We start from the raw sequence: 90727 nt of genomic DNA, 5'->3' as shown, positions 1-90727 counted from the left end.
CCCCTCACTCCCACCACCCCACTCCAAAAAGCACTCCCACCCCAGAGCCCCCAACTCACCAACATCCTCAACAACGTCACACCCGACGCAGATTCGTATCCACTCAATGGAGTCGGCGGGTCGATCGCCGCGCTCGAGGACGTCCTCGACCTCAAGACACCCGGCGGCCTCATCGACGGACTCGCTCTCAACTACCCCGGCTCCAACCACAGCCCGCTAGAGGCCTTCGTACTGCGATTCACCACCCCCGACGTCGGACGCATCCCCAACGGACCCCTCACCAACCAGCTACTCACCCCCGGCGGCCTCGACGGCATCGAAGGGCTTCTGCCCTGGGGCTCCGGCACCCCCTGGACATACCCCTTCACCGGCACCGGCTTCACCGCCAGCCCCACCCACATCACCCCCGAATACATCCTCCGCGAGGCTACGATGGATGCAGGGGCGCAACTGGTGAAAATCGCCACCGACGGCACCGAAACCATCCTCCGCACCCTCACAGAAGCAGGCGATTGGGTGACACCATGACGACACAGCAGACGTTCACACCAGCCACAACTCCGCGGCCGGAAGTACTGCGGCCGGGAGGCTACTTCGTCACCCTCAACGGCCAGGAGTATCGGTCGGTGGTCTGGCGTAACGGTAACGCCGTCGTTCAAGTCAGGCCTGGCCAAACTCCGCCCGGCCCAGGGTTCGAGACCGACCCGTCTGGGTGGTCGAAGAAGCTGTACCCCAAACGCAAACTCGGCCGGGTGTTCTACCGCGACACCTTCGTCGTATGGCGAGGCAACTGGTGGTTTGTCCCAAAGATCTTGCCCGACCGGTTTACCCTCGACTGCAAGCTCCACAGCGGCAACACTTCGGTCACCGAACTCAGAAAAGACCCCCACACCTGGGAAGGCGACGACCAATTCGACTTCTGGGCGCGGCTGACCCTCGACGACATCGACACTCTCGTCATCAACGAAACCGAAATCCACAACGGGCGCAAAGACGAATCCACCACCCGCCGCATCTACACCTGGAACAAACCAGCCACCAAAGGCCCCGAAACGACCTAGATCACCGGCGGTACACCAGCTCCCGCTGTAAGTGGAAAATCCGTTGCCGCACGCGCCATCACAGGATCGTGATCCTGCGACACCCATTACCTCGACACATCGAACGACCTGTGAACGGCACAACTCGTCGAGACGCCGCCCCACTGCTGGGCACACCGACACGGATTGCCGGGCGACACTCAACGCGTGTATCGGCGGCCCGCAGGCATCCCGCCCAACCTCAAAGTCTCGCCGCTGGCACGTGACCCATGCGTTCATTCGCGCCGAGTATGCGATGTACCTTTCGGACAACCAGAAGTCATGTCCCGTCACCAACGAAGTGCAGAACTTGCTCTGCTTCCTCGCCGAGGTCGACACGGCGCCCACAAGTGCATCCTCTGTCAGCGCCGTCAGCGCCGGTTATGACATTCGGCAACGATACCGATTTCCCCCCAGCACATTTCCCGTGCCGATAATAGATAATATGTCAAGTAAACTTGACATAGGGCCGAGGCGGCGGCCCCGCTGCCCTATTCGGCGCCATAGCTGCGTCTAGCATCCGCACGAGTCCATCGCACACACCCTGTAGGAGATGCGCTCGTGACGTTGTACGTTCCGCCCTCGCCCAGTGGCGCGGTAGTCATCAGGACAGACTTCTCCACCGTCGAAGACACCTGGCGGAACATTCTGCTCGCAACGTCCGAACCGATCTACCTCGACGGTGCCGAAGGCCCCCTGTCTATCGAGGCCCTGTTCATCAACAGCACTACCTACGAGGGTGCTACGCCTGCCGACATTGCGAACGCAGAGTCCGAAGACCTCCCCAGGGTGGCAGCTCTCGCCGACTCCGAGACGTTTTCTGGGCGCAAACCGGTGACGTTCGCCGCTGTGGACATGGCGTCGAAATCCGGCCGGACGTTTCGGTTTCGCGTCGAAGAACTGTGGTTGGTAGTCACCAACCTCACAGAAGGGAACCTCACCTTCGGTGAGCTTTTCGATCAAGCAGTAGACGGCGTCCTTTCCTCACACCCGTTGTCACCGAAATACACGCTCTAACAGCCACACCGCGACGGCATCGGCCGCCAGTCGAGGCCTATAGTTGCCTACCGGCCCGCAGAGGGACGGTAGCGGTATCGCGCAGGCACCTCCGCCAGCGTCACAGTCCGACGGCCCAGGACGCTCTCGGCGGCACCCGGATGTGGCGCCCGCCGGAACAACTCACCCCAGACGCGCTACGTTCCGTCAGTGAATCAAGACGCAAGTGGATCGTCAGTGCCGACCGCATTGCGGTTCTCGGTTCCGTTCGCGGCGCTTGGCCTCGCACTGGGCGTTCTAGCGGCCGTTGGATGGCGCTACACCGTTCCGCGTCTGATCTTCGATACCGCCCCGCCGCAGGTGCCAGAAGGCAAAATTGGGTACATGCTTGTGGTCAACTCACTGGAGTGGGTGACCGGGCCGACATGGTGGCCGGCTTTCGCGCTGTTACCCGCTATGGGTTTAGCTACCGGACTCATCGTCGGGATTCTGGTCGGGCGTTGCGTGCGAGGTCTCAGTGCCCGCCTAAGGGCCGCCGCAGCGGTGCTGGGGTGCGGCGTCGTCGGTGCGCTCACAGGTCTGGCCGGTGCAGTGTTCGCTCAGCGGGAGCAGCCCAGGATCGGGTTTATCAACGCCGATGGACCACCCTCGATCGACTACAACAACCTCGACGGCCACCCGCTGGTGCACGGCGCGCCGCCACTATGGGATCTCAGTCCGACGTACCTAACGTTTCCCGTGGTCGGCTTCGTAGTCGGGGTTGCAACCGCCACGATCGCCATTGGCACGCGACGTTTGCGACATCCCTCGTCAAAGAGGTTCCGTACCGACAAACCGCGGCCTAGGTGATCTGGCCCGAACACGACGCCCAACCCTGACTACTCGGACGTCGGCTCCCACATACATAGGCACGCCCAGTTCGTGACTCCATAGCGTTATGTCACTTGGTGTCGAATCGTACTCCACCCCAGTGGTGTTCGAGTTCCAGTAGTAAGTCCAATGTTCAGGTAGCCCGATTGCATATTGCATCAGATGTATCAAGATGGCGGTGTCAGTAAGGCATCAACGCCCGCGTACGGCACGCGAACCCCGTTCCCTGCCAGCAGCACTCGTACCAGGGGCACGAACCGTCGTGCCGGCTACCGCCGAGGCAATCTGCCCGCGGAGCGAAGTGCCGAGTGGGCCACCTGCTCAAGAAGATCGACGAGCGATATCAGGATGCGGCTGTCGACCCAGTTCGTCACACGCGAAGGCGTCACGATCCCGGAAGGCCCGTTTCCGAAGGACGCGCACATCCGGTTCGAACACGCCATGCAGGCAATGCCCTTCCCCACACCATTGCGTCAGAAACCATTCCGCGGCGGACCACCACCACCACCCGGCTCGCCGCGAAACTGGCGCGTCGGCGAGCGTGCCCGCAACCGGAAACAGCACGAAGCGGAGTAGGACGGCGAAAGTCAGGATTGCCTCGACAACCCACTGCCGACCTGACATCGCTTCCGCGACTTACACCGCCACCGCCGGGATGTCGGCCGCGTAGCGAATGACCGAGTCAACCCGGCCGAAGCGTCGTTCGATGATCACGATCGCCTCGGCGAGCTGGTTCGGGTCGTCGACGTCGGCGACGAGTGCCGCAGTGTGCCCGTTGTTGCCGAGCATGAACGGTAGGACCGCGGAGTACTGGCTGCTGACGACGGCCAACGGGATGTCGCGTCGGAACAGGTCGTACGCGTGGTCGATGGCTGCGGGGTGCTCGAGGACGACGAGCGGGACCGAGGTGATGTGCTTGTTCTTCTTCATGCTCCGAGAGTGAACCCGCAGGTTATGAGGGGGTTGACGGATCACTGTGAGTTCGCTGGCAGCTGGGGGTGCCGGCCGTCGGGTCGGCAAGGTCAGCTCGTGAGCTGTTCGTCCAGAATGCTCGGGATGACCCCGCCGCGTCGGAGGAGCCTACGGTCCAGATCGGTCTCCGCGGCGACCTCGGCGTCGAAGCGGAACTGGGTCCCGTCGACCCGCCGGACCACGACCGCCACCGTCCGGCGGTCGACGGCATCGGCGGTGCCGACGATGTGCAGCCGGTCTCCCGGCCGGAGGTCCTGCAGGCCGCCGTCCACGTGAGCGGGGATGAGCAACGGCAGGACGCCGACTCCGATCAGATTGGACCGGTGGATACGTTCGAAACTGCGCGCGAGCACGGCCCGCACTCCGAGTAGACGCACCAGCTTCGCCGCCCAGTCGCGCGAACTGCCCATGCCGTACCGTTCCCCGGCCACGATCACCACCGCGTCGCCGTCGTCGGCGTACCGGTCGGCGGCCTCCGGGAGGGACATGAGATCGCCCGTAGGGGCATGGATCGTGTGTGCGGGGGCGGCGTTCGGCGCGAGCGCGTTGCGGACGTTCTTGTTCTGGAATCCGCCCCGCAGCATGGCTTCCCAGTTGCCACGGCGGGACGCGTAGACGTTGAGGTCGTCCGGGGTCTCACCCCGCTCCACGAGGTATCGACCGGTCGGACTGTTCGGTTTGATCGCCCCGGCCGGGGAGATGTGGTCGGTGGTGATGTCGTCGCCGAGCACGAGCAAGGGATCCGCGGTGTACTCGCCGAGCACCGTGTGCGCGTAGCCGTCATCGGCAAAAGGAGGACGCCGCAGGGCCGTCGACGACGGGTCCCAGGGAAACAGCGGCCCATCCGGCACATCGAGTGCTTCCCAAGCGGGATTGCGGGACGCCGAGACGAAGTCGTCGACGACATCGCGCGGACGCCGCGCTGCATCGGTGAGCGCGTCGACCTCCTCCGGGGCGGGCCACAGATCAGCGAGCATCACGTCGCGTCCGTCGGCGTCGACGCCGATCGGTTCCGAACTGGGATCCATGGCCGCATCACCCGCGAGCGCGAAGACGATCACCATCGGCGGCGACATCAGCAGACCCAGTTCGAGGTCCGGGTGGACGCGGCCGGGGAAGTTGCGGTTGCCGCTGAGGACCGCCACCGGTTTCCGCGTACGCGCCTCGGCCACCGCGGTGATCTCCGCCGGCAACGGACCCGAGTTGCCGATGCAGGTGGCACAACCGAATCCGACGATGTCGAACCCGACGGCGGACAGGTCGTCGACGAGACCGGCTCGTTCGAGCACGCCGGCAGCAGAGGGTGAACCCGGCGCGAGGGAGGTCTTCACATACCCCGGCACCCGCATCCCTCGCTCCCGTGCGCGGCGGGCGACGAGGCCCGCGGCGATGAGGAGGCGCGGATCGGAAGTGTTGGTACAGCTCGTGATCGACGCGACGGCGATCGGGAAGGCGGGCATGTCGGTGTCGTCGTCACACCCCGAAGGTTCCTCGGCGCGGAAGGTCGCCGGCAGATCGGTCAGCGGCACGAGATCCTGCGGTCGGCGCGGACCGGCCACCGAGGGGACCACGGCGTCCAGGTCGATGTCGACCGTGCGGGTGAATCGCGGTACGGCGTCGGGGTCGAACCAGAGCCCGAGACGTCGTGTCACCGACTCGACGAGATCGCAGTGCTCTGCCGAACGTCCGGTGCCGGCCAGGTAGTCGACGGTCTGTGCGTCGACGGGGAAGAAGCCGGTGGTGGCACCGTATTCCGGCGCCATGTTGGCGATCACCGCCCGCTCACCGACCGTCAGTGCCGATACGCCCGGGCCGAAGAACTCGACGAACTCTCCAGTGACCCCGATCTCGCGCAGACGGTGGGTGACCACCAGCGCGAGATCCGTGGCCAGCACGCCCGCGGGGAGCGCCCCGGTGAGGCGCACGCCGACCACCTCGGGGATCCGCAACGTGGTCGGCATGCCGAACATCACTGTCTCGGCCTCCAAACCTCCTATGCCCCAACCCAGTACGCCGAGTCCGTTGATCATGGGCGTGTGACTGTCGGTGCCGAGCATCATGTCGGGAACGGCGTGGTCGACGCCGTCGACCGTCTCCACCGTCACCACGGTGGCGAGTTGTTCGAGATTGATCGTGTGCATGATCCCGGTGCCCGGCGGGTTGATGTGCACGGTGTCCATCGTCTTCGACGCCCAGGCCAGAAAGCGATACCGTTCCGCGTTGCGGCGCATGTCGTGGGCGAGGTTGACGACGGCGGCATCGCGACGCCCGAACGACTCGACCGCGAGGGAATGGTCCACCGACACCTCCACCGGCAGGCGCGGGCTCAACGCCGTCGGATCCCCACCCCGGGCGGCAACCGCGTCCCGCATCGCGGCGATGTCGACCAGGGCAGGCGTGCTGGTGGTGTCGTGCATCAGCAACCGGCCCGGCACGTAGGGGATCTCGGCATCGCTGGTGCCGGCACGGAGCCACCGAGCCATGTCATCGAGCGCTCGGTCACGCGTCTCGGCGTCGGCATGGCGACTCACGTTCTCGGCGAGTAGGCGGATCACCGTGGGCCACTGTCGGTACACGCCGGCCCCGACCCGCCGCACGACGTCGACCACCGGCAGATCGGACCGACCGCGGTGATCAGCTCTACTCATGCGACCAGCATAGGTTATAACCTATAACTTGCACCACCGATGCTATCATTTCCGCGTCCGGTCAGCGCCGGACGTCGACACCCATGACCACTGCCGGGAGGCCCGCCATGACGACACCCGGCGGGATGTTCACCAAGAACGACTACGCATACGTCGAACTCCAGCGACGGATCCTCACCGGCGTTCTGCCGGCCGGCGCGGTGATCCCCCAGGCGAGACTCGCGGCTGAGATCGGCGTCAGCACGACCCCTCTTCGCGAGGCGATCCGCCGGCTGTCCGCCGAGGGCATGGTCGAACTCGAGGCTCACCGAGATGCTCGGGTGACCCCGGTGTCCGCCGACGAGGCGCGGAACCTTTATCAGGTGCGCGAGAATCTCGATCCGCTCGCGGCGGCGCTCGCCGCACGGACACGGACAGCGGCCGACATCGCAGCCATCAGCGACGCCTTCGATCGCCTGTCACCCATCGCCAGCGCATCCGATCTCGACGCCCTTGTCCGACACCGGGAATTCCATCGTTCGGTGTACCGCGCGTCGGGCAATCCCGTCCTGATCGACATCCTCGAACGGCTCTGGGACAAAGCGGATCGCTACCGGGTCATCGGCCTCTCCCACCGAGGTGACACTCCCGGCGACCGGTCGCGGGTCACCGCCGAGCACCAGGCGATCATGGCGGCCGTCGCCGACGGCGACGCCGACCGCGCGGACGCGGTGATGCGCGAACACATTGCCAACAGCCTGGGGCGTCGCGCCATCGACGCGCTCGCCGAGGATCCTGTCGCCGGCTGACGAGCCGCACCACCGGTCAGGGCACTGTGGTCTGCATCACTGTCATAGGTTATAATCTATAACCATGCGCGTCGCCGACCGAGAATGAAGACCGAATGACCACACCCTCCGGTGCCGTTGAGTCGGCCCGACAAGACACCGACCCCCGACATCACCAGAGAGCGCGAAAAGCGCAAAACGATACTTATGCGCCAAAGCGTGATTGTGATGCCCGTTACGCCAACACTTCTGAGATGACCACCGATGTGGTCGTCCTCACATCCGCCTCAGAATCGAGCCAGACAATGCCGCCAGCACTCGGCCTCGGCATCCGACCCCGACCGAAAACGAGGACCGCATGACCGCACCCTCCGGTGCCGACGAACCGGCCGAGACATCACCGCCACCGTCCACACCGAGGCGTCTACCCACCCTCGTCAAGGCTCTCGGCGCACTGGTGGCCGCGGCGATCGTCGCCGTCGGGATCATCGACGCGGCCGGGAGCGAGGGCGGCGCCGACGCACGGTCGCAACTGACTCTGATCGCGCCCGCCGCCGCGGGTGGCGGCTGGGACGGTGCGGCGCGTGAGATGCAGCAGGCGCTGCGCGCGCAGAACATCGTCAACAACTCGCAGGTCGTGAACATCCCCGGCGCCGGCGGCACCATCGGACTCAGCCAGTTCGCCGGGATGTCCGGCGACGCCACCACGATCATGGTCATGGGCATCACGATGCTGGGCGCGATCAACATCAACGGGTCCGATGTGGATCTCGGCGACGTCACCCCGATCGCACGCCTCGCCGACGACTACGACGTGGTCGTCGTCCCGGCGGATTCCCCGATCACCAGCGTCGACGAGCTGCTGGCCGCGTGGAAGAAGGACCCGAAGGGATTCACGTTCGGGGGCGGGTCGCTGGGCAGCGTCGATCAGATGATCATCAGCCAGATGGCCCGCGAGAACGGCGTGGACCCCGCAGCGGTCAACTACATCGCCTACTCGGGCGGCGGCGAACTCGCGACCTCGCTGATGTCCGGGACCATCAAGGCCTCGGTCAGCGGTTACGAGGACTTCGTCGACCAGATCACCGCCGGAAACCTGCGCGCGCTGGCGATCTCGGCTCCCGCTCCGGTCCCGGGCATCGACCTGCCGACCTTGTCCGAACTGGGTCACGACGTCACCCTCACCAATTGGCGCGGAGTGGTCGCACCGCCGGGCATCACCGATGAGCAGCGAACCGAACTCGAGGCGATCGTCACCGAGGTCGTCGAGTCACCCGAGTGGCGAGATGCGCTGCAGCGCAACAACTGGTCCGACACGTTCACCCTGGGGAACGGATTCACCGAGGTCATCGACCAGCAGTCGGAATTCGTCCGCGGCATCTGGGCCGATCTCGGCTACTGACCCGCCTGAGTCGGGCCCGTACTGCACACAACCCCTGCCTCACACGACATCACGGAGACACCATGACCATCCTTGTCGCCTTCGCCCACACCCCCGAAGGTCGGGCGGCGCTCGAGCACGGCCGGCGCCTCGCGCGCAGCGAGACCTCTCAACTGATCGCCTTCGACATGGACACCCCCGCGGTCGACGACGACGGCGGAATCACCGAGCCCGACTTCGCCCGTGCCGGAAACGCGGTCGACGACATCGCGATTCGCTGGCTCGGCCATCGTCGCGAGGATTCCGATCCGGCCGCCGAACTCATCGACGTCTCCGAGGAGTTGTCCGCCGATCTCATCGTCGTCGGCCTGCGCCGACGATCTCGGGTGGGGAAGCTCCTACTCGGTTCGAACGCGCAGCGCATCCTCATCGACGCCGAGGTCCCGGTACTGGCAGTGAAGGCAGCCCACCATGACGACTGACAACGTAGCGGCCCAGTCCGCCGGCCCGCCGCTCGACGACGGTCCGGACCGCGAGCGCCGACCGCTCACCGGACGAAGCGGCCTGGTCGCCGCGTGTCTGATGCTGGCGCTCGCCGTCTACCTGACCGCCGGCATCATCGGCATGGACATCCCAGGCAGCGCAGCCACTCCCGGACCGGCGTTCTTCCCGATCATCCTGACGATCTGCGCCTACCTCGTCGCCGGTCTCCTCACCGTCCAGACGCTCCGTCACCCCGACGAGCCCGATCCCGACATCGTGCCACCGGCGACCGGCCGGTGGCGCACGCAGAGCGATTGGCGTGCAATGGGTCTCGTCCTCGCCGGACTCATCGCGTTCACCGTGCTGCTGATCCCCCTCGGCTGGATCCTGTCCGCCGCACTGTTGTTCTGGATCGTCGCCCACGCAATGGGTTCCACGCGCCCGATCCTCGACATCGGGGTGTCACTCGTCGTCTCCTGTGCGGTGCAGGCGTTCTTCTCGGCGGGCCTCGGGCTGAATCTGCCCGCCGGCATCCTGGGAGGGCTGTTCTGATGGACAACGTCTCACTTCTGCTGGAGGGCTTCTCGCAAGCGCTCACCCCGATGAACCTGCTCTGGGTCTTCATCGGCGCGTTGCTCGGCACCGCGGTGGGTGTGCTTCCGGGGCTCGGTTCGGCGATGGCCGTCGCGCTGTTGCTGCCGGTCACCTTCACCCTCGACCCCACCGCCGCGTTCATCATGTTCGCCGGCGTGTACTTCGGCGGTCTGTTCGGTGACTCGACCATGGGCATCCTGATGAACACGCCCGGCGGGTCCACCGCCATCGCGACATCATTCGAAGGACACCGGATGGCCAAGCGGGGGCGGGCCGCGCAGGCACTCGCCACCGCTGCCATCGGTGCCTTCATCGGCGGGATGATCGCGACGACCATCGTCGTGTTCTTCGCACCCAAGCTCGCCGATCTCGCCATCCAGTTCGGTCCCGCCGAGTACTTCGCCCTCGCCGTCTTCGCGTTCATCGCGATCGCCTCGGTCGTCTCCGACTCCGTCATCAAGGGCCTGACGGGCCTGCTCATCGGTCTGATCCTCGCGGTCGTCGGGATCGACGGGATCTCGGGCACGCAGCGTTTCACCATGGGCGCGCCCGAGTTGTTCGACGGGATCAGCATCATCGTGATCACCGTCGGCACCCTGGCCCTGGGTGAGGTCCTCTACGTGGCCTCCCGCATCCACCGCACGCGTGCCCCGGACGCGGACGCCGTCATCGGACGGCCCTTCCTCAAGCGCGCCGAGTTCCGTGAGGCGCTCCCGGCGTGGTTGCGCGGCACCGGTTTCGGTGTTCCCTTCGGCGTCATCCCGGTCGGCGGCGCGGAGGTGCCCACGTTCCTCGCCTACGGAACCGAGCGACGTCTCGACCGCAAGCGACCCGATCCCCAGTTCGGACAGGGCGCCATCCGCGGCGTCGCCGGACCGGAGGCGGCGGGCAACGCGACGTCGGGCACCGCGATGGGAGCCCTGCTCGCGATGGGCCTCCCCACGTCCGCCACCGCGGCGATCATGCTGGCCGCGTTCCAGCAGTACGGCCTACAGCCCGGCCCCCTGCTCTTCGAGCGCAACGCCGACCTCGTCTGGACACTCATCGCCAGCCTGTTCATCGGACTGGTCATGCTGCTGATCCTCAACATGCCGTTCGCCGCCATCTGGGCGAAGCTGCTGCTGATCCCCAGGCACTACCTCTACGCGGGGATCGCGGTGTTCTGCGTCCTCGGTGTCTATGCGACCTCGGCCGCGATCACCGACCTCATCCTGGTCATCGCCATCGCCTTCGTCGGATATCTGTTGCGCCGCTATGGTTTCCCGCTCGCCCCGGTCATGATCGGCGTCGTCCTCGGCCCGCTCGCCGAGACCAGCCTGCGCAACGCGATGATGTCGAGCGGCGGCGATCCGAGCGTACTGGTCGGCAGCGCGATCACCTGGGTCCTCTACGGCGTCCTCGCCGCCGTCGTCCTGTTCACCGCGTTCCGCCGCCTGCGGATGCGAACGCGCCAGGACACGTGATCCGACGCAGTACATCCCACTGTTCCGCCCGCTCTCACCGAAAGTCTGACGACAATGCGCACCGCCACCGACCGCGCTCTCATCCGTTCCCGGTTCCTCGCCGTGGACGTCGCGAATGTCGCCGACGTCCTCGACGACCTCGGCCACCGTCACCAGGCGCTCGCCACCGACGTCACGTGTGTGGCCGGGCGCGAGCGTCTGGCCGGGTGGGCGTTCACCATCTCGGGCGCGATGAGCGACACCCCGGGACGAGACCCGCTGAAAGCGCAGGCGTGCACTCAGATCGGCCCGGACGAGGTCTCCGTGTGGCAGGGGAACGGGAGCGGCGTCTGCTATTTCGGTGAACTCGTCGCGATCGGGATGATGCAGCGGGGTTCACCCGGTGCAGTGCTCGACGGCGGTGTGCGCGATCGGAAATGGCTCCACGAGCTCGGTTTCACGACGTTCTCCCGCTACCCGGCCGCAGTCCAGACCAGTGGCCGTTGGCGCGTCGACGCGTGGCAGCAACCCGTCACCCTGCCCGGTGCCTCCGGACAACCGGTCATCATCGAGCCCGGGGACTTCGTCCTCGGTGACGACGACGGGGTCATGGTCATTCCCGCCGGGATCGTCGACGTCGTGCTCGAGGCAGCTGAGACCATGACGGACAAGGAGATCGACGTCCGCGCCGCGATCCGCGACGGCATGACGCTCGCCGACGCGATGACGGAGTTCGGCCGGATCTGAACTCGCGTCACCCCGCCCCCTGAGGAGCGAGCTTGCGACGTCACCCCGCCCCCTGAGGAGCGAGCTTCACGAAGGGTCCTGGTGAGATGCGTGGCGGACCCTTCGCGACGCGCCCTCCGCAAGCTCCGGCCGCTCCTCAGGGAGCAGGGGTGACGCGCCCTCCGCAAGCTCCGGCCGCTCCTCAGGAAGCAGAAGTAGACGCCGCGCCTCCGCAAGCTCCGGGTGTCCGGGTTCCCACCCTGTTCGTCGAGCTCACCGGCGACCAGGCGTGCTTCCCCGAGGATGCGGTCGCGATGGTGAACGCCAGCCTGGCCGCGGCCGAGATCGGCGGGTGGCTCGCGCAGCGGTTCGCCCAGGACTGACCGCGGCCCGCAGTCACTTCTTCGCGAGCGCGGCCCGGTAGCCGAGGAAACCGAGGTAGCCGACCAGACCGACCACACCCAGGCGACGGGTCCGCGGGGACACCAGCGCGAGGCCGATGACGGTCTCGGAGGCACCGTTGCGGTAGGTCCAGGTGGTGGTGTCGTCGGGGAACACCGGGGCGGTGATCGGGGCGAACGCCTGCGGTACCACGAAGTGCGCGACGCCGGTGGCGGCGAGTCCCCCGCCCAGCAGCGAGACAGCGTCCAGTGATCCCTTGCGAGTGGCCATCAGAGTGTTCCCTTTCGTCGTCGTCGACTCTTCCGGAGATCGTAAGCGTCGACTCGGTGCGACCGAACCCCGAGAGGGGTCATCGCACCGTCGGTGCGGTCAGTCCGCGGTCGGCCTCTGCGAGATCACCCGTGTCGCCGTACTCGTACGCGCGCCGGCCCGCGACGAAGACGTACGCCATGAACAGTGACCAGGCCGTCACGCCGATCCCGATGCGCGCCCAGGTCGGCAGCGGGGACGGCGTGACGAACGCCTCGATCACCCCGCACAGCAACAGCACGACGACCAGACCCAGTGCCACGCCGATCGCCGCCCGGCCCTCTTCCCCGAGAGCCGTTGCACGCGTCCGATTTCCCGGGGACACCCAGGCCCAGAAGATCCGCAGCCCCACTCCCGCGGCGACGAACAGACAGGTCAACTCGAGCATCCCGTGCGGCAGGATCAGGCCGAAGAACAGGTCGCCACGACCGTGACGGATCATGATCGACGCCACGACCACCAGGTTCAGCACATTCGTGTAGAGCATCCAGACCACCGGGAAGCCGAACACGCCCAACGCGATACACAGTGCGGCGAGCCAGAAGTTGTTGGTCCACACGCGCGCGGCGAACGACGTCGCCTCGTATTCGCTGTAATAGCTCTCGAAATCGTTGGTGACTAGTCTCTCGATCTCGCCGGGTGATGCGAACGAGCTCTCGATCCGCGGATGGGCCAGAACCCACCACGTCATGATCACCGCTGCCCCGAGCGACCCGCCCATCACCGAGAGCCACCACCAGCGCATCCGGTACAAGGCGGCGGGGAACGACCTGGTGAAGAACTCGATGATCGTTGCCGGCGTGTTGACCCGGGTACCGGTCGCACGACCGCGGGCGCGAGCGAGCAGTGCCGACAGGTATGCGACGAGCGACGCATCGGGGGCGGTCGAGCGGATGACCGACAGGTGGGTGGCCACCCGCTGGTAGGTGTCGATCATCTCGTCGGCCTCGGCACCGGTGAGTCGGCGGCGTCGCGAGAGCGCGTCGAGCCGCTCCCACGTCGCGCGGTGCGCGGAGACATAGGCGTCGAGGTCCACGCGGCCAGCGTATCCGGCATTCTCGCGTCCGCTACGCGTGTCATTCAGCGGACGTCGGCGCTGTGTGTTCCCGGCGCCGTCGCCCGGTTCCGCGTCGTAGGGTGAGGCGTGATGTCTCATCCCGTGCCGCCGCGACCGCCCGCGGTCCCCGGTGCGCCCGTCGCCGGTCGTCCCGGCCCGGTGGCCTGGGGTGCCGGCGCCACGACGACGGTCGGCGTCGGACGCGACGACCTCGTCTCCGGCGAAGCGGTCGCACTCGCACTGCCTCCCGCGAACCTCGGCTACCGGATTCTCTCCGGCATCATCGACGTCCTGCTGGGGTTCGGACTGTGGTTGTTCCTGTGGTGGTTGTCGTTCAAGGTCGCCGGCGAGGTGAGCGAGGCATGGCGGGGAACCATCAACACGCTGATCCCGATCGTCGCCGTCGTCGCGCTCCCGACACTGCTGGAGACATTGACGCCGGGAAAGTCCGTGGGGCATCTCGCCCTCGGCCTGCGGACGGTCCGGGACGACGCCGGGCCGACGGGCTTCCGACACTCGCTGACCCGCGCCCTGATCGGCTTCGTCGAGCTCTACGCCTGCCTCGGGCTCCCCGCGCTGATCTCGGCGGCGATCTCGCGCCGGAACAAGCGCCTGGGTGATCTGCTCGCCGGGACCTACGTGATCCGCGACCGCCATCGGCTGGTCGACCCGGCACCCATCGACATGCCGCCGGGCCTGACGTCGTGGGCCGTCTCGGCCGACATGGCCGCACTCCCCGACCCCCTCGCCGTGATCATCCGCCAGTTCCTCAACGGCCGGCACGGCATGAAACCCGAACCGCGGGCGCACGCCGCCCGTCGGATCGTGTTCGGCGTCGCGCCGTTCGTCGCCCCCGCTCCCCCAGCCGGCGCACCGTTCGAGGACGTGTTGTCGGCGATCATGGCCGAGCGCCGGCGCCGCGACACCGAACGCCTGGCGCGCGAAGCGACGCTGCGGGAACGCCTGTTGCGATGATCGGCTCGGCTCGTCACGCGTGGTGACCGTGGCGGTTACGCTGCTGGAGTGACGGTGCCGACTTCTCACCCGCGGCCTACGAGACGAGCCGGCGGACGACGCCTGGCCAGCGGATTCCTCGCCGCCGGGATGGCCTGTGCCGCAGTCCTCGCGGGCGCCGGGCCGTCGTGGGCGACGCCGACCGGGGAGTCACCGGCTGTGCAGCGCGTGGTCCCCCGCATCATCGACACCGAGAGTGTGGACGACCGGACTGTCGCTCTGCCCCAAGCCGATTCGACGCTGCGCGTGCGATACACCTCGACATCCGTGCGCGGAGTGCCCACGGTGATGTCCGGTACCCTGCTCACACCGTCGACACCGCCCCCGGCCGGGGGCTGGCCTCTTGCCGTCTGGAACCACATGACAGTGGGCGCCGCCGACGACTGTGCTCCCTCCGCGGCACACGCCGGGCACCCCGAACTGCCTCGCATGGTCTCCGGTGACGCCATCGTCTCGCGCCTGCTCGACGCCGGATTCGTCGTCGCCCGACCGGACTTCGAGGGAATCGGCGAGCCGGGACCGCATCCCTACCTCATCGGGGATTCACTCGCGCGGTCGACGATCGACATGGCGCTCGCCACGGCCGATCACGACGCACGCATCGGTCGTGACGTCGTCGTCGCGGGCCACTCGGAGGGCGCCGTCGCCGCCCTGGCGGCCGCTGCCCGCCCGTCGTCGGAGTGGGGACGTCTACGGCTGCGCGCGGTGTCGGCGCTGGCACCGCCGACGCAGGTGGCCGACCTGCTCGACGCCGCATCCCACGTCCCGGTGGCCGGACCGGCTGTCAACGAACTCATGGGGTTGGCCGCGCTGATCGGAAGCGGCGCCGCCGCAGCGGATCCCGCATTCGACGAACTGATGGACAACGGCGGGCTCAGCAATGCGGCACGCGCACTCCGGCCGCAGGTGGAGACCCGCTGCTACGCGGACCTAACGGCACCGGACTCCTTCGGCGGTCTGGCACCGGCTCAACTCCTCGGCCCCCGCGGCGACGAGATGAAGCAGGCACTGACGACCATCCTGCGCTCCAACGATGTCGCGCGACTTCGCTTCTCACCCGACCTTCCGGTTCGGATCGACTCGGGCACCGTCGACACCGTGTCGCCGCAATTGCTGGTGTCCGGTTTGGCGCGGGACTACCGGCGTGCCGGAGTGCGCGTGACGTACGCCGACCGGTTCACCGGACATGCGGGCGTGGCCACCGACCGCGATACCGCGGCCGTCATCGCCCGCTGGCTTGTCAGCCAGATCTGAGACGCCGAGCAGGGCGATCCGGTCAGGCGGCCCGTCCCAGCCAGGTCCGCGCTGCGACGACCTGCGCCCGCACCCCGATCGAAAGCGTGGGGTCGATGACCGGCGCATAGTGCGGTGAGTGATTCGACGGCACCTTCAGCAACGCCGGATCCGTCATGTCGCCCGTCGTGAACAGGGCCGGATCCGCGCCACCGAGCAGCCAGTACGAGAGCGGCGCGCCGCAGCTCGTCGCCAGGACCCCCACATCCTCGCTCCCCGCCCCCGCGCCCGGATCGAGGATGTTGTCCGGACCCAGCCACTCCGCGAACGCGCCGAGCGTCGTGGAGAGCGCGGTGGAGTCGTTCGTCACCACCGGGAAGCGCTCGATCTCGGTGATGGTCGGCTCTCCCGGCGCGCCCGATGCAGCAGCCTCCCCGCGCACGATGCGCTCCACGCTGTCCAGGATTCGACGCCGCACGGTCTCGTCGTAGCTGCGGATGTTCAGCTGTAGCTCCGCCTCGCCCGGAATGACATTCGCGGCATCGCCGGCGTGGATGGATCCCACGGTCAGGACCGCGGTGGCGGTGCTCGGGATCTCACGTGAGATCACCGTCTGCAATCGCAGCACCGTCGAGGCCGCCAGCACGATCGGGTCGACGGACGCTTCCGGCATCGACCCGTGCGCGCCCCGACCCACGAGTCGTATCCGCAAGGAATCCGACGCCGCATACGACGCACCCGCGTGACCGGCGATCTTCCCTGCCGGGAGCGGTGACACATGTTGCCCGATGACGACTTCCGGCACCGGAACGCGATCCCACAGGCCATCGTCGACCATCGCCTGCGCGCCGGCCCCCAGTTCCTCCGCGGGCTGGAACACGACGACCAGGGTGCCCGACCACGTCGAGGCCTCATCGGCCAGCATCGCCGCCGCACCCAGCAGGCACGTGGTGTGCAGATCGTGTCCGCACGCGTGGGCGACCGGAACCGTCTTGCCGTCCTCATCGGTCGCGGTGGCGGTGCTGGCGTAGTCGAGACCGGTGTCCTCCCGCACGGGGAGTGCATCCATGTCGGCCCGCGACGCGACGATCGGACCGTCCCCGTTGCGCAGGACCCCGACGACGCCGGTCTTCCCGACCTCGGTGAGGACGTCGAACCCCGCAGACCGGAGACGATCCACCACGATCGACGAGGTCCGGACCTCCCGGAAACCGAGCTCCGGATTGCGGTGCAGGTCCTTGTACAGGTCGATCAGGGACGGGTCGATCGTGATGTTCTCGGGTGCGGTCATCCCACACCACCTCCGATGGACGGGGTTATCGGTCAGGGCGCCGGTCTGGGCCCCTCTGCTCCCCCATCGTCACATCTGACCGACCCGGATGTGCCGTATTGTCGCTTTAGCCTTCGCGAATCGTGCCCAACTACTTCAAATCGGTTGAGGTCTTACCCAACACGCGTCGGGCGATGATCAGCTGCTGGATCTGCTGTGTGCCCTCGAAGATGTCGAGGATCTTCGAGTCGCGCGCCCACTTCTCCACCAGCGAGGTCTCGGAATAGCCTGCGGTGGCGCCGACTTCGACTGTCTTGTTGGTGATGTCGGTGACGGTACGGCCGGCCTTCGCCTTCGACATCGAGGCCTCGGTCGAGTTCGGCTGATTGTTGTCGGCCATCCAGGCCGCCCGCACCGTGTGCAACCACGATGCCTCCCAATCGGATTCGAGCCTGATGAACTCGGCGACGGTGGCGTGCTGCGATGAGGCGGGGCGGTCGTAGTCGATCTCGTGACCGGCTTCCTCCACCATCCGCCGCAACTCCTCGAGGGACGCGCGACCGAGCCCGATGGCCATCGCGGCGACGACCGGGCGGGTGTTGTCGAAGGTCTGCATGACCCCGCCGAAGGCCTTCTTGGTGTCGATCTCCGGCGAGCCCAGGAGGTTCTCGGCAGGCACCCGCGCATTCTCGAACCGGATGACCGCCGTGTCGGACGCCTTGATGCCCAGCTTGTGTTCGAGACGGGCGATGGTGACACCGTCGGTGGTCATCGGGACGACGAAACTCTTGATGGCCGCGCGTCCGACGCTCTTGTCGATGGTCGCCCACACGACGACGTGGTTGGCCCGCGAGCCCGCGGTCACGAAGATCTTCTCGCCGTTCAGGATGTACTCGTCGCCGTCGAGCGTCGCGGTCGTCGACACCGCCGCCGAGTCCGAGCCGAAGCTCGGCTCGGTGATGGCCATTGCCGCCCACACGTCGCCGAAACGCTCGAGTTGCTCGGGATTGGCAACCGCCGCGATCGCCGCGTTGCCGAGACCCTGGCCCGGGATGGAGAGCAGCAGGCCGACGTCGCCCCAGCTCATCTCGAGCGCGGAGAGGAGACCGCGCATGTTGGCGCCGTTCACCGACGGCGCGTCGGACGCCGGCTTCTCGGTGTCGTCCGACTTCTCCGACGATCGGCCCTGCTTGGCGAGCTTCGCCAGCTCGTCGAGCTCGACCGGATACTCGTGCTCGGCCTGGTCGTACTTGCGCGAGATCGGCCGGAAGAGGTGCTCGGCAGCCATGTGGGTGCGCTCGACCGTCGAATCGAACTTCTTCGGGAGCTCCAGGTTGATCGCCATGGCAGTACCTTACTGCGCAGTAAGTTCCTTGCCAAGTCCCGGATCGTGACCGAAGCCGAATAGCCTGGACCGGTGGCGTACGACGAGGAACTGGCCTACCGCATCCGCGCTCTGCTGGCGACCGAGTGCGGCCTCGACGAGAAGACCATGTTCGGCGGGCTGGCCTTCTTGATCAACGGCAACATGGCCGTCGCAGCCAGCGGCAAGGGCGGGATCATGGTTCGCGTCGCACCCGAGGAGACCGAGAGCCTCCTCGAGTACCCGCACACCCGGCCGATGGTGATGTCCGGCCGTGAGACCCGCGGATGGCTACGCGTCGACGACGCGGGTATCGCCACCGATCGTCAGCTGTCCCGCTGGATCGCCATCGGTTCCGATTTCGCGCGGAAGCTGCCGCCGAAGTAGGGCCGCGCCGCTCCCTGAGGTGCAGCCTTCTCCTGCTCCATGAGGTGCAGCCTTCTCCTGCTCCCTGAGGAGCACCCCGGAGCTTGCGGAGGGCGCGTCACGAAGGGTCCGGTGACCGAGGGTGCGAGACCCTTCGTGACGCTCGCAAGCTCGCTCCTCAGCTCAGGGAGCGGGGGTGGCCGTCACGGGACGATGTTCACCATCCGGCCGGGCACCACGATGACCTTGCGGGGCTCGGCACCGTCGAGAATCGCGACGATCTTCTCGTCGGCGAGGGCGGTGGCGCGCACCGTGTCCTCGTCGGCGTCGGCCGCGACGGTGATCCGGCTGCGGACCTTGCCCTTGACCTGGACCGGGATCTCGACGGTGTCCTCGACCAGCCATGCGTCGTCGGCCACCGGGAACGGCGTCCGCACCACGAGAGTGTCATGGCCCAACCGGTGCCACAGCTCCTCGGCGATGTGTGGGGCCAGGGGAGCGAGCATGGTCACCAGCGGCTCGACGGCATCCCGGGGCGCTCCTGTCTTCTCGAAGTTCTTGGTGAGATGGTTGGTCAGCACCGTCAACTTGGCGACCGCGGTGTTGTTGCGCAGCGCGTCGTAGTCCTCGCGGACGCCGGCGATCGTCTTGTGCAGCAACCGTTTCGTCTCGTCGTCGAGTTCGGTGTCGGCGACGCGCAGCGACCCGGACTCCTCGTCGACGACGAGCCGCCAGATGCGCTGCAGGAATCGCTGGGAGCCCACCACGTCCTTGGTGGCCCACGGCCGTGACTGGTCGAGCGGGCCCATGAACATCTCGTAGACGCGCAGGGTGTCGGCACCGTAGTCGCGGCAGATGTCGTCGGGGGCCACCGAGTTCTTCAGCGACTTGCCCATCTTGCCGTACTCCTGGCGAACCTTCTCGCCGTTGTAGAAGAACTCGCCGTTCTCCTCGGTGACCTCCTCGGCAGGAACGTAGATCCCGCGCGAGTCGGTGTACGCGTAGGCCTGGATCATGCCCTGGTTGAACAGCTTTCGGTACGGCTCGCGACTGGTGACGTATCCGAGATCGAACAGGACCTTGTGCCAGAAACGCGAGTACAGCAGGTGCAGCACCGCGTGCTCGACACCACCGATGTAGAGGTCGAGGCCACCCGGATCGTTCGCGCCGTGCAGTTCCGGGCGCGGACCCATCCAGTACGCCTCGTTCTCCTTGGCGCACAAGGTCTCCGAGTTGGTCGGGTCGATGTAGCGCAGCTGGTACCACGAACTGCCGGCCCACTGGGGCATGACATTCGCGTCCCGGGTGTAGGTCTGCACCCCATCACCCAGATCGAGTTCCACCGTCATCCACTCGGCGGCCTTGGCCAGCGGGGGAGACGGTTCGCTGTCCGCGTCGTCGGGGTCGAACGACACCGGCGCGTAGTCGTCGACCTCGGGAAGCTCCACCGGCAGCAACGATTCGGGGAGCGCATGCGGCTGACCGGCGGCATCGTAGACGATCGGGAAGGGCTCGCCCCAGTACCGCTGACGGGCGAACAGCCAGTCGCGCAGCTTGTACTGGATTCTCCCGGTGCCCACACCGTCGGCCTCGAGACGTTCGACGATCGCCGCCTTCGCGTTCTCGACATTGCGACCGTCGAGGAACCCGGAATTCACCAGGGGACCGTCGCCGACGTAGGCCTCGGTGGCGATGTCGGTGTCGGAGCCGATCACCTCGCGGATCGGCAGCCCGAACACCGTTGCGAACTCATGGTCGCGGGCGTCGTGGGCCGGGACCGCCATGATCGCACCGGTGCCGTATCCCATCAGGACGTAGTCGGCGACGAAGACCGGAACCTGCTCGCCGTTCACGGGATTGACGGCGAAGCTGCCGGTGAAGACGCCCGTCTTCTCCTTGTTCTCCTGGCGCTCGAGGTCGGACTTCGCGGCGATGGACGCGCGGTACTCCGCGATCGCGGTCGCGGGATCGGTCGTACCGCGGGTCCAGCGCTCATCGGTGCCGGCCGGCCATTCGACTGCGGTCAGCTCGTCGACCAGGGGATGCTCCGGAGCGAGGACCATGTAGGTGGCGCCGAAGAGCGTGTCGGGACGGGTGGTGAACACCTCGATACCGCCGACGCCGGGCACGTCGAAGCGCACCTGGGCGCCGCGCGAGCGCCCGATCCAGTTGCGCTGCATGGACTTGACCTTGTCGGGCCAGTCCAGCAGATCGAGATCGTCGAGCAACCGGTCGGAGTACGCGGTGATCCGCATCATCCACTGCCGCAGGTGTTTCCGGAACACGGGGAAGTTGCCGCGATCACTGCGACCGTCGGCGGTGACCTCCTCGTTGGCCAGCACGGTGCCCAGCCCCGGGCACCAGTTGACCAGCGAATCGCTCAGGTACACCAGGCGATGGTCGTCGAGGACCTCGGTGCGCTCGGCGGGGGAGAGGTCGGCCCAGTCGCGCCCCTCGTGCTTTCCGCCCAACGTTCGTGCACCCGAGGCGAATTCGTCGACCAACTCGGAGATGCGCCGGGCCTTGCCCTGATCGGCGTCGTACCAGGAGTTGTAGATCTGCAGGAAGATCCACTGGGTCCAGCGGTAGAAGTCGACATCGGTGGTGGCCACTCGACGACGCTCGTCGTGGCCCAGCCCGAGCCGCCGGATCTGGCCCAGGTAGCGCTCGATGTTCTGCTCGGTCGTGGTCCGCGGGTGGGTACCGGTCTGAACGGCGTACTGCTCGGCCGGCAGGCCGAAGGAATCGAAGCCCATCGTGTGCAGCACGTTCTTGCCGGTCATCCGCTGGTAGCGGGCGAAGACGTCGCTCGCGATGAAGCCGAGTGGGTGGCCGACGTGCAGGCCCGCACCGGACGGGTAGGGGAACATGTCCTGCACGAAGAGCTTGTCGGCCGCGTCGGCAGAGCCGCCGCCGAAGGCGGACAGGTCACCGGCGAGCGGCCCGACGGGATTCGGCGCCTCGTAGGCGTGCTCGTCGGACCAGGTCTGCTGCCAGCGCTGCTCGATCTCCCCGGCGACCGACGCCGTGTAGCGATGTGCGGTCGTGCCGGCGGTGTCGCCGCTCGTCTTCTCGGCTGAAGTCACGCGACCAGGGTAAATCCTGTCGGTCGCAGCCCCCCAATCCGGTCGCTTCCGCAGTGGCCGGCGCCGGCGCGTCCGATACCGATTCTCCGCCGTACGACGCACGGTCGTATGCTGTGGGTCGTGAATGCCGTGTCCGTCGCCGTTGCCGTACTGCTCTTCGTGCTGGCCGGACTCTGGGCGGTGGTAGGAATCCGCGGGCTCCGCGGCACCCTCCCGCGCAATCGCTGGATCGGCGTCCGCTCCGCGGAGACGATGCGATCCGACGAGGCGTTCGGTGTCGCCAACCGCATCGCCGGGCCGGGAACCCTCGGTGCCGGGCTCATCCTCGCGCTCGGCGGCATCGCGACCCTCGCTGTCCCGAGCGGGTGGTCACTGGCCTTCGGGCTGGTCTCACTGATCGTGGCGCTCGTGGTGATCGGGCTGGTCAGCGGAATCGGCGTACGCGCCGCAGCGGCCGTACCCGTCGACGACGACGGCTGTTCCTGCTGTTCGGGCGGCGACGCCCACGGCCATGCCGCCGACGAGGATCCCTCCGGCCCGGCGGCCGACTGCGGCACCAGCAGCTGCGGTGCCTGTTCGTTGCGCGGCGTCTGCGCAGGCGACTCGGCCCAGGCCTGAGCCGGCCGGCGTCGTCTCACACCACTGATCTCGGGGCACATCCATGCGTACTCTCAAGAACCTCCTCGATCGCTCTCCGATCGACGGCTTCATCCTGGCCATCATCATCGCCGTCGTCGTCGCCGCCTTCCTGCCGGTTCGCGGCGCGGCAGCGGAGGCACTCGACTGGGTGGTGATCGTCGCGATCGCCGCGCTGTTCTTCCTCTACGGCACACGACTGCATCCCCGCGAGGCACTCGAAGGCCTCCGGCACTGGCGGCTGCACGTCACGATCCTCGCGTTCACGTTCATCGTGTTCCCGATCGTGGGGCTCGCGCTGAAACCGGTCGTCGAGCCGCTCATCGGCGAGAACCTCTACGCCGGACTGCTGTTCCTGTGTCTGGTGCCCTCGACCGTGCAGTCCTCGATCGCCTTCACCTCGATGGCCCGGGGCAACATCGCCGGGGCGATCGTCAGCGCGTCGACATCGAACATCCTCGGTGTCTTCCTGACCCCGCTGCTCGTGGTCGCGCTGATGCAGAATGCCGGTGACATCAGCATCGACGCGACGTCGGTCCTGAAGATCGTCGCGCAGATCCTGGTCCCGTTCCTGATCGGGCAGCTCGCCCGCAGATGGGTCGGCCCGTTCTTCACCCGGCACGCGACGATCACCAAGCTCGCCGACCGCGGCGCCATCGTGCTCGTCGTCTACGTCGCGTTCAGCGAGGGGGTCGTCCAGGGCATCTGGTCGAGCGTGGACGTCGGCCAGGTGATCGCCGTGACCGTCATCTCGCTGCTGCTCGTCCTGGTGATGCTCGCGATCACGGGCTGGCTCCCGAAACGTCTCGGCTTCGACCGCGCCGACACGATCGCCATCCAGTTCTGCGGCACCAAGAAGAGCCTGGCCACGGGGCTGCCCATGGCGACCGTCCTCTTCGCCGGGACCACGGTCGGCCTCATCGTGCTGCCGCTGATGATCTTCCACCAGATCCAGCTCATGATCTGCTCGTGGCTGGCGACCCGGTACGGACGCGAGGCGGACGACGCCGAAGCCGCCGGCGCGCCCACCCCGGCTCCCTGAGGAGCGAGCTTCACCCCGCCCCCTGAGGAGCGAGCTTGCGACGTCACCCCCGCCCCCTGAGGAGCGAGCTTGCGAGCGTCACGAAGGGTCTTGGTGAGATGCGTGGCAGACCCTTCGTGACGCGCCCTCCGCAAGCTCCGGGCGCTCCTCAGGGAGCAGGGGTTGCGCGCTTCCGCAAGCTCCGGACGCTCCTCAGGGAGCAGGGGTTGCGCGCTTCCGCAAGCTCCGGACGCTCCTCAGGGAGCAGGGGGTTGCACGCCCTCCGCAAGCTCCGGACGCTCCTCAGGGAGCAGGGGCGGTCGTCGCTTTCGCTCCTCGCACCTCAGGGACCAGAGGTCATGCGGTTGTCATTAGACAGAGGTTGTCTGATCAGCCGACGGGCCGGCCCACCGGCGTCGACAACGGCAGGTTCACGAAGCTCGGCCGGTTCGGGTCGAGCTGGATGTGCTGCGGCCGCAGTCCCGACTCGTTGAGCAGCGGACGCAACGGCAGACCGCGCGGGAAGTTCATCGCGAACACGTCGATCCGCAGGCGGTGTCCCGGCTTGATGAGGGCCTCGGTCGGCAGCAGACCGATGTCGACGCTGACCGGACGTCCCGGCACGACGCGCTGGCGCGACGCCAGCGTCAGCTCGTAGAACGGGTCGATCACGTCACCGTTGGGCGCGAACTGCGATGCCGCCCGGTCGTATCCGCGCAACGACGCCATCACCTGACCCGAGGTGAGCACCTTCGACGTCCCGTCCGGAGCGACGTCGTTCAGGGTTGCCGTCCAATAGCCGTCGGTGGCATCGAGCACGGTGTTCAACCGCACGTTCGAGTAGCCGGACACGCTGCGCGTCGTGGTCAGCGGGGGAGTGGTGAACGACAACGCGGCGCGCTCGGAGATGCGGGCGTCGTCGGCGCAGAAGGGGAAGATCGCGAGGGCACCGGCCAGCTGTTGCGCGGCGTCGCGCGAGCACATCGGCGCCAGACCGGGCGCGATGGTCATCCGGGCACGCGAGGCGGGTGGGGTGGGGGTCAGGCTGCCGTCGCGGACCGCGTGCGCCGCGGTGCCGCTGCGCCGGTCACCGAGATAGAGCCGCTGACGTTGCATCCCGGCCCGCGGGAACTGCTGCGCGGTGATCCAGGAGTCGCCGACCTGCTTGAGGTTGACCGGCCCATAGGAGTCGACACCGTTGTCGATTCCCTTGAGCCACTTGTCGAACCACGCCTTCTGCAAGACGTCCAACCGGGGCGGGGTGTTCCGCCTGCCCTCTTGGCCGCCGCCGATCGTGAGGTGATAGCCGTCGCCCATGATCAGTTGCTTCTTGCCGGGCGGCAGCGGGATCTTGTTGTACATCCGGACTTCGCTGTTGGTGAAGAGGTCGAACCAGCCGCCGTAGATGAGCGTCGGGGTGGTGATGCGATCGGCGTGATCGAGCCAGGACGATCGTGGTTCGGAATCGGTGTCCAGCAACGCCTTCAGGTTCGGCGGCACCGACGGGATGTCGGGGGTCAGGAGCGCGGCGAACAGCTGCGGGTAGAAGGTGAACGGGTCGGAGATCCGGTCCGCCAACCACTTCCAGTCGAACGTGCCGTTCAGCATCGACGCGACATTCGGGATCATCTTGGTGGTGTTGACCAGCGTCAGCCACAGCGGGAGGAATCCGACACCCAGAGCGCCGCCCGGGGCGACGATGTCGCGGATGAGGTCACCGCCGGGCTCGACCGGGAAGATCGCCTTGAGTGCCTTCGGGTTCTTGTTGGCGGCCTGGATCTGGTTGATCGCCGAGTAGGACACACCCGACATGCCGACCTTGCCGTTGGACCACCGCTGCTTCGACGCCCAGTCGATCACCTCGATGGTGTCGCGCTGTTCTCGGGACTGGAAGACGTCCCAGACTCCCTGCGAGAAACCGGTGCCGCGCACATCCACGACGACCTGCGTGTAGCCGCTTCGTACGAGATCGAAGTCGACGAGGAAGGTCTTCGCGCCGCCGTCGCGGATCGTGTGGGCGATGTCGTTGATGCCGTCGATCGGCGTGCCGGACAGGTTGATCGATCGCGCGATCTGCAGCAGGTAGGGCTCGAGGACCGGGTTCTGCATCACCGCGGATCCGACGGTGGTGATGAGCTTGGTGTACGGCGTCATGTTGACGATGACCGGCGTCTTCGTCGACGTGGGACGCTCGCGGCCGTCGGCCGGGCGGTACACGTTGGCCCGAAGCACCGTGCCGTCGCTCATCCGGATCGGGACATCCCATGTGACGTTGACGCCGGCATACGGCTGCGGGCCGTCATGGCTTGCCGCCCACCGCGCCCCATCGGCACCACCGGTCGGACCGACCGGTGCGGCGCCCGCCACGGCGATCGGCGCGACCAGCGCGACCACCGCAAGCACCACCGCGATCAGAACCCGAGCACTCTTCGACCCGCTCATGCACACCCCCGCATGTCATGCGCTGGAGAAACCCACGGTTGGTCCAGCGAGCTTGTGATCAAGCGTCCACAACCTAACACCTCGCGGGTGACGTGGATCACCGGGTGTCTCAGGTAAGGCTCAGCATCACCGACAGCTGTCGGGGAGCCTCAGTTCAGACTGAGGTCGATCGGGTGTGTCGCGAGGAGTGGCTTGGGCCAGGCCTGCCGGCGCAGGACGTCGAACCACACATCAGATGCCGGCGGGGCGAGCAGATCGCGGGGGAGCGCCGACGCGGTCATCCAGCTGAACTGGTCGAGCTCGTCGTCGAGCTGCCCGATTCCCCAGCCGCTGTATCCCGCGAAGATCCGGACGCCCTCCAAGACGTCGGCGAGGGATTCGGGGTCGGCATCGAGGTCGACGAGGACGACCCGGCCGTCCACCGGGCGCAGAGCAGGCAGATCGCCGACGTCGGTTCCGGGTTTCACCACCCCCAGGCACAGCGCCGCCTCCTGGTTCACCGGCCCGCCCACATAGAGAGCGCGCGGCGAGGCCGCGATGTCGGTCCACTGGGGCAGGAGGTTGTGCACGGCGGTCTGGCTCATCCGATTGAGGATGACACCAAGACTGCCCGACTCGTTGTGCTCGATGACGTAGATGACGGTGCGCGCGAAGGTGGGTTCGACGAGGTCGGTCGACGCGATCAGCGCGGTGCCCGGTCGGACCCGCGGCGTGGGATCGGCGTCCCACGGGACGCCGGGCATTCGCGCCCCACCACCGCTGCCCGCCGAGTGTTCTCCGGGGCGGGATTCCGGTGTGGGATCGTCTGCGTCTTCACCTCCGGCCACCCGACCATCATCGCACGTCCGCGACCGACGGGGTCCATCGTCAGCTCGGTACCCTGGATCAGTGAGCAGCACCCAGGTGACCCGTGACCAACGCGGGTGGTCGGTGTTCGTCCATTCCCTCCGTTCCTCGCCGGGACTGGGCCGCCTGCTGTCGGTGCGTCTGTCGAGTCAGATCACCGACGGCATCTTCCAGGCCGCGCTGGTCGGCAGCATTCTCTTCAACCCGGAGCGCCACGCCGATCCCCTTGCGGTGGCTGGTGGTCTGGCGGTCCTGTTGCTGCCGTACTCGCTCATCGGCCCGTTCGCGGGGGCGTTGCTCGACCACTGGGATCGACGCAATGTGTTGCTGTACGCGAACCTCCTGCGCGGAGTGATCATCGGGCTCGTCGCACTGGCAGTCGCCTCCGGCGCACCCGACGTCGTGGTGCTGATCTCTGCGCTCGCCGCGACGGGCGCGAGCCGGTTCGTGGCGGCCGGTCTGTCCGCCGGACTGCCCCACGTCGCCCGGCGCGAGGTCCTCGTGGCCACCAACGCACTGTTCACGACGCTGGGCGGCGCGATGCTCACCGTCGGGCTCGGCGTCACGCTGGGTCTGCGCGCGGTCTTCGGCGACGACAACGTCGGCAGTGCCCTCACGATGCTCTCCGGAATCGTGCTCGCCGTCGTCTCCGGCAGCCTGGCACATGGATTCCGTCCACTGCAGCTGGGCCCCGACGAACCCGACGATCCGGGCCGTTCGGCAGTGCACGCGGTGTCCGTCGGGCTGTGGCACGGCGCTCGTGCCGTCGCGCACCACCGGACCGTGGCCGCCGCGCTGTCGGCGATCGGCGCCCACCGGCTCGTGTTCGGGATGAACACGCTGATGATCCTGGTGTTGACGCGTCAGATGGGTCCCGGCGACGGTCTCGACCGGGTCAGCGTCGTCATCGGGTTCACCGGCGCCGGAGCGCTTCTCGCCGCGGTCGTCACGCCGATCGCGGTGGCACGGGCCGGTCGCTACGTGACTCTGCTCGTGGCGCTGGGCGTCGGGGCGGTCGCCGAACTCTCCGTGCTGAGCTTCGAATTCGCGGTGATCTGCGGTTCGGCGTTCGTGCTCGGACTCATCGGTCAGATCGCCAAGTTGTGCGGCGACGTGGCCATGCAGGTCGACGTCGACGATGCCGTCCGCGGACAGGTCTTCTCGGTGCAGGACGCGGTGTTCAACATCGCCTATGTGGGTGCGGTGACCGTCGCGGCCCTCGCGATCCCCGACAACGGCCGGGCGGTCGGGCTCGTGGTGCTCGGGGTGGTGTTGTACCTGGTCGGAATGCTCGTGGTGCGCCTCCTTCATCCGCGCGGGCACTGGTCGGCCGAGCCCACGACGGTGCGGCCCACCGTCACCGATCCCGCCGCATGAACCGCGGATCCCGGCGGTCGTAGGCGGCGTCGGCGATCCCGTCTCCGTTCGTGTCCACCAGGACCACATCGTGTCCGCCGTCGGCATCGGAATCGACGTACAGCCGTTCACCGACGATCCGGCCGCCTCGGTCGGCGCCCACCATCTCCGCGTCGGGGTCACCGTCGTCATCGAGGTCGATCCGGGTGACCTGCGCCGCCGGGAGTCGCGGATTCTGGTCGGGGACGTCGCGCCGCGGCAGCTGTTCGCCGGTGAGGTCGGCTCGCGCGACAGGCCGGTCCCAGAGCCCCACCCCCGAGTCGCGGTAGAAAGCATCCGGCTCGCCGTCGTCGTCGGTGTCGATCGCGGCCACGTCGGCGACCCCGTCCGCGTCGGTGTCCCACATCGCGTCGTCACGACGTCCGTCGCCGTCGAAGTCGAGCCGGATGGCGTCGAGGGCGTCGGAGTGCGAAATCCCCAGCGCGAGATCGGGGGTGCCGGACCAGCGCGTCGTCGGACCGTCGCCGGTCCCGAAGAAGTACTCGATCGCCGGGTCCATGAGGTCTTGGACGCAGCGGGGCTCGGTCCGGTTCCCCCGGGGCGACGGGGGAACCGGAGGTCACTCAACGGTGCGGATGTTCCGCGCGCGATAGTCGTAGCCGTCCTGTCCCCGGTCTTCGTAGTCGAAACGCACTCGCTGCCCCGGCGTCAGAGAACGGTATCCACTTCCGTCGATCTCGGCGAAGAACGCCCACGCACCACCCGGCGTCGCCTCGGAGTCCAGCACTCCCCACCCCTCGTTGTCGTGCCAGGTCCGCACCGACCCGGTGACCGACGGCAGTGCCGGCGACTCGGTCGGGGGTACGTCGGCGTCGTCGATCATGCGCTGCCGCATGACCGTCAGCCCGTCCGGACCCGGTTCACCCACGCTGTTCCACAAGGCACCGGAGTACGCTCCGCCGGCCGGCGCCGGCGGGCACTCTCCCGGCGGCCAGACGAGGTGAGCCACATGGCTGCAGCCGTCGACCGGCGTCTCGCCCTCCGACCATTCGAACTCGACCTCGGTGCCCGGCCGCAGGCCCATCATCGGAAACCCGGTCAGATCGGCGACGGCCTCGCCCCGGATCGCAGCCGATGTGGCGAAGGCCCCGCCCGGGGTCCGATCCGACTCGATCACTCCCCACCCCAGTTCCTGGTGCCACGTCTGCACGGTCCCTGTCGTCGACATCGATCCACCGTAGGTCCGCAGGCCGAACTCTCCTACGGGTTTTTCTCGTGGATGCCCGGCCACGCCCGACCTGGCACGCCACCCGCCGGGTGACCACGCACCGGACCACCCGGTAGGTTGTGGCCCATGTATGTCAGCGATCTCGGCGAGCAGTGGCACGCGGCCCGGCTCGAACCAGCCCTGGCACATCTCGACTCTGCTTCGGCGGGCCGCTCGTCGTACGCGCTGATCGGCGCGATGACCGCACATCTGTGGCGGGAGACCGAACGCGGCTCCTACGTCGCCGCTGACGACCGCGCCGAGGAAATCGCCCGTGACACAAGGAATCTCGCCGCGCTCATCGGACACACCGGTGACGAGGTTGTCTTCCGTGAGAGCGCCCGTGCCGCTTTGCGAGCCCTTCTCACCAACTGGAGTCTGCCCGTCACCTCGACGGTGTGGGTGGCCAAGAACGAATTCGGGCCCAACCTCGAGGAGTTCGAGCGCCGCGGCTACGCGGTGCGGACGATGCCCGACGGCGACGTCTACGGTCACGTCGACACCGACGCGCTCGAGAACATGCTGCAGTTCGAACAGCCCGACTTCATCCATGTCTGTCATATCGGCTCGATGTCCGGTGTGGTGCAGCCGGTCACGCGGATCGTCGAACTCGCGCACCGGGCCGGCGTGCCCGTGGTGGTCGACATGGCGCAGTCGGTCGGTCACGTCCCCACTGTCACCGGTGCCGACGTGGTCTACGGCACCAGCCGCAAGTGGCTCACCGGTCCGCGTGGCGTCGGGTTCGTCGCGGTGCGCCGAGACTCGTTGCGGCCGGTCCGGATCGACGGCTCCGAGGCATTCATCGCCGGACGCCTCGGACTCGGTGTCGCCGTTCGCGAGCTGCTCGAGATCGGCCAGCAGCGCGTCTTCCGCGAACTCGCGAAGATCGGCACGGCCACCCGCGAACGGCTCCACGGCATCGCCAGCTGGGAGGTCCTCGAACCGATCGACGAGCCGTCGGCGATCGTCACCCTCGCACCCCCGCCCGGGTGGCAGTTCGACGACGTCGCCGCCGCGCGGGACAAGCTGCTCTCACTCGGTGTCCTGGTGACCGCCGCGGACACCTGGCGCGCGCCGCTCGCGACCGAGCATCCGGTCCTTCGCATCAGCCCGCACCTCGACGTGCGCCGGACCGACCTCGATCGCGTCGCCGACACCTTGCGCACGATGGGTTACTGATAGACCCAGGCCTGCCCCGACACCGGGCCCCTCACCCGAGAACCTCGCCGACGATCCGCTCGATCTCCGGGCGTGCCGCGTCGGCATCGCGCCGGACGAGACCGATTCGCGTACGCCGATGCAGGATGTCGTCGGCGTCGAGAGCTCCCTCATGAGTCATCGCGAACTCGATCTCGGCGCGGGTGACGTCGATGCCGGGGACGATCGGACCCAGCGGGTGAGCGACTGTCGCGACGTCCACGACGGTCGGCGCCTCCCCGCCGAATCGCTGCACCAGCGAGGGCGGCAGGCCCTGCTCCCGTGGACTCCGCAGCGCGCCGACCAGCGGCGTCGTGGTCGTGACACAGTCTCCGGCCGCGAGGTCCGTGGTCGACAGTGCGGCGTCGACGGCGTCCTGCGCCATCCGCCGGTAGGTGGTGAGCTTGCCGCCGAGGACGCTCACCAGCCCGTCGCCGCGGACACCGACGTGGTGCTGCCGCGAGACGTCGGCCAGGGCATCCGCGTCGCGGCCGGCGTTGCCACCGCGGGTGTCGACCAGCGGTCGCAGACCAGCGAAGGTGCCGACGATGTCCGAGCGGTCGAGTGGCCGCGCGAGCGCGGGATTGATCGCGTCGAGCAGGAAGTCGATCTCCGACTCGTCCGGCGTAGGGACGTCCGGGATGGGCCCCGGCGCGGCGACATCGGTGATGCCGACATAGGCGCGGCCCAGCTGGGCGGGTATCGCGAAGACGAATCGCGACACCGAACCGCCCAGCGGGCTCATCAACGCGGCGTCGGGAAACCCCAGCCTGGCCGCGTCGATGACGAGATGCGTTCCGCGACTAGGGTGTACGGCGATGGCGTCGTCGATGCCGCCGGACCAGACCCCGGTGGCGTTGACGACCATCCGGGCGCCGACGTCGAAACTCTCGCCGGTCTGCCGGTCGGTGAGGGTGGCCCCGCGGCCGTCCACACTCTCGGCCCGCACGCGGGTGCAGATCGAGGCGCCGTAGCCTGCGGCCGTCCGCGCGAGGGCCACGACGAGTCGGGCGTCGTCGATGAGCTGGCCGTCGGCGGCGGAGATCCCGCCGCGCAGACCGTCGGGGGACACCGCCGGACAACGGCCGAGGGTCTCCAGCGCCGACAACCGCGATGGCGGGGGCAACAACGACTCGGGGGTGCCGGCGTTGCGTCGGAGCACGTCTCCCGCCCGGAGACCGATTCGGATGATCGAGCTCTGCCGGCCGCCGCGATCGGGGATGATCTGCCGAAGGGGGGCGATCAGATGTGGTGCGATGGCGGTCATCAGGTGATGACGCTCGATGGCGCTCTCGCGCGCGATCCGGAGGTCTCCCCTCGCCAGGTAGCGCAGGCCGCCGTGGACGAGCTTGCTGCTCCAGCGCGAGGTGCCGGCCGCCAGATCGTCATTCTCGACGAGCGCCACGCGCAGGCCCCGGGTCGCGGCGTCGAGCGCCACACCGACGCCGGTGATGCCGCCGCCGATCACCAGCAGGTCGAGCGGCTCACCGGATGCCAGACGGTCCAGCGCACGGCGGCGCGTGTGGACGGACAGGGTTGCCATCAGAGCCACACCGCCGCGGACTCGGCGCTCACGCCGTCATCCGTCGAGGCCCGGGCGCAGGTAACCGGCCAGCATCTCGTGCAGTTCGACGCTCCAGCCCTCGGCGAGGATGTCGGAGACCAACGCCCCCGACTGCAGGAACGACTGTGCGATCAGCAGCACCATCGCGGCCATCCGCTTGGCGTCGCCCGCACGCACCTGTCGCCGCTCCTGCCCCTCCGACAGCATGTCGGCGAGGATGGCGAGAATTCCCTGCTGACTCGTGCCGAGGCGCTCGAAGACGTACGGCGACATGAACTCTCGTTGCTCTCGCCACAGCGACGCGATCAGTTCGTCATCCCGGAGCGCGCCGACCACGGCCACCACCCGGCCCACGAGTGCGTCCAGATCGGCGGGCTCGCCGGTACCGCCGATCGCCTCCTCGACGACCCCGAGGACCTCACGGGTCAACAGACCGCGGATGATCTCGGTGATGTCGGGCCAGCGGCGGTACACCGTCGGTCGACTGACGCCTGCTTGTCGGGCCACCTCGGAGACAGTCACCTTGCGTCCGCCGCTACGCAGCAGGCAGCTCCGCGCTGCATCCAGAACGAGATCCCCGATCTCCTCGTTACGGATTGCCATGATGTGTAACACTGTAACGGATCACTTGAACGGCGGGGGGCCGACTCATATGACTATCGAACACGCCACACTCGTGGCCAGTCCGTACGCGCGTCACGGCACGGGACTGCGCGTCGCACACGACGCCGCGGAACTCCTGCGTGCCCGGGACGTGGGGGTGGAGATCATCGTCGGCGAGGACATCGCCGACGCCGCCGACCTCGCGGGCAAGGCAGCCAGGGGAGACACCGACGTCATCGTCGTCGTGGGGGGCGACGGCACCGTGCGTCTGGCCGTCGAGGCCACCATCGGGTCCGGCAAACCACTGGCTGTCATCCCGGCGGGCAGCGGGAACGACTTCGCCCGCAATCTCGGGATCCCGCTCGAGACCGCCGACGCCGTCGAGGTCGTCCTCGGCGGACACCGCCGAGCCATCGACCTCGGACGCGTCAGCTTCCCGGACGGCCAGACCGCGCTGTTCAGCACGGTCGCCGCCACCGGATTCGACGCCGCGGTCACGGCCCGGGCGATCGACATGCGCCGGCCACGCGGACAGTCCCGGTACACGATCGCGGCGCTGCTCGAACTTCTCGCGCTGCGCTCACGCCACTACCAGGTCCGCGTCGACGACCAGGCCGTCGAATCCGACCTCGTCTTCGCCGCGATCGGCAACACCACGTCGTACGGCGGTGGCATGAAGATCACGCCCGCGGCATCGATCACCGATGGGCAACTCGACGTGACGCTCGCCCTCAATCCGCCCCGGCTGGCCCGCTGGACGATTGCCCGCGTGTTCCCGAAGGTGTTCTCGGGCAAGCACATCGACAGTCCCAACGTGCGGACCATGCGCGGTGCGGAGGTCGAGCTCTACTGCGATCCGCCGGCCCTGGTGTCCGTCGACGGCGACCTGGTCGGCCAACTGCCCGCCGTCTTCGAGGCGATACCACACGCGGTCGAGGTCTTCGCGCCCGCGAGCTGAGCCGGACGCGGCGATCCCGCGGGCGGGGTCACTTCCCGCCGCGGGCCGCCCACCATTCGCGTAGCGCGTCCTCCGCCTCATCGGGGCTCAGGGGTCCGCGGTCGAGTCGCAGTTCCTTGAGATGACGCCAGGCCTGGCCGACGATTGGACCGGGCGGCACACCGAGGAGCTCCATGATGGCGTTTCCGTCGAGGTCGGGACGGACCTTCTCGAGGTTCTCGGCCGCCTGCAGGTCGGCGATCCGCTGCTCGAGGTCGTCGTAGTTCTGCTGCAGTCGCCGGGCGCGGCGTTTGTTGCGGGTGGTGCAGTCGGCACGCACCAGCTTGTTCAACCGGTCGAGCAGCGGACCCGCGTCGGTGACGTACCGCCGGACGGCCGAATCGGTCCACGCGCCGTCGCCGTACCCGTGGAACCTCAGGTGCAGGAAGACCAGCTGTGCGACGTCGGACACCACCGCCTTGGGGTACTTCAGCGCCCGCATCCGTTTGCGCACCATCTTCGCGCCCACCACCTCGTGGTGATGGAAGCTGACACCACCCCCCGGCTCGTGGCGACGCGTCGCGGGCTTGCCGATGTCGTGCAGCAGGGCCGCCCAGCGCAACACCAGGTCCGGGTCGCCGTCCTCGAGGTCGATGGCCTGGCGGAGCACGGTCAGCGAATGCTGGTAGACGTCCTTGTGCTGGTGGTGTTCGTCGATGGTGAGCTTCATCCCCGGCACCTCGGGCAGCACCCGCTCGGCCAGGCCGGTCTCGACCATGGCGTCGAGGGCCTCGATCGGGAACTCTCCGCAGATCAGCTTGTCCAACTCGGCGCGGATGCGCTCGACGGTGATGCGCTCGATCTCACCGTTCATCTCGGTGATGGCCTGCCACACCCGCGGCGCGAGCCGGAATCCCAGCTGAGACACGAACCGGACCGCGCGCAGCATGCGGAGCGGATCATCGCCGAAGGACTGCTCGGGGGTCGCGGGGGTGTCGATGAGGCCCGCGAGCAGCGCGGTCAGGCCGTCGAGGGGGTCACGGAAGTCCTGGGCACCGGACGAACCGATCTGCACGGCCATCGCGTTCACGGTGAAGTCGCGCCGGATCAGATCGTCCTCGAGTGACGTACCGAAGGTGACCTCGGGATTGCGGCTGACCTGATCGTACGAATCCGCACGGAACGTCGTGATCTCGATCAGGTGGTCGCCCTTGCGGACTCCGACCGTGCCGAACTCGATGCCGACGTCCCAGAACGCGTCGGCCCAGCCCCGGAGCAGCCGGGAGACCACTTCCGGACGCGCGTCGGTCGTGAAATCGAGGTCGTTGCCGAGCCGGCCGAGAACCGCGTCGCGTACCGAGCCGCCCACCAGGTACAACTCGTGGCCCGCGTTCTCGAACAGAGTGCCGAGGGGCACGAGGACATCGTCGAGTTCGCGCAGCGCGATCACCGCGCCGGCAAGCAGGCGCGTGCGCCGTTCCGGGTCCGTCGTACCGGGCCGTCCGTCCGAGCGCACCGTGTCCGTGTCCGATGGGACCGCCCCATTCGGTGCTGGCCCAGACGCCGCCGTCCCGGACGAGGATGTGTCGTTCACGGCTTGTCACCCTACCGTCGTGACCCGCGCCGACGACGCCGCACAGTTCGACGCCGACCGCTCATACACGTCCGGCACACTCCCGACACGAGATTCCACAACCTACGCGCCCGGGGAGGCGTCCGGACAAACTGCAGGTGACCAGCCGCTAGCATCGTGGAGTGTCCACCGATTCCTCGACCAACCCTTCAGACGTCAGCGGCGTCTCGTCGGGTGCACACGGCGAGGGCGGCGGACAAGGCGAGCAGAATCCCACCGGCCAGGGCCGTCGTGCCCGTCGCGGCCGCCGACGCCGGGGTCGGCGCAAGTCCGAGAACCGCGGCGCCTCGGCCGCGCACACCCCGGCATCGCACAAGCAGAGCGGTCATCCGCAGGCCTCGACCACCCAGCCCAAGAACAAACAGCCGGGTTCCACCCAGCCGGGTTCCCGACCGGGCCACAAGCCCGGCTCGCCCAACCCGGCGTCCGAACCGGCACCGTCGACGCACCACCCGACGCCGAACGACCTCGCGCGCGCCCGGGCGTCGGATCCCGCGTGCCCCGATCCGGTCGAGGCCGAACCCGTCGACAAACTCCCCGTCGATCCCGACCGCGCACGGCCGCGGGTCACCCCGCCGAAGCCCTCGGACATGGTCGCGGTCAGCGCCAAGCTGACCAAGACCGGTCTCGCCCAAACGGGGGTGTCACACACGGGATCGGCAGCCGGCGGCAAGGCGTCGAAGGGCCGGCGACGCTCGTCGCGACCCGACCGCGGATCCGATCGTCCGGCCACCGAACGCACCCACTCCGACCGCGCGGGGAACGAGAAGCTCCGGACCGTGCGCGAGACCTCCGCGGGTGGGCTCGTCATCTCCGACCTCGACCTTCCCGTCGATCAGTTGTCGGCAGCGCTCATCGGCCGGGTCGACCGGCGGGGACGCACGATGTGGTCGCTGCCCAAAGGCCACATCGAGACCGGCGAGACCGCCGAACAGACCGCGATCCGTGAGGTCGAGGAGGAGACCGGCATCCAGGGCACCGTGGTGGCCCCGCTCGGCAAGATCGACTACTGGTTCGTCAGCGAGGGGCGTCGAATCCACAAGACGGTGCACCACTATCTCTTGCGATGCATCGGCGGCGAACTCTCCGACGCCGACTACGAGGTGTCCGAGGTGGCCTGGGTGCCGTTGCACGAGCTCCCGCGCCGGCTCACGTACTCTGACGAGCGACGACTCGCCCGGATGGCCCGCGGCGTGATCGCCGAACTCGCCGCCGACCCGACCCGGCTGGCCCAGTCCGAGGCCGACAGCATTCGCACCGAACCCAACGCCTATGAGAAAGCCGCCGCCGCGCGCAATCAGCGCCGCAACGAGCCGCCGCCCCCGGCTCGTACTCGTCGGCGCCGGCGCCGTCCACGACGGCCCGCGGCCGGCGATGGCTGAGCCGCGTCCGTCTGCCGCCGCACCCCGTTCGTCTCGTACTCCTGCGCCGTCGCGCGCGACGCGGTCCGGCGCGCGCACGACCCTGGCCATTGCCGTGGTCCTGGCGGTTCTCGGTCTGACGGTCCTGTCCGGTGCGGTGGGACCGGCCTCGGCGGCACCMGAGACGGGCACCAGCGGATCCGACACCGGATCCGATACGTCGGACCAGCAATCCCCGAGCCGGTTCGCCCGCATCGTCATCGATTCGATGACACCGAGCATCGTGACCACGACCAGCCGGCCGGTGGTCACCGTCAGCGGCCGCGTCGACAATGTCGGCGACCGGTCCATCACCGACCTCACCATCCGGCTCGAGCGCGGGGATCCGGTCGCGTCGGCCGCCGGCCTGCGGACCGATCTCGCCGACGACGACCCGGCGGTCGCGGTGGCCGGTCCGTTCGAGGCCCTCTCGGACAAGCTCGCCCCCGGCGAGAGCGTCGGGTTCCGCATGTCGATGGCGCTGTCGGCCAACAACGGACCCGACGGGCAGGGCCTGGCCATCTCCCGGACCGGGGTCTACCCGATGCAGGTCAACGTCAACGGCACCCCCGAATACGGCAACACCGCGCAGGTCGCGGGCTCGCGAATGCTGTTGCCGGTGCTGTCCCTGCCGCCCGACGACAACCGGGCGGACGGGTACGTCGACCCGTCCACCGAGTACTCCGACACCGACCCGGTCACCGGGCTCGGACCCGACGGCTCGGTGTCGGCGAACCTGTCCAGCCCGGCGCGCATGACCATCTTGTGGCCGCTGGCCGCGCCGCCCCAGCTCGCCCCCGGTGTGCTCGGCGGCAACACCGAACCCGTACGGCTCATCAACGAGAACATGGCCCGCTCCCTCGCCGACGGTGGGCGTCTCGCCGAACTGCTGACGGCGCTGCAGAAGGTCGTCGGCGAACCCCCACCCGCGCAATCGGATTCGGTGTCGTCGGACACACCTCCGGCGGAGACATCGGAGAGTCCGGAACCCGCCGCCCTCCCGGGCTCGGAGAAACTCGCCGACAGCATGTGTCTCGCCATCGATCCCGATCTCATCGTCACGGTGCGCGCGATGTCACTGGGATACGAGGTGTCCGACAATCCCGCCGATCCCAGGTCCTCGACCCGCCCGGGCAGCGGCGCCGAGGCCGCCGGGCGCTGGCTCGACACCCTGCGCTGGACCGCGCAGCGGATGTGCGTCGTGGCGCTGCCATACGCACAGGCGGACCTGACCTCACTGTCCCGGATCGGCAACGCCGGACTCACCGAGGCCGCGCTGCGTTCGCCCGCCGACATCGTCGACACCGTGCTCGGTGTCCGGAGCGTGCGGGGGCTGTCGATACCGGCCCTGGGCGCCATCGACTCCGACGGCGCCGCGACCCTCACCGCGGCCGAGCTCGCCACGACCGCGGTGTCGTCGAATTCCGTTGCACCGACCGGCCGCCGCGACGACACCGGGCGCTACCGGATCGGCGACCTCGCGGCACAGACCTACGACGCACCCGTCACGGCCTCCTTCGCCGCGATCGGTACCGCTCCGTCCACACCCGCGCTGACGCCGCCCGACCAACGCGTCGACCTGTCCGACGAGTCAGAGGGAAGCCGCAGGCAGAGTGCGATCGGGGCGCTGGCGTACCCGGCGATCGCCGCCCCCGAGCCCGCACCGACCGGAGCCGATTCCCGGCCGTCGTCTCGCGACCCGGTCGTCGGGAGATCGGCTTTCCTGCTGCCACCGACGTACTGGTCGCCGACGAGCGCCGACGCCGAGGCCCTGTTCGCCACCGCGCGACTGCTGCTCGAGTCCGGTGCTGCGACGCCGACCCCCCTACCGAACCTGGTCGCCGAACTCGGGTCCGTGCGGGAGCAGGCACGACTGATCGACCCGCCCGGGGTGGGACCCGTCGGCCGCATCGGGTCGGTGCTGACGACCGATGCCACCGCATCGATCCGACGCAATGTCGAGGACAGCTGGCAGTTCGAGGGCGCCCTGGTGCGCTCGGCAGATGTCGCCGCCACCCCCGAGCGGTACATGTCCCCGCTGCGCGAGGACCAGTTGCGGGCGATCCGCTCGCCGGATGCCTGGGGTTCCGCCGTCTACACGCACCTGCGACGGACGCAATCCGAGCGGATCGACGCCGTCTCGTCGACCCTGCACCGGATGACCCGGTCGGTCACGATCCTCGATCCCGGCGGCCGCTACACGCTGGCCTCCGAGCGCAGTCCGTTGCTGCTGGTCGTCAAGAACGATCTCGCCCTGCCGGTGCGGGCCCGGATCACCACGTCCGAACCGGCCGACATCGAGATCGGCGACCTCGGCGTCATCGAGATCCCGGCCAGCGGCACCCGACAGATCCAGCTACCCACCCGGGGGGAGGCATCCGAGGCGATCAGCGTCGAGATCCGATTGTCGACGGTCACCGGGGTGCCGCTCGGCGAGCCGATCAGTCTGTCCGTACACACCAACGCCTACGGCAAACCGCTGTTCTACATCACGATCCTCGCCGCGGCCGCACTCGTCCTGCTGACCGCCCGACGACTGTGGCATCGTTTCCGCGGCCAGCCCGATCCCGCCGACGCCGATCGGCCCGAACCCGACGAACTCGAGCGGATGCTCGCCGGAAGCGGGTATCAGGAGCGACGCCGTACCCTGCAGAGCGAGGGTCGGATGCACGGCGAGGAACCGGACGATGACCCCTCATGACCGACATCAGACGACCCGAGGACGGCGGCAGAAGCGACGTGACCTGGAACGATGAGCCGCGCGCACCGCGGTCGGGGACACCCGGCCCGGTGCCGCCCCAGCGTCCCGAGCGCGCCGCACCCGAGCGGATCCCGCCGAACCGGGCCGCCGGCGGGCGGGTCCCACCCACGAGGATCCCGCCCGGCTCCCCGGACCCGCGCTCGGCCGCGCCGCGCACTCCGAACCCGCGATCGACCACTGCCCGCCCCGGTCGTACCGCGCCCTCGACCGGTCGACCGCCGACTCCCCGCCCGCCCGCACCGGCGGCGCCACCACCGGCACCGGCCCGGCCCGACGTGTCACCCGCTCAGGGTCACACGCGGGTCATGACCGCGCCCGCGCCCGGCCGGCCGTCGGGCGGCCCGGTGACCAACGTCGCGACGTCGGAGCACAAGGCGTCGTCGGACCAGAAGGCGTCGTCGACCGGGTTGGCGCGCGACTCCGACTCGAGCATCCTGCGCACCAGCGGGTCCATCGCGATCGCCACCCTGTTCAGCCGCATCACCGGCTTCCTGCGCACCGTGCTCATCCTGGCGATGCTCGGACCCGCCATCGCCTCGGCGTTCCAGGCGGCCGACGTGCTGCCGAACATGATCGCCGAGGTGGTGCTCGGTGCCGTCCTCACCGCGATCGTGATCCCGCTGCTGGCCCGTGCCGAAGCCGAGGACAAAGACGGCGGGGAAGGGTTCATCAACCGGATCTTCACCATCACCGTCGTCGTCCTCGGGACCGCGACGGTGGTGGCGGTGATCGCGGCGCCGCTGCTGACCTACCTCAATCTGGGGGACGGGCAGGTCAATCGCGAGCTCTCCACCGCGCTCGCCTACCTGCTGCTACCGGAGATCCTGTTCTACGGACTGTCCGCCCTCTTCATCGCGATCCTCAACCTCCGCGGGCACTTCAAACCGGGGGCCTGGGCGCCCGTCCTGAACAACGTCGTCCAGATCACCACACTCGTGCTCTACGCGGTGGTGCCCGGCGACATCACGCTCAATCCCGTCCGGATGTCCGACCCGCAACTCCTGGTGCTGGGTATCGGCTGCACGACCGGTGTCGTCCTGCAGGCCCTCATCCTGGTGCCGTTCCTGCGCAAGTCGGGCGTCCGCCTCCGCCTGCAGTGGGGCATCGATGCCCGGTTGCGCCAGTTCGGGAACATGGCGGTCGCCATCGTCGCGTACGTCGCGCTGCTCCAGGTGGGCCTTATCGTGACGTACCGGATCGCGTCGTCGGCCGACGCCTCGGGCGTGAGCATCTACTTCACCCACTGGCAGTTGCTGCAGCTCCCGTACGGCGTGCTGGGCGTGACCATTCTGACCGCGATCATGCCGCGACTGTCTCGCAACGCCGCCGCGGACGACACCAAGGCCGTCGTCGACGACCTGTCGCTGGCGACGCGGCTCACGATGGTCGCCCTCGTCCCGGTCGTGTCGTTCATGACGTTCTTCGGGCCGGCCATCGCCATCGCCGTGTTCAACTTCGGCAAGTTCGACGCCGCGTCCGCGTCGCAACTGGGCTCGGTGCTGTCCTGGGGCGCGTTCACCCTCATCCCGTACTCGATGACGCTCGTCCAGCTCCGCGTGTTCTACGCACGCGAGGACGCGTGGACCCCGACCTTCATCGCGCTGGGCATCACCGTGGTCAAGGTCGCGTCGTCGTATCTCGGGCCGGTGCTCTTCGACGATCCCGAGCTCATCGTGCGCTGGCTCGCGCTGTCCAACGGGCTGGGTTACCTCATCGGTGCCGTCGTCGGTCATTTCCTGCTCCGCAGCCGGCTGCGCGGGGCCCGGCTGTCCGATGTGGCACGCACGTCCGTCGTCACCTTCGCCGTCTCGGTCGGCGTCTCGGCGACGGTGTGGGCCGTCGCGAAGCTGACCGGTCTCGACCACATGATCGGCTGGCTGGGCAAGGTGGGGTCCGTCCTCTACCTCGGGCTGACCGCCGCGGTGGTGCTCGCGGTGACCTACGCCGGACTCGCCGCGGCACGCGTGCCCGACGTCGTGGCGATCGGCCTGGCGGTTCGCCGCCTCCTCGGCCGGTTCATCCCGTCCCTCGCCCCGCCGGCACAGCCCGAACGTGAACAGTCACCGGCGATCACAGTTCAGTTTCCGCGGGTCACCGGCGACGAATCGCTCCCGTACTCTGGTCAGGTACAGGTGCTGCGCCGCTTCGACAGAGGTACCGCGACGTGGCAGTCGTACTCCGTACACTCCGGTGGCGCGATCGGCGCGACCCGGGATGTGCGCCCCATCCCGGAACGCGCGCCGGTACCGCGCGACATCAGATACCGCAGGAGAGGAGTCCGTCGCGTGAGTGACAGTGAGGTCGACACCACCGCTGCCACCGGGCCGCCCACCGAGCCCGGAGCCGGCGACGCACCCACTCCGCCGACGCCGACTCCCGCCGGTGCCGATGCCGGTACGACCGGCACCGGCGACGCAGCGAGCCCACGCCGTCGCGGTCCACGTCTCATCCCCGGCGCGGCCGTCGCCGGCGGTCGATACCGACTGCTCGAGCAGCACGGCGGCACCCGCGGACTCCAGTTCTGGCGGGCGCAGGACATCAACCTCGACCGCGAGGTCGCTCTGACCTTCGTCGACGCCGAGCAGTTGGCGCCGCCCCCCGAACGCGGCCAGGCCGCGAAGATGTCCGACCAGGGACCGCAGGCGGTGCTGTCGCGCACGCTGCGTCTCGGTCAGATCAACTCCGACGGCGTGGCACGCGTTCTCGACGTCGTCCGCGGATCCTCGGGCGGCATCGTCGTCGCCGAGTGGGTGCCCGGATCGTCGCTGGCCGACGTGGCGCGGTCGGAACCGTCACCGATCGGTGCCGCCCGCGCGGTGCGTTCACTCGCCGCGGCCGCCGAGATCGCCCACCGCTCCGGTGGTGCGTTGTCGATCGACCATCCCGACCGCATCCGCATCAGCCACGACGGCAACGCGGTGCTCGCGTTCCCGGGGACCCTCGCCGGCGACGACAAGGCGTCCGACGTCCGCGGACTCGGAGCCGTTCTGTACGCGCTCCTGCTCAACCGCTGGGCGCTCGACCCGGCCGACGGTTCCCGGTTGATCACCACCGCCGACACCACCGAACCCGTGGGCGGGATCCCGGTCGCCGCCCCCGGCGACGACGGGCAGCCCGTCGAGCCGCGGGTGACCAAGCCCGACATCCCGTTCGAGATCTCGGCGGTCGCCGCGCGCGCACTCGACGGCACCCGTGGTATCCGCACCGCCGCCACCGTGCAGCACGTGCTCGATCAGGCCACCGTCGTCGACCTGAACACCGACATGCTGCCGGCCATCACCGATGCCGACGCACCGCCGCCGGTGACGGTGACGCCGCGTCTGGGTGGCGGCGGCGAGAAGCCCCCGCGTCGCAACCTGGCGTTGCTCATCGGCGCCGGGCTCCTGGCGCTGTTCATCGTGATCGCGCTGATCGTGGGCGCCACCAACGTCTTCGGGGGCAGCAGCGGATCGAGCGACATCGACTCCATCCTCACCACCACCGAGCCGGCACCCCCGCCCGGGGCCAACCCGCCGCCGACCCCGGCGGCACCGGCCGCCCCGCAACCGATCGCGCTGCAATCGGTCTCGGTTGTCGATTTCTCCGCGCAGACGCCGGACAACTCGGCGAACGTTCGCAACGTGATCACCGGCGCCGCACCGCCGTGGCAGACCGACAACTACCGCGGCCGGCCGGATTTCGGCGGGCTCAAGCCGGGCCTCGGACTCATGTTCGACCTCGGCGCGGAGCGCGCGGTCCGATCGGTCACCATCGAGAGTCCGACGCCCGGCATCGGCGTCGAGATCCGGACCGCGCCATCGGCGCGTCCGGCATTCGCCCGGACCACCACGGTGGCCTCAGGGCAGGTGGACCAGGCGTCGACCACGATCACGATCGCGCAGCCGCCGACCACCCGCTACGTGATGGTCTGGCTCACGAGCCTGCCGAGTTCGGGAAGCGGCTACCAGGCAGAGATCTCTCGCGTCACGATGGCCGGCTGACGCGCCGGTCCTCCTGCCCTGCAGCCGAAGTCACTCTGCGGACGCTCGCGCCGTCGAGTCGGTGACGGTCGTCGTCGTGCCCGGCGGCTCCGGTGTCACAGGTAGGGCGAGGTCGTGCGGCGTCCATCCCGGTGGTCCGAAGACATAGCCGAGGCGGGCGCGCCACGACGAGGCCCCGCGGACGTCACGGGCGATCGCCGCGTACTCGTGGGTCTGCAGCCGCAGGATGTTGTAGGTGTCGACAGGTGTGGTCAGTCCGTAGCGGGGGCGTCTGATCTCCGGTGTGAAGGTGCCGAACATGCGGTCCCACACGATGAAGACGCCGCCGTAGTTGCGGTCGAGGTACTCGGGGTCGCAACCGTGGTGCACGCGATGGTGCGACGGTGTGTTGAACACGAATTCGAAGGGCGCCCACAGCGTTCCGATCCGCTCGGTGTGAATCCAGAACTGGTAGATGAGGTTCAGCGAGTAGGCGGCGAACACCAGCGCCGGCGGGACACCGAGCAGGGGGAGCGGGATCCACATCAGCACCGCAGCGCTGATGTTCCACTTCTGGCGGAGGGCCGTGGCGAAGTTGAAGTATTCGCTGGAGTGGTGGGCCTGATGGGTCGCCCACACCAGTCGAACGCGATGAGAGACACGGTGGCTCCAGTAGAAGAGGAAGTCGACGCCGGCGAACGCGATCACCCACGTGTACCACTCGCTCGCGGGGAATTGCCATGGGGCGACGTAGGCGAACAGTGCGCTGTACAGGAGCAGTCCGAGGAACTTCCAGAAGGTGCTCGTCGCGATCGACACCAGACCCATCGACACGCTCGACCGCGCGTCCCGGGAGTCATAGGCGCCCGGCGGCGCCTGTCCGGGACGACGGACGGCCTCCGCTTCGGCGGCGCCATCCCCGGTCGGCTCGTGCTCGTCGTGCTCCAGCTTGGCCGCGGCGAACCATTCGATGGCGAGCAGGGTGACGAAGAACGGGATCGCGAGCACGGTCGGCTCACGCATCGGCTCCGGTAAGAACTCCAGCACGGTGTACCCCTCACGACAGCATCTGACACGATGCCATGTCAGTTAGTTCTGACAAGGTAACGTGTCAGAAGTAGCGCTGTAAAGACCCGGAGGGAGATCGCGTGGCGTCCGTGCCGGAGCCGGCCCCAACGACATCGGCGAATCCGCCCGGCCGACGCTATGGCGGCGCCGACCCGGAGCAGCGGCGGGAGCGGCGGCGCGCCGCACTCATCACGGCCGGGCTCGACGTGTTCGGCACCGACGGGTACGCAAGGGTTTCGGTGAAGGGCATCTGCGACCATGCGGGTCTGACGCAGCGCTACTTCTACGAGTCATTCGCCGACCGTGCCGCACTGCTCGTGGCAGTGTACGAGGACTGCGTGGCCTTCGTCCGCGCGGCGACCGTCCAGGCCGCCGCCGGCATCGCCGACACCGAGCTGGTGGAGACCACGGAAGGCGTTCCCGCCGAGCGTGTTCCGGATGTCACCCGCGCCGCCCTGGGTGCTTTCATGTCCTGCCTCGCCGACGATCCCCGACGCGCACGGGTGATGCTGGTCGAAGTGGTGGGTGTGTCGCCCGAGATCGAGCGGGTCCGGATGCGCGCCATCCACGACTGGGCCGCCCTCATCCTGGCGCTGGCCCGCGGCGCTCGACCGCCGTCGGACCGAGAGCGCCTGGCGTCGGTGGGCCTCGTCGGCGCAGTCACCCAGCTGCTCGTCGACTGGTACGTCGCAGGCACAGAGGAAGCCGACACGAAGCGATTCGCGCTCGACGAGATCCTCGACGTGTGCGTGGAGCTCTTCGTCGCCGCCTACGGCCGGCTCCTGACCTGACCCTTCGAGGCTCGCTGCGCTCACGCCTCAGGGAACAACGGCAGAGTCCCTTCGCTCACACCTCAGGGAACAACGGCTCCGAAAACGCTCCGAGAGCGAGAGGTCGGGAGTACATTCTCCTGCAACTGCGCTTCAACCGTCGGACATGGGTCCGGGAGGTGTCCGGTGAGCACTGCCGAAGAACGTGCGAGGCAACTCGATCTTGTTGCGCGGCTTCACTCCTCATATCCCGAGCTGCCCGATGCGCCGACACCGGACCTGCTCGATCACGGTCGGTTCGTCGCCTATATGAAGCCGGTCCATGACGTCGGGGGTGAGCCCGACGCTCCGATCACCTACGAGGGAAAGGCCTACGAGGAATGGGAGCACATGACCTATGTCATGTGCGAAGTCCTTGCCTGGCGCGGGATCTGGCTGTCCGAGGAGCGTCGTCGAATCGGCAATGTCGATGTGGGCCGCGCCGTCTACCTCGGAATCCCGTACTACGGGCGCTGGTTGCTCGCCGTCGCCCGGATTCTCGTCGAGAAACATCACATCGCGCTCGGCGAGCTCAGCGAGCGCATGCTCGAGGTGCGGCAACGCTACGCCGGGGGACTGGACGGCCGGACCCTCGAGGCCCGGCCCCGCAGCGTCGGCGACGGATCCGGTGTTCCGCGGAACACCCATCACCGTCACGCGATCGGGATCGGCGACCCGCAGATCTACGCCGGACAGGCCGGCGACGCCGCCTTCGCGATCGGCGACCATGTCCGAGTTCGCGAGCTTCCCGTCCTGTTGTACACGCGGACACCGGAATACGTCCGAGGGGCAGTCGGCGAGATCGCTGCCGTCGCGTACGAGAGCCCGGCGCCCGAGGACGAGACCTGGGGTCTCTCCGACGCCCGGCCGGAGTGGTTCTACGTGGTCCGGTTCGCCATGGGCGACCTCTGGCACGAGTACACCGGACCCGCCGACGACACCTTGCAGACCGAGATCCCCGAGCGCTGGCTCGAACCGGCCGGGGGAGAGGACGAACGCCGATGAGCGACGACCACGGCTCGCATGACCACGACCACGACCACGACCGTACGGTCAAACCCATGGTCGACGAGATCACCGACTTCGAGGTGCTCGAGATCGCGCTGCGCGAACTGTGCATCGAGAAGGGGTTGTTCACCACCGAGGAACACCGCCGCTTCACCGAGTTCGCCGAGCAGATCGGGCCGACGCCCGCCGCAACACTCGTCGCCCGGGCCTGGCTCGACCCCGATTTCGCGAAGCTGGCACTCGACGATCCGATGGCGGCCAGCAGGGAGGTCGGCGTCGACTGGCTGGAGCCCACCGGATTCGGAACACCGAGTGATTTCACGGCTTTCGAGATTCTCGCCGACACCCCGACCGTGCACCATGTGATCGTGTGCGCGCTGTGCTCGTGCTACCCGCGTCCCATTCTGGGGAACTCACCTGAGTGGTACCGGACCCCGAACTACCGCCGTCGGATGGTGCGGTGGCCCCGACAAGTGCTGTCCGAGTTCGGACTCCAGCTCCCCGACGGTGTCTCGGTACACGTGCAGGACTCCAATCAGAAGCATCGGTTCATGGTGATGCCGCAGCGCCCCGAGGGGACCGACGGATGGACTGAGGAGCAGTTGTCGGAAATCATCACCCGCGACTGCCTCATCGGCGTCGCACTGCCCAAACCGGGAGTCACCACCAACGTCGTCTCCGCCATCCGGCCGGCCGTCCACCCGGCGGGGGAGTAGACGGATGACCGACGAGGGACACCCCGAATCCCATCGACCGCTCGACGAGATCGTCGAGCGCAACCAGGTGTGGCATCGGATGGCGGCGAAATACGGTGTCGAGAACCCTGTTCCGCCGTGGAAGACGAGCCTCGACGGGCTCTGCGACGCACTCGACCGGGTCGCCGACTCCGCGGCCGCGGGCACGGGGACCCCCGGCGTCGTCGAACGACGCGACGACGAGGACCGGTTGTCGTCGACGATCTACGCCGATCTGCCCTACCCCGAGAACCAGCTCGTCGCGCTCGCGCACACCCTGCTGGATCGAGGCGTCATCGACGAGGGGGAGTTGCGGACACAGATGGACGCAGTGCGCGCGCGCCTACAGGCCTGACCGGCCGCGCCTGAGGAAGAACTCCCATCTTGTCGGCATCTGTGCACAGGCGTCGCTCCATCGGATGACCCGGTCCGGGCTCCATTACTCTCAGCCCATGCCCGGGGGGAACGACGCGACCGACACGCGTACCGACGAGCAACTCCTGCACGCCCACCTCGCCGGCGACCCGCACGCCTTCTCCGATCTGATCAACCGTCACCTCGAGTACCTGTGGTCCGTCGCGTTGCGGACGAGCCAGAATCCGGAGGACGCCGCCGACGCCCTGCAGGATGCCCTGTTCGCCGCTCATCGGACCGCACAGGACTTCCGGGCCGATGCCAAGGTGACGAGCTGGCTGCATCGAATCGTCGTGAATGCGGGGCTGGATCGCATCCGGCGCAACAGAGTTCGCAAGACCGTGCCCCTCCCGGAATGGGATGTGGCCGCGATCGCCGACACCACCGACGGCATCGCCGCGGTCGACCTGTCGGTGTCGATCGGGCGCGCCCTGCACGTTCTCCCGGAAGGACAGCGCGCAGCCATCGTCGCCGTCGACATCGAGGGTTACACGGTTGCGGAGGCGGCGACCATCCTCGGCGTCGCCGAGGGCACGATCAAGAGTCGGTGCGCGCGGGGCCGACTCAGACTCGCGCAGGTGCTCGGCCATCTGCGCGACGGTTGACCGGTTCCACCGGGTGGCGTCGATCCGTTCCCGGCCGATCGCGATCACGGGGAACCGAATCGGGACTGCGCGCGTCCAAGTAGTCGACGCCGACCGACGCGAACACCACGACCACCCGCGACCCCCGGAATGGAAGACTGACACGATGACCCCTCGGGGACCCGATGACCACGAGACGAGTGATCTTCCCGATCCGCCGTACTCGGCGGACGTTCTCGCCGCCTTCCACGCCGGAGTGCTGCCCGATGCGGTGGCGGTGCACATCCGGGCCCGTCTCGCCGAAGACCCTGCTGCGCAATCGATCCTGGCCGCCCTGGATCGCACCACCCACGAGCTGCGCTCCGCCGAGCCGGCGGTGGTTCACGTCCCCGACACCGTGCGTGACGACGTCGCGGGCACTCTCGCCGCGCTGGCGCGGGAGCGCCCGGACACGTCCCGTCCGTCGGTCGGCGGTCAGGGTTCGCCCGCTTCCGAGTCCCGGCCCGTGCCTGTCGACGTCGCCACCGGGCACCGAGGGCGACGACGCAGCGGGACCGGACACGACAGCCGCCGCACGATCACCCGCGTGCTGCTGGCGGCGGCCGCGGTCGTCGTCATCGCGGCCGGCTCGATCGGAGTACTGCGCCTGATCTCGGCGTCCGACGCGGCTTCCGACCAGGCACCTCGAGCACAGTCGTCGGCGTCGCCGGCCCCGGCCGGTTCCGCCGATGTCGCGGTCGCGCTCGCCGTTCTCGGCCGGACCGAGGGAGCACCGTTCGGCTCCGTCGAAGCACTTCGTCGCTGCACGGCCGCCCACCGCGTGCCCGCCGACGTCGTGATCGTCGGCTCGGGCCCCATCCTCGTCAACGGTGCCGGGGCCGCGGCGATCCTGCTCTCGACCGGGGTCGCGGGACGCTTCGACGCACTGATCGTCGGCCTCGACTGTGACCTGGGAAACCCGGCGCTGATCTCGCGCGGCATCGTCGGCGGGTGATCGGCGGGGCCCATGGAGACGCAGGCGCCGCCCGCCGGGACACGCGGCGCGTCCGCGGGAACATCTCCGCTTACCCTGGTGTTGAAGCAGCCGTGACCCGCCTGGACTGGGCGGGTCTCGCTCAACCCACAGCACGGAGGACAAGTGAGCCAGCCAGAGACCCAGCAGATCCACGAGTTGATCATCATCGGATCTGGTCCTGCCGGGTACACCGCAGCGATCTACGCCGCGCGCGCCGAGCTATCTCCCATCGTCTTCGAGGGCACCCAGTTCGGCGGCGCCCTGATGACGACCACCGAGGTGGAGAACTTCCCCGGTTTCCAGACCGGCATCCAGGGTCCGGCGTTGATGGACGAGATGCGCGAGCAGGCGATCCGATTCGGTGCCGACCTGCGCATGGAGGACGTAGACACGGTCCGGCTGTCCGGCCGGATCAAAGAAGTCGAGGTCGGCGGCGAGGTCCATCGGGCCCGCGCGGTCATCCTCGCCATGGGCGCCGCCGCGCGCTACCTCGGCGTCGAGGGGGAGCAGCAGCTCCTCGGGCGTGGAGTGTCGGCGTGTGCGACCTGTGACGGATTCTTCTTCAAGGATCAGGACATCGCCGTCATCGGCGGTGGCGACTCCGCGATGGAGGAAGCCACCTTCCTCACCAAGTTCGCGCGCAGCGTCACTCTCGTCCACCGCCGTGACGAGTTCCGGGCGTCGAAGATCATGCTCGAGCGCGCACGCGCCAACGACAAGATCCGGTTTGTGACCAACGCCGCCGTTCAGTCCGTCGTCGGCGACGGTTCGGTGTCGGGCCTGAAGGTCGAGGACACGCGGACCGGCGAGGTCAGCACCCTCGACGTGACCGGCATGTTCGTCGCGATCGGCCACGACCCGCGTAGCGAGTTGGTCCGCGGACAGGTCGACCTGGACCCCGAGGGTTACGTCCTCGTCCAGGGACGCACCACGCTCACCTCGCTGCCCGGTGTGTTCGCCGCGGGTGACCTCGTGGACCACACCTACCGTCAGGCCATCACAGCCGCCGGCAGTGGCTGTTCGGCCGCCATCGACGCCGAGCGCTGGCTGGCCGAGCAGGGCGAAGCCGCCGACCTCACCGTCGACGACGCCGAAGCGGCCGCCGTTTCCGAGATCGACGGTGTTCAGGCACCTGCCTGAGCCGTCAACCACATTCCACCCGGGCCATCGCTGCCCGGTCCGACCAAGGAGGTCACATCATGGGTGCACACACCGTCGCCGTCACCGACACCACGTTCAAGGACGCCGTTCTGGGCGCCGACAAGCCGGTTCTGGTGGATTTCTGGGCCACCTGGTGCGGTCCCTGCCGCATGGTCGCCCCGGTCCTCGAGGAGATCGCTCGCGACCACGGCGACAAGCTGACCGTGGCCAAGCTCGACGTCGACGAGAGCCCGTCGACCGCACGTGACTTCCAGATCATGTCGATACCGACCATGATCCTGTTCGACAAGGGTCAGCCGGTGAAGACGATCGTCGGCGCCAAGGGCAAGGCCGCCCTGCTGCGAGAGCTGGATTCAGTCGTCGGCCAGTCGGCCTGACGACCTGCTGTTTTCTCCATACCGCCGCGACAGTCCGACGGGTGAACGACGCTTCCGTTCCACCCGCGGACTGTTCGCGTTGGTAGTGTCGGCCGTGGTCTCGACCGGAGACCCCCGTGCCCGGAGTCGGAGCGACTCGACCGTGGGCAGTTTGGTGTAGTGAAGTCCAGCTGCGAGAATGCAGGCTGACGTTTGACCGGTGTACCGCTTGGCGTACACCGAACATCGCGCAGAGCCGCACCTGCCGCGATTCGTACGAGGGGTGACGACATGCCATTGTTCCGACTTGGTGATCACGGCTCGGCGGTGGCCGAGATCCGCGCCATCTTGGTCGGACGCGGTCTGTTGCCCGACGAGGGATCCTCGAGTACCGCTCACGGCGGTACGACGAACGGATGGATTCCCCCGGAAGCCGTGTTCGATGAAGCCTGCGACCGGGCGGTCCGAGCGTTCCAGCAGGAGCGGGGACTGATCGTCGACGGCATCGTCGGCCCGGCCACCTACCGCGTTCTGCGAGAGGCGTCCTACCGCCTCGGAGCGCGGGTGCTGTCCTACCAGCTGTCGGCCCCGATGGTCGGCGACGATGTCGCCACCCTGCAGAGCCGGCTCCAGAATCTCGGGTATTTCACCTCGCTCGTCGACGGCATCTTCGGCCTGACCACCCACAATGCGGTGGCCCTGTACCAGAGCGAGTACGGTCTCGCCTCCGACGGAATCTGTGGGCCGGCCACCCTGCGTTCGCTCGAACTACTCGGAACGCGCGTGACCGGCGGCTCGCCGTACGCCATCCGCGAGGAAGAGCACGTCCGTCGATCCGGACCCCAACTGTCCGGGAAGCGCATTCTCATCGATCCCGGCTCGGGCGGACTGCACGCGCTGTCGACGGGTGAGGTCGCCGATCGCGAATCCGAACTGCTGTGGGATCTGGGTGCCCGCCTCGAAGGCCGAATGGCGGCCGCGGGCATGCAGACCTTCCTGTCCCACGACGGGCGCGGACGCCCCGGCGACGACGAGCGCGCTCGCGTCGCCAATCTGATGGACGCCGACCTGATGATCTCGCTGCGCTGTGGGCACTACCGGAACCCACACGCGAACGGCGTGGCGTCGTTCTACTTCGGCAACGGTCACTCGTATTCGACGATCGGTCGCAACCTCGCCGGCTTCATCCAGCGGGAGATCGCGGCACGTACGCCGTTGTCGGATTGCCGGACCCATGAGCGCACCTGGGATGTCCTGCGACTCACGAAGATGCCCGTGGCCCTCATCGACGTCGGCTACATCACGAACCCCGACGACGCTGCGGTGCTAGGGGATTCGGACTGGCGGAATGTCATCGCAGACGCCATCGTGGTCGCCGTCAAACGGCTGTACCTGCTCGACCAGGACGATCGTCCTACGGGCACTTACACTTTCGCGGATCTACTGGCAGCGGAGAACAGCTCCCGCTGACCGATGCGGCCCGGCTCCCACCGGGACCGCCGTCTGCTGCCGTCCCGCCAGATCGATCTGCGCCATCACCACCAGCTTCTGCAGTGCGCTCTCGACTTCGAACTTCCAGCCGAGACCCTCGTCGAGCTCGAGGCGGAACCGCGGAAAACGCTGGTGCGACGACACGACGTCGAATCCCGAGTCCTTCAGGAACGACGCGTCGTTCATGCAGGATGTGCAGAGGTTGGATTGCGGATCGTCGAGGATCTCGCGGGCGACTTCGACGATGGCCTCATCCGACCAGAGTTCGAGCTCATCGGCCAGTCCGCCGGAACCTTCGACCGACTCGAACGGAACCGCGCCGGTCCCGTTCCGTACGAGACCGAACGACTCTACCGCTCGCACCCCGCGTCGAATCAGATCTCCCAGCACCGCGTCCAACAGGATGGTGGCCACCTCGTCGTACCCGGGCTCGGTGCGGATACTGGTGAGCAGCACTGCGTCGTGACTGACCGGCGAAGTGGGGAAGTGCTGTGACCGGGGAACACGATTCGGCGGAGCGTAGAAGGCCGTCCCGACGACACTGTTCGTGCCCGACTCGATCGCGACCTGACCGCATGCCCCCCACTCGAGGAGCAGACCCGAGATCCACGCCTCTTTGTCGAACTCGCTCTCGTACGGCTCGAAGTCGGTCCGGCCTGCCGATGTCATACCGGCGGCGCGGCTCGACTCGGTCGCCGGCTCCACTTCCCAGAAGACGCATTTGCGGGTGTGCTGGGGCAGCGACCCGAAGGATCCCAGATCCAAGCGAGTGACGGACACACTCATGTCAGCGTTCTCCGGGTGTACCCGCCTGATCCGACGAAAATAGCTGAGCAACAACACTTTTCGTCGCGAACGCGCCCGTCGGATTCCTCGATCGTCACAGTGACATTACTTCCGCGTCTAGGTGGTACCGGAGAACTCGCGCCGGAATTCACTTCTTCGGATCGATGAACTGAACAATGCGTTCCAGGTCGTCGACCGAGCCGAACTCCACCACGATCTTGCCTTTTCTTTTTCCTAGACTGACTGTAACCCTGGTGTCCAGACTGTCGGACAGTCTCTCCGCCAGATCCTGCAGTCCCGGCATCTGCATCGGTCGACGCTTCGGGGCAGTCGGAGACTTTGCTTCCGGCCCGTCTCCGCGATTGGCGAGTGTGACCGCCTCTTCCGTCGCCCGTACGGACAGACCTTCGGCGACGATCCGCGCGGCGAGTGCCTCCTGCGCGTCGCTCCCGGTCTCGAGGGAGAGGAGAGCGCGGGCGTGGCCGGCCGACAGCACCCCGGCGGCTACCCGGCGTTGCACGGGGATCGGCAATTTGAGTAGCCGGATCATGTTGCTGATCAGCGGCCGGGAGCGGCCGAGGCGGGACGCGAGCTCTTCGTGCGTGACCCCGAACTCCTCGAGAAGCTGTTGATAGGCCGCGGCTTCTTCGAGGGGGTTGAGTTGCGCGCGATGGATGTTCTCGAGCAATGCGTCCCGCAGCATGTCGCCGTCGGGTGTCTCACGGACGATAGCGGGAATCGCCTCGAGCCCGGCCTCCTGGCTGGCCCGCCAGCGGCGCTCACCCATGACGATCTGGTAGCCGATCCCGTCCGCTGTGGGCTTCTTGAGGCGCCGCACCACGATGGGCTGCATGAGCCCGAACTCCCGGATCGAGTGCACGAGCTCGGCCATCGCCTCGTCATCGAAGACCGTTCGGGGCTGATTCGGGTTGGGCTGGATTTCCTTCGGGGGCAGTTCGCGGTAGACCGCACCCGCCTCTTCGGGACTGAGCGGCTGCGTTCCTGCGACGGCCGCGGTGGCGGTTGACGAGTCCTTGGCGACGTCACCGATGCTCGTCGGACCTTTGCCGATCACGACGTCGGCCGCAGCATTGCCGAGACGAGGCGCGCCCGACTGATCGTCGGCCGGCCCGGTGGGAATCAGTGCGGCCAAACCACGACCGAGTCCGCCTCGTCGCTGAGCAGTGTCCCGTTGACTCATTGGTGCTCCCTTTCGCGGTGGTCGGGCTCGGTCAGCGATTCACGTGAACCGGGGGAGTGACATGTCACGCCGTCGCTCCCTCGGACGCGCGTAGTGCCAATTCACGGGCAGCATCCAGGTAGCTCATCGCGCCTCGAGAACCCGGGTCGTACTCGATGATCGTCATGCCATACCCGGGCGCTTCGGAAACCTTGACGCTGCGGGGGATGATCGTGCTCAGTACCTTGTCACCGAAATGGCGACGCACTTCCTCGGCGACTTGATCGGCCAGCTTTGTTCTGCCGTCGTACATGGTCAGCACGATCGTGGAGACATGGAGTTCGCGGTTGAGATGTGCCTGCACGAGCTCGATGTTGCGCAGCAACTGTCCCACCCCCTCGAGAGCGTAGTACTCGCACTGGATCGGGATGAGAACCTCGCGAGCGGCCACCATCGCGTTCACGGTCAACAGGCCCAGCGACGGGGGACAGTCGATGAACACATAGTCGATCTGGTACTCGGCGAGCACATCGTCGGACAGCGCGTTCCGCAGGCGGTTCTCGCGGGCAACAAGCGAGACGAGTTCGATCTCGGCTCCGGCCAGATCCAATGTCGCCGGGACGCAGAACAAGCCCTGCTGACTCGGCGACTCCTGGATGGCTTCCTGCAGCGTCACCTCACCGAGCAACAGTTCGTACACCGAGGCGATGTCCTGCGCGCGATGATCGATGCCGAGGGCAGTGCTGGCATTTCCTTGAGGATCGAGATCGACGACGAGAACCCGAAGGCCCCGCAGCGCGAGACCTGCCGCAAGGTTCACCGTCGTGGTTGTCTTACCGACGCCACCCTTCTGGTTGGCAACCGTCATGATGCGCGTATGCGGAGGTCTGGGTAGCTGCCCCGCACCCCCCGGAGTCAGAACCTGGCTCGCACGTTCTGCGGCCATGGCGATGGGGGTGTCGGCGAACGGCTGCCCATCCACTCCAGGGCGGCCCCTTGCCGGGGTTTCACGTGAAACATTCGGGTCTTGATCGACCACGCGTGGACTCCTTTGACCGACCTCGTAAGGACTCGCGTTAGTACTGTCGCCGGCAGGAGCCGCCGATCCCACTACCGCGGAAGCATCGATTGCAGCACCTTCAGGGGTGCTGACAGAACGCTTCCTATTCTGCGCCCTCCGCGGACTCCACACCAATCCGATCGCCTCCTCAACGCCGTCCGGCGCGGCCGCTTCGAGACCGCTCGTTCTTCGTTCCTACGATGACCGTCGTCGGCGTCTCCAGAAACCGCTCCCCGCACGTGTGCACCGACAGGTCCGCGATGCCGGAGCGTCCGACAACCGCGCGGTCGCGGTCAATCTCCTCGGCCGCCGATGAGCCCTTGATGGCTATCATCCGGCCGCCGGGACGAACCAGGGGAGCGGACCACTTCGACAGTCGCTCCAGCGGGGCGACCGCTCGCGACGTCACCACGTCAGCCAGACCCACCGCCGCACGAACCGACTTCTCCTCGGCTCGCCCGCGGACGACAATCACATTGTCGAGCGACAGCGCCCCTGTCGTTCGCTCCAAGAAGGTGCTGCGTCGGAGAAGCGGTTCGATCAACGTGATCGACAGGTCTGGTCGCGCGATCGCGAGCGGCACCCCAGGGAGCCCTGCGCCACTACCGATGTCGATGACGCGCGCACCGTCCGAAATGAGTTCACCGAGAACTCCACAGTTGAGAATATGGCGATCCCACAACCTAGGGACTTCCCGCGGGCCCATCAACCCGTGATCGATTCCATCGGTCGCAAGGATTCGCCAGTAGTCGACGGCCAGGTTCAGCCGATCGCCGAACACGTCTGCGGCCGCGCCCGGCGGAACCGCCAACGCATCCAGATCATGATCGTGCTCGGGTTGTGCGTCAGACGGCACTTCGCCTCCGTTTCGGGTGGACCTCTGCACCCAGTGTTTCACGTGAAACCTGCGCACGGTCCGGACGGTACACATCGCGCCACAGTCCGTCGTTTCACGTGAAACAACATCGGTGTTATTCGGCGAAACCGGCCATACGGGGTGCCGGGGATCGAATTGTCACGTGACGCACGTTGCCGAGCCTTGGCCACCTCGTGCCGCTCCACTGAGAACAACGGCGCTTGTCGCTGGAGGCGGGGAGTGCAACCGATCAAGAGCCGGCACGCTCCGCGCGCGTGACTGACAACCTGGCCGCGGCTCACACAGTCGGCGCAACACCATCGCACTCGACGATCTGCCCAGTCTGCTGACGCGCCCTCCCGGTGCGATCCGCGCCGCTCTGCCTCACCGATCTGCCGGGTTCGTCCCCGAGGTATCCCTTGAGACCGCCGCCGAATGACAAGGCCAAGACAGCCACGAGGCCAAGCAAGCTACGAGCAGTGGTCAACGCACTCCCTCAGGCGTCTGGCTCCGGCAATCCCGTAGAAGAGTTCGGCCACGACCAAGCGCTCCCAGTCGCGTCGTCTCGATTGGGAGCAGCCGACACAGCTCGCAGGATGGACGATTCTCTCAAGAGGGCAGGCCTCGCGGAGTCCGCATGCACCAGCTGTTGGCGGACGCGCACCACCCTGGGGGACGACCACCTGGAGTAGACGCCGGCACAGAATCCTGAGGGACGAAACAACACGGCTTGTTGGGATGGGCCTGCTCCAGCACCCGCATGGCGGACCGATCGTGTTTCACGTGAAACAACACCGGTGTAAGTAGCCCCCCAGTCCCGCCCGACGCACACCGTCGTACTCGCAACCACACCCCGCGACACGAACCGACAGCAAAAACAGATCAGGCCCCGACCGTTGGGTCGGGGCCTGATCGCCTCCGCAGGGGAGGGGAGTACTGACTACGAGGGGAGGACCACCACGCGACGCTTGGGCTCCGCGCCCTCGCTCTCGCTGACGACGCCGTCGACGACGGCCACCGCGTCGTGCACGATCTTCCGTTCGAACGGAGTCATCGGGTCCAGCGCCTCGCGCTCACCCGACGACAGCACCCGTTCGGCGACCTCGCGACCGAGCCGAGCCAGACGATCGCGACGGTCCGAGCGCCAGCGCGCGATGTCGAGCATGAGCCGGCTGCGCTCGCCGGTCGCCTGCTGGACTGCGAGGCGCGTCAGCTCCTGAAGTGCGTCGAGGACCTCACCCTTGCGACCCACGAGCTTCGTCAGATCGTCGCCACCGTCGATGCTGACGACCGCCCGGTCGCCATCGACATCGAGATCGATGTCGCCATCGAAGTCGAGGACGTCGAGCAGCTGCTCGAGGTAATCGCCGGCGATCTCGCCTTCTTCGACGAGACGGTCTTCATCATCCTCGTCATCATCGGAGTCCGCGTCGTCGCTGTCGTCGCTGTCGACGACGTCATCGGTCTCATCCGATGCCTCGTCGCCGGTGTCGGCCGCGTCGGTCTCCGCGACGGTGGCTTCGCTCGTCACCACGGCGTCGGAGTCCGCAGCGTTCTGCACGGCGTCTTCGGCCTGATCCTCGGTCTGGGTCCCGGCCGTTGCCTCGGCGTCTGTACCGGCTTGAGTTGCAGTCTCTGCTGTCATCTCATTCACCTAACTTCTGTGCTTCATCGAACAAGTCTGGGGCGGTCACCGTCTGCCACCGCGTTTGTTGCCGCGTTTGGCCGTCGACTGGCTTCCGCGGTTGTGGTTCTGCTTCTTGCCCGGCGCAGCGCCGGCTCCGGGACGCGTGGGCTTCTGGCCCGGCTTGGGCTTGGCTCCCGCCGCGGTATCCGTCGCGGTGGACTCGCCGGACGACGACGCCTCCGGCTCGACCGCTCCGGCATCCGGCTCGTCGGTGACCTCATCCTTGGAGAGGGACACGCTCGTCGACTCGGCGCCGTTCGTGGCCGCGTTCCGCTTCTTCCGGTCGGGACGCACACCCGGCTTCGGGGCATTCGCCTTCAGCTTCTCCTGCTTCAGGAGTTTGGCCTCTTCCTCTTCCTTGGCGATGTGCCCGAAGACGATGTGCTGCTGGCCGTAGGTCCAGATGTTGTTGCTCATCCAGTACAGGAGGATGGCGACCGGGAAGAACGGACCGGTGATGAGGATGCCGATCGGGAAGACGTACAGCGCCAGGTTGTTCATCATCCGGGTCTGCGGATTCTCGAGCGCCGCCTCCGGCTGACGGGCAACCGAGGCCCGCGAGTTGAGGTGAGTCGCGATCGAGGCGACGATCATCATCGGGATGACCACGAACGCGATCTGCGGTCGGGTGAAGTCGATGGGGGAGCCGGGCTCGACGAACGCCTGGAACTCGGTCGCCGGCTCCACGAGGTAGGACGACAGGGGAACACCGAAGAGGCGGGCGTCGAGGAAGTTCTGCACCTGATCGGCGCTGAACACGTAGTTGCCGGTCGCGCGTGTCTCCGCCGCACTCATACTGAGCTGGCCCATGCCCGTGCCCATGCGGTTGAACGACCGCAGCACGTGGAACAGACCGATGAAGACCGGGACCTGCAGCAGCATCGGCAGGCAGCCGAGCAGCGGGTTGAACCCGTGCTCCTTCTGCAGCTTCTGCATCTCCTCGGTCATCTTGACCCGGTCCTTGGCGTACTTCTTACGGATCGCCTGGAGCTGCGGGTTGATCTCCTGCATCTTCTTCGTGGTGCGGATCTGCTTCACGAAGGGCTTGTAGAGAATCGCGCGCAGGGTGAACACGAGGAACACCACCGACAGTGCCCAGGCGATGCCGTTGCCACCGGGGGTGTCGGGCGTGACATGGCTGAATAGCCAATGCCAGACCCACATGATCCCGGAGACCGGGTAATAGATGAAGTCGAGCACGGGTCAGTTACCCCTCACTTGTAGTACTCACAGAGCACGCGTCTCGCCGGACGCGTGCTGATGGTTTCGAGGTCGATGTGCACCGGTGACCGCGCTCCACAGGTCGCGGCACAGTTCGCCGAAGCCGCGTTCGGGGACGGGGTCGTAACCGGGTTTGTGCCACGGCCCGCACTTGGCGAGCCGGATGACCGACAGCACCGAGCCGTAGAGGAATCCGTGGCGGTCGAGTGCTTCGACCGCATAGCCCGAGCAGGTGGGCTCGAACCGGCAGGAGGGCAAGCGCATCGGGGACACCCAGGTGCGATACAGCTCGATGAGAAAGATGACGGTCCGGCGGGGGAGGAGACGTATGACGCGCACAACGCGCGCACCGGTTCCGGCCGAGGGCTCGGGCTCCGACGGCGTCGGATCGACCCGGTGCTGTGGCGACGATGTGATGTCCGCGGTTCCGCTCATCTCTCCGGCACCGCCCCCGGGGCAGCGACCGCGACGTCGGCGGCGAGCGCGGCAACCCGCTTGCTCGTGAACGCGTCACGGAGCTGATCGGCGAGCTCGTCGCTGGATCGATCCGCGGCACTGCGGCGAGCTCGGACGACCACGTATGTCTCGTCGGGAAGCAGATTCGACGCACCCGCGAACGCCGCACGCAGACGCCGTGCGACGAGGTGGCGCGTCACCGCATTGCCGACGGACTTGCTGACGACCAGACCGAGCCACGGGCCGCCGCACATCGCCACATCCTGACGCAGACCTCGAGGATCCGGCCAGTTCGGACTGACCATCGCGAGATGGACGACGAAGTCACGACTGTTCACCCGCGCACCGGACTTGAGGGTGCGAGAGAAGTCGGATCCCCGTGAGATCCGATGAAGGGGCGCAGTCATCGAACAGCTGACCGGACCCACGACCGGATCCGGTGAGAGCCGACGATCAGGCGGTGAGCTTCGCGCGGCCCTTGGAACGGCGGCCGCTGACGATGGCACGCCCGGCGCGGGTCCGCATGCGCAGACGGAATCCGTGCACGCGTGCGCGACGACGGTTGTTCGGCTGGAAAGTACGCTTGCCCTTGGCCACGGTGACTCCTTGTGCTCCCTGTGGGCACGCCGGTTGCCCGGGCATGACCCACATGTTGTCGTTGGTCTGTTGATCCAGGACGGTGCCGAACTGGTGCCGGTGATGACTCGGCGAACACGAAAGATCGCCGCGCAAATCCGCAACCTGGATGACCAGTCGAGACTACTGACACCCGGCGTTCAAATCAAACGACGGGACCGCCTCGCCGAGACCGCCCGCGACCAGTGTGTTCTGAGCCACGAAAGCAACATTCTCAGCAGATACGAGTCAAACGTCCCGATCGCTTTGTGACCCTCGGCGACCTCTGTTACGTTCCTTCACAGCGTCGGCCACCCCTCCCGCCGAGGACGATCCTCGAGGACCTGGCTCAGACCGAAGTCCCCAGTTCGTCGTCACCTTTGTACACAGGTGTGGATAACCCTGTGGAAAGATGCGGTCTCCGGCGCCGATGTCACCAGTCTCGTCAACGCTGGTAGTTTTCCGGACCAGGAGGCCAGCCCCGTGACTTCAGACCGAGACACATTCGGCGAGGTGTGGCAGCAGGTCGTCGCCGAACTCAACGACGACGAAGCCGCACGCGACCACGAACCACTGACACGCCAGCAGAAGGCGTGGCTGTCACTGGTTCGACCCCTCACCCTCACAGAGGGGTTCGCCCTGCTGACCGTGCCGACGGCGTTGGTCCAGGAGCAGATCGAACGCAATCTCCGCGAGACCATCCGCTCGGTCCTGAGCCGTCACCTCGACGAGCCCGTCGACCTCGGCGTGCGGATCGCGACCCCGCGCAGCGACGAGCCGTCGCCCGAGGCCTCGGTTCCCGACGCTCGACCCCTCGGTGCCGCTGCCGCGACCGCCGACCACTCCGCGGCCCCGGTGAACGCCGGTCTGGCCCCGGCCTCCGAAGCCCCGCGCCCGTCCGGCGACTGGGCGTCGTACTTCGCCGAGCGGCCCACGTCGACGCCGCCGGCAACCGGCGCAAACCTCAACCCCAAGTACACCTTTGACACTTTCGTGATCGGTGCGTCGAATCGGTTTGCCCACGCCTCGGCGGTAGCGGTGTCCGAAGCCCCGGCGCGGGCCTACAACCCACTGTTCATCTGGGGCGAGTCCGGTCTCGGCAAGACTCACCTGCTGCACGCGGCGGGGCACTACGCCCAGCGCCTGTTCCCGGGCATGCGGGTGAAATACGTGTCCACCGAAGAATTCACCAACGACTTCATCAACTCTCTGCGTGACGACCGACGGGTGGCGTTCAAGCGCCGGTACCGCGACGTCGACGTCCTGCTCGTCGATGACATCCAGTTCCTCGTGGGCAAAGAAGGTATCCAGGAAGAGTTCTTCCACACCTTCAACACCCTGCACAACGCGAGCAAGCAGATCGTCATCTCCTCCGATCGGCCGCCGAAACAGCTTGCGACACTGGAAGATCGACTTCGGACCCGGTTCGAATGGGGACTGATCACCGACGTCCAGCCGCCCGATCTGGAGACGCGCATCGCGATCCTGCGCAAGAAGGCGCAGATGGACAACATCGCGGTGCCCGACGACGTCCTCGAGCTCATCGCGTCGAAGATCGAGCGCAACATCCGCGAGCTCGAAGGAGCGCTGATCCGGGTCACGGCGTTCGCCTCACTCAACGACGCCGCACTGGACAAGTCCCTCGCCGACGTCGTCCTGCAGGCGCTGCTACCCAACTCGGGGACCCTCGAGGTCAGTGCGGCGAGCATCCTCGCGATCACCGCCGAGTACTTCGACATCTCCGTCGAGGAACTGCGCGGTCCCGGTAAGACACGGTCGATCGCCCAGGCACGTCAGATCTCCATGTACCTGTGTCGGGAGCTCACCGACCTCTCGCTGCCGAAGATCGGTGAGACCTTCGATCGCGACCACACCACCGTGATGTACGCCGAACGCAAGATCCGGAAGGAGATGGCGGAGCGGCGTCGGGTCTACGACCATGTCCAGGAGCTCACTGCCCGCATCAAACAGCGTGCCGTCGGCTGAGACGCCCTGACTCCTCATCTGTAGCTCTCTCGCACCCCCGAGGCCGCACCGGCCCGGGGGTGCGGTCGTCTCGGTCCTGTGTCGCTGGTGTCCCACCGATCCCGGTGCCGCCACTGGCGGCCATCGCGGCCACCGGATCGGGGTCGGCGAATGCCAACTCTGCTCCTCAGGTCGAGGGTCTCGGACTCCGTCCGAGGACATTTCGTCGTCGGATCCGGCACCGATCGGCCCTGGTCGCGAATGATCACCAGCTGTGGATGATCCTTGGGATAACCCGGGTCGGTGTGTGCACCGACGGTGGACTCCGCGCGAACAACATGAGAACTCCACATCGGCGCTCGGATCCGCTCGACGTTGCTCCACCGGTCATGCACATCCGCGCACCCGCCCGGACTGGCCCGATGTCCTGGTTGTCCACAGATTGCACAGCTCCTATTACTGAGATGGATCCCTCTAGAAAGAGAATCTTTTGTAAGAAGGTCTGTGCACAGACCGTTGCCGCTCGGGTCGGTCGGAGACCGCCGGGACGAGGGCGGGAGTTGCCCCCAACCACTCCGGCTCGGGCAGCGGCGTTCTACAGTGGGATTCCCGGATGCGGGATCCCACTCCAGGCCGGCCGACCCACTGTGGCGCCGACCCGGCGATCCAGGCGGGAACGAGAACGAGAGAAGGGCAACCTCCCAGCATGAAGTTTCGTGTCGCGCGTGACGAGTTCGCTGATTCCGTCGCCTGGGTCGCCCGCAGCCTCCCGTCTCGTCCGCCCGTCCCGGTTCTCGGTTGTGTCGTGCTCAACGTCGGCGAGAACGGTCTGACCGTCTCGGGTTTCGACTACGAGGTCTCGGCTCAGGAGAATCTCGGCGCGGAGGTCGCCGAGCCCGGGCAGGTCCTGGTCTCCGGCCGACTCCTCGCCGACATCACCAAGGCCCTGCCGAACAAGCCCGTCGATGTCACCCTCGACGGTTCGCGCGTGGCCATCACCTGTGGCAGCGCGAAGTTCTCGCTCCCGACGATGCCCGTGGAGGACTACCCGCAGTTGCCCGACGTTCCCGCCATCACCGGCACGATCCCGTCGCAGCTGTTCGCCGAGGCCATCTCGCAGGTGGCCGTGGCGGCAGGCAAGGACGACACGTTGCCGATGCTGACCGGCGTCCGCGTCGAGATCGAGGGCAACTCCGTCGTCCTCGCCGCGACCGACCGCTTCCGGCTTGCGGTGCGCGAATTGCAGTGGGAGCCTTCTGATCCCGACACCAAGGGCGCCGTCCTGGTTCCGGCGAAGACACTCTCGGAGAGTGCCAAGACCGCGGGTGCCGAGGGCACCGGCGTCGTCTCGCTGGCCTTCGGCGGGGGCGCGGCCATCGGATCCGACGGCATCCTCGGCATCCTCGGCGAGACCAAGAAGACCACCACCCGCCTGCTCGACGCGGAGTTCCCGAAGTTCCGTCAGCTCCTGCCGGCCAGCCACACCGCCGTCGCCACCATCGACAGCGGCCCGCTGATCGAGGCCATTCGTCGTGTGGCCCTGGTCGCCGAGCGTGGCGCGCAGGTCCGGATGGAGTTCTCCGAGGGATCCGTGCTGCTCACCGCCGGCGGCGACGAGGCGGGCAAGGCCGAGGAAGAGCTGCCCGTGTCGTTCCAGGGTGAGCCGCTCACGATCGCGTTCAACCCGGGGTATCTGCAGGACGGGCTGTCGGCTATCAACGCCGACGCGGTGGACTTCGGGTTCACCACCCCCAGCCGGCCCGCCGTGCTGCGTCCGGCCAGCGGCGAGGATCCGGTCGCAGACGAGTCCGGCGCCTTCGTCGCCCCGGAGAGCGCCTTCAGCTACCTGTTGATGCCCGTCCGCCTGCCGGGCTGACGGCCGCCGCCGGCCTCGCGTCACCAGGATCGACGCCGACTCGTGTTCGTCCGTGAGCTGCATCTGAGGGATTTCCGATCGTGGCGGTCCGTCGACCTCGATCTGGCACCTGGTCCGACAGTCTTCACCGGCCGCAACGGCTTCGGCAAGACCAACCTGCTCGAGGCGCTCTTCTATCTCTCCACCCTGCGGTCGCATCGGGTGAGTTCCGACGGGCCCCTGGTGCACGCGGGATCCGCGTCGGCCTCGGTGATCGCGACCGTCGAGAACGACGGCCGCGAGCTGACGGCGGATCTGCGCATCAACGCCGAGGGGGCGAACAAGGCCGCGATCAACCAGAGCCCGGCACGCCGGCCCCGTGATCTGCTCGGGATCCTCCGCACGGTGCTGTTCGCGCCCGAGGATCTGTCCCTGGTGCGTGGGGATCCGAGCGACCGGCGACGCTTCGTCGATGAGCTCGTCGCTCAGCGGGGTCCGCGTCTGGCCGCCGCCCGCGCCGACTACGACCGGGTCCTCCGTCAGCGTTCCGCGTTGCTCAAAACCGCCGCCGCCGCGCTGAGACGTGGTGGCGATCAAGCGGATTCAGTGATCAGCACGCTCGACGTGTGGGACGGGCAGCTCGCCGATCTCGGCGGACAGGTGGTCTCCGCCCGGCTGTCGGTCCTCGCCGAGCTCGAGCCCCATTTCACCGGCTCGTACGCATCGATCGCCCCGCATTCCCGACCGGCCGTCCTCCGATATCGTCCGGCGGGTGGTGCGGAGATCGAGGAGCGCACGCCCGAAGCAATCGCCGACGTGCTGGCACTACGGCTGTCGGAGTTGCGCGACAAGGAGATCGAGCGGGGGCTGTGTCTCGTCGGCCCCCATCGCGACGACATCGACATCGTCCTCGGCAACGACATCGCGAAAGGCTTTGCCTCACACGGGGAGTCCTGGTCGCTGGCGCTGGCGCTGCGCCTCGGATCCGTCGAACTGACCCGTGCGGAGGGTGTCGAGCCGGTCATCATGCTCGACGACGTGTTCGCCGAACTCGACGCCAAGCGGCGCGCCCAACTCGTCGACTTCACCGCCGACGCCGAACAGCTGCTGATCACCGCCGCCGTGGCCGAGGACATCCCCGCGCGGATCGGTGGCCGGCGGATCGGGGTCGACGTCGTCGACGACGACGAGGGCCGGCGGTCGCACATCGTCGACGAGGTCGGTGCGGAGGCCCGCGGCATTGATCACGACGAAGACGACCACGATGACCACGGCGAAGACCACGGCGGTGACGACGCGGCGGTCGCGGGGGAGGCAACCGATGAGTGACGATCTCCCGTCCGGATCTCCGGACCCCGTCGATCCCGCGCCGCGCCCGACGCCGCCCGGTGAGCTGGGCGGATACGAGCGTGCCCGCAAGGCACTGGAAGAGGCCCGGGCGCAGGCCCGCGCCGCCGGCAAGTCCGTCGGCCGGGGCCGTGCGTCGCCCGTCCGTCGCGTTCCGCGTGGATCCCAGGGGCGCCGGCGCTGGTCCGGTTCCGGGCCGGACGCGCGGGATCCGCAGCCGTTCGGTCGTCTCGTCGGCGGTCTGGCGAAGGACCGCGGCTGGCAGGAGAAGATCGGCGAGGGCACCCTGTTCGGCATGTGGGAGCAGATCGTGGGCTCCGACATCGCCGCGCATGCGAAGCCGGTCGCCTTGCGCGACAACGTACTTCACGTTCAGGCCGAGTCCACGGCGTGGGCTACCCAGCTCCGCTACGTCCAGTCGCAGATCCTCGCGAAGATCGCCGCCGCCATCGGCAACGGACAGGTCACCTCGTTGCGGATCAGCGGGCCGAAGGGTCCGTCGTGGCGGAAGGGCGAGCGGCATGTGCGCGGCCGGGGACCGCGCGACACCTACGGCTGACGCGTCGCCGGCACTCTACTGGTTGCTGGGCCTCGTGGGCCGCTTTACATCCCCAAGCCACGATCGACCCGGGATCAAGTCAAGAAAATCGATCTGAGGGCCTGTTAGCGGCCCCGGATGCGCGTTCCAGGGCGAGTCAGGCAGTACACTGTGGAGAGTTATCCCGACAGGGGTGCACAACACCAGACAGACAGCGCCTCCAGGCCACCCGGACGTACCCGCCGGGCTCTCCTGTGCGCGTAACCGCCGTGTGCCCCGTCGAGAAGGATCGACGACGGATCCGGAGACCCCCTGATCCGTCGATGAGCAGAACAGGAGCGGACGCACCTCGTGGCCGACACCAGCGACACCGGACCGAAGAAGAACAAGAAGAAGCCGTCAGAGTATGGCGCCGATTCGATCAACATCCTCGAAGGTCTGGAAGCCGTCCGCAAACGGCCCGGCATGTACATCGGTTCCACCGGTGAACGAGGCCTCCACCACCTGATCTGGGAGGTCGTCGACAACTCCGTCGACGAGGCGATGGCCGGCTTCGCCTCGCGCGTCGACGTGACCCTGCTCGCCGACGGCGGCGTCCAGGTCGTCGACGATGGTCGTGGCATCCCGACCGGCATGCACCGGACCGGCGTGCCGACCGTCGAGGTCGTCATGACCCAGCTGCACGCCGGTGGAAAGTTCGATTCCGACGCCTACGCGGTGTCCGGCGGTCTGCACGGCGTGGGTATCTCCGTGGTCAACGCCCTGTCCACCAAGGTCGAGCTGGAGATCCAGAACGACGGCTACAACTGGGAGCAGACCTACAGTTACGCCAAGCCCGGCGCCCTGGAGCAGGGGAGCGCGACGCGTAAGACCGGAACCACCGTCCGGTTCTGGCCGGACCCCGAGATCTTCACCGAGACCACGCGATTCAACGCCGAGACAGTCGCGCGTCGACTGCAGGAGATGGCCTTCCTGAACAAGGGCCTGACCATCACGTTGACCGACCAGCGCCCGCAGGCCATCGAGCCCCCGGGTGACGCCGACGGCGACGAGGACGGCGGCAGCACCGAGGCCGCCGAGGTGGTGAAGTCCGAAGAGGAGAAGGCTGCGGCCGCGGCGAAGCCGAAGACCCGCACGTACCACTACCCCGACGGACTGGTCGACTACATCAAGCACCTCAACCGCACCAAGCAGTCGATCCACAACACCGTCATCGGCTTCAACGCCAAGGGCGACGGTCACGAGGTCGAGATCGCGATGCAGTGGAACGCCGGGTACTCCGAGTCGGTCCACACCTTTGCCAACACCATCAACACCCACGAGGGCGGTACGCACGAGGAGGGCTTCCGCGCGGCTCTGACCAGCACGGTCAACAAGTACGCGCTGGACAAGAAGCTCCTCAAGGAGAAGGACGGCAAGCTCACCGGCGACGACATCCGCGAGGGTCTCGCCGCGGTCATCTCGGTGAAGGTCTCCGACCCGCAGTTCGAGGGACAGACCAAGACCAAGCTGGGCAACACCGAGGTCAAGGGTTTCGTCCAGCGCACCTGTAACGAGCATCTCGGTCACTGGTTCGAGGCGAATCCCGCCGAGGCCAAGATCATCGTGAAGAAGGCCGTCGACTCGTCCCAGGCGCGCATGGCCGCACGCCGCGCGCGCGAGATGGTGCGTCGTAAGACCGCCACCGACATCGGCGGTCTCCCCGGCAAGCTCGCCGACTGCCGCAGCAACGACCCGACCAAGTGCGAGGTCTACATCGTGGAGGGCGACTCGGCCGGCGGCAGCGCCAAGTCGGGCCGCGATTCGATGTACCAGGCGATTCTCCCGCTGCGCGGCAAGATCATCAACGTCGAGAAGGCCCGCATCGACCGCGTGCTGAAGAACGCCGAAGTGCAGTCGATCATCACCGCGTTCGGCACCGGCATCCACGACGAGTTCGACATCTCCAAGCTGCGCTATCACAAGATCGTGCTGATGGCCGACGCCGACGTCGACGGCCAACACATCTCGACGCTGCTGCTGACCCTGCTGTTCCGTTTCATGCGGCCGCTCATCGAGCACGGTCACGTGTTCCTGGCCATGCCGCCGCTGTACAAGCTCAAGTGGCAGAAGTCGGCGCCCGAGTTCGCCTACTCCGACCGTGAGCGTGACGGACTGCTCGAGGCCGGCCGGGCGGCGGGCAAGAAGATCAACACCGACGACGGCATCCAGCGCTACAAGGGTCTCGGCGAGATGAACGCCAAGGAACTGTGGGAAACCACGATGGACCCGGCCGTGCGCGTCCTGCGCCAGGTGACCCTCGACGACGCCGCGGCCGCCGACGAACTGTTCTCCATCCTCATGGGTGAGGATGTCGCCGCCCGTCGCAGCTTCATCGCCCGCAACGCGAAAGACGTTCGCTTCCTCGATGTCTGATCGCCACAAGGTTGGCTCCGAGCCGCTGATCCGCACCCCGCTGGTTGAGGTGCGAGGCGGCGTCCTGAGGTGCGAGGGACGAGCCTCGACGGAAGCGCTGGCGACGAGCCTCGAAACCACTGGCAGAAAGAACACACAATGACTGACACCACCCTGCCGCCCGCCGGCGGTGAAGGCGATCGCATCGAGCCCGTCGATCTCGGGCAGGAGATGCAGAAGAGCTACATCGATTACGCGATGAGCGTCATCGTGGGCCGTGCTCTGCCCGAGGTCCGTGACGGCCTGAAGCCGGTGCACCGCCGGCTCCTCTATGCATCCTTCGATGCCGGCTTCCGGCCGGATCGCAGCTACGTCAAGTCGGCGAAACCCGTTGCGGAGACGATGGGTAACTACCATCCGCACGGCGACACCGCGATCTACGACGCCCTGGTGCGCCTGGCTCAACCGTGGTCGATGCGCTATCCGCTCATCGACGGTCAGGGCAACTTCGGCTCGCGCGGCAACGACGGCGCGGCCGCCATGCGCTACACCGAGGCTCGACTCACTCCGCTCGCCATGGAGATGCTGCGCGACATCGGCGAGGAGACAGTCGATTTCGTCCCCAACTACGACGGCAAGACGAATGAGCCGACGGTCCTGCCGGCGCGGATCCCGAACCTGCTGATCAACGGATCCGGTGGTATCGCGGTCGGCATGGCGACCAACATGCCGCCGCACAACCTCAATGAGGTTGCCGACGCGGTGTTCTGGGCACTGGAGAATCACGACGCCGACGACGAGGCCACTCTCGCGGCGTGCATGGAGTGCATCAAGGGTCCCGATTTCCCCACCGCCGGACTGATCGTCGGCAGCCAGGGCATCAAGGACGCCTACATGACCGGGCGCGGCAGCATCCGCATGCGCAGCGTCGTCGACATCGAAGAGAACAAGGGGACCACCACGCTGGTGGTCACCGAGCTGCCGTACCAGGTCAACCCGGACAACCTGATCCAGTCGATCGCCGAACAGGTCAACGAAGGAAAACTCAAGGGCATCAGCCGGATCGAGGACCAGTCCTCGGACCGCGTCGGCATGCGCATCGTGGTGACCCTGCGTCGTGACGCCGTCGCCAAGGTCGTGCTGAACAACCTGTACAAGCACAGCCAGCTCCAGACCAGCTTCGGCGCCAACATGCTGTCCATCGTCGACGGCGTGCCGCGCACCCTGCGCCTGGATCAGATGATCCGCTATTACGTGGCGCACCAGATCGACGTCATCGTGCGTCGTACCCGGTACCGGTTGCGCAAGGCCGAGGAACGCGCCCACATCCTGCGCGGTCTGGTGAAAGCTCTTGACGCCCTTGACGAAGTGATCGCGCTGATCCGCCGCTCGGCCAACACCGAGACCGCCCGGACCGGCCTGATCGATCTCCTCGACATCGATGAGATCCAGGCAGATGCCATCCTCGCGATGCAGCTGCGTCGTCTGTCGGCCCTCGAGCGTCAGAAGATCGTCGACGAGCTCGCCGAGATCGAACTCGAGATCGCCGACTACAAGGACATCCTCGACAAGCCGGAGCGTCAGCGCGCGATCGTGCGCGACGAGCTCAAGGAGGTCGTCGAGAAGTACGGCGACGCGCGTCGGACCAAGATCATCGCGGCCGACGGCGACGTCAGCGACGAGGACCTGATCGCGCGTGAGGACGTCGTCGTCACGATCACCGAGACCGGGTATGCCAAGCGCACCAAGACCGACCTCTACCGCAGCCAGCGTCGTGGCGGCAAGGGTGTGCAGGGAGCCGGGCTCAAGCAGGACGACATCGTCAAACACTTCTTCGTGTGCTCGACCCACGACTGGATCCTGTTCTTCACCACGCGGGGCCGGGTCTACCGCGCCAAGGCCTACGAGCTGCCCGAGGCGAATCGCACCGCACGTGGCCAGCATGTGGCCAACCTGCTGGCCTTCCAGCCGGAGGAGCGCATCGCCCAGGTCATCCAGCTCAAGACCTACGAGGACGCGCCCTACCTCGTGCTGGCCACCCGCAACGGTCTGGTGAAGAAGTCGCGACTCGTCGACTTCGACTCCAACCGCTCCGGCGGCATCGCGGCGATCAACCTGCGCGGCGAGGACGAACTGGTCGGGGCCCAGCTGTGCAGCGCCGACGACGATCTGCTCCTGGTCTCGCAGAAGGGACAGTCGATCCGCTTCCACGCCGATGACGAGGCCCTGCGGCCGATGGGCCGACAGACCTCCGGTGTCCAGGGCATGCGGTTCAACACCGACGACACCCTCCTGTCGCTCAACGTCGTCCGCGACGGAACCTACCTCCTGGTCGCGACGTCCGGCGGATACGCGAAGCGAACCGGCATGGACGACTACCCGGTGCAGGGCCGAGGCGGCAAGGGCGTGCTGACCATCGCCCACGATCGCCGCCGCGGTGAACTGATCGGCGCCCTCATCGTCGACGACGACTCGGAGCTCTACGCCATCACCTCGGGCGGTGGTGTCATCCGCACCACGGCGAAGTCGGTGCGCAAGGCCGGTCGCCAGACCAAGGGCGTGCGCCTGATGAACATCGACGAGGGAACGACGGTCATCGCGATCGCCCGCAACGCCGACGAGCCGGACGAGACTGAGGTCTCCTCCTAGGCGTTAGGGTGAAGACCACTGTTTCGCGGCCCGCCGGCAGTCGGCGGGCCGGGGAACGGTGCGTTCGGACCCGGCGCCGAGCGAGCAACGTCAGAACGCCTGAGTGAGGGAATGTCTGTGAGCACACCGAACGAGCCGCATCAGGACCAGAACGGGCGCCCCGCCGGGGGGCCTACGGGCCCCGGAACCGGTACGCCGACCGGGGGACTGGTGCCGCCGTGGCAGCGGGGACCCGCCGAGGATCCGGCTGCCGCACCGACCGAGACGTTCACTCGTGAGGGCGCGTCACGCCCCGGCGCCGACGGGAACCCGGGCGGCCCGCCGCCGAACAATCCGGGCGGCCCGCCGCCGAACAACCCTGGCGGCCCGCCGCCGCGCGGCGTCGTGACGAACAGCGGCACCGCCGCCGCCAGCATGAGCGGCCAGCAGGCGCCGGTGACCAAGCTCGAGAGTCCGCGCCGACCGGGCGCGGCGACCGCGACCGAGGAGCCTGGCTTCGTCGAGTCGCCGACCAGCACGATCGACCGGGGTCACCTGCCGGAGAACGACCTGCCCGATCTGGATCAGATCCACCACACCGCCGACCTGAAGCGTCCCGAGGCACCTCAGACGCCGCCGGGAGGCAAGTCGGCTCCGCGATCGGCACCACGCCAGGTGCTCGCCGCCGGGACCGCCCTGCGCGCCTCGGTGCAGGTGCGTCGGATCGACCCGTGGGCGACGTTCAAGGTCGCGGCCGTGCTGTCGGTGGTCGGTTTCTTCATCTGGATGATCTCCGTCGCCGTGCTCTACCTGATCCTCGACGGCATGGGCGTGTGGGATCAGGTGAACAACAGCTTCGGAACGCTCATGGCCGAGGAATCGACCACGAGCGGTGATGTCATCGGCGCCGGCACCGTCTTCGGCGCTGCGGCGCTCCTGGGGGCCATCAACGCCATCCTCCTGACGGCGCTCGCGACGATCGGCAGCTACATCTACAACATCTGTGCCGACCTCGTCGGCGGCGCCGAGGTGACTCTCGCCGACCTCGACTGAGTGAGCTCCTGACCAGCCGTTTTGTTTGTTGGGGCATCGGTCGGGTAATCTCACTCCTCGGTTCAAGGGCCTATAGCTCAGGCGGTTAGAGCGCTTCGCTGATAACGAAGAGGTCGGAGGTTCAAGTCCTCCTAGGCCCACTGCGACAGGTGTTTTCGGACATCGGAATTCGCATCCCGCCGAACCGATCCGGGACGGCACGGGGCCTTAGCTCAGTTGGTAGAGCGCTGCCTTTGCAAGGCAGATGTCAGGAGTTCGAATCTCCTAGGCTCCACCACTCTTTTTCGAAGGCGACGACGCGGCTCGACGAGCCCTCGTCGCCTTTCGTCTTTCTGCGATCCGCACTCGCCGGTCAGGCGTCACCACACGATGCGGTCCGAGATGTCACCGCGGTCGACGTCATCGCGGGCCGAGGTCGTCCAGGCGCGACACCGGCCGGTCGCCATGCGGACCGAACAGATGCAGGATCTCCACCGGGTTGTCGTCGGCCGGTCCGAACCAGTGCGGTGTCGTCGGATCGAACTGAGCCGTCTCGCCGGGTTCCAGGATGTGTTCGTCGTCGGCCAGGAGAAGCCGCAGTCGGCCGGCGAGCACGTAGAGCCACGCGTGTCCGTCATGGGTGACGAGTCGCGGCTCACGCGGACCGAGGACGTGTTTGAACGCCCGGACCCGCCCGGGATAGCCGGTGAGCGGAACGATCACCCCTCCAGATGCCATCGACCGCGGTTCAAGATGGACCCGGCGATCGCCTGTGGGCGGAGCATCGACGAGTTGGTCGAGCGACACCCGGTAGATCCTCGCGAGCGGGAGCAGGACGTCGAGCGTCGGTTGTCGTCTACCTGTCTCGACCCGGGACAGGGTGCTGACCGACAACCCGGACTCCTCGGCGACGGCGGTCAGTGTGAGGTCCCGCGCGAGGCGAAAGGCGCGCAGCCGCGGACCGATCGCGCCGATCAGGTCCCCCAGCTCCGCGATCATGGCGCCATCTTTGCAGACCCCGCAAAAGACCTGGCCGGTCGCGACCGCCGTCCCCGAGCATGGTCCCGAGGAGCCGGGAACGACGAAAGTGGAGTGGATGAGCGAGTCGACCAAGCGTGAGCACCTGCGAGTCCTGCTTCTCGGCGGGCGGGGTGCGGTGGGCACCGTCATCGCCCGCGAGCTCGAACGGGACGGCCACGTCGTGACCTCGACGAGCCGCGCGGCGACCGGTGACGCCCGCATCGATCTCCGGGGCGATCTGACGGAGCTGCGCCGCCTTGCGGCGCGACACGACGTCGTCGTCAACACCTCCGGTATCGAACGCCCCGAACTCGCCACCGCCACCGGACCGGCGCCGCTGGTCGACATCTCGGCGTCCGGCGCCTACCTCGACGCCGTGCGGGCTGTCGCGGTCGGACCCATCGTGCTGGGGGCCGGACTCGCGCCCGGACTCAGCACGATCCTGGCCGCTGCGCTCAACCCTCGCCCCGGCGACGACGTCGATCTGCTCGTGATGCTCGGGTCGGGCGAGAAGCACGGTCCGGCGGCGGTCGCCTGGACGGTCGGTCTGGTCGGCACCGAGGTCTACTGCCCGCCCGAAGGCGGGAAGGTGCGCAACCTCGGGGAGACGCGGCGCGCCACCGGACCCGACGGACGTAGCAGACGCTATCTGCGCGCGGACTTCCCCGACCATGTCCTCCTCGGCGACAAGGCCGGCGTGATCCGCTCGTACCTCGCCCTCAGCTCGGCCCGGATGACCGCGGCGCTCGGTCTGATCGGTCGGGTTCCGGCGTTGCGCGGCACGCTGACGTGGGCGCCTCCCCTCGGGTCGGAGGCCTGGCATGTCATCGCCGAGAATCGACGCACCGGTGAGCGTCGGTTTGTCTCGGGCGCGGGACAATCCGAGGCTACGGGCCGGTTAACGGCGCTGGCCGCCATCCGCGCCGCGACAGAGCTGCGCGATTCGTCGCGGACTGCGGTGACGATGGCCGACCTCGTCTCGCTCGACGACGCGCTCGCGGTGGTGACGTAGGTCCGCTCCTACGTCGCGGCGTATTCGACGATCGAGACCCCGGTGTCGAAGTCGTGACCACGGACGCGGTGAAACCTCCTGGGCGCGTACCGGCCGGGCGCCATCAGGGGGATCCCGCTCCCGAACATCACTGGTTGACGTTTGAGGACGAACCGGTCGATCTCCTCGGCCAGCTGGGTCGCGAGATCGCCACCTCCGCAGAGCCAGATGTCTTTTCCCTCAGTCTGTTTGAGTTCGCGTACCACCTCGACCGGGTCGCGGTCGGTGAACGTCACACCGTCCACCGGGTCGCGTCGACGATGGGTGAAGACGTACTGGTCGAGGTGGCGATACGGACTCGTCACCTCCGGCAACCCGGCGGCATAGGTATTGGCTCCCATCAGCACGGTATCGAAGATTCCTGTGCTCTGGTCGATTCCGAGTGCGGCGGCATGGTCGGTCGGGATCGTGTCGGCGAACCGCTCGTTGATGCCGTCCATGTGATCGCCTTCGACGAGGAAGGCGTCGAACTGGCCGTTCGGGCCGGCGATGTACCCGTCGAGACTGACGGCCACGTAGTACACGAGTTCACGCATGTTGTCCCCAATCACTTCAGATGTAGTGGTTGCGAAACTACAGCACATGTAGTGGTTGCGCTATCGTTTTCCCATGGCCCGAAATGACGACCGCCGACGCGCGCTGGCTGATGCGGGCCTCGAAGTGCTCGCCGACACCGGCGCCCGCGGACTCACCCACCGCGCCGTCGATCGTGCCGCGGGCGTGCCTGTCGGTACGACGACGAACTACTTCCGTTCTCGCTCAGCACTTCTGACCGGTCTGGTGGAGCGCATCTACGAGCGGCTGGCGCCGAATGACGACTTCATCGCCGAACGGGTCGGACGCACACCGTCCCGGGAGCTGTTCGCCGAGTACCTCCGCAACATCGTCGAACGTCTGATGGCGAACCGGACCGTCACCATCGCACTGATCGAACTCCGGTTGGAAGGAATTCGACGCCCTGAGGTCGCGGAGATCATCGGGGAATGGCGGCGGACCGGGTTCGCCGGGGACGTGGCCTTCAACGAGCAGGCAGGCCTGCCGGGGTCGGCACGGGAGATCGCCCTGTTCCACTACGCGGTCGACGGCCTCCTGCTCGACCAGCTGACCGGCCCGCTGCTCCCCGATGTACCGATCGACGACATCGTCGATGCCCTGGTCGACGGGTTGCTGCCGGGCTGAGGGCACGCCGTCCGGCGGCGACCCTCAGTCGTCCTTCTTCTCCAGGTGCGCGTAGCGACGGCGGAACTTCTCGACCCGGCCGGCGACGTCGGGAATCGTGTTGACCCCGGTGTAGAACGGGTGCGAATCGCTGGTGACATCGACGGTGATGAGCGGGTAGTCGTTGCCGTCTGACCAGGTGACGGTGGTCGGCGACGTCGCCGTCGACCGGGTGATGAATTCTTTGCCCGTCGAACCGTCGCGGATGACGACGGGGTGGTAGTCGGGGTGGATGCCCTTTTTCACGGTGGTGCCTTTCGGGAGATGGGTGGAGCCTCAGTTGTCCCGCGGGTCCGAGGAGTCGAGCCCCGGCACCGCGTCCACAGTGGAGTCGGAGATGTCGAGGTCGTCGCACGGATCGGCGTGGAACTGACCGAAGGGATCGTCGAAGGTCGACCAGAACTGTTGTCCGGCAGCGAACTCGACCTCGTTGAGGCACGCACCGCGCAGAGCTTCCTCGATCTCGGCAGGATCGCCCTGATGAACGAGAGCGACGAGCGACGTGTGCCGGTCGCCGAAGCTCTCGTCCCAGCGCAGCGCACCGAGGGCGCGACGCTCGTCGGATACCTGTGCGAGTTCGTCGTCGGTCATCGAGGCGAGCCAGGGACCGCCGTGGGCGACGCGCAGTCCTCCGCCGGCCGACTCGAGCCACAGCGCCTCGTCGGGCTGGGTGGCGATCCAGAGTCGCCCGCGGGCACAGACGACCCCGTCGAGCAAGGCGTCGATCGCCTCGTGGAAACGGCCCGGGTGCAGAGGTCGGTCGCTGTGGAACTCGACCCACGTGACACCGCAGTCGGAGTCCAGCGGGGGTTCGCCGGCGAGTAGGGGATCGTGCGGACCGTCGATGCGACCCCGCCGCGAGCGCGAGGGCACCGCGGCGAGCAACTGTTCGGCGAGGACGGGTGTGATCGGGCGTTGCGGCAGCTCGAACATCATCGGGACGTTCGGTGCGAGCCGTTTGAGGACCGCAACGAGTCGCGCCGACGCCCATGCGTCCCGGACGGTCGGGTCGCATGCCGCGACCACCAGCGCATCGGCGAAGGCGACCTGTCCGACCGCCACCTGGGCGAGCGTGCGGTCGTCGTCGAGCGCGACGTGCCCGCCCTCGGCGAGCGACAGGTCGCCCGTCGCCGACGTCAGCCAATCCTCCTCGGCCACACAGGCAACGGTGAGGTCGACACGGACGTCGGCGGCTGCCGGGGCGTCGTCGAACCCGGGCATGCCCGCGACGATGACGTTCTCGATCGACCAGGCGACCTGCTCGGGTTCCAGAACAGGATCCAGCGTGAGGACGATCCGGTTCACCGACGGTCGACGATGAAGTCGCCGGAGCAGGGGGAGCAGGTCTTCGCGCAGCGTGCACGAGATGCACCCATGGGCCAGCTCGACGATGCAGACGTCATGTCGGCTACGCCCGTCGGGTCCCCGCCAGCTGAGGGTCCGGACGACGCGGCCATCCTCCACCTGCGTCAGGTCGTGGTGCACCTGGACGCTGCCGACGCCACCACCCTCCACCGCATCGCCCACCCGGTGGATCGACGACGCGTCGAGCCCGGTGACCAGGACGACCGGGGTTCGATGGTCGGTCGGTCCGGCGTCATCCGGGCGGTTCGCGAGTCCATCGTCGAACACGACTCCACTCCGATCTATTGAGAATGATTTCCATTTGTGCTCCGACGACGGTACCGTGGCCGAACAGTTAATGCCAATCATTGTCGATAAGAACAGGAGCAGCATGTCCAAGAGGTGCCAGGTCACCGGTCGGGTACCGGGATTCGGCAAGCAGGTGTCGCATTCGCACAAGCGCACGTCGCGCCGATGGGACCCGAACATCCAGCGCAGGCGCTACTACGTGCCCAGTGAGGGGCGGTACGTCACCCTGCGCGTGAGCGCCAAGGGTATTTCGACGATCGACAAACACGGCATCGAGTCGGTGCTGCGCACGATCCGCGCGCGTGGGGAGAAAGTCTGATGGCGCGCAACGAGATCCGGCCGATCGTCAAACTGCGCTCCACCGCCGGAACCGGCTACACCTACGTCACTCGGAAGAACCGCCGCAATGATCCCGACCGGATGGTGCTCCGCAAATACGACCCCATCGCCCGCGCCCACGTCGATTTCAAGGAGGACCGCTGATGGCGAAGAAGTCCAAGATCGTCCGCAACGAGCAGCGCCGCGAGGTCGTCGCGCGATATGCCGACCTTCGCGCCGAGCTGAAGCGCGCAAGTGTGGCGGTCACCTCGACGCCCGAGGAGCGGATGGACGCTCTGCGCCGTCTACAGCGGTTGCCGCGCAACGCAAGTCCGACTCGTCTGCGAAACCGGGACGTGGTCGACGGTCGTCCCCGCGGTTACATCGGCAAGGCGGGTCTGTCCCGTGTCCGGTTCCGCGAGCTCGCGCATCGCGGTGAACTACCCGGAATCCAGAAGTCCAGCTGGTGACACGGCCCGACGAGAACCAGGAACAGTGATGGCCAACAAGAGAATCCGCCGGAGCGACGACGCGCCGGCGAAACCGAAACGGAACCTGCTCGCCGCACAGGGAGTGCGGGTGGACGGCCGCACTCCCGTGGACTACAAGGATGTCGCGCTGCTGCGGCAGTTCCTGTCCGACAAGGGCCGGATCCGCAGCAGGCGGCTCACCGGATTGAGTCCGCAGGAGCAGCGCCAGGTCGCCACGGCGATCCGGAACGCACGCGAGATGGCGTTGCTGCCGTACGACTCCCGGCACTGACGTGTCTGCGCCCTGAGGGGCAGACGCGTCACGCCCCGCTCCCTGATCCGAATGTCCCGCAAACCGCTGCTGCCTTATTCGAAGGAACCACAAGATCTGCGGCCGGGCCGGTGACCGGCAGACTTCGACTCGACCGATGGACTTCGATCGAAGTCTAGGAGTCGAGTTGACGTCTGTTGGTCACGAACGTGCGCGCGAGCTCCCAGCACCTCAGGGAGCAGGGGGGTGCGCTTTCTCGCACTCAGGGAGCGGAGGGTGCGCGTCGGCAAGCTGCCGTAGCTCCTCAGGGAGCGGTGGCCGCTACTTGGAACCCTGCGGCACGTTCTCGAGCCTATCGAGCAGGGTGCGTGCCAGTGATTCCGACGACGCGGGGTTCTGGCCGGTCAGCAGGTTGCCGTCGGTCTCGATGTGGACCGTCCAGGGCTCGGCGAGGGTGACCTTGAACCCCGCTTGGGTGAGCCGGTCCTGCAGGAGCCAGGGAGCCTTGTCGGCGAGCCCGGCCTGCTCCTCCTCGGCGTTGGTGAAGCCGGTGACCGTGCGACCGGCGAAGGCGTTGACCCCGTCGGGAGTGTTCGCGGCGAGCAGGATCGCCGGACCGTGGCAGACGATCCCGACCGGCAGCTTCGCCTCATCGGCCGCGATCAGGAGACCACCGGCATCGGCGTCGACCGCCAGGTCTTCCATGGGCCCGTGGCCGCCGGGGACGAACACGGCGTCGTAGTCGGCGATGCGAACGTCGGTGAGCGCGATCGGCTTCTTCAGTTCGGGTGCGGTCTCGACGACGTGGCGGATCTCGGCCGCACGCTCGGGCGTGCCGATGCTCTCGACCGCGAGACTCGTCTCGTCGACCGGTGGCTGCACGCCGTTCGGGGTGGCCACGGTCACCCGGTAACCGGCCGCCCGGAACACCTCCAGTGGCGCGACGGCCTCTTCGGCCCAGAACCCGGTCTTGTGAGCCGTGCCGTCGTTCAGCGTCCAGCTTCCGGCGCCGGTCATGATGAAGAGGATGTTTCGTGTCATCTGAACCTCCTGTGCCCAGGTAGACGATGTGGTCGTCGTCCGCCAACGTAGAGAACAACCGCGATCTCGGCCACGGTGCAGGTCAGGTCAGGTGAGACCGGTGAGCTCGGCGGAGCGCTGCCACAGACCGTCGATCAGTTTCTGATCGTGCGCCTGACGGTTCTCCCGACCGTTGGGCTTGTGGCGGTTGAAGTACACCCCGTTGACGCTCGGGTCGGCGCCGCGTTCGGCCAGGGCGATGAGCGGGGCGGCACCCTGCTCGGGGGTGATGGTCACCAGGCGGGTGAGCGGTGACCGGTAGGCGAGTCCGACGAACCGCGAGTCGCGGCCGAAGCTCGTTGCCGCGGGTCCGGGATGCACTGCGGCGGAATAGATCTTGTCACCGGTCCAGCGCTGGGCGATCCCGCGCGTGAAGAGGATGTTCATCAGCTTGGCGGTGCCGTAGGGGCGCATCGCAAGTGTCCGGCGCCTCTCGAAGTCGAGGTCATCGAGGTCGACCTGCCCGAAGAGGTTGCCCACACTGGACGTGTTCAGGACGAGGGACTGGGGGGCCGCGGCCAACCGGTCTCGCAACAGGTGCGTCAACAGGAACGGCGCGAGATGGTTGATCTGGAAGTTCAGCTCGTGCCCGTCGGCGGTGCGTTGCGACGAGTCGAACGTCCCGCCCGCGTTGTTCATCAGGACGTCGATCGTCCCCACGGCCGCGTTGATCTCGGCGGCGAGGTCCCGCACCTGCGACAGATCCGAGTAATCCGCGGTGAACTGCGTCGCGCCGGTCTCCGCCGCGATCGGAGCCAGCTTCTTCGGTGAGCGTCCGACGAGGACGAGGTCGGTCTCGGGTCCGGCGAGGGAGCGGGCGGCGATCGCGCCGATCCCGTCGCTGGCGCCGGTGAGGACGATGGTGCGCTTCGGTCCGGACGGGGTGTCACTGGCCATCGGTCGTGCCCTCCGATCCGCCGACCGCGTGACCGTCATCGGTGTGGTCGGCCGGTGGCTGCGTGCCGTCGTAGGACGCCTTGTCTTCCCGGATTCGTTCGGTCTCGCCGATCTCCGTGTCCCCTGCGGTGGGGAGAGCCGAGGACGGCCCGTCTTTCTCGTCGGGGTCGCTCCGCATGTCGGGGTCGGCTTTCACCTCGTCGTCGGTCGTGGTCCATGTGGGCTTCTCGTTGTCCGGCATCTCTCCACCTTGCCCGAAGACACGCGAATTCACACCGGTATTGACTTCAAGTTGACTTGAGGTTGTCTGCTCGTCCTCGTGACCACACTCGATCCGGCGAGCCGGCGCATCGGCCTCATCCTCGTCGTCCCGACCCTCATGGTGATGCTCGACGTGACGGTGGTGACCGTCGCGCTTCCACAACTGACCACCGAGTTCGACGCGCCGCTGTCCAGCGTGCAGTGGGTGACCACCGCGTACGCCCTGGCACTCGTCGCGGTCATGCCGCTGTCGGCCTACGCCAGCAACCGGTTCGGCGGCCGGCGGGTCTACTGCGCGGCCCTCCTGGTCTTCGTTCTCGGTTCGCTTCTCACCGCGCTGTCCTGGAACATCGGCAGTCTCATCGTCTTTCGTGCCCTCCAGGGGCTCGGCGGCGGGATGCTGCAACCCGTGGGCATGGCGATCGCGTTGCAGGCGGTACCGGAGACGCTGCGGGGCCGGATGATGGCCATCCTGGGACTGCCCACCCTCGTCGGTCCCGTGCTCGGACCGGTGCTGGGCGGCGTACTCGTCGACCACGGCAGTTGGCGTGTGGTCTTCGCGGTCAACGTTCCCCTCGGACTGATCGCGGCGGTCCTGGCGTGGAGATTCTTCCCTCGGACCGCCACTCGCCGAATGCCGCATATCGACCTGCGCGCGGTGGCGGCCCTGTCACCGGGCGGAGCGTTCCTGGTTCTCGGCCTGTCCCGGGCCGGGGACACCGGGTCGCTGCTCGCGGCGTCGATCCTGGTGCCGGTCGGTATCGGCCTGATCCTGTTGGCGTACTTCGTGCGCCGGTCGCTGCGCAGCCGCACCCCCGTCCTGGATCTCCGACTCCTGACACATGCGCGCCTGCGCGGTGGCGTCGTGGTGATGATCTTCTTCGCCGGCGCGTACTTCGGCTCGATGACGATCCTGCCGATCTATGTCCAGTCGGTCCGGTCCGATTCGGCCACGACCGCCGGCATGTTGTTCATCCTGCCCGCGCTCCTGAGCGGTATCACTCTTCAGATCGCCACGCGGGTCGCCGATTCCGTGGACCCGCGACGGGTCGCGATCTGCGGGATCGTGATGTCCACGGCTGCCATGATCCTGATGGCGACGCTGCTCGACGGCGCGACCCCCTACCCGGTCATCGTGGCGATCCTCGCTCTCATGGGAGTCGGTGTCGGAGCGACGATGCTGCCCACGATGACCGCCGCCACCCGCGACCTCGAAGGCGCGGACACCCCGGGCGGGACAACCATCCTCACCACCTCGAACCAGTTCGCCGTCGCGCTCGCGTCGGCGGCGATCACGGCCACCATTGCGGCACTCATGAATTCGCGCAGTGCGGCGGTCGACGGTCGGGGAGTGGCGGGCGCGATGTCGCTGAGTTCCACCGATCGCGCCGACGCCATGCCCGAACTGGCCTCGGCGATCGCCGACACCTACCTGCTCACGGCCGGGCTCCTCGTGTGTGCCCTGCTCGCGGCCGTGTTCGTGATGCCGGCGCGGCGGACCCTTCGAGACGCTCGCAAGCTCGCTCCTCAGGGGGCGGGGTGAGGTGCTCGCAAGCTCGCTCCTCAGGGAGCGGGGTGAGGTGTTTGCCGGCTCGCACCTCAGGGAGCGGGGTGTGGTGCTTGCGCTCCTCGCACCTCAGGGACCAGAGATCATGCGGCCCTTTCGGATCAGGGAGCAGGGTCGATCCGCGGCACCGCGGCGAGGAGTTCGCGAGTGTAGGGGTGCTGCGGATCGTCGAAAACCGCGTCTGCTGAACCGTATTCGACGACCTCACCGGCACGCATCACCGCGATGTCGTCGCTGACGTGGTGGATGACGCCGAGGTCGTGGGAGATGAACACCAACGCGACGCCGGTTTCCGCCTGGAGGCGGGCCAGCAGATCGAGGATCCGCGCCTGGATGGACACGTCGAGGGCGGAGACCGGTTCGTCGCACACGATGACGGCGGGTCGCGGTGCAAGCGCACGGGCGATCGCGACGCGTTGGCGCTGTCCGCCCGACAGTCCCGAGGGGTGCCGGTGCCGGTACTCCGCGGGCAGCCCCACCTGCTCGAGGAGTTCGGTGATCCGGTGGTCGAGATCTGCGCTGCGAACGCCGGTCACCCGCAGGGCGTCGGCCAGGACGCGGTCGACGGTCCATCGTGGGTCGAACGAGCTGAGCGGATCCTGGTAGATCACCGAGATCAGGTGGCGCGACGCGCGGCGGCGGGCCTCGGTGAGTCCGGACCACGCCGAGCCGTTCAGTTCGACCGTGCCGGAATCGGGTTCGGTGAGACCGAGGATGATCCGCGCGGTGGTGGTCTTGCCCGAGCCCGACTCGCCGACGATGCCGAGGGTACGACCGGGCGCGAGGTCGAAGCTGACCCCGGCCACGGCCGGTCGGGCGGTGATCGCCTTGCCGGTGAACGACTTGTGCAGGTCACGGACGCGCAGCGCGAGTGGCTGGTCGGATGTCGGCGTCGCCGGAGTGGAGATCTGCTCACCGCTGACGAGCAGTGTGCCCTTGGATGCGCGGGACGGGATCGCGTCGATGAGACCTCGCGTGTACTCGTGCTGCGGCGCGGTCAGCACCTCGCGCGCGTTTCCGTACTCGACGATCTCACCGTCGCGCATCACCGCCACCCGGTCGGCGAGGCGTGACACCACTGCCAGATCGTGCGAGATGAGGATGATGCCGTTGCCGCGCGACTTCGCTTCGGCCAGCACGTCGAGGATCTGCGCCTGGACCGTGGCGTCGAGGGCCGTCGTCGGCTCGTCGGCGATCAGGAGCTTCGGGTCCTGAGCGAGCGCGGATGCGATGAGGGCACGCTGGCGGAGTCCGCCGGAGAGCTCGTGCGGCCGCTGACGCGCCCGAACCCGCGGTTCGGGGACGCCCACGAGGTCGAGCAGCTCGACGACGCGTTCCTCGCGGAGCGCACGCCCGAGCCGCTTCGGGGTCCGGCGACCGAGGCCACCGTGCGCGGTCAGCGATTCGGCGATCTCGCTGCCCACCGTGCGCAGTTGATCCAGGGACACCAGGGCGTCCTGGAGGACGAATCCGATCGCGCGCCCTCGGATGGCGCGCCAATCGCGGTCCGCCAGGCCGCGTAGATCACGTCCGTCGAACGACAGGGTGGCGGCGTCGATCTCGGCTCCCGGCCCGGTGAGTCCGATCAGGGTGCGCGCGGTGACGGACTTGCCGGAACCGGATTCGCCCACGATCGCCAGGCACTGTCCGGCATCGACCGTGAACGACACGCCCTTCACGACCTCGCGACCGGCGAACGAGACGCGCAGATCGCACACCTCGGCCAACCGGGTGTCGGTGCGGCCGCCGCGGATAGAGGTCACTGCCTCCCGGGTGACGACGGTCATCGGCGTTCTCCTTCCAGGCGGGTGCCGAGGTACCGGCCCACTGTCGTGAATGCCAGGGCCACCGCGACGATGACGAGACCGGGGAAGATCTCCAGCCACCACGCGACGGTGATGTAGGTGCGTCCGGCGTCGAGCAGCGCGCCCCACTCGGGTGCGGGTGGTGGCACACCGAGTCCGAGGTAGGCCAGTCCCGACGCCCAGATGATGGCCTGTCCCACTCCGAGCGTCACGGTCACGATCATCGGGCGAAGCGCGTTGGGTGCGATGTGCTGCAAAAGGATTCGGCGACGCGGGTGGCCCAGGGCGGTCGCGGCCTCGATGTAGGGGGCGTTGCGGACGGCGAGCACCTGACCGCGCACGATGCGGGCGTACCCCGGCGCGATACCGATCCCGATCGCGAGGACGAGGGTCACCTGTCCGGGACCGAAGACCGAGGTCAGGAGGAGGCCGAGAAGCACGATGGGGAAGGCGAACATCACCTCGATCCAGCGATTGGCCAGCGCCTGGGCAACGCGGCCCGACAGCCCCGCGGCGATGCCGAGCAGCACCGCCAGGACCGATGCGAGTGCGACCGCGCCAAGCCCGATGATCAGCGATTGCCGGGTGCCGGCGATGACGCGACTCAGCAGGTCTCGCCCCGACAGATCGGTGCCGAACGGGTGGGCCCAGCTCGGCGGTTGCAGGGTGGCGTCCAGGTCGACGGCGAGCGGATCGTAGGGAGCGAGCAGGTTGGGCGCCACCGCGGCCACGAGCAACAGGGTCAGCACCACGAGCGCGGCGATCACCGTAGCCGTTGGCCACGAGCGACGTGGGTGGTCGTCCTGGCCGCGAGACGGCCCCGTGGTGGACCCACGCACCGCGGAGAGCGCGTTCGTCCATGCGGGCCGGACCGGATTGGTGAGGGTCATGGGACCTCGATCCTGGGGTCGATGACGGTGTAGAGGAAGTCCACGACGAGGTTGGCGATCGTGTAGACGAGAGCGACGAAGAGGACGATGCCACTGACGAGCGGGACGTCACGCGAACTGGCGGCCGCGACGAGTGTCTGACCGATACCCGCCCGCGCGAAGACGGTTTCGGCGATGACCGCACCGGACAGCAGGGCGCCCATGGCCCAGCCCGAGACCGTCACCGCGGGAAGGACGGAGTGGCGCAACACATGTCGATACCGAACCGACAGATCACCGAGTCCGCGACTGCGGGCGGTGAGCACGAAGGGCTGGTCCAGTGCGCGGGCGAATTCGTCACGAGCGATCTGACCGAGGAAACCGGACAGCGGGATGGCCAGGGTGAGCACGGGCAGAACGAGTCCCCACAGGCCGGTTCCGCTCTCGACCGGAAACCAGCCGAGGTTGATCGCGAACACCACCAGGAGGATCGAACCCACCCAGTACTGCGGCAGGCCGGCGCTGACGGTCTCGATCAGGGACCCGGCCGCGCCCCAGGGTCCGCGGCGGCCCGCCGTGAGCGTGGTGAGCACGAGCACGAAGAGCCATGCGACGACCAGGGCGGTGAGGGTGAGGACGAGCGTTGGTCCGATCTGGTCGGAGATGATCTCGGTGACCGGTTGCTGCAGCTGGAACGAGATGCCGAGATCGCCGTGCAGGAGACCGCCGAGATAGTGCAGATACTGGGACCACACCGAATCGTCGAAGCCGTACTCGGCGTTGACCGGAGCGAGTTCGTCCGGCGTGCGTTCGCGGCTCTCGCCCGACGACAGGTTGAGGAGCAGCGTCGCGCGGTCGCCGGGCGCGAGGACCTGCAGCAGGAAGGTGATGGAGGCGGCGGCCCACAGCACGAAGACAGCGGAACCGATCTTGCCCGCCCACCGGGTCAGACCCCGCGGTGGGAGTGCCTGGCGTCGGGCCGCGGGCACGGCCGGGTCGTCGACCAGGGTCATCGCACGAACCTCGCATCCGCGAACACCGGTTCGCCTTGTGATTTCTCGACCCACACCCCGTGCAGGCGCGGTGACACCGCCAACGACGTTGTCTGCGTGTACAACCCGATCGACAATGCGTTGTCACCGATGAGGCGCTGGGCGTCGCGGTAGAACGCCCGGGCCTGCACCGGATCCGCGGCGGCGTTGCCCTGTTCGATGAGGGTCTGCAGGTGCGGGTCGTTGTAGTACGCGGTGTTGTGCGGGTTGGGACTGTCGGGGAGTCGTTGCCGCCAGTTGATGTACAGCAGGCCCGGGGTCGGACTGGTCCAGTAGCCGACGTACGCGTCGTACGTCGGTGCCTTGGCATACTGCCCGCCGAAATACGCGCTCTGGGTGGCGGGGACGAGCTGGATGTCGAAGCCCACGTCACGCGCCTGTCGCGCCACCGCCTGCAGGATCGCGGCACCCTCGGGTCCGACGATCGCGTCGGCGGCGTACACCACCCGAGCGGTCAGGCGTCGTCCGTCCTTCGTGCGGATGCCGTCGTCGTCGCGGCCGGTCCAACCCGCGTCGTCCAGCAGGCCGGCGGCCTTCGCCGGGTCATGCGGGTAGTTCCCGGCCTCCGGATCGTAGTCGGGGGTGCTCTGACTGAGGGCGCCGTTGGCGTTGTAGGGGACCACGCCGAGGAACGCCGTCTCGACGGCTTTGCGACGGTCGGCCGACAAGGCGAATGCCTGGCGGACCCGGACGTCGTCGAACGGCGCGTGGTCGACGTTGAGGGTGATGGCGTTCGGGCGCCCCGGCGTCACGTAGCGGCTCACCTGATACCGGCTTGTCGCGTCCGCCCAGTTGATGGCAGGCACGTTGTAGATGACGTCGGAGGAGCCACTGCGCAGCGATCCGTAGCGCAGCACCGGATCCTTGAGGAACTTCCAGATCAGCTTGTCCACGTGGGCCGGACCCTGGTTCTGCGCGTTCGCCGGGGGAGAGTTGTACTTCGGGTTGCGCACAAAGGTGATGCTGCGATTGCGATCCCAGCGTTCGATGATGAACGGGCCGGACCCGACCGGGCTGATGCAGTTCGCCTTCGGGCCGCGCGCCAGCGCGGTCGGCGACTGGATTCCGAAGTAGCCCTGCGTCAGTACGGTGAGCAACGGGGTATAGGGCGATCTGAGGTTCATCCGGTAGGTCAGCGGCCCGACGACCTCGTCGGACTCGAAGTACTTGCCGATGTAGGACACCACCGTGCCGTTGGGCTTCTCCGGATTCAGATACGACGCGAAGGTCGCACGAACGGCCTCGGCGTCGAGCGGCGTGCCGTCGCTGAATTCGACACCGGGCTTCAGATGGAAGGTGTACGAGCGCCCGTCGGGGGAGATCTCCCAGCGGGTGGCGAGCCACGGCACCACTCGTCCCGAATCGTCCAGGGACACCAGGTTGTCGAGGTACTGCCGTGCCAGATAGGCGTTCTGGACCCACCCACCGTGCACGCAGGGCGGTTCCTGCTCGTGGCCGTAGGAGATGGTTCCGCCCGAGACGTACTGGCCCGGCGTGGCGGGGACCCCCGTCGACTCGCCGTCACCGGTGCGCGGCTGGGCACATCCCGCGAGCAATGCCGCGCACGTCAGAGCGATGCCGGCCGCGGGCAGCAGGCGGGTTCGCCGCGGTCGTCGCAGCACAGGACTTCGTCGCAGCACAGAACTTCTCCTCGGGCAGCACAGATGGCGGCGGACGCGGCTCGAGGTCGTATGACACGACAGCGCGAGCCCGGCGGCGGGACGGGAATCACCACAACCTAGGGGCTTCGGACGGTGTCGGGCACCCCTTGAGGCCACCGTGATCCGAAGTCGCCGCATGCGCGGCGTCGTCCGTAACGTCGCGCTGAGTCCGACGCCTCGTGATCAGGAGCATCCATGTCCGCGCCCCCCTTGAACTTCGCCGCCTTCGTCATGAACACGACGTCGCACATCCTGCACGGCGCGTGGCGGGCACCCGAGGCGCAGCAGCACTGCTTCAACGACCTCGACCACTGGATCGGCCTCGCAAAACTGTTGGAAGAGGCCCGGTTCGACTTCATCTTCTTCGCCGACGTGGTCGGATTGTACGACGACTATCAGGGGGATTGGAAGAAGTTCGTCGACTCCGGCCTGCAGATCCCGAGCAACGACCCGCTCGTCCTCGCCTCGGCGATCGCCTCGCACACAGAGCATCTCGGCATCGCCATCACGAGTTCGATCCTGCAGGAGCACCCGTTCGACTTCGCTCGCAAGATCTCCACCCTCGATCACCTGAGCAAGGGCCGGATCGCGTGGAACATCGTCACGAGTCTGTCGGACAACGCCTGGCGCAACTTCGGATACGACGGGATCACCAAACACGACGACCGCTACGCATGGGCCGACGAGTACGTCGACGTCGCCTACAAGTTGTGGGAAGGTTCCTGGGACGAGGGCGCACTCATCCAGGACAAGACCGGCGGCCTGCACGGGGACTACGACCGCGTCCACAAGATCAACCATGTCGGCGAGCACTACCGTGTCGAGGGACCGCATCTCGTGTCGCCGTCCCCGCAGCGAACCCCGGTGCTGTTCCAAGCCGGATCCTCGCCGGCCGGACGACGTTTCGCGGCCCGCAATGCGGAGGCCCAGTTCATCCTCTCGCCGTCCCCCGACGCGGCGCGCACGCTGATCGCCGACACCCGGCGCCTCGCGACCGAGGCCGGCCGGGAACCGACGGAACTCCAGTTCTTCCAGGGACTCTCGTTCGTGATCGGTAGTACCGAGGAGGAAGCGGCGCGCAGATCCCGCGAACTCGACGAGCTCATCGACCCGAGCACGATCATCGCCCACTCGGCGGGCGGCATCGGCGTCGACCTCGGACACTACGACCTCGACACCCCGATCGGGCAGATCCACACCGAGGGCTCCCAGAGCTTCCTCCTGTGGCTCCGTGAGGCCGTGCCCGACCGCGAGCCGACCGTCCGCGATCTCGCCCAGTTGCGGAGCCGCACCGGCCGGGTCGTCGGGACACCGGAGCAGATCGCCGACCGTCTCGAGCAGTGGCGCGACGCCGGAGTGGGTGGCATCAACGTCATCAACGCGACCATCCCCGGCAGCTACGTCGAGTTCGCCGAACACGTGCTGCCCGTCCTGCGTGAGCGGGGGCTGGCGAAGCGGGAGTACGCCGAGGGGACGTCACGCGCCAAACTCATTGGCCACGACCGACTTCCGGAGTCGCACCCCGCGGCACGCTATCGCGGCGCGTTCGCGGAGGTCCCCGCATGACCGCACCCGCGCGGGTCGTGACCGACCGGAACGCGATCCTCGCCGAGATCGCGGCCGGTTCGGCCGAGCGCGAGCGCGAGGGGCGGGACCCGCGAGAAGCCGTCGCGCTGTTGCGACGGTCGAGGCTGACCGCGCTCTCCCTCGACACCCGGTCGGGAGGTGCCGGCGCCGGGAGCGTCGAACTCTTCGAGTTCATCATCGATCTCGCCCGCGCCGACCCGATCGCGGCGCACATCCTGCGCGCCCACTACTGGTTCGTCGAACAGATCGAACGTCTTCCCGTCGGACCGGTGCGCAGCCGCTGGAGCGAGCGAATCGCCGCGGGGGCCATCGTCGGCAACGCGTCGAGCGAACGCGGTGTCGCCGCCGGGTCACGCCAGTATGCGACTCAACTCGTCCCCGATGGTGACGGCTGGCGCCTGCGCGGCGAGAAGTTCTACAGCACGGGAACGGCTTTCGCGGACTACGTCACGGTACTCGCCATCGTCCCGGACGCTCTGCGTTCACGGCTGGTGAAAGTGGTCGTCCCGGTCGACCGCGACGGCGTCAGCGTCGTGGACGACTGGGACGGGATCGGGCAGCATCGGACCGGCACCGGCTCGACGCTGTTCGACGATGTCCGGGTCACCTCGGACGACGTCCTGGAGTTCGTCGAACTCGACGAGTCCACACCGCCCGCCGCCAACGACGGCCCGTTCCTGCAGCTGTTCCTGCAGGCGCTGATCGCCGGCATCCTCCTGTCCGCCTCGGATGACGCAGTGGCCCTGCTGAGTTCGCGCGCACGGACCTTCGAGCACGCGCCGTCGCCCGAGCCACGGAAGGATCCGATACTGCTGGAACGGATCGGCGAGATCGACGCCGCCGCACACGTGGCACGTGACGCGGTCCTGAGCGCGGCGCGGCAGGTCGAGACCGCGAACGCACTGGCACGACGCGGCGTCATCGACGTCGAGCAGTTCGCGCAGGCGTCGCTCGCGGCCGCGCGCGTCAAGGTGCACGTCGACCGCATCGCCCTCCCGGCCGCGGCCGCCGTCTTCGACGTGGGTGGTGCGTCGTCGGCGAGCCGTAGCCGAAATCTGGATCGGCACTGGCGCAACATCCGGACCATCACCCTGCACAACCCGACCTCGTACAAGGCCGTCGCCATCGGGGATCTCCGCGTGAACGACACCCCGTTGCCGGGCAACGGGTACTTCTGATCGCGAGACCCGCAACCTTCGCGAACGAACCGCCCTCCGTTCGCTGATCCCTGATCCGAAGAAACCGCACAGCCCCTGGTCCCGAGCCCGAGAGATCTGCCGACCCCTCCGCACCTCAGGGAGCGGAGTTCTTGAGTGGTCCACGACGGCCGCCAGGACGCTGACAATGAGGTGGGAGGGGACGTTCGTAGCTCGTCGTCAGGCGACGAACAGAATCCAGCCGTAGACGACCAGCCCGAAGACGAAGACCCCGAGGTAGGCCCAGCCGACCCAGATCGCGGCGGTGGCAAAGGGCAGACCGGCCTCACGACGCTGACGGATCTGCGTGCGCGCCCGGTATCCGAGGACCAGTCCCACGATGAAGGTGATCCCGAGGATCGACAACGCCAAGGCCCACAGCGCCATCCGATTGACACGCGGACCGGCACCGGACTGGGGAGCCACGCTGTCCTCCGAACTCTTGGTGGGATCTACTGCCGAATAGGCCTGGGTTGCCGGGGACGCCGCCGGAGCGTCGGTGTCCGGGCGGTCGGCGACACCAGGAGCGCTCACCGCGCCGGGACTGTCCACGACGCGGGTGTCCGATGCCGGATCATCGGACACACCGACGAATCCGCCACCGGCTCCGACCACCTGCGTCGCGCGGTTGTCCCGGGTGGCATCCGGGCCCGGCGAGTCGGGGCGCTCGCCCGGGGCAACACCGGGACGGGGGCCGGCAAACGGGGGACGTGATCCCTCGGGGGGCCGATTACCTTGCGGCGGAACACCTTGGCCCAGCGGTGCTCCTACTGGGTTCGGGCGCTGGCCGGGTGGGGGTCGATGCCCGGGG

General features: G+C 67.7%; 83 protein-coding genes, 2 tRNA genes and 1 pseudogene. 50 read left to right on the top strand and 36 right to left on the bottom strand.

The window, feature by feature from the left end; all coding sequences use genetic code 11:
* From CA982_RS26585 to CA982_RS19490, 5 genes are all read left to right on the top strand, one after another.
* Positions 1–528, top strand: a 528-nt coding sequence (locus CA982_RS26585) for a hypothetical protein (RefSeq protein WP_086536904.1), incomplete at its 5' end; no start/stop codon positions are given.
* Positions 525–1061 (top strand): hypothetical protein, encoded by a 537-nt coding sequence (locus tag CA982_RS26415; RefSeq protein WP_144066064.1) that lies wholly within the window; start codon positions 525–527, stop codon positions 1059–1061. The genes CA982_RS26585 and CA982_RS26415, both read left to right, overlap by 4 nt.
* A 579-nt stretch (positions 1062–1640) precedes the next feature.
* A complete protein-coding gene (locus tag CA982_RS19495; protein ID WP_086536902.1) occupies positions 1641–2096 on the top strand; it encodes a DUF6924 domain-containing protein in 456 nt (151 codons plus the stop codon).
* A 189-nt stretch (positions 2097–2285) separates the two neighbouring features.
* Positions 2286–2924: a hypothetical protein gene (locus CA982_RS26410; protein WP_144066063.1), complete on the top strand. Its 639-nt coding sequence runs from the start codon at positions 2286–2288 to the stop codon at positions 2922–2924.
* A 369-nt stretch (positions 2925–3293) separates the two neighbouring features.
* Positions 3294–3521: a hypothetical protein gene (locus CA982_RS19490; RefSeq protein WP_086536901.1), complete on the top strand. Its 228-nt coding sequence runs from the start codon at positions 3294–3296 to the stop codon at positions 3519–3521.
* Positions 3522–3581: 60 nt separating this feature from the next.
* Here CA982_RS19490 and CA982_RS19485 read toward each other — a convergent pair whose 3' ends face one another.
* Both CA982_RS19485 and acnA read right to left on the bottom strand, forming a co-directional pair.
* Positions 3582–3875 carry a hypothetical protein gene (locus CA982_RS19485; protein ID WP_086536900.1) on the bottom strand — a complete coding sequence of 98 codons (294 nt, stop codon included), beginning with the start codon at positions 3873–3875 and terminating at the stop codon, positions 3582–3584.
* Positions 3876–3967: 92 nt separating this feature from the next.
* A complete protein-coding gene (gene acnA / locus CA982_RS19480) occupies positions 3968–6565 on the bottom strand; it encodes an aconitate hydratase AcnA (RefSeq protein ID WP_086536899.1) in 2598 nt (865 codons plus the stop codon).
* Between the two features lie 107 nt (positions 6566–6672).
* Here acnA and CA982_RS19475 point away from each other — a divergent pair, with 107 nt between their 5' ends.
* The 7 genes and pseudogenes from CA982_RS19475 to CA982_RS19445 form a co-directional block, all read left to right on the top strand.
* Positions 6673–7353 carry a GntR family transcriptional regulator gene (locus CA982_RS19475; protein WP_086536898.1) on the top strand — a complete coding sequence of 227 codons (681 nt, stop codon included), beginning with the start codon at positions 6673–6675 and terminating at the stop codon, positions 7351–7353.
* A 337-nt stretch (positions 7354–7690) separates the two neighbouring features.
* A complete protein-coding gene (locus CA982_RS19470) occupies positions 7691–8734 on the top strand; it encodes a Bug family tripartite tricarboxylate transporter substrate binding protein (protein WP_086536897.1) in 1044 nt (347 codons plus the stop codon).
* Between the two features lie 62 nt (positions 8735–8796).
* Positions 8797–9195, top strand: a complete 399-nt coding sequence (locus CA982_RS19465) for a universal stress protein (protein ID WP_086536896.1) — start codon at positions 8797–8799, stop codon at positions 9193–9195.
* On the top strand, positions 9185–9748 hold the full coding sequence (locus CA982_RS19460; RefSeq protein WP_086536895.1) for a tripartite tricarboxylate transporter TctB family protein: 564 nt from the start codon (positions 9185–9187) through the stop codon (positions 9746–9748). Before CA982_RS19465 ends, CA982_RS19460 begins: the two co-directional genes overlap by 11 nt.
* Positions 9748–11253, top strand: coding sequence for a tripartite tricarboxylate transporter permease (locus CA982_RS19455; protein ID WP_086536894.1), 1506 nt, complete (start codon positions 9748–9750; stop codon positions 11251–11253). Before CA982_RS19460 ends, CA982_RS19455 begins: the two co-directional genes overlap by 1 nt.
* Positions 11254–11307: 54 nt before the next feature.
* Entirely contained in the window at positions 11308–11979 is a 672-nt protein-coding gene (locus CA982_RS19450) for an RraA family protein (RefSeq protein ID WP_086536893.1), read from the top strand.
* Positions 11980–12194: 215 nt separating this feature from the next.
* Positions 12195–12341, top strand: a pseudogene (locus tag CA982_RS19445) (alpha/beta hydrolase); the annotation flags it as partial.
* A 13-nt stretch (positions 12342–12354) separates the two neighbouring features.
* Here the strand turns inward: CA982_RS19445 and CA982_RS19440 are convergent.
* Together CA982_RS19440 and CA982_RS19435 are read right to left on the bottom strand one after the other, a co-directional pair.
* Entirely contained in the window at positions 12355–12630 is a 276-nt protein-coding gene (locus CA982_RS19440) for a hypothetical protein (protein ID WP_086536891.1), read from the bottom strand.
* 79 nt (positions 12631–12709) lie between these two features.
* On the bottom strand, positions 12710–13705 hold the full coding sequence (locus tag CA982_RS19435; RefSeq protein WP_086536890.1) for a stage II sporulation protein M: 996 nt from the start codon (positions 13703–13705) through the stop codon (positions 12710–12712).
* Between the two features lie 111 nt (positions 13706–13816).
* On the opposite strand from CA982_RS19435, the gene CA982_RS19430 reads away from it, so the two are divergent.
* Positions 13817–14701, top strand: a complete 885-nt coding sequence (locus CA982_RS19430) for an RDD family protein (RefSeq protein ID WP_244176388.1) — start codon at positions 13817–13819, stop codon at positions 14699–14701.
* A gap of 48 nt (positions 14702–14749) precedes the next feature.
* A complete protein-coding gene (locus tag CA982_RS19425; RefSeq protein ID WP_244176387.1) occupies positions 14750–15994 on the top strand; it encodes a lipase family protein in 1245 nt (414 codons plus the stop codon).
* A gap of 22 nt (positions 15995–16016) precedes the next feature.
* On the opposite strand, the gene CA982_RS19420 is transcribed toward CA982_RS19425, so the two are convergent.
* Complete coding sequence (locus CA982_RS19420) at positions 16017–17264, bottom strand: amidohydrolase (protein ID WP_086536888.1); 1248 nt, start codon at positions 17262–17264, stop codon at positions 16017–16019.
* Between the two features lie 130 nt (positions 17265–17394).
* Entirely contained in the window at positions 17395–18588 is a 1194-nt protein-coding gene (locus tag CA982_RS19415; RefSeq protein ID WP_086536887.1) for an acyl-CoA dehydrogenase family protein, read from the bottom strand.
* Positions 18589–18660: 72 nt separating this feature from the next.
* On the opposite strand from CA982_RS19415, the gene CA982_RS19410 reads away from it, so the two are divergent.
* Positions 18661–18993, top strand: coding sequence for a TfoX/Sxy family protein (locus CA982_RS19410; protein ID WP_064572148.1), 333 nt, complete (start codon positions 18661–18663; stop codon positions 18991–18993).
* 182 nt (positions 18994–19175) lie between these two features.
* Here the strand turns inward: CA982_RS19410 and leuS are convergent, their stop codons facing one another.
* On the bottom strand, positions 19176–22058 hold the full coding sequence (gene leuS, locus CA982_RS19405) for a leucine--tRNA ligase (protein WP_086536886.1): 2883 nt from the start codon (positions 22056–22058) through the stop codon (positions 19176–19178).
* 108 nt (positions 22059–22166) lie between these two features.
* On the opposite strand from leuS, the gene CA982_RS19400 reads away from it, so the two are divergent.
* Both CA982_RS19400 and CA982_RS19395 read left to right on the top strand, forming a co-directional pair.
* The gene (locus CA982_RS19400) at positions 22167–22676 is read left to right on the top strand and encodes an SdpI family protein (RefSeq protein WP_086536885.1); all 510 of its coding nucleotides are present in this window, start codon (positions 22167–22169) and stop codon (positions 22674–22676) included.
* A gap of 43 nt (positions 22677–22719) precedes the next feature.
* Positions 22720–23736, top strand: a complete 1017-nt coding sequence (locus CA982_RS19395; RefSeq protein ID WP_086536884.1) for a bile acid:sodium symporter family protein — start codon at positions 22720–22722, stop codon at positions 23734–23736.
* Positions 23737–24105: 369 nt separating this feature from the next.
* Here CA982_RS19395 and CA982_RS19390 read toward each other — a convergent pair whose 3' ends face one another.
* Positions 24106–26157 carry a CocE/NonD family hydrolase gene (locus CA982_RS19390; RefSeq protein ID WP_086536883.1) on the bottom strand — a complete coding sequence of 684 codons (2052 nt, stop codon included), beginning with the start codon at positions 26155–26157 and terminating at the stop codon, positions 24106–24108.
* A 149-nt stretch (positions 26158–26306) separates the two neighbouring features.
* On the bottom strand, positions 26307–26900 hold the full coding sequence (locus tag CA982_RS19385; protein ID WP_086536882.1) for a YqgE/AlgH family protein: 594 nt from the start codon (positions 26898–26900) through the stop codon (positions 26307–26309).
* Positions 26901–27045: 145 nt separating this feature from the next.
* On the opposite strand from CA982_RS19385, the gene CA982_RS19380 reads away from it, so the two are divergent.
* The gene (locus CA982_RS19380) at positions 27046–28380 is read left to right on the top strand and encodes an MFS transporter (RefSeq protein ID WP_086536881.1); all 1335 of its coding nucleotides are present in this window, start codon (positions 27046–27048) and stop codon (positions 28378–28380) included.
* Here CA982_RS19380 and CA982_RS19375 read toward each other — a convergent pair.
* Together CA982_RS19375 and CA982_RS26405 are read right to left on the bottom strand one after the other, a co-directional pair.
* On the bottom strand, positions 28361–28918 hold the full coding sequence (locus tag CA982_RS19375) for a hypothetical protein (protein WP_086536880.1): 558 nt from the start codon (positions 28916–28918) through the stop codon (positions 28361–28363). The two genes, CA982_RS19380 and CA982_RS19375, sit on opposite strands and share 20 nt — an antisense overlap.
* Positions 28919–28978: 60 nt before the next feature.
* A complete protein-coding gene (locus CA982_RS26405; protein ID WP_144066062.1) occupies positions 28979–29587 on the bottom strand; it encodes a cold-shock protein in 609 nt (202 codons plus the stop codon).
* A gap of 126 nt (positions 29588–29713) precedes the next feature.
* Here CA982_RS26405 and CA982_RS19360 point away from each other — a divergent pair, with 126 nt between their 5' ends.
* The gene (locus tag CA982_RS19360) at positions 29714–30805 is read left to right on the top strand and encodes an aminotransferase class V-fold PLP-dependent enzyme (protein WP_086536879.1); all 1092 of its coding nucleotides are present in this window, start codon (positions 29714–29716) and stop codon (positions 30803–30805) included.
* A gap of 31 nt (positions 30806–30836) precedes the next feature.
* Here the strand turns inward: CA982_RS19360 and CA982_RS19355 are convergent, their stop codons facing one another.
* Both CA982_RS19355 and CA982_RS19350 read right to left on the bottom strand, forming a co-directional pair.
* A complete protein-coding gene (locus CA982_RS19355; RefSeq protein ID WP_086536910.1) occupies positions 30837–32366 on the bottom strand; it encodes a glycerol-3-phosphate dehydrogenase/oxidase in 1530 nt (509 codons plus the stop codon).
* A 36-nt stretch (positions 32367–32402) separates the two neighbouring features.
* The gene (locus CA982_RS19350) at positions 32403–32990 is read right to left on the bottom strand and encodes a TetR/AcrR family transcriptional regulator (protein ID WP_086536878.1); all 588 of its coding nucleotides are present in this window, start codon (positions 32988–32990) and stop codon (positions 32403–32405) included.
* A 49-nt stretch (positions 32991–33039) separates the two neighbouring features.
* On the opposite strand from CA982_RS19350, the gene CA982_RS19345 reads away from it, so the two are divergent.
* Entirely contained in the window at positions 33040–33948 is a 909-nt protein-coding gene (locus CA982_RS19345; RefSeq protein WP_086536877.1) for a diacylglycerol/lipid kinase family protein, read from the top strand.
* A gap of 28 nt (positions 33949–33976) precedes the next feature.
* Here CA982_RS19345 and CA982_RS19340 read toward each other — a convergent pair whose 3' ends face one another.
* On the bottom strand, positions 33977–35443 hold the full coding sequence (locus CA982_RS19340; protein WP_086536876.1) for a CCA tRNA nucleotidyltransferase: 1467 nt from the start codon (positions 35441–35443) through the stop codon (positions 33977–33979).
* A 239-nt stretch (positions 35444–35682) separates the two neighbouring features.
* Here CA982_RS19340 and CA982_RS19335 point away from each other — a divergent pair, with 239 nt between their 5' ends.
* The 3 genes from CA982_RS19335 (at position 35683) to murJ (ending at position 43701) form a co-directional block, all read left to right on the top strand.
* Positions 35683–36942 (top strand): NUDIX hydrolase, encoded by a 1260-nt coding sequence (locus CA982_RS19335; RefSeq protein ID WP_086536875.1) that lies wholly within the window; start codon positions 35683–35685, stop codon positions 36940–36942.
* Positions 36833–39661: a DUF6049 family protein gene (locus CA982_RS19330; RefSeq protein WP_244176385.1), complete on the top strand. Its 2829-nt coding sequence runs from the start codon at positions 36833–36835 to the stop codon at positions 39659–39661. The genes CA982_RS19335 and CA982_RS19330 overlap by 110 nt, the downstream gene beginning before the upstream one ends.
* A 365-nt stretch (positions 39662–40026) precedes the next feature.
* Positions 40027–43701: a murein biosynthesis integral membrane protein MurJ gene (gene murJ / locus CA982_RS19325; RefSeq protein WP_086536874.1), complete on the top strand. Its 3675-nt coding sequence runs from the start codon at positions 40027–40029 to the stop codon at positions 43699–43701.
* Between the two features lie 30 nt (positions 43702–43731).
* On the opposite strand, the gene CA982_RS19320 is transcribed toward murJ, so the two are convergent.
* Entirely contained in the window at positions 43732–44727 is a 996-nt protein-coding gene (locus tag CA982_RS19320; protein ID WP_244176383.1) for a sterol desaturase family protein, read from the bottom strand.
* 101 nt (positions 44728–44828) lie between these two features.
* On the opposite strand from CA982_RS19320, the gene CA982_RS19315 reads away from it, so the two are divergent.
* The 9 genes from CA982_RS19315 (at position 44829) to CA982_RS19275 (ending at position 52299) form a co-directional block, all read left to right on the top strand.
* On the top strand, positions 44829–45539 hold the full coding sequence (locus tag CA982_RS19315) for a TetR/AcrR family transcriptional regulator (protein ID WP_086536873.1): 711 nt from the start codon (positions 44829–44831) through the stop codon (positions 45537–45539).
* 165 nt (positions 45540–45704) lie between these two features.
* On the top strand, positions 45705–46562 hold the full coding sequence (locus CA982_RS19310; protein WP_086536872.1) for an SH3-like domain-containing protein: 858 nt from the start codon (positions 45705–45707) through the stop codon (positions 46560–46562).
* Positions 46559–47281: a thiocyanate hydrolase subunit gamma gene (gene scnC, locus CA982_RS19305; protein WP_086536871.1), complete on the top strand. Its 723-nt coding sequence runs from the start codon at positions 46559–46561 to the stop codon at positions 47279–47281. Before CA982_RS19310 ends, scnC begins: the two co-directional genes overlap by 4 nt.
* Positions 47282–47285: 4 nt before the next feature.
* Positions 47286–47654 (top strand): thiocyanate hydrolase, encoded by a 369-nt coding sequence (locus tag CA982_RS19300; protein ID WP_086536870.1) that lies wholly within the window; start codon positions 47286–47288, stop codon positions 47652–47654.
* Between the two features lie 97 nt (positions 47655–47751).
* The gene (gene sigM, locus CA982_RS19295) at positions 47752–48318 is read left to right on the top strand and encodes an RNA polymerase sigma factor SigM (RefSeq protein ID WP_086536869.1); all 567 of its coding nucleotides are present in this window, start codon (positions 47752–47754) and stop codon (positions 48316–48318) included.
* Between the two features lie 145 nt (positions 48319–48463).
* Positions 48464–49291: an anti-sigma factor gene (locus CA982_RS19290; RefSeq protein WP_086536908.1), complete on the top strand. Its 828-nt coding sequence runs from the start codon at positions 48464–48466 to the stop codon at positions 49289–49291.
* Positions 49292–49435: 144 nt separating this feature from the next.
* On the top strand, positions 49436–50452 hold the full coding sequence (gene trxB, locus CA982_RS19285; RefSeq protein ID WP_086536868.1) for a thioredoxin-disulfide reductase: 1017 nt from the start codon (positions 49436–49438) through the stop codon (positions 50450–50452).
* Between the two features lie 59 nt (positions 50453–50511).
* The gene (gene trxA / locus CA982_RS19280) at positions 50512–50850 is read left to right on the top strand and encodes a thioredoxin (protein WP_058252984.1); all 339 of its coding nucleotides are present in this window, start codon (positions 50512–50514) and stop codon (positions 50848–50850) included.
* Between the two features lie 270 nt (positions 50851–51120).
* The gene (locus CA982_RS19275) at positions 51121–52299 is read left to right on the top strand and encodes an N-acetylmuramoyl-L-alanine amidase (protein WP_086536867.1); all 1179 of its coding nucleotides are present in this window, start codon (positions 51121–51123) and stop codon (positions 52297–52299) included.
* Here CA982_RS19275 and CA982_RS19270 read toward each other — a convergent pair.
* The 9 genes from CA982_RS19270 to rpmH all read right to left on the bottom strand — a co-directional run bounded on the left by CA982_RS19270 (position 52270) and on the right by rpmH (position 60163).
* Complete coding sequence (locus tag CA982_RS19270; protein ID WP_086536866.1) at positions 52270–53106, bottom strand: hypothetical protein; 837 nt, start codon at positions 53104–53106, stop codon at positions 52270–52272. The genes CA982_RS19275 and CA982_RS19270 overlap by 30 nt on opposite strands.
* A gap of 148 nt (positions 53107–53254) precedes the next feature.
* Positions 53255–54307 (bottom strand): ParB/RepB/Spo0J family partition protein, encoded by a 1053-nt coding sequence (locus CA982_RS19265; protein ID WP_086536865.1) that lies wholly within the window; start codon positions 54305–54307, stop codon positions 53255–53257.
* A 64-nt stretch (positions 54308–54371) separates the two neighbouring features.
* The gene (locus tag CA982_RS19260; protein ID WP_144066061.1) at positions 54372–55325 is read right to left on the bottom strand and encodes a ParA family protein; all 954 of its coding nucleotides are present in this window, start codon (positions 55323–55325) and stop codon (positions 54372–54374) included.
* A gap of 169 nt (positions 55326–55494) precedes the next feature.
* Positions 55495–56202 carry a 16S rRNA (guanine(527)-N(7))-methyltransferase RsmG gene (rsmG, locus tag CA982_RS19255; RefSeq protein WP_086536863.1) on the bottom strand — a complete coding sequence of 236 codons (708 nt, stop codon included), beginning with the start codon at positions 56200–56202 and terminating at the stop codon, positions 55495–55497.
* A gap of 940 nt (positions 56203–57142) precedes the next feature.
* A complete protein-coding gene (locus CA982_RS19250) occupies positions 57143–57847 on the bottom strand; it encodes a Jag family protein (protein ID WP_086536862.1) in 705 nt (234 codons plus the stop codon).
* A gap of 45 nt (positions 57848–57892) precedes the next feature.
* Entirely contained in the window at positions 57893–59089 is a 1197-nt protein-coding gene (gene yidC, locus CA982_RS19245; RefSeq protein ID WP_086536861.1) for a membrane protein insertase YidC, read from the bottom strand.
* Between the two features lie 27 nt (positions 59090–59116).
* Positions 59117–59545 (bottom strand): membrane protein insertion efficiency factor YidD, encoded by a 429-nt coding sequence (gene yidD, locus CA982_RS19240; protein ID WP_086536860.1) that lies wholly within the window; start codon positions 59543–59545, stop codon positions 59117–59119.
* Positions 59542–59973, bottom strand: a complete 432-nt coding sequence (rnpA, locus tag CA982_RS19235; RefSeq protein ID WP_086536907.1) for a ribonuclease P protein component — start codon at positions 59971–59973, stop codon at positions 59542–59544. The genes yidD and rnpA overlap by 4 nt, the downstream gene beginning before the upstream one ends.
* 46 nt (positions 59974–60019) lie before the next feature.
* The gene (gene rpmH / locus CA982_RS19230) at positions 60020–60163 is read right to left on the bottom strand and encodes a 50S ribosomal protein L34 (RefSeq protein WP_004020968.1); all 144 of its coding nucleotides are present in this window, start codon (positions 60161–60163) and stop codon (positions 60020–60022) included.
* 501 nt (positions 60164–60664) lie between these two features.
* Here rpmH and dnaA point away from each other — a divergent pair.
* The 9 genes from dnaA to CA982_RS19185 all read left to right on the top strand — a co-directional run bounded on the left by dnaA (position 60665) and on the right by CA982_RS19185 (position 72238).
* Positions 60665–62167, top strand: coding sequence for a chromosomal replication initiator protein DnaA (dnaA, locus tag CA982_RS19225; protein ID WP_086536906.1), 1503 nt, complete (start codon positions 60665–60667; stop codon positions 62165–62167).
* A gap of 685 nt (positions 62168–62852) precedes the next feature.
* Complete coding sequence (gene dnaN, locus CA982_RS19220; RefSeq protein WP_086536859.1) at positions 62853–64022, top strand: DNA polymerase III subunit beta; 1170 nt, start codon at positions 62853–62855, stop codon at positions 64020–64022.
* Between the two features lie 42 nt (positions 64023–64064).
* Positions 64065–65330 carry a DNA replication/repair protein RecF gene (gene recF / locus CA982_RS19215; protein WP_167383380.1) on the top strand — a complete coding sequence of 422 codons (1266 nt, stop codon included), beginning with the start codon at positions 64065–64067 and terminating at the stop codon, positions 65328–65330.
* A complete protein-coding gene (locus CA982_RS19210; protein ID WP_086536858.1) occupies positions 65323–65907 on the top strand; it encodes a DUF721 family protein in 585 nt (194 codons plus the stop codon). Before recF ends, CA982_RS19210 begins: the two co-directional genes overlap by 8 nt.
* Before the next feature lie 330 nt (positions 65908–66237).
* Positions 66238–68301: a DNA topoisomerase (ATP-hydrolyzing) subunit B gene (gene gyrB, locus CA982_RS19205; protein WP_086536857.1), complete on the top strand. Its 2064-nt coding sequence runs from the start codon at positions 66238–66240 to the stop codon at positions 68299–68301.
* Between the two features lie 138 nt (positions 68302–68439).
* A complete protein-coding gene (gene gyrA, locus CA982_RS19200) occupies positions 68440–70929 on the top strand; it encodes a DNA gyrase subunit A (protein ID WP_086536856.1) in 2490 nt (829 codons plus the stop codon).
* A 117-nt stretch (positions 70930–71046) separates the two neighbouring features.
* The gene (locus CA982_RS19195; protein WP_086536855.1) at positions 71047–71961 is read left to right on the top strand and encodes a DUF3566 domain-containing protein; all 915 of its coding nucleotides are present in this window, start codon (positions 71047–71049) and stop codon (positions 71959–71961) included.
* A 66-nt stretch (positions 71962–72027) separates the two neighbouring features.
* Positions 72028–72101, top strand: a tRNA-Ile gene (locus tag CA982_RS19190).
* Between the two features lie 61 nt (positions 72102–72162).
* Positions 72163–72238 (top strand) — tRNA-Ala (locus tag CA982_RS19185).
* A 122-nt stretch (positions 72239–72360) separates the two neighbouring features.
* On the opposite strand, the gene CA982_RS19180 is transcribed toward CA982_RS19185, so the two are convergent.
* Positions 72361–72939: a helix-turn-helix domain-containing protein gene (locus CA982_RS19180; protein WP_144066060.1), complete on the bottom strand. Its 579-nt coding sequence runs from the start codon at positions 72937–72939 to the stop codon at positions 72361–72363.
* Between the two features lie 97 nt (positions 72940–73036).
* On the opposite strand from CA982_RS19180, the gene CA982_RS19175 reads away from it, so the two are divergent.
* Entirely contained in the window at positions 73037–73972 is a 936-nt protein-coding gene (locus CA982_RS19175) for an NAD-dependent epimerase/dehydratase family protein (RefSeq protein WP_086536854.1), read from the top strand.
* Between the two features lie 8 nt (positions 73973–73980).
* On the opposite strand, the gene CA982_RS19170 is transcribed toward CA982_RS19175, so the two are convergent.
* Positions 73981–74547, bottom strand: coding sequence for a dihydrofolate reductase family protein (locus CA982_RS19170; RefSeq protein ID WP_086536853.1), 567 nt, complete (start codon positions 74545–74547; stop codon positions 73981–73983).
* Between the two features lie 73 nt (positions 74548–74620).
* On the opposite strand from CA982_RS19170, the gene CA982_RS19165 reads away from it, so the two are divergent.
* Positions 74621–75190, top strand: coding sequence for a TetR/AcrR family transcriptional regulator (locus tag CA982_RS19165; RefSeq protein WP_086536852.1), 570 nt, complete (start codon positions 74621–74623; stop codon positions 75188–75190).
* 24 nt (positions 75191–75214) lie between these two features.
* Here the strand turns inward: CA982_RS19165 and CA982_RS19160 are convergent, their stop codons facing one another.
* Both CA982_RS19160 and mrf read right to left on the bottom strand, forming a co-directional pair.
* Entirely contained in the window at positions 75215–75475 is a 261-nt protein-coding gene (locus CA982_RS19160; protein ID WP_086536851.1) for a type B 50S ribosomal protein L31, read from the bottom strand.
* A 30-nt stretch (positions 75476–75505) separates the two neighbouring features.
* Positions 75506–76861 (bottom strand): ribosome hibernation factor-recruiting GTPase MRF, encoded by a 1356-nt coding sequence (mrf, locus tag CA982_RS19155; RefSeq protein ID WP_086536850.1) that lies wholly within the window; start codon positions 76859–76861, stop codon positions 75506–75508.
* A 103-nt stretch (positions 76862–76964) separates the two neighbouring features.
* Between mrf and rpmB the strand changes: the two genes are divergently transcribed.
* The 4 genes from rpmB to rpsR are packed head-to-tail and all read left to right on the top strand — an operon-like array spanning position 76965 to position 77962.
* Entirely contained in the window at positions 76965–77201 is a 237-nt protein-coding gene (gene rpmB / locus CA982_RS19150; RefSeq protein WP_086536849.1) for a 50S ribosomal protein L28, read from the top strand.
* The gene (rpmG, locus tag CA982_RS19145; protein ID WP_004020951.1) at positions 77201–77365 is read left to right on the top strand and encodes a 50S ribosomal protein L33; all 165 of its coding nucleotides are present in this window, start codon (positions 77201–77203) and stop codon (positions 77363–77365) included. Before rpmB ends, rpmG begins: the two co-directional genes overlap by 1 nt.
* On the top strand, positions 77365–77670 hold the full coding sequence (gene rpsN / locus CA982_RS19140) for a 30S ribosomal protein S14 (protein ID WP_086536848.1): 306 nt from the start codon (positions 77365–77367) through the stop codon (positions 77668–77670). The genes rpmG and rpsN overlap by 1 nt, the downstream gene beginning before the upstream one ends.
* 28 nt (positions 77671–77698) lie before the next feature.
* Complete coding sequence (rpsR, locus tag CA982_RS19135; RefSeq protein ID WP_086536847.1) at positions 77699–77962, top strand: 30S ribosomal protein S18; 264 nt, start codon at positions 77699–77701, stop codon at positions 77960–77962.
* A 300-nt stretch (positions 77963–78262) separates the two neighbouring features.
* Here rpsR and CA982_RS19130 read toward each other — a convergent pair whose 3' ends face one another.
* From CA982_RS19130 to CA982_RS19120, 3 genes are all read right to left on the bottom strand, one after another.
* Positions 78263–78982 carry a type 1 glutamine amidotransferase domain-containing protein gene (locus tag CA982_RS19130; protein ID WP_086536846.1) on the bottom strand — a complete coding sequence of 240 codons (720 nt, stop codon included), beginning with the start codon at positions 78980–78982 and terminating at the stop codon, positions 78263–78265.
* Positions 78983–79069: 87 nt separating this feature from the next.
* Positions 79070–79918, bottom strand: coding sequence for an SDR family NAD(P)-dependent oxidoreductase (locus CA982_RS19125; protein ID WP_086536845.1), 849 nt, complete (start codon positions 79916–79918; stop codon positions 79070–79072).
* On the bottom strand, positions 79908–80159 hold the full coding sequence (locus tag CA982_RS19120; RefSeq protein WP_086536844.1) for a hypothetical protein: 252 nt from the start codon (positions 80157–80159) through the stop codon (positions 79908–79910). Before CA982_RS19120 ends, CA982_RS19125 begins: the two co-directional genes overlap by 11 nt.
* Before the next feature lie 78 nt (positions 80160–80237).
* Here CA982_RS19120 and CA982_RS19115 point away from each other — a divergent pair, with 78 nt between their 5' ends.
* The gene (locus tag CA982_RS19115) at positions 80238–81722 is read left to right on the top strand and encodes a DHA2 family efflux MFS transporter permease subunit (RefSeq protein ID WP_086536843.1); all 1485 of its coding nucleotides are present in this window, start codon (positions 80238–80240) and stop codon (positions 81720–81722) included.
* A gap of 125 nt (positions 81723–81847) precedes the next feature.
* Here CA982_RS19115 and CA982_RS19110 read toward each other — a convergent pair whose 3' ends face one another.
* From CA982_RS19110 to CA982_RS19095, 4 genes are read right to left on the bottom strand one after another with little or no spacing between them, the layout of a single operon-like run.
* Positions 81848–83533, bottom strand: coding sequence for a dipeptide ABC transporter ATP-binding protein (locus CA982_RS19110; protein ID WP_086536842.1), 1686 nt, complete (start codon positions 83531–83533; stop codon positions 81848–81850).
* Positions 83530–84441, bottom strand: a complete 912-nt coding sequence (locus CA982_RS19105; protein ID WP_086536841.1) for an ABC transporter permease — start codon at positions 84439–84441, stop codon at positions 83530–83532. Before CA982_RS19105 ends, CA982_RS19110 begins: the two co-directional genes overlap by 4 nt.
* Entirely contained in the window at positions 84438–85433 is a 996-nt protein-coding gene (locus tag CA982_RS19100) for an ABC transporter permease (protein ID WP_086536840.1), read from the bottom strand. The genes CA982_RS19105 and CA982_RS19100 overlap by 4 nt, the downstream gene beginning before the upstream one ends.
* Entirely contained in the window at positions 85430–87094 is a 1665-nt protein-coding gene (locus CA982_RS19095) for an ABC transporter substrate-binding protein (RefSeq protein WP_086536839.1), read from the bottom strand. The genes CA982_RS19100 and CA982_RS19095 overlap by 4 nt, the downstream gene beginning before the upstream one ends.
* 234 nt (positions 87095–87328) lie before the next feature.
* On the opposite strand from CA982_RS19095, the gene CA982_RS19090 reads away from it, so the two are divergent.
* Both CA982_RS19090 and CA982_RS19085 read left to right on the top strand, forming a co-directional pair.
* A complete protein-coding gene (locus CA982_RS19090) occupies positions 87329–88699 on the top strand; it encodes an LLM class flavin-dependent oxidoreductase (protein ID WP_086536838.1) in 1371 nt (456 codons plus the stop codon).
* Positions 88696–89898 (top strand): acyl-CoA dehydrogenase family protein, encoded by a 1203-nt coding sequence (locus tag CA982_RS19085; protein ID WP_086536837.1) that lies wholly within the window; start codon positions 88696–88698, stop codon positions 89896–89898. The genes CA982_RS19090 and CA982_RS19085 overlap by 4 nt, the downstream gene beginning before the upstream one ends.
* Before the next feature lie 198 nt (positions 89899–90096).
* Here the strand turns inward: CA982_RS19085 and CA982_RS26940 are convergent, their stop codons facing one another.
* Positions 90097–90501 carry a DUF4190 domain-containing protein gene (locus tag CA982_RS26940; protein ID WP_244176381.1) on the bottom strand — a complete coding sequence of 135 codons (405 nt, stop codon included), beginning with the start codon at positions 90499–90501 and terminating at the stop codon, positions 90097–90099.
* Between the last annotated feature and the right edge of the window lie 226 nt (positions 90502–90727).

Origin of the sequence: Gordonia lacunae (genome assembly GCF_002149015.1) — a bacterium.
GTDB classification, from domain to species: domain Bacteria; phylum Actinomycetota; class Actinomycetes; order Mycobacteriales; family Mycobacteriaceae; genus Gordonia; species Gordonia lacunae.
Note: the sequence above shows the minus strand (reverse complement) of the source record. Positions and strands in the feature narration are given on the sequence as shown.

Bases quoted from the DNA above. Each gene is read 5' to 3' on its own strand.
- CA982_RS19455 (WP_086536894.1), top strand. From the start codon at position 9,748: ATGGACAACGTCTCACTTCTGCTGGAGGGCTTCTCGCAAGCGCTCACC.
- CA982_RS19385 (WP_086536882.1), bottom strand. From the start codon at position 26,900: ATGCCCGGCGTCCCGTGGGACGCCGATCCCACGCCGCGGGTCCGACCG.
- CA982_RS19250 (WP_086536862.1), bottom strand. From the start codon at position 57,847: ATGACAGCAGAGACTGCAACTCAAGCCGGTACAGACGCCGAGGCAACG.
- CA982_RS19485 (WP_086536900.1), bottom strand. From the start codon at position 3,875: ATGAAGAAGAACAAGCACATCACCTCGGTCCCGCTCGTCGTCCTCGAG.
- CA982_RS26415 (WP_144066064.1), top strand. From the start codon at position 525: ATGACGACACAGCAGACGTTCACACCAGCCACAACTCCGCGGCCGGAA.
- CA982_RS19360 (WP_086536879.1), top strand. From the start codon at position 29,714: ATGTATGTCAGCGATCTCGGCGAGCAGTGGCACGCGGCCCGGCTCGAA.
- CA982_RS19175 (WP_086536854.1), top strand. From the start codon at position 73,037: ATGAGCGAGTCGACCAAGCGTGAGCACCTGCGAGTCCTGCTTCTCGGC.
- CA982_RS19415 (WP_086536887.1), bottom strand. From the start codon at position 18,588: ATGGCGATCAACCTGGAGCTCCCGAAGAAGTTCGATTCGACGGTCGAG.
- CA982_RS19210 (WP_086536858.1), top strand. From the start codon at position 65,323: ATGAGTGACGATCTCCCGTCCGGATCTCCGGACCCCGTCGATCCCGCG.
- CA982_RS19265 (WP_086536865.1), bottom strand. From the start codon at position 54,307: ATGAGTCAACGGGACACTGCTCAGCGACGAGGCGGACTCGGTCGTGGT.
- CA982_RS19165 (WP_086536852.1), top strand. From the start codon at position 74,621: ATGGCCCGAAATGACGACCGCCGACGCGCGCTGGCTGATGCGGGCCTC.
- CA982_RS19300 (WP_086536870.1), top strand. From the start codon at position 47,286: ATGACCGACGAGGGACACCCCGAATCCCATCGACCGCTCGACGAGATC.
- CA982_RS19440 (WP_086536891.1), bottom strand. From the start codon at position 12,630: ATGGCCACTCGCAAGGGATCACTGGACGCTGTCTCGCTGCTGGGCGGG.
- CA982_RS19430 (WP_244176388.1), top strand. From the start codon at position 13,817: ATGTCTCATCCCGTGCCGCCGCGACCGCCCGCGGTCCCCGGTGCGCCC.
- CA982_RS19090 (WP_086536838.1), top strand. From the start codon at position 87,329: ATGTCCGCGCCCCCCTTGAACTTCGCCGCCTTCGTCATGAACACGACG.
- CA982_RS19470 (WP_086536897.1), top strand. From the start codon at position 7,691: ATGACCGCACCCTCCGGTGCCGACGAACCGGCCGAGACATCACCGCCA.
- CA982_RS19460 (WP_086536895.1), top strand. From the start codon at position 9,185: ATGACGACTGACAACGTAGCGGCCCAGTCCGCCGGCCCGCCGCTCGAC.
- CA982_RS19100 (WP_086536840.1), bottom strand. From the start codon at position 85,433: ATGACCCTGGTCGACGACCCGGCCGTGCCCGCGGCCCGACGCCAGGCA.
- CA982_RS19110 (WP_086536842.1), bottom strand. From the start codon at position 83,533: ATGACCGTCGTCACCCGGGAGGCAGTGACCTCTATCCGCGGCGGCCGC.
- CA982_RS19465 (WP_086536896.1), top strand. From the start codon at position 8,797: ATGACCATCCTTGTCGCCTTCGCCCACACCCCCGAAGGTCGGGCGGCG.
- CA982_RS19450 (WP_086536893.1), top strand. From the start codon at position 11,308: ATGCGCACCGCCACCGACCGCGCTCTCATCCGTTCCCGGTTCCTCGCC.
- CA982_RS19105 (WP_086536841.1), bottom strand. From the start codon at position 84,441: ATGACCCTCACCAATCCGGTCCGGCCCGCATGGACGAACGCGCTCTCC.
- CA982_RS19180 (WP_144066060.1), bottom strand. From the start codon at position 72,939: ATGATCGCGGAGCTGGGGGACCTGATCGGCGCGATCGGTCCGCGGCTG.
- acnA (WP_086536899.1), bottom strand. From the start codon at position 6,565: ATGAGTAGAGCTGATCACCGCGGTCGGTCCGATCTGCCGGTGGTCGAC.
- CA982_RS19125 (WP_086536845.1), bottom strand. From the start codon at position 79,918: ATGGCCAGTGACACCCCGTCCGGACCGAAGCGCACCATCGTCCTCACC.
- rpsN (WP_086536848.1), top strand. From the start codon at position 77,365: ATGGCGAAGAAGTCCAAGATCGTCCGCAACGAGCAGCGCCGCGAGGTC.
- CA982_RS19120 (WP_086536844.1), bottom strand. From the start codon at position 80,159: ATGCCGGACAACGAGAAGCCCACATGGACCACGACCGACGACGAGGTG.
- trxA (WP_058252984.1), top strand. From the start codon at position 50,512: ATGGGTGCACACACCGTCGCCGTCACCGACACCACGTTCAAGGACGCC.
- CA982_RS19085 (WP_086536837.1), top strand. From the start codon at position 88,696: ATGACCGCACCCGCGCGGGTCGTGACCGACCGGAACGCGATCCTCGCC.
- CA982_RS19275 (WP_086536867.1), top strand. From the start codon at position 51,121: ATGCCATTGTTCCGACTTGGTGATCACGGCTCGGCGGTGGCCGAGATC.
- CA982_RS19345 (WP_086536877.1), top strand. From the start codon at position 33,040: ATGACTATCGAACACGCCACACTCGTGGCCAGTCCGTACGCGCGTCAC.
- scnC (WP_086536871.1), top strand. From the start codon at position 46,559: ATGAGCGACGACCACGGCTCGCATGACCACGACCACGACCACGACCGT.
- CA982_RS19420 (WP_086536888.1), bottom strand. From the start codon at position 17,264: ATGACCGCACCCGAGAACATCACGATCGACCCGTCCCTGATCGACCTG.
- CA982_RS19475 (WP_086536898.1), top strand. From the start codon at position 6,673: ATGACGACACCCGGCGGGATGTTCACCAAGAACGACTACGCATACGTC.
- CA982_RS19290 (WP_086536908.1), top strand. From the start codon at position 48,464: ATGACCCCTCGGGGACCCGATGACCACGAGACGAGTGATCTTCCCGAT.
- gyrA (WP_086536856.1), top strand. From the start codon at position 68,440: ATGACTGACACCACCCTGCCGCCCGCCGGCGGTGAAGGCGATCGCATC.
- rnpA (WP_086536907.1), bottom strand. From the start codon at position 59,973: ATGACTGCGCCCCTTCATCGGATCTCACGGGGATCCGACTTCTCTCGC.
- sigM (WP_086536869.1), top strand. From the start codon at position 47,752: ATGCCCGGGGGGAACGACGCGACCGACACGCGTACCGACGAGCAACTC.
- CA982_RS19170 (WP_086536853.1), bottom strand. From the start codon at position 74,547: ATGCGTGAACTCGTGTACTACGTGGCCGTCAGTCTCGACGGGTACATC.
- CA982_RS19355 (WP_086536910.1), bottom strand. From the start codon at position 32,366: ATGGCAACCCTGTCCGTCCACACGCGCCGCCGTGCGCTGGACCGTCTG.
- rpsR (WP_086536847.1), top strand. From the start codon at position 77,699: ATGGCCAACAAGAGAATCCGCCGGAGCGACGACGCGCCGGCGAAACCG.
- CA982_RS26405 (WP_144066062.1), bottom strand. From the start codon at position 29,587: ATGTCGACGACAGGGACCGTGCAGACGTGGCACCAGGAACTGGGGTGG.
- CA982_RS19490 (WP_086536901.1), top strand. From the start codon at position 3,294: ATGCGGCTGTCGACCCAGTTCGTCACACGCGAAGGCGTCACGATCCCG.
- CA982_RS19395 (WP_086536884.1), top strand. From the start codon at position 22,720: ATGCGTACTCTCAAGAACCTCCTCGATCGCTCTCCGATCGACGGCTTC.
- CA982_RS19400 (WP_086536885.1), top strand. From the start codon at position 22,167: ATGCTGTGGGTCGTGAATGCCGTGTCCGTCGCCGTTGCCGTACTGCTC.
- CA982_RS19375 (WP_086536880.1), bottom strand. From the start codon at position 28,918: ATGGACCCGGCGATCGAGTACTTCTTCGGGACCGGCGACGGTCCGACG.
- murJ (WP_086536874.1), top strand. From the start codon at position 40,027: ATGACCGCGCCCGCGCCCGGCCGGCCGTCGGGCGGCCCGGTGACCAAC.
- CA982_RS19350 (WP_086536878.1), bottom strand. From the start codon at position 32,990: ATGGCAATCCGTAACGAGGAGATCGGGGATCTCGTTCTGGATGCAGCG.
- yidD (WP_086536860.1), bottom strand. From the start codon at position 59,545: ATGAGCGGAACCGCGGACATCACATCGTCGCCACAGCACCGGGTCGAT.
- dnaN (WP_086536859.1), top strand. From the start codon at position 62,853: ATGAAGTTTCGTGTCGCGCGTGACGAGTTCGCTGATTCCGTCGCCTGG.
- CA982_RS19130 (WP_086536846.1), bottom strand. From the start codon at position 78,982: ATGACACGAAACATCCTCTTCATCATGACCGGCGCCGGAAGCTGGACG.
- rpmB (WP_086536849.1), top strand. From the start codon at position 76,965: ATGTCCAAGAGGTGCCAGGTCACCGGTCGGGTACCGGGATTCGGCAAG.
- rpmG (WP_004020951.1), top strand. From the start codon at position 77,201: ATGGCGCGCAACGAGATCCGGCCGATCGTCAAACTGCGCTCCACCGCC.
- CA982_RS19270 (WP_086536866.1), bottom strand. From the start codon at position 53,106: ATGAGTGTGTCCGTCACTCGCTTGGATCTGGGATCCTTCGGGTCGCTG.
- CA982_RS19390 (WP_086536883.1), bottom strand. From the start codon at position 26,157: ATGAGCGGGTCGAAGAGTGCTCGGGTTCTGATCGCGGTGGTGCTTGCG.